This is a genomic window from Ancylobacter sp. FA202, assembly GCF_000380205.1.
In the GTDB taxonomy this organism is placed as follows: Bacteria; Pseudomonadota; Alphaproteobacteria; order Rhizobiales; family Xanthobacteraceae; genus Ancylobacter.
The window spans coordinates 2,381,689-2,493,508 of sequence record NZ_KB904818.1 but is presented as its reverse complement, the minus strand read 5'-3'; the positions used below and the strand labels follow the sequence as shown (position 1 = coordinate 2,493,508).

General features: G+C 68.0%; 101 protein-coding genes and 1 other RNA gene (1 of these 102 cut by a window edge). 39 read left to right on the top strand and 63 right to left on the bottom strand.

Features of this window, described 5'->3' with window-relative positions; translation table 11 throughout:
- The 3 genes from A3M1_RS0111180 to A3M1_RS25865 form a co-directional block, all read right to left on the bottom strand.
- Positions 1-856, bottom strand: the 5' portion of a protein-coding gene (locus A3M1_RS0111180; RefSeq protein WP_018389059.1) for a cyclopropane-fatty-acyl-phospholipid synthase family protein. The gene continues 23 nt to the left of window position 1, outside the view; 856 of the gene's 879 nt are visible here — the first part of the coding sequence; it begins with the start codon at positions 854-856; the stop codon falls past the left edge of the window.
- Between the two features lie 415 nt (positions 857-1,271).
- Positions 1,272-2,066, bottom strand: coding sequence for a hypothetical protein (locus A3M1_RS26695; protein WP_198291129.1), 795 nt, complete (start codon positions 2,064-2,066; stop codon positions 1,272-1,274).
- A 9-nt stretch (positions 2,067-2,075) separates the two neighbouring features.
- Positions 2,076-2,987: a hypothetical protein gene (locus A3M1_RS25865; RefSeq protein ID WP_081620351.1), complete on the bottom strand. Its 912-nt coding sequence runs from the start codon at positions 2,985-2,987 to the stop codon at positions 2,076-2,078.
- Positions 2,988-3,233: 246 nt separating this feature from the next.
- Between A3M1_RS25865 and ffs the strand changes: the two genes are divergently transcribed.
- The 5 genes from ffs to A3M1_RS0111150 all read left to right on the top strand — a co-directional run bounded on the left by ffs (position 3,234) and on the right by A3M1_RS0111150 (position 7,922).
- An RNA gene (gene ffs / locus A3M1_RS25860) (signal recognition particle sRNA small type) lies at positions 3,234-3,331 on the top strand.
- Between the two features lie 275 nt (positions 3,332-3,606).
- Entirely contained in the window at positions 3,607-4,317 is a 711-nt protein-coding gene (locus A3M1_RS26445) for a hypothetical protein (protein WP_156029641.1), read from the top strand.
- 221 nt (positions 4,318-4,538) lie between these two features.
- Positions 4,539-5,471 (top strand): autotransporter domain-containing protein, encoded by a 933-nt coding sequence (locus A3M1_RS0111160; RefSeq protein ID WP_018389056.1) that lies wholly within the window; start codon positions 4,539-4,541, stop codon positions 5,469-5,471.
- Between the two features lie 124 nt (positions 5,472-5,595).
- A complete protein-coding gene (locus tag A3M1_RS0111155; protein ID WP_018389055.1) occupies positions 5,596-7,587 on the top strand; it encodes a DNA polymerase III subunit gamma/tau in 1,992 nt (663 codons plus the stop codon).
- 14 nt (positions 7,588-7,601) lie between these two features.
- The gene (locus A3M1_RS0111150; RefSeq protein ID WP_018389054.1) at positions 7,602-7,922 is read left to right on the top strand and encodes a YbaB/EbfC family nucleoid-associated protein; all 321 of its coding nucleotides are present in this window, start codon (positions 7,602-7,604) and stop codon (positions 7,920-7,922) included.
- A 145-nt stretch (positions 7,923-8,067) separates the two neighbouring features.
- Here the strand turns inward: A3M1_RS0111150 and A3M1_RS0111145 are convergent, their stop codons facing one another.
- The 11 genes from A3M1_RS0111145 to ccoN form a co-directional block, all read right to left on the bottom strand.
- Positions 8,068-8,661, bottom strand: a complete 594-nt coding sequence (locus A3M1_RS0111145; RefSeq protein ID WP_018389053.1) for a TetR/AcrR family transcriptional regulator — start codon at positions 8,659-8,661, stop codon at positions 8,068-8,070.
- A complete protein-coding gene (locus A3M1_RS0111140; protein WP_018389052.1) occupies positions 8,658-12,068 on the bottom strand; it encodes an acyl-[ACP]--phospholipid O-acyltransferase in 3,411 nt (1,136 codons plus the stop codon). The genes A3M1_RS0111145 and A3M1_RS0111140 overlap by 4 nt, the downstream gene beginning before the upstream one ends.
- A 207-nt stretch (positions 12,069-12,275) precedes the next feature.
- Positions 12,276-13,427, bottom strand: a complete 1,152-nt coding sequence (locus tag A3M1_RS0111135) for an MFS transporter (protein ID WP_018389051.1) — start codon at positions 13,425-13,427, stop codon at positions 12,276-12,278.
- A complete protein-coding gene (gene ccoS / locus A3M1_RS0111130) occupies positions 13,424-13,612 on the bottom strand; it encodes a cbb3-type cytochrome oxidase assembly protein CcoS (protein WP_018389050.1) in 189 nt (62 codons plus the stop codon). The genes A3M1_RS0111135 and ccoS overlap by 4 nt, the downstream gene beginning before the upstream one ends.
- Positions 13,609-15,939: a copper-translocating P-type ATPase gene (locus A3M1_RS0111125; protein ID WP_018389049.1), complete on the bottom strand. Its 2,331-nt coding sequence runs from the start codon at positions 15,937-15,939 to the stop codon at positions 13,609-13,611. The genes ccoS and A3M1_RS0111125 overlap by 4 nt, the downstream gene beginning before the upstream one ends.
- A 2-nt stretch (positions 15,940-15,941) precedes the next feature.
- Positions 15,942-16,439 carry a FixH family protein gene (locus tag A3M1_RS0111120; protein ID WP_018389048.1) on the bottom strand — a complete coding sequence of 166 codons (498 nt, stop codon included), beginning with the start codon at positions 16,437-16,439 and terminating at the stop codon, positions 15,942-15,944.
- A gap of 20 nt (positions 16,440-16,459) precedes the next feature.
- Positions 16,460-17,929, bottom strand: a complete 1,470-nt coding sequence (ccoG, locus tag A3M1_RS0111115) for a cytochrome c oxidase accessory protein CcoG (protein ID WP_018389047.1) — start codon at positions 17,927-17,929, stop codon at positions 16,460-16,462.
- 175 nt (positions 17,930-18,104) lie between these two features.
- Entirely contained in the window at positions 18,105-18,986 is an 882-nt protein-coding gene (gene ccoP, locus A3M1_RS0111110) for a cytochrome-c oxidase, cbb3-type subunit III (RefSeq protein WP_018389046.1), read from the bottom strand.
- Between the two features lie 2 nt (positions 18,987-18,988).
- Complete coding sequence (locus tag A3M1_RS0111105) at positions 18,989-19,144, bottom strand: cbb3-type cytochrome c oxidase subunit 3 (RefSeq protein WP_018389045.1); 156 nt, start codon at positions 19,142-19,144, stop codon at positions 18,989-18,991.
- Positions 19,145-19,154: 10 nt separating this feature from the next.
- Positions 19,155-19,910 (bottom strand): cytochrome-c oxidase, cbb3-type subunit II, encoded by a 756-nt coding sequence (gene ccoO, locus A3M1_RS0111100; RefSeq protein ID WP_018389044.1) that lies wholly within the window; start codon positions 19,908-19,910, stop codon positions 19,155-19,157.
- Positions 19,911-19,922: 12 nt separating this feature from the next.
- On the bottom strand, positions 19,923-21,557 hold the full coding sequence (gene ccoN / locus A3M1_RS0111095; RefSeq protein WP_026221274.1) for a cytochrome-c oxidase, cbb3-type subunit I: 1,635 nt from the start codon (positions 21,555-21,557) through the stop codon (positions 19,923-19,925).
- A 474-nt stretch (positions 21,558-22,031) separates the two neighbouring features.
- Here ccoN and A3M1_RS0111090 point away from each other — a divergent pair, with 474 nt between their 5' ends.
- From A3M1_RS0111090 to cysG, 5 genes are all read left to right on the top strand, one after another.
- A complete protein-coding gene (locus tag A3M1_RS0111090) occupies positions 22,032-22,346 on the top strand; it encodes a hypothetical protein (protein ID WP_018389042.1) in 315 nt (104 codons plus the stop codon).
- An 83-nt stretch (positions 22,347-22,429) separates the two neighbouring features.
- Positions 22,430-23,083 (top strand): peptide-methionine (S)-S-oxide reductase MsrA, encoded by a 654-nt coding sequence (gene msrA / locus A3M1_RS0111085; RefSeq protein ID WP_018389041.1) that lies wholly within the window; start codon positions 22,430-22,432, stop codon positions 23,081-23,083.
- A 151-nt stretch (positions 23,084-23,234) separates the two neighbouring features.
- Positions 23,235-23,960 carry a hypothetical protein gene (locus tag A3M1_RS0111080; protein WP_018389040.1) on the top strand — a complete coding sequence of 242 codons (726 nt, stop codon included), beginning with the start codon at positions 23,235-23,237 and terminating at the stop codon, positions 23,958-23,960.
- Between the two features lie 144 nt (positions 23,961-24,104).
- Positions 24,105-24,602, top strand: coding sequence for a TIGR00645 family protein (locus tag A3M1_RS0111075; RefSeq protein WP_018389039.1), 498 nt, complete (start codon positions 24,105-24,107; stop codon positions 24,600-24,602).
- 88 nt (positions 24,603-24,690) lie between these two features.
- On the top strand, positions 24,691-26,193 hold the full coding sequence (cysG, locus tag A3M1_RS0111070) for a siroheme synthase CysG (RefSeq protein WP_018389038.1): 1,503 nt from the start codon (positions 24,691-24,693) through the stop codon (positions 26,191-26,193).
- Positions 26,194-26,761: 568 nt separating this feature from the next.
- Here cysG and hisG read toward each other — a convergent pair.
- The 5 genes from hisG to A3M1_RS0111045 form a co-directional block, all read right to left on the bottom strand.
- Entirely contained in the window at positions 26,762-27,736 is a 975-nt protein-coding gene (hisG, locus tag A3M1_RS0111065) for an ATP phosphoribosyltransferase (RefSeq protein ID WP_026221273.1), read from the bottom strand.
- 11 nt (positions 27,737-27,747) lie between these two features.
- The gene (locus tag A3M1_RS0111060) at positions 27,748-28,863 is read right to left on the bottom strand and encodes an ATP phosphoribosyltransferase regulatory subunit (RefSeq protein ID WP_018389036.1); all 1,116 of its coding nucleotides are present in this window, start codon (positions 28,861-28,863) and stop codon (positions 27,748-27,750) included.
- A gap of 231 nt (positions 28,864-29,094) precedes the next feature.
- Positions 29,095-30,735, bottom strand: coding sequence for a histidine--tRNA ligase (hisS, locus tag A3M1_RS0111055; protein ID WP_018389035.1), 1,641 nt, complete (start codon positions 30,733-30,735; stop codon positions 29,095-29,097).
- Positions 30,736-30,814: 79 nt separating this feature from the next.
- The gene (locus tag A3M1_RS0111050; RefSeq protein ID WP_018964121.1) at positions 30,815-31,930 is read right to left on the bottom strand and encodes a TIGR03364 family FAD-dependent oxidoreductase; all 1,116 of its coding nucleotides are present in this window, start codon (positions 31,928-31,930) and stop codon (positions 30,815-30,817) included.
- 113 nt (positions 31,931-32,043) lie between these two features.
- The gene (locus A3M1_RS0111045; protein ID WP_018389033.1) at positions 32,044-33,993 is read right to left on the bottom strand and encodes a hypothetical protein; all 1,950 of its coding nucleotides are present in this window, start codon (positions 33,991-33,993) and stop codon (positions 32,044-32,046) included.
- Positions 33,994-34,345: 352 nt separating this feature from the next.
- Between A3M1_RS0111045 and A3M1_RS0111040 the strand changes: the two genes are divergently transcribed.
- The 3 genes from A3M1_RS0111040 to A3M1_RS0111030 all read left to right on the top strand — a co-directional run bounded on the left by A3M1_RS0111040 (position 34,346) and on the right by A3M1_RS0111030 (position 38,899).
- The gene (locus tag A3M1_RS0111040) at positions 34,346-35,683 is read left to right on the top strand and encodes an aspartate aminotransferase family protein (RefSeq protein WP_018964122.1); all 1,338 of its coding nucleotides are present in this window, start codon (positions 34,346-34,348) and stop codon (positions 35,681-35,683) included.
- Between the two features lie 182 nt (positions 35,684-35,865).
- Positions 35,866-38,343: an ATP-dependent helicase HrpB gene (gene hrpB, locus A3M1_RS0111035; protein WP_018389031.1), complete on the top strand. Its 2,478-nt coding sequence runs from the start codon at positions 35,866-35,868 to the stop codon at positions 38,341-38,343.
- 337 nt (positions 38,344-38,680) lie between these two features.
- A complete protein-coding gene (locus tag A3M1_RS0111030; protein ID WP_018389030.1) occupies positions 38,681-38,899 on the top strand; it encodes a hypothetical protein in 219 nt (72 codons plus the stop codon).
- 11 nt (positions 38,900-38,910) lie between these two features.
- On the opposite strand, the gene A3M1_RS0111025 is transcribed toward A3M1_RS0111030, so the two are convergent.
- Positions 38,911-40,230, bottom strand: a complete 1,320-nt coding sequence (locus A3M1_RS0111025; protein WP_018389029.1) for a hemolysin family protein — start codon at positions 40,228-40,230, stop codon at positions 38,911-38,913.
- Between the two features lie 158 nt (positions 40,231-40,388).
- On the opposite strand from A3M1_RS0111025, the gene aroC reads away from it, so the two are divergent.
- From aroC to A3M1_RS0111010, 3 genes are all read left to right on the top strand, one after another.
- Entirely contained in the window at positions 40,389-41,501 is a 1,113-nt protein-coding gene (gene aroC / locus A3M1_RS0111020) for a chorismate synthase (RefSeq protein ID WP_018389028.1), read from the top strand.
- Positions 41,502-42,117: 616 nt separating this feature from the next.
- Positions 42,118-43,422: a 3,4-dihydroxy-2-butanone-4-phosphate synthase gene (ribB, locus tag A3M1_RS0111015; protein ID WP_018389026.1), complete on the top strand. Its 1,305-nt coding sequence runs from the start codon at positions 42,118-42,120 to the stop codon at positions 43,420-43,422.
- Between the two features lie 162 nt (positions 43,423-43,584).
- Positions 43,585-44,391 (top strand): DUF1194 domain-containing protein, encoded by an 807-nt coding sequence (locus tag A3M1_RS0111010; RefSeq protein WP_018389025.1) that lies wholly within the window; start codon positions 43,585-43,587, stop codon positions 44,389-44,391.
- Positions 44,392-44,424: 33 nt separating this feature from the next.
- Here the strand turns inward: A3M1_RS0111010 and A3M1_RS0111005 are convergent, their stop codons facing one another.
- Positions 44,425-45,684: a class I SAM-dependent RNA methyltransferase gene (locus A3M1_RS0111005; protein WP_018389024.1), complete on the bottom strand. Its 1,260-nt coding sequence runs from the start codon at positions 45,682-45,684 to the stop codon at positions 44,425-44,427.
- Between the two features lie 211 nt (positions 45,685-45,895).
- Between A3M1_RS0111005 and A3M1_RS0111000 the strand changes: the two genes are divergently transcribed.
- Entirely contained in the window at positions 45,896-46,432 is a 537-nt protein-coding gene (locus A3M1_RS0111000) for a DUF1097 domain-containing protein (protein ID WP_018389023.1), read from the top strand.
- A 35-nt stretch (positions 46,433-46,467) separates the two neighbouring features.
- Here the strand turns inward: A3M1_RS0111000 and A3M1_RS0110995 are convergent, their stop codons facing one another.
- On the bottom strand, positions 46,468-47,238 hold the full coding sequence (locus tag A3M1_RS0110995; protein ID WP_198291128.1) for a TlyA family RNA methyltransferase: 771 nt from the start codon (positions 47,236-47,238) through the stop codon (positions 46,468-46,470).
- A gap of 15 nt (positions 47,239-47,253) precedes the next feature.
- Positions 47,254-49,176 (bottom strand): 1-deoxy-D-xylulose-5-phosphate synthase, encoded by a 1,923-nt coding sequence (gene dxs / locus A3M1_RS0110990; protein WP_026221271.1) that lies wholly within the window; start codon positions 49,174-49,176, stop codon positions 47,254-47,256.
- A 223-nt stretch (positions 49,177-49,399) separates the two neighbouring features.
- On the opposite strand from dxs, the gene A3M1_RS0110985 reads away from it, so the two are divergent.
- Genes A3M1_RS0110985 through A3M1_RS0110975 form a run of 3 tightly spaced genes read left to right on the top strand, consistent with a single transcriptional unit; the run spans position 49,400 to position 51,600 of the window.
- Complete coding sequence (locus A3M1_RS0110985) at positions 49,400-50,725, top strand: hypothetical protein (protein ID WP_245261639.1); 1,326 nt, start codon at positions 49,400-49,402, stop codon at positions 50,723-50,725.
- A gap of 15 nt (positions 50,726-50,740) precedes the next feature.
- Positions 50,741-51,328 carry a protein-S-isoprenylcysteine O-methyltransferase gene (locus A3M1_RS0110980; RefSeq protein WP_018389019.1) on the top strand — a complete coding sequence of 196 codons (588 nt, stop codon included), beginning with the start codon at positions 50,741-50,743 and terminating at the stop codon, positions 51,326-51,328.
- 20 nt (positions 51,329-51,348) lie between these two features.
- On the top strand, positions 51,349-51,600 hold the full coding sequence (locus A3M1_RS0110975; protein ID WP_018389018.1) for a DUF1272 domain-containing protein: 252 nt from the start codon (positions 51,349-51,351) through the stop codon (positions 51,598-51,600).
- Here the strand turns inward: A3M1_RS0110975 and A3M1_RS0110970 are convergent.
- From A3M1_RS0110970 to A3M1_RS0110960, 3 genes are all read right to left on the bottom strand, one after another.
- Positions 51,566-52,027, bottom strand: a complete 462-nt coding sequence (locus tag A3M1_RS0110970; protein WP_018389017.1) for a DUF1284 domain-containing protein — start codon at positions 52,025-52,027, stop codon at positions 51,566-51,568. The two genes, A3M1_RS0110975 and A3M1_RS0110970, sit on opposite strands and share 35 nt — an antisense overlap.
- 33 nt (positions 52,028-52,060) lie before the next feature.
- Entirely contained in the window at positions 52,061-52,306 is a 246-nt protein-coding gene (locus tag A3M1_RS0110965) for an exodeoxyribonuclease VII small subunit (protein WP_018389016.1), read from the bottom strand.
- Positions 52,307-52,374: 68 nt separating this feature from the next.
- The gene (locus A3M1_RS0110960; protein ID WP_018389015.1) at positions 52,375-53,304 is read right to left on the bottom strand and encodes a histone deacetylase family protein; all 930 of its coding nucleotides are present in this window, start codon (positions 53,302-53,304) and stop codon (positions 52,375-52,377) included.
- Positions 53,305-53,541: 237 nt separating this feature from the next.
- On the opposite strand from A3M1_RS0110960, the gene A3M1_RS0110955 reads away from it, so the two are divergent.
- Together A3M1_RS0110955 and A3M1_RS0110950 are read left to right on the top strand one after the other, a co-directional pair.
- Entirely contained in the window at positions 53,542-54,549 is a 1,008-nt protein-coding gene (locus tag A3M1_RS0110955) for an L-threonylcarbamoyladenylate synthase (protein ID WP_198291170.1), read from the top strand.
- A 187-nt stretch (positions 54,550-54,736) separates the two neighbouring features.
- On the top strand, positions 54,737-56,005 hold the full coding sequence (locus A3M1_RS0110950) for a cell wall hydrolase (RefSeq protein ID WP_018389013.1): 1,269 nt from the start codon (positions 54,737-54,739) through the stop codon (positions 56,003-56,005).
- A 37-nt stretch (positions 56,006-56,042) separates the two neighbouring features.
- Here A3M1_RS0110950 and A3M1_RS26440 read toward each other — a convergent pair whose 3' ends face one another.
- From A3M1_RS26440 to A3M1_RS0110915, 8 genes are all read right to left on the bottom strand, one after another.
- A complete protein-coding gene (locus A3M1_RS26440; protein ID WP_156029642.1) occupies positions 56,043-56,258 on the bottom strand; it encodes a hypothetical protein in 216 nt (71 codons plus the stop codon).
- 112 nt (positions 56,259-56,370) lie between these two features.
- Entirely contained in the window at positions 56,371-56,853 is a 483-nt protein-coding gene (locus A3M1_RS0110945) for a F0F1 ATP synthase subunit B (protein ID WP_018389012.1), read from the bottom strand.
- 10 nt (positions 56,854-56,863) lie between these two features.
- Positions 56,864-57,466, bottom strand: a complete 603-nt coding sequence (locus A3M1_RS0110940; RefSeq protein WP_018964124.1) for a F0F1 ATP synthase subunit B — start codon at positions 57,464-57,466, stop codon at positions 56,864-56,866.
- A gap of 85 nt (positions 57,467-57,551) precedes the next feature.
- On the bottom strand, positions 57,552-57,779 hold the full coding sequence (locus tag A3M1_RS0110935; protein ID WP_018389010.1) for a F0F1 ATP synthase subunit C: 228 nt from the start codon (positions 57,777-57,779) through the stop codon (positions 57,552-57,554).
- 65 nt (positions 57,780-57,844) lie between these two features.
- Positions 57,845-58,594, bottom strand: coding sequence for a F0F1 ATP synthase subunit A (locus tag A3M1_RS0110930; protein ID WP_026221270.1), 750 nt, complete (start codon positions 58,592-58,594; stop codon positions 57,845-57,847).
- Positions 58,595-58,726: 132 nt separating this feature from the next.
- Complete coding sequence (locus A3M1_RS0110925; protein WP_371258743.1) at positions 58,727-59,110, bottom strand: AtpZ/AtpI family protein; 384 nt, start codon at positions 59,108-59,110, stop codon at positions 58,727-58,729.
- A gap of 306 nt (positions 59,111-59,416) precedes the next feature.
- Positions 59,417-62,869, bottom strand: coding sequence for a chromosome segregation protein SMC (smc, locus tag A3M1_RS0110920; RefSeq protein ID WP_018389007.1), 3,453 nt, complete (start codon positions 62,867-62,869; stop codon positions 59,417-59,419).
- 131 nt (positions 62,870-63,000) lie between these two features.
- A complete protein-coding gene (locus tag A3M1_RS0110915; protein ID WP_245261638.1) occupies positions 63,001-64,062 on the bottom strand; it encodes an FUSC family protein in 1,062 nt (353 codons plus the stop codon).
- 118 nt (positions 64,063-64,180) lie between these two features.
- Between A3M1_RS0110915 and A3M1_RS0110910 the strand changes: the two genes are divergently transcribed.
- Positions 64,181-65,356: a site-specific DNA-methyltransferase gene (locus tag A3M1_RS0110910; RefSeq protein ID WP_018389005.1), complete on the top strand. Its 1,176-nt coding sequence runs from the start codon at positions 64,181-64,183 to the stop codon at positions 65,354-65,356.
- Between the two features lie 77 nt (positions 65,357-65,433).
- Here A3M1_RS0110910 and A3M1_RS0110905 read toward each other — a convergent pair whose 3' ends face one another.
- Together A3M1_RS0110905 and mutY are read right to left on the bottom strand one after the other, a co-directional pair.
- Entirely contained in the window at positions 65,434-65,622 is a 189-nt protein-coding gene (locus tag A3M1_RS0110905) for a CsbD family protein (protein ID WP_026221269.1), read from the bottom strand.
- A gap of 69 nt (positions 65,623-65,691) precedes the next feature.
- Positions 65,692-66,789, bottom strand: coding sequence for an A/G-specific adenine glycosylase (gene mutY, locus A3M1_RS0110900; RefSeq protein WP_018389003.1), 1,098 nt, complete (start codon positions 66,787-66,789; stop codon positions 65,692-65,694).
- A 65-nt stretch (positions 66,790-66,854) separates the two neighbouring features.
- Between mutY and A3M1_RS0110895 the strand changes: the two genes are divergently transcribed.
- Both A3M1_RS0110895 and A3M1_RS0110890 read left to right on the top strand, forming a co-directional pair.
- Entirely contained in the window at positions 66,855-67,403 is a 549-nt protein-coding gene (locus tag A3M1_RS0110895; protein ID WP_018389002.1) for a DUF721 domain-containing protein, read from the top strand.
- Between the two features lie 133 nt (positions 67,404-67,536).
- On the top strand, positions 67,537-68,196 hold the full coding sequence (locus A3M1_RS0110890) for a DsbA family protein (RefSeq protein ID WP_018389001.1): 660 nt from the start codon (positions 67,537-67,539) through the stop codon (positions 68,194-68,196).
- Positions 68,197-68,275: 79 nt separating this feature from the next.
- Here the strand turns inward: A3M1_RS0110890 and A3M1_RS0110885 are convergent, their stop codons facing one another.
- Positions 68,276-68,707: a VOC family protein gene (locus tag A3M1_RS0110885; protein WP_018964125.1), complete on the bottom strand. Its 432-nt coding sequence runs from the start codon at positions 68,705-68,707 to the stop codon at positions 68,276-68,278.
- An 89-nt stretch (positions 68,708-68,796) separates the two neighbouring features.
- Positions 68,797-69,888 carry a PA0069 family radical SAM protein gene (locus tag A3M1_RS0110880; RefSeq protein ID WP_245261875.1) on the bottom strand — a complete coding sequence of 364 codons (1,092 nt, stop codon included), beginning with the start codon at positions 69,886-69,888 and terminating at the stop codon, positions 68,797-68,799.
- Positions 69,889-70,246: 358 nt separating this feature from the next.
- Between A3M1_RS0110880 and A3M1_RS0110875 the strand changes: the two genes are divergently transcribed.
- Entirely contained in the window at positions 70,247-70,834 is a 588-nt protein-coding gene (locus A3M1_RS0110875) for a hypothetical protein (RefSeq protein ID WP_018388998.1), read from the top strand.
- 30 nt (positions 70,835-70,864) lie between these two features.
- Here the strand turns inward: A3M1_RS0110875 and moaB are convergent, their stop codons facing one another.
- The 4 genes from moaB to A3M1_RS0110855 form a co-directional block, all read right to left on the bottom strand.
- Positions 70,865-71,416 (bottom strand): molybdenum cofactor biosynthesis protein B, encoded by a 552-nt coding sequence (gene moaB, locus A3M1_RS0110870; protein ID WP_018388997.1) that lies wholly within the window; start codon positions 71,414-71,416, stop codon positions 70,865-70,867.
- Positions 71,417-71,439: 23 nt separating this feature from the next.
- Positions 71,440-72,336, bottom strand: coding sequence for a neutral zinc metallopeptidase (locus tag A3M1_RS0110865; RefSeq protein ID WP_026221268.1), 897 nt, complete (start codon positions 72,334-72,336; stop codon positions 71,440-71,442).
- 104 nt (positions 72,337-72,440) lie between these two features.
- Positions 72,441-73,073, bottom strand: coding sequence for an alpha/beta hydrolase (locus tag A3M1_RS0110860; protein WP_018388995.1), 633 nt, complete (start codon positions 73,071-73,073; stop codon positions 72,441-72,443).
- A 57-nt stretch (positions 73,074-73,130) separates the two neighbouring features.
- Positions 73,131-74,063, bottom strand: a complete 933-nt coding sequence (locus tag A3M1_RS0110855) for a ring-cleaving dioxygenase (protein WP_018388994.1) — start codon at positions 74,061-74,063, stop codon at positions 73,131-73,133.
- A 201-nt stretch (positions 74,064-74,264) separates the two neighbouring features.
- Here A3M1_RS0110855 and A3M1_RS0110850 point away from each other — a divergent pair, with 201 nt between their 5' ends.
- On the top strand, positions 74,265-75,263 hold the full coding sequence (locus tag A3M1_RS0110850) for a LysR family transcriptional regulator (protein WP_018388993.1): 999 nt from the start codon (positions 74,265-74,267) through the stop codon (positions 75,261-75,263).
- Here A3M1_RS0110850 and A3M1_RS0110845 read toward each other — a convergent pair.
- On the bottom strand, positions 75,253-75,702 hold the full coding sequence (locus tag A3M1_RS0110845; RefSeq protein WP_026221267.1) for a MarR family winged helix-turn-helix transcriptional regulator: 450 nt from the start codon (positions 75,700-75,702) through the stop codon (positions 75,253-75,255). The two genes, A3M1_RS0110850 and A3M1_RS0110845, sit on opposite strands and share 11 nt — an antisense overlap.
- A 172-nt stretch (positions 75,703-75,874) precedes the next feature.
- Here A3M1_RS0110845 and A3M1_RS0110840 point away from each other — a divergent pair, with 172 nt between their 5' ends.
- Positions 75,875-76,897 carry a sugar-binding transcriptional regulator gene (locus tag A3M1_RS0110840; RefSeq protein ID WP_018388991.1) on the top strand — a complete coding sequence of 341 codons (1,023 nt, stop codon included), beginning with the start codon at positions 75,875-75,877 and terminating at the stop codon, positions 76,895-76,897.
- Positions 76,898-77,031: 134 nt separating this feature from the next.
- Positions 77,032-78,366, top strand: coding sequence for an NAD(P)H-dependent oxidoreductase (locus A3M1_RS0110835; protein WP_018388990.1), 1,335 nt, complete (start codon positions 77,032-77,034; stop codon positions 78,364-78,366).
- Between the two features lie 224 nt (positions 78,367-78,590).
- Here the strand turns inward: A3M1_RS0110835 and A3M1_RS0110830 are convergent, their stop codons facing one another.
- The 7 genes from A3M1_RS0110830 to A3M1_RS0110800 form a co-directional block, all read right to left on the bottom strand.
- Positions 78,591-78,872, bottom strand: a complete 282-nt coding sequence (locus A3M1_RS0110830; RefSeq protein WP_018388989.1) for a hypothetical protein — start codon at positions 78,870-78,872, stop codon at positions 78,591-78,593.
- 82 nt (positions 78,873-78,954) lie between these two features.
- Complete coding sequence (locus A3M1_RS0110825) at positions 78,955-82,410, bottom strand: error-prone DNA polymerase (RefSeq protein WP_018388988.1); 3,456 nt, start codon at positions 82,408-82,410, stop codon at positions 78,955-78,957.
- 7 nt (positions 82,411-82,417) lie between these two features.
- Positions 82,418-83,857, bottom strand: coding sequence for a DNA polymerase Y family protein (locus A3M1_RS0110820; RefSeq protein ID WP_018388987.1), 1,440 nt, complete (start codon positions 83,855-83,857; stop codon positions 82,418-82,420).
- Between the two features lie 97 nt (positions 83,858-83,954).
- Complete coding sequence (locus tag A3M1_RS0110815) at positions 83,955-84,797, bottom strand: ImuA family protein (RefSeq protein ID WP_018388986.1); 843 nt, start codon at positions 84,795-84,797, stop codon at positions 83,955-83,957.
- An 82-nt stretch (positions 84,798-84,879) separates the two neighbouring features.
- Positions 84,880-85,320 (bottom strand): GtrA family protein, encoded by a 441-nt coding sequence (locus A3M1_RS0110810; protein ID WP_018388985.1) that lies wholly within the window; start codon positions 85,318-85,320, stop codon positions 84,880-84,882.
- A 37-nt stretch (positions 85,321-85,357) separates the two neighbouring features.
- A complete protein-coding gene (locus tag A3M1_RS0110805) occupies positions 85,358-87,100 on the bottom strand; it encodes a glycosyltransferase family 39 protein (RefSeq protein ID WP_018388984.1) in 1,743 nt (580 codons plus the stop codon).
- Positions 87,097-88,134 (bottom strand): glycosyltransferase family 2 protein, encoded by a 1,038-nt coding sequence (locus A3M1_RS0110800; protein WP_018388983.1) that lies wholly within the window; start codon positions 88,132-88,134, stop codon positions 87,097-87,099. The genes A3M1_RS0110805 and A3M1_RS0110800 overlap by 4 nt, the downstream gene beginning before the upstream one ends.
- 128 nt (positions 88,135-88,262) lie before the next feature.
- On the opposite strand from A3M1_RS0110800, the gene A3M1_RS0110795 reads away from it, so the two are divergent.
- Positions 88,263-89,177, top strand: a complete 915-nt coding sequence (locus A3M1_RS0110795) for a ChbG/HpnK family deacetylase (RefSeq protein ID WP_245261637.1) — start codon at positions 88,263-88,265, stop codon at positions 89,175-89,177.
- Here A3M1_RS0110795 and A3M1_RS0110790 read toward each other — a convergent pair.
- On the bottom strand, positions 89,160-89,600 hold the full coding sequence (locus tag A3M1_RS0110790; protein ID WP_018388981.1) for a DUF983 domain-containing protein: 441 nt from the start codon (positions 89,598-89,600) through the stop codon (positions 89,160-89,162). The genes A3M1_RS0110795 and A3M1_RS0110790 overlap by 18 nt on opposite strands.
- Before the next feature lie 257 nt (positions 89,601-89,857).
- Between A3M1_RS0110790 and A3M1_RS0110785 the strand changes: the two genes are divergently transcribed.
- A complete protein-coding gene (locus A3M1_RS0110785; protein ID WP_018388980.1) occupies positions 89,858-90,070 on the top strand; it encodes a hypothetical protein in 213 nt (70 codons plus the stop codon).
- A gap of 25 nt (positions 90,071-90,095) precedes the next feature.
- Here the strand turns inward: A3M1_RS0110785 and A3M1_RS0110780 are convergent, their stop codons facing one another.
- Complete coding sequence (locus A3M1_RS0110780; RefSeq protein ID WP_018388979.1) at positions 90,096-90,758, bottom strand: exopolysaccharide biosynthesis protein; 663 nt, start codon at positions 90,756-90,758, stop codon at positions 90,096-90,098.
- Positions 90,759-91,154: 396 nt separating this feature from the next.
- Here A3M1_RS0110780 and A3M1_RS0110770 point away from each other — a divergent pair, with 396 nt between their 5' ends.
- Positions 91,155-92,456, top strand: a complete 1,302-nt coding sequence (locus A3M1_RS0110770; RefSeq protein WP_018388977.1) for an Hsp70 family protein — start codon at positions 91,155-91,157, stop codon at positions 92,454-92,456.
- Here A3M1_RS0110770 and A3M1_RS0110765 read toward each other — a convergent pair.
- Entirely contained in the window at positions 92,419-93,804 is a 1,386-nt protein-coding gene (locus A3M1_RS0110765) for an aldehyde dehydrogenase family protein (protein ID WP_018388976.1), read from the bottom strand. The genes A3M1_RS0110770 and A3M1_RS0110765 overlap by 38 nt on opposite strands.
- A gap of 260 nt (positions 93,805-94,064) precedes the next feature.
- On the opposite strand from A3M1_RS0110765, the gene A3M1_RS0110760 reads away from it, so the two are divergent.
- Positions 94,065-95,546, top strand: coding sequence for a sensor domain-containing diguanylate cyclase (locus A3M1_RS0110760; protein ID WP_018388975.1), 1,482 nt, complete (start codon positions 94,065-94,067; stop codon positions 95,544-95,546).
- Between the two features lie 33 nt (positions 95,547-95,579).
- On the opposite strand, the gene A3M1_RS0110755 is transcribed toward A3M1_RS0110760, so the two are convergent.
- Complete coding sequence (locus A3M1_RS0110755) at positions 95,580-96,005, bottom strand: VOC family protein (RefSeq protein ID WP_026221266.1); 426 nt, start codon at positions 96,003-96,005, stop codon at positions 95,580-95,582.
- A 205-nt stretch (positions 96,006-96,210) separates the two neighbouring features.
- On the opposite strand from A3M1_RS0110755, the gene A3M1_RS0110750 reads away from it, so the two are divergent.
- Positions 96,211-96,984, top strand: coding sequence for a ferredoxin--NADP reductase (locus A3M1_RS0110750; RefSeq protein WP_018388973.1), 774 nt, complete (start codon positions 96,211-96,213; stop codon positions 96,982-96,984).
- A 32-nt stretch (positions 96,985-97,016) separates the two neighbouring features.
- Here the strand turns inward: A3M1_RS0110750 and A3M1_RS0110745 are convergent, their stop codons facing one another.
- The gene (locus A3M1_RS0110745; protein WP_018388972.1) at positions 97,017-97,328 is read right to left on the bottom strand and encodes a hypothetical protein; all 312 of its coding nucleotides are present in this window, start codon (positions 97,326-97,328) and stop codon (positions 97,017-97,019) included.
- Between the two features lie 160 nt (positions 97,329-97,488).
- Here A3M1_RS0110745 and A3M1_RS0110740 point away from each other — a divergent pair, with 160 nt between their 5' ends.
- A complete protein-coding gene (locus tag A3M1_RS0110740; protein WP_018388971.1) occupies positions 97,489-97,977 on the top strand; it encodes a GNAT family N-acetyltransferase in 489 nt (162 codons plus the stop codon).
- Positions 97,978-98,038: 61 nt separating this feature from the next.
- A complete protein-coding gene (locus tag A3M1_RS0110735; protein WP_018388970.1) occupies positions 98,039-99,385 on the top strand; it encodes a hypothetical protein in 1,347 nt (448 codons plus the stop codon).
- Here A3M1_RS0110735 and ahcY read toward each other — a convergent pair.
- From ahcY to A3M1_RS0110705, 6 genes are all read right to left on the bottom strand, one after another.
- Positions 99,379-100,791, bottom strand: coding sequence for an adenosylhomocysteinase (ahcY, locus tag A3M1_RS0110730; RefSeq protein WP_018388969.1), 1,413 nt, complete (start codon positions 100,789-100,791; stop codon positions 99,379-99,381). The two genes, A3M1_RS0110735 and ahcY, sit on opposite strands and share 7 nt — an antisense overlap.
- Positions 100,792-101,098: 307 nt before the next feature.
- Entirely contained in the window at positions 101,099-101,386 is a 288-nt protein-coding gene (locus A3M1_RS0110725; RefSeq protein ID WP_018388968.1) for an HPr family phosphocarrier protein, read from the bottom strand.
- Positions 101,383-101,784: a PTS sugar transporter subunit IIA gene (locus A3M1_RS0110720; RefSeq protein ID WP_026221265.1), complete on the bottom strand. Its 402-nt coding sequence runs from the start codon at positions 101,782-101,784 to the stop codon at positions 101,383-101,385. The genes A3M1_RS0110725 and A3M1_RS0110720 overlap by 4 nt, the downstream gene beginning before the upstream one ends.
- 180 nt (positions 101,785-101,964) lie before the next feature.
- Positions 101,965-102,444, bottom strand: a complete 480-nt coding sequence (locus A3M1_RS0110715) for an HPr kinase/phosphorylase (RefSeq protein WP_018388966.1) — start codon at positions 102,442-102,444, stop codon at positions 101,965-101,967.
- Between the two features lie 13 nt (positions 102,445-102,457).
- Entirely contained in the window at positions 102,458-104,428 is a 1,971-nt protein-coding gene (locus tag A3M1_RS0110710; protein ID WP_018388965.1) for a stimulus-sensing domain-containing protein, read from the bottom strand.
- A 7-nt stretch (positions 104,429-104,435) separates the two neighbouring features.
- On the bottom strand, positions 104,436-105,134 hold the full coding sequence (locus tag A3M1_RS0110705) for a response regulator transcription factor (protein ID WP_018388964.1): 699 nt from the start codon (positions 105,132-105,134) through the stop codon (positions 104,436-104,438).
- 188 nt (positions 105,135-105,322) lie between these two features.
- Between A3M1_RS0110705 and A3M1_RS0110700 the strand changes: the two genes are divergently transcribed.
- Both A3M1_RS0110700 and A3M1_RS0110695 read left to right on the top strand, forming a co-directional pair.
- On the top strand, positions 105,323-106,072 hold the full coding sequence (locus A3M1_RS0110700; protein ID WP_018388963.1) for a HugZ family protein: 750 nt from the start codon (positions 105,323-105,325) through the stop codon (positions 106,070-106,072).
- A gap of 119 nt (positions 106,073-106,191) precedes the next feature.
- Positions 106,192-107,751 carry a phosphoenolpyruvate carboxykinase (ATP) gene (locus tag A3M1_RS0110695; protein WP_018388962.1) on the top strand — a complete coding sequence of 520 codons (1,560 nt, stop codon included), beginning with the start codon at positions 106,192-106,194 and terminating at the stop codon, positions 107,749-107,751.
- 22 nt (positions 107,752-107,773) lie between these two features.
- Here A3M1_RS0110695 and A3M1_RS0110690 read toward each other — a convergent pair whose 3' ends face one another.
- Positions 107,774-109,282 carry a sodium:proton antiporter gene (locus A3M1_RS0110690; RefSeq protein WP_018388961.1) on the bottom strand — a complete coding sequence of 503 codons (1,509 nt, stop codon included), beginning with the start codon at positions 109,280-109,282 and terminating at the stop codon, positions 107,774-107,776.
- A 193-nt stretch (positions 109,283-109,475) separates the two neighbouring features.
- Here A3M1_RS0110690 and recR point away from each other — a divergent pair, with 193 nt between their 5' ends.
- A complete protein-coding gene (recR, locus tag A3M1_RS0110685) occupies positions 109,476-110,081 on the top strand; it encodes a recombination mediator RecR (protein WP_018388960.1) in 606 nt (201 codons plus the stop codon).
- A 24-nt stretch (positions 110,082-110,105) separates the two neighbouring features.
- Here the strand turns inward: recR and A3M1_RS0110680 are convergent, their stop codons facing one another.
- A complete protein-coding gene (locus A3M1_RS0110680) occupies positions 110,106-111,452 on the bottom strand; it encodes an MFS transporter (RefSeq protein WP_018388959.1) in 1,347 nt (448 codons plus the stop codon).
- Between the last annotated feature and the right edge of the window lie 368 nt (positions 111,453-111,820).

The following is a 111,820-nucleotide window of genomic DNA, read 5'->3' as shown; positions in this document are numbered from 1 at the left end:
TGCGTACCGGGCCGTCCGAGGCGGTGCCCGAGAGGCTGTTGCCGACCACCGCGCCGACATAGTCGATGCCGCCGGCGGTGAAGCGCAGTTCCTTGCCGACGACGCGGCCATTCTCGATCGGCGTGCCGCCGAGGTCGCCATTGACCTTCTGATAGGTCTGGGTCAGCCGCAGGGGCTGCTCGCCGAGGCGCCAGTCGCCCGCCACCTTGGCCGGCACGATCCACATCAGTGCCGTGCACCACTGGCTGCATTCGTCGCCGAGCCGGTCGATCCGGTCGGCCTCCCAGTCGCCCATGGCGAAACTGTTGGAGACCACGCGGGTGCCGGGCTCAAGTTCGAGAATCTGCGGGCGCAGCCGCTCGTTCAGTTCGGGCAGCAGGAACAGGGTGAGCACCTGCGCCTTGGAGAAGTCGGTCTCGAAGATGTCGGCCTGCTCGAAGGTCGCGCGGTCGGCGACGCCGGCCGCCTCGGCCCGGCGCTTGGCCAGCGTCACCATCTCGGGATTATATTCGATGCCATGGGCGCGCAGGCCGCGCTTCGCCGCCGCGATCACGGTGCGCCCGTCGCCGGAGCCGAGATCGATCAGGTAGTCCTGGGGGGTGACGGCCGCCATGTCGAGCATGCGCTCGACCAGGCTGTCGGGCGTCGGTACCCACACCACGTCCTTGCCGGGCTGGCCGGATTTGGGATCATAGCCCTCCGCCGCCGGGGCGATGATATCGGGCGGGGCTGCGGCCGGCGGCGGGGCGATGGCGGGGGGCGTCGGGCTGACCGAGGGTGCCGTCTGCGCCAGCGCGGGTGCGGCCAGCGCGAGGGCCCCGGCGGCGAACACCGTGGCAAAGCCGCCGGCCCGCACCGACGAACGCCGCGCCCGCCGTCGCACGCCCTGGGATGGAGCGTCTCTCTCGACAAGAGAGACCGGTTTTGAATGATAACAATCAGATGAATGCGCGTCGAATGCCCGTAGCAACTTACCTCTCCTTCGGTTGATACTTGCTCGATCGACCTGTGTTATGACTTTCCTCTTGGTAACAGTCGCGCCTCATCCGGGCCACTCAATTAACGTTGACGCTTTTTAGCTCACAACGGTTTGAGCAAGGGGTTTCCGCAGCGCGGCGCCGCCCTAACCGCGCTGCCAGGCGCGCCGGTCGAAACCGCGCCGCTGGACGCGCGGTCGGAAAGGCCGAATGCGACGACCAGCGCCCGGCCAGAGTGCGTGGAGGATTGCGACATTGACCGCCGGCATGCGCCTTAGCGCAAAGCGCGGGGGATCAAAGGCAAGGGGCACCAGCCAGAGAACCCGCCTGGCGCGCCGCGCCGTCCGCCTCGGCCAGACGCTTCGCATAGGGCTGGCAGTTTGCGGCCGCCTCGCGGCGCAGGAGGGATGATCGCCCGTCCAGAAAGCGATCGATCAGGTCCAGCCGGTCTGGCACGAGTTCCGGCGTCCACCAGATGGGATGCGTCAGTAATTGCATCGCAGCCCTGGCGCGGAAAGCCTCTCTATCGAGCGGATGACCAAACCTGAAAGCTCCCTGGCTATCACTGCAATACGCAACATCTGAAAAGAACTTTGGCTGATACGTATGCTGACGACCCGCTAGACAATTCGACATCGCCAAAAGCGAATTGGCCGGCCGATGAAAACTTATCGAGGTGACGGGCCGCGAGACGATGCTTTCAAGAATGACGCACTCCCAATGCGCGGCAGCCTGCAGAACATCGGCTCGATCTTCGTAACGGGCAGCATCGAAATGAAGCCCTATCTCGTGCCCGAGATCGCGGATCTTCTCCACTATTTCGAGATCTGAATGGGAACAAATATTGTAGAACTCCGTCCTCAAAAGAACGAAATAATGAGCTGATACCCCTTCCGCCTCGATGAGCGCTATGTCGAGAGCCTTGCTAAGTGAAAAATCAATATCGTGACGAATGATGACATGAGTCTGAGTCGGATCAAATTCGCCATAACTAACTGCTCTATATCCGGCATTCAGGAATTCTTGAATCAGAAGCGAATAATCAGTCCATGTGAAACCGCGTGGCAGAACGGAATTAGGACTGGCCACTGAAGGCTCCTACAGTCTCTTGATGAGGCGGGCCGGCACTCCTGCGACAACGGTATTCGGCTCCACCGACTTTGTCACGGCCGCACCAAGACCGACGACCGCGCCCGCACCAATCTCAAGTTTCTGCAAGATCGCCGCATTGGGCGCGACCCACGCACGATCTCCAATCGTTACGCTTCCGCTGATCTCGCTACAGGCGATGATCTGACAGTTTCGGCCAATGCGAACATTATGGGCGACATGGACCAGATTGTCGATCATCGTGTAGTCGCCAATAGTCGTCGGCTCAATGGTTCCCGATGCAACAGCCGTGAAGTTTCCGATCTGGACAAAATCGCCGACAACGACGCCTCCGAGATGGGGCATCCTGAAAAGATTGCCATTCGTATCCGTCTCAACACCGAAACCGTCCTCACCGAGAACGGCATGAGAAAATATAACGCAATTTCTTCCTATTGTAACGTTTCTCGAAAAGACAACATGCCGGTGAATGACACTACCGGGCCCAACAACGCAATCCGGCCCAATAATGCTATACTCACCTATCGTTGCGGTTTCATCAATTCTAGCGGATGGATGTATGATCGACGTCGGATGAATACCCGAAAAAGAAGAGGCGACAAAAAATTCGGCCGCAACCTGCGCAAAGGCCAGCCGAGGATTGTCTACCAGAATTAGCAAACCTTCCGAATCCGGCACCACCGAAGAGCCCGCCGGCGCGAGAAGCACGGAGCCGCGGGGAACGAGCCCACTGGCGGCCTCGCTCGGCGCTGTCTTTGTAAAAGCAATCCCGCCTTCAACCAGCGCATTTGACGTACAAACACGCCGTACCGAGAATTCTCCCGCCTCTCCAATCAGCGTAGCGCCAAATTTCCGCATACAAAATTCAGCGATTTTTTTCGACGACGCGACTTTTGTCATGTCCTGACCTCATCGGTTCTCCATCAGGCCCGCGTGCATCGCAGCAAAAACTGATGAGTCATCACCAAACCTGGCGTCAAATCGCGCCTATACGCCACCTTCATACCATCGCCTTTGCGCGAGATAAACGATGCGGGCGGAGAGAACGGCTTCGCGCTCGCGCGCGTAATCATTGAGATCTGTGGTCCGCCCGCCCGCGCTGTCCCACCCCTTGCATCCCCCGCGCATCTGGACGATATAAGCGGCGGGAGGTTGGCGGTGGACGAGCCACTCGCCAACCGGGTCAGGTCCGGAAGGAAGCAGCCCCAACGAGCCCGGATCGGGTCTCTGTCCAGCCTCCCACCCTTCTCCCCCCCCCCCCCGGCGATTAGGTTCGCCGCATGCGGGCATATCGGGACTAGGAGACGCTCAGACCTTCCGGCTGCCCCCCCATTTTTCCGACTACCTAACCGTCTATGCCGAAACGCTCACATTTGAACGGGCGCGGTTTGCATGTATTGATATGATGACAGGAAATGAGGACGTGACACGGCCGAGGCGTCCAACGGAGTCACGCTGAAGAGACACAGTCCCGCCTTTCGCCGATGCCGATTTTGCAAGCCGACTTTCGGGGAAGTTGATGATATCGGAAGATGATTTTGACATTGCCGGCGACACTGCGCCCGACCTAGCGTTTGTGCGCCTTGAAAGAAAATTCCGGACCGCTTACACGCAAAACATTAGCCAATCAGAAAGCAGCTCTTCGTACAACTTTTACACGCTTGAGTATATTAATCACACAATAGCCGCCGCGACAGCTCTTGAAATTGATTTGCTTAGATATTTTAGGATAGAAAATATAAAAGAATCGGATATTTTCGACAACTATCGATCCATAAGGCAGATTGTCGATGAATTTTCTGTTCAGGTTCAAATAAAATACGCACGAGAAAAATCATATAATAAGACCTTACTTAACGATAATGAAAAAACCAAATTAAGATCGTACGTTAATAAAATTAAAGAAATAATTGATAAATCAAATTTAATTAATTCAAAAAAAGAGAGACTTTTTAATAGAATAAATGAATTCCTTGACGAACTGGACAAAGACAGAACCTCGCTTCAGAGATTTACTGACATAGTACTCACGCTCTGCACTACGGCAGCGGACGCGGCCGAAGAACTCGAACCTACATGGAAATGGGTTCGACTAGCAGGTGAAGTTCTAGGCGCTCGAAAGGAGAAAGAGACCGAAAAATTGCCTCCTCCGCCAAAAAGAATCGAACCCCCGCGACCAAAGTCCTTGGAGCATAAAGACTCCGATGTAGACGATGAGATCCCATTCTAACGCAAATGGGGGCTCTTTTTCCGGCCAAGCCCTACTCGCCCCCGCACTGGGCGTGATCGCTGGGCACGCCCTGGCGGATCGTCAGCCCGCAAGCCTTCGGCACCACCCAGCCCGGCACCTTCATCATCACCGGCTACAAGAGCGGCTATTTCTGGGGCGAGGGGCTGCGGCCCGATGGCACCGCCTTCACCTTGCTCGGCTCGAGCACGCCGGAAGGGCGGGTGCTGTTCAACACCCTCACCGATGGCGAACTCGGCAGCCTCTATGGCGGCATCGAGGGCGACGCATCGAGCGCGCAGATGCTGCTCGGCACCTATGATTCCTCCGCCGTGTTCACCGGCGATATCACCGTGACCTCGCTCGTGCGCCCCTATGCGCAGACCGTGGCGGCGACCGGCACCACCGCCGCGGTCGGTGCCGCCCGCACGCTCTACGCCGTCGCCGGCACCACGAACGGCCTGTTCGGGGCGATGGCGCCGGTCACGCTCACGCTCAACGAACTTGAGGGCCCGGCCCTGTCGGGCGCGATCAGCCAGACCCTGCCGGTGCTGGCCGGCGCCGCCACCGAGGCGACCGCGAACGTCCAGCGCATGCTGGGGCAGGTCGTGACCGAGCGCCTCGACGCCCCCGACCGCTCGGACAGCAGCACCCGCGCCTGGGTGCGGCCGCTCGGCGGCGGCGGCCAGCAGGGCGCGATCGGCGGCGTGCCCGGTTACAGCTTCGGCGGCGGCGCCGCTTTCGGCGTCGACCGGAGCTTTGACGGGCAAGGCCGCGCCGGCGCGCTCTTCGCCTTCACCTCCACCAGCGTCACCGCCGACACCGACGCCGCGCGGGCCAATCTCGCCTCCGGCTCGGCCAATCTGCGCTCCTACCTTCTCGGTGCCTATGGCAGCACTGCGCTGGCCGGCGGGCGCAACCTCGCGGTGGAGGGCCAGACCACTCGCAAGCTGTTCGTCTCCGGCGAGCTGGCGCTGCGCCACGCGCTGACCGAAATACCGGGCGCCGACCTCTCGCCCTGGCTGTTCACCGCCGGGGTGGGGCTCGTCGCTGCGGGTTCCGATACCCTCAGCTTCGATACCCCCTACGATGTTGAGGCGAGCCCGTCCGCCTATCTCAACCAGACCGGCTCGGTCGCGGTGACGTGGCGGCTGTAGCGCACCGGAAGCACGGGCGCACCGGATGGAGCGCCGCCGCGCCTTCCCTCCCGTCCCCGGAAATTTGCCCGTCCCGTCATTGCGCCGTTGTGCCCTGCCCCGCCGGCGATGCTATGAAGGGGCCATGAGCGCCGACACCCCCGACATGTCCGACCCGACTGATATGGCCGATGACGGGCCGGGCTTCGACCTCGGCCCGGCGCCGAGCGTGCCGGCCGTGCCGCCCGCCGCGCCGGTGACGCCCTATCGCGTGCTCGCCCGCAAATACCGGCCGCAGACCTTCGCCGATCTGATCGGCCAGGAGGCGATGGTCCGCACGCTGAGCAACGCCTTCACCTCGGGGCGCATCGCGCAGGCCTATATCCTCACCGGGGTGCGCGGCGTCGGCAAGACCACCACCGCCCGCATCCTCGCCCGCGCGCTCAACTACGAGCCGGCCGACGGCCCCGTCGGCGGCGGGCAGCCGACGCTGGACATGCCGGTGCTCGGCCGCCACTGCCGCGACATCATCGAGAGCCGCCATGTCGACGTGCAGGAGATGGACGCCGCGTCCAATACCGGCATCGGCGACATTCGCGAGATCATCGAGGCGGCGCGCTACAAGCCGGTACTGGCGCGCTACAAGGTCTTCATCATCGACGAAGTGCACATGCTCTCCACGGCGGCCTTCAACGGGCTGCTGAAGACGCTGGAAGAGCCGCCCGAGCATGTGAAGTTCATCTTCGCCACCACGGAAATCCGCAAGGTGCCGGTCACGGTGCTCTCGCGCACCCAGCGCTTCGATCTGCGCCGGGTCGAGGCCGGCGTGCTGGCGCGCCACCTGCACGGCATCTGCACGGCGGAGGGCGTGAACATCGACGCCGAGGCGCTGAGCCTCATCGCCCGCGCGGCGGAAGGCTCGGTGCGCGACGCGCTCTCGCTGCTCGACCAGGCGATCGCCCATTCCGGCGGCCAGGCAACGGGCGGCATGGTGCATGGCGAGCAGGTGCGGGCGCTGCTCGGCCTCGCCGATCGCGGCCGCGTCATCGACCTGTTCGAGGCGCTGATGAAGGGCGACATCGCCCAGGCGCTGACCGAACTGCGCGAGCAATATGATTCCGGCGCCGACCCGGCGGTGGTGATCGCAGATCTCGCCGAATTCACCCATCTCGTCACCCGGATGAAGATCCTGCCCGAGACCGGCGACGACGCCGCTCTGGTGGAAGCCGAGCGCACGCGCGGGCGGGATTTCGCCCGCGGCCTGTCGATGCGGGTGCTCGCGCGCGCCTGGCAGATGCTGACCAAGGGCCTCACCGAGGTGCAGCAGGCGGCCAAGCCGATGCAGGCGGCGGAAATGGTGCTGGTGCGCCTCGCCTATGCCAGCGACCTGCCGACCCCGGACGAGGCGCTGCGCCGCCTGCGCGACGGCGCGCCCGAACCGGCCGCCCGGCCTTCCGGTGGTGGCGGCGGAATGGGCGGCGGTTCAGCAATGAGCTCTGGTGGCGGCTCGGCGATGGCGGCGACCGCCCCGCGCAGCTATGCCGCCCCTGTCTCTGCCCCGGTCTCCGCTCCCTCGGCCGCCCCCAGCGCGGCGAGCCATCTTTCGGTGGCCTCCCGCAGCGCCCCGCGCCCGGCCGCGCCGACGCCTTCCCCCGCGCCCGCCCCTGTCGCCAGCCTCGCCGTGGCGACCTTCGAGGATCTGGTCGCGCTCGCCGCCGCCCGGCGCGACCTCAAGCTCAAATTCGCGCTGGAAAACCATCTGCGCCTGGTCGACTTCGAGGATGGAAGGCTGGAAGTGGCGCTGGCCCCCGGCGGCTCGCCCAATCTGATCCAGGAACTGCAGTCGAAGATTTCCGAATGGACGGGAAAGCGCTGGCTGGTCGCCCTGTCGCGCGAGGAGGGCGAGCCCACTCTGGCCGAGAAGGCCGCCGCCCAGCGCCATGCGATGATGACCGGCGTGCGCGCCGACCCCTTGGTGGCGGCGGCGCTGGCCCGTTTTCCCGGCGCCTCGATCGTCGATGTGCGTTCGCTCGCAACCGAAGAGCCTGCCGGCGACTTCACCACCGATACCAACGACGCCGATCTGATGGCCGCCCGCGATGACGGGCCGGGCGCGGACGACGAGATCGAGTTCTGACACAGGAGTCCCGGATGAAAGACCTTCTCGGCATCATGTCCAAGGTGAAGGAGATGCAGTCCAAGATGGAGCAGCTCCAGGCGGAGCTGGAAGCCATCGAGGTCGAAGGCGCGGCCGGCGGCGGCATGGTCACGGTGCGCCTCTCCGCCAAGGGCGCGCTGAAGGCGATCCATGTCGACCCCAGCCTGCTCAACCCGGATGAGGCGGAAATCCTGGAAGACCTGATCGTCGCCGCCCATGCCGATGCCCGCGCCAAGGGCGACCGCATCGTGCAGGAAAAGACCCAGGCGATCACCGCCGGCCTGCCGATCCCTCCCGGCATGAAGCTGTTCTGAGAGACGGACGCCGGGCGCCGCGCGGCGTCCATGCGCGTCATCCCGGCCGAGCCAAGCGCGCGCCGGGATCGTCTCCCGCCTCACCGGCACGCGATCCCGGATCGGCCCTTTGGGCCGCCCGGGATGACGGGGGGTGGCCCGCGCGCTACCTGTCCATCAGGCCTTCCACGACGCCCATCACCGCGGCCGCGATGGCGTCCACCTGCGCGGTCAGCGGGCCGCTGATCCGGCCATAGAGCGCGAACACGGCCGGCTGCACCACGCAGCCCAGCGCCATGGCGCTGGCCAGTGTGACGCGCTCGGGCGGCACGCCGGCGCCGCGCAGCATCTGCGCCACCGCCTCCACCACATTCGCCTCCGGCGCGTCCGGCACCCGGCCCAGATGCTCGTGCTGGTGGATGAGCAGATAGGCGAACAGCGCCGGCTCGGCATCGAACAGGCCGCAGGCCAGCCCCACCATCGCCCGCAGCTTTGCCGGCAGCTCCGGCTCGTCCGCGTCGATGGCGCAGATCTCGGCCGCCAACGCCCCGTAGCGGGTGAGGAACAGCTCGCGGGCCAGCTTCTCCTTCGAGGGGAAATGCCGGTACAGCGCCCCCTCGCTCACCCCGACCCCCAGCGCGATATCGCGCACCGAGGTGCCGGCCACGCCCTTCTGCGCGAACAGCTCCAGCGCGACCGCCTCGATCCGCGCGCGGGTATCCGCGCCGTCGCGGCCGCGCCGTGCGGGCGCCGCGCTCACGCACCCTCTCCCGGCCCGGCGCCGCGCGCGGCGAGCATTTCCAGCGCGATGGTGCGCGCCTTGGTGAAGTCCACCTTGCCGGAACCCAGCAGCGGCAGCGCGTCCATGCGCAGGATTTCGGCCGGGATCATCAGCTCGGTCACGCCGCGCTCGCGGCCATGCGCCTGCAACGCCGCGCGGGTGAGATCGGGCGCGGTGGTCATCAGGATGATGCGCTCGCCGCGCCGCGCATCCGGCACCGCCACCGCGACATGCTCGGCATCGGGGCGCAAGACGGCGACCATGGTGTCGATGGCGGCGAGCGAGATCATCTCGCCGGCGATCTTGGCGAAGCGCTTCACCCGGCCGCGAATGGCGACGAAGCCTTCGTCGTCAAAGGTGACGATGTCGCCGGTGTCGTACCAGCCCATCTCAGGCGGCTCGATCACGCCGGGCTTCTCGGCGCGGAGATAGCCGAGCATCACATTCGGCCCGCGCACCTGCAGCCGTCCGCCTTCCTCGATGCCGGCCATGGTCTCCAGCCGGTGGTGGACGCCGGGCACCATCCGCCCCACCGTGCCGACGCGGTTGAACATCGGCGTGTTCACCGCCAGCACCGGCGCGCATTCGGTGACGCCGTAGCCCTCAAGGATGCGGTGGCCAAACTTCTCCATCCACACCCGCCGCGTTTCCGCCTTCACCGGCTCGGCCCCCGCCACCACGAAGCGCAGCGAGCGGAAATCATAGGGGTTGGCGGTGCGGGCATAGCCCATGAGGAAGGTGTCGGTACCGACAATGGCGGTGGCGTTGGTGGCGTAGACCAGTTCCGGGATGATCCGGTAGTGCAGCGGCGAGGGGTAGAGATAAGTCTTCAGCCCGGACACCATCGGCAGCATCAGCCCGCCCGTCAGCCCGAAGGAATGGAAAACGGGGAGCACGTTGAACATGATGTCGGCGGGCGAGAAGTCGATCCGCGCCGCCACCTGCGCCACATTGGTGAGAATGTTGCGGTGGGAGAGCACGACGCCCTTCGGCGTACCCTCCGAGCCTGAGGTGAACAGCACGAAGGCCGGGTCGTCGGGATGGGCGGGCTTGGGCGCCGACAGCGGCAGCATCGCGCGGATCTTGTCCGGCGTGGTGACGGAAGCGCGGATATCCTCGCTCATCAGCACGCGCACATGCTTTTCCAGCTCCGCGACTTCCGCCTCCAGCCGCGCCTTCTCGATGAAGGCGCGCGAGGCGACCACCAGCTTCACCTCGGCCGCCTTGCAGGCGGTGACAAGGTTGGTGGCGCCGGCGGTGTAGTTCAGCATGACCGGCACGCGGCCATGCCGCGAGAGCCCCATCAGCACCACGGCGATGCCGGCGGCGTTGGGCAGCAGCACGCCGACCTTCTCGCTCGGGGCGGTTTCCTTCGCCAGCTTGTCGCCGAGGATCTTCGCCCCGAGAAGAAGCTTGCGATAGGACAGGATGGTGCCGAGCGGGTCTTCCAGCACGATGCGCTTCATGCCGAGCCGCACCGCCGCGTCCTCCACCGCCTGATAGACGGTGACATTGGTGTGGCTGGTCTCGAAGACGAGATCGCTCATCACGTCATACAGCGCCGCGCCCGCCGCGCGCCGGCGCCGGCGGCCGAACAGCTCCTTGTCGACCTTCAGCTTGCGCGGCGGCAGGATGGTGACGCGCACCTTGGGAAAAAGGCGCTTGCGGGTCTGGTGGCCGTCGAGGCGGGAGAAATAGGTCTGCTCCAGCCCCTCGATCCGCACCGGCACCACGGGCGCGTCCGCCTTGTCGGCGATCAGCGCCGAGCCGTCATAGATCTTCATGATCGAGCCGGTAACGGTGATGCGCCCCTCGGGGAAGATCACCAATTGCTCGCCCTGCTGCACCTGGCGAATGAGGTCGCGGGTCGCCATCGGCTTGGTCGGGTCGAGCGGGAAGGCACGCACAAGGCTGAGGAACGGCTTCACCCACCAGGCTTCGGCGATGGCGCGGTCGACGGCGAAGACCGGGTCATTGTCGAGCAGCGCCATGATCAGCGGCGCGTCGAGGAAGCTGACATGGTTGATGGCGATCACCGAGCCGGGGCCGGCGGCCTTCAGGTGCTCCGCCCCCGTCACCTCGACCCGGAACAGCACCCGGAACACCAGCTTGATCAGGTCGCGCAGCACCTGGCCCTGGAAGGCGCGGCCGGCGAGGATGGCGACGACAAGGCTCGCCACGCCGAGCAGGCCAAGCAGCGCCGGGGCACCGAAGCCGGCGAATTGCAGCCCGGCGACGATGACCGCGCCGGCGACCATGAAGGCGGCGTTGAGCACATTGTTGCCGGCGATCACCCGGGCGCGGCGGTCCTCGTCGGCGGCCGCCTGCACGAAGGCGAAGGTCGGCACCACGAAGGCGCCGCCGGCCGCCGCAAGGCCGATCAGGCCGATGGCGGCGTGCACGCCCGCGCCGGAGGTGAGGAACGCATACCAGCCGATCGGCTGCGCGGCGGGGGCGAGCGTGCCCATCATGAAGGCGAGATCGATGGCGAAGACGCCCATCAGCAGGCCGGCGGCCGGCACCAGCGCCAGCAGGATGCGGCCTTCCGACAGCTTGGCGGCGAGCGTCGAGCCGATGGCGACGCCGATGGTGAACAGCACGAGGAACAGCGTGACGACGCTTTCCAGCCCGCCAATGCTGTCCTTGACCAGCGTCGGCAGCAGCGAGAGCACCACGCCGCCGACCAGCCAGAACCAGGAGACGATCAGCGCCCCGCGCCAGATCGGCTTCTCGGCGCGGATGTCGGCCAGCAGCGTCATCGTGCTGCGCCAGATGTTGCGGTCGATCTTGAGGTCCGGCGCGCCCGGCAGCGTGTGCGGGATCGCCCGGGCGGAGAGCCAGGCAATCACCGCCAGCACGAAGGTGAAGCCGGCCACCGCCCATTCCCCGGTATGGGTGAAGGCCAGCGCCCCGCCCACCGTGCCGCCGAGAATGGCGGCGAAGGTCGCCATCTCGATCAGCGCATTGCCGGACACCAGCTCATCCTTGGCGAGGTGATCGGGCAGGATGCCGTATTTCACCGGCCCGAACAGCGCGCTCAGCGTTCCCATGAAGAACAGGCCGACGAACAGCAGGGGAATGGACTGGATGACAAAGCCGGCGCTGGCGATGAGCACGATCCAGATCTCGGCGAATTTCACCCGCCGGGCGATCAGCGACTTGTCGTAGCGGTCGGCCAGCTGGCCGCCGAGGGAGGAGAACAGGAAGAAGGGCAGAATGAACACGCCGCCCGCCAGCGTCACCAGCGCGCCGCCATTCACATGGGCGATGCCGTAGAGAATCAGCAGCGCCATCGCGTTCTTCACGAAATTGTCGTTGAAGGCCGCGAAAAACTGGCACCAGAACAGCGGCGCGAACCGCCGGGCCGTCATCAGCCGTGTGAACATGCTCGATCCCTCACCGCATTGTCAGTGAGCGATCACTTACATAAAGACGCGAAGGCGTCAACATGGCGCACAAGACCATCCTCCCCGTGGGCGTCCCCTGAGCGTCAGGACCGGGCTTGACCCGGCCATCCACGTCTTGTTCGGCGCGCGAGCGCGGAGGACATCATGGATCCCCGGGTCAAGCCCGGGGATGACGGCGTGGGGCGGCTAAACCAGCACGCCCGCCAGCGCTGCGGCGAGCAGCAGCCCGTCATGCACGCCAAGCTGCAGCCGGGACGGCGCACCGCTTGCGTGCAGCATCAGCGTGGTGGCGAGGCTCGCCAGCGCCCAGCCGGCGCCCACCGCGAGGAAGGCGAGGGAAATCGTCACCGCCTCGCTCGCCTGCGCCACCGTCAGCGCCGCCGCGATGCAGAGCGCGAGCGCCAGCAGCGCCAGCGGCGCCGCGCCGATCCACCGCGCCAGCGCCCCGCCCGCCAGCGCCGGCGCGTACATCGCCACCACATGCCAGGCGACGACGCCTGAGATCAGCGGCACCCCGACGCCGCAGCCGGCCAGCGACAGCGGCGCGCCGGCCATGGCGGAGGTCATCGCCGCCCAGGCCAGCGCCCCGATCAGCGTCGGCAGCATGAGCGCCCGCCAGGCCAGCGGCGCGGAGCGCTCCTGCGGCTGCGCCCTCGCCTCGACGGTGAGATCGGCATGGGAAAAGCGCGCCTCCGGCAGGGAGACGGCAAAGCCCAGCGCGCCGAGCTGGGCCAGCGCGGCGAGGATCAGCGTGCCGGCGAAGGTGTAGGGTGTGAGCGCCGCCTCGGCCGCGCCGGCCAGCAGCGGCCCGGCAAAGCCCGCCAGCGCGCCGGCGCCAAGGAGCCGCGCCACCATGCCCGCCCGCAGGCCGGATGCCGCGCCGAACGCCGCCGCGTGGCGGTAGAACATGCCAAAACCCTGCGCCGCGCCCAGCCAGGCCGCACCCAGCACCAGCATCGGGAAGGCGCCGAGCCTCATCGCATAGGCCGCCACCAGCCCGCCGGCGATGCCAAGGCTGGCGCCGAGCGCGAAGGCGGCGCGCCGGCCGAACGTGTCGAGCAGGAAGCTGGCCGGCAGGCTCGCCAGCGCTGCGCCGAGCAGGAACGCGCCGAGCGGCAGCGCGCCGAGTTCCGGGCGCGGCGCCAGCATCGCCCCGGCGAGCGGCAACGCGCCCAGCGTCAGCGCCTGCGCCAGCACCACGAGGGCGAAGCCGCCGGCCAGTCGCCCGATGCCGAGCGAACGGCGCAGCGCGCGCGGCGCATCCTCCGGGCAGGCGCAGCCGAGCCGGCCGGCGCGGGCCGCTTCCGTCTCAGAATCGAAATAATCGCTGGCGCTCATACGGGGCGGTCCCGCTGGCCGGTGCCCCCGTCGGGCGGCGCGCGCAGATCGTCATCGGAGAGCACGCGCACCGCCGCCCCCTCAATGTCGTCATACTGGCCGGACCTGAGCGTCCACAGGAAGGCGACCAGCCCAAGCAGGCCAAGGCTCAGCGCCGCCGGCACCAGATAAAGAAGCACGCTCATGCCGCCACCTCTTTCCCTTCCGGCGCGGCGCCCGTCGCCGCGCGCCCACCCTGCCGCGCCCGCAGGGCGTTGAGGGTGACGATGATGGAGGAACCGGACATGGCGAGCGCCGCCACCAGCGGGGTGACATAGCCGGCGACCGCCAGCGGCACGGCGATGAGATTGTAGACCACGGCGATCATCAAATTCTGCCGCATCAGATGCCGCGCCCGCCGCGCCACTTTCAGCGCGATGGCGACGGGCGCCAGTTTCTCGCCGAGGAACACCGCGTCGGCCTGCGCCCGCGTCACATCTGCGGCGCTGATCGGCGAGAGCGAGACATGGGCGCTGGCGAGCGAGGGCGCGTCATTGATGCCGTCGCCCACCATCAGCACGCCGTGCCCCTTCCCGCCATGCCCCTTGGCATCGAGGCTCTCCAGCACCGCGATCTTGTCGCCCGGCCGCATCTGCGCCCACCACTCCTTGATGCCGAGCTGCGCCGCCACCGGCGCCACCGCCGCGCGACGATCGCCCGAGAGCAGCACGATGGTGAGGCCGGCGTCGCGCAGTTCGTCGATCACCGCGCGCGCATCGCTGCGCAGCGCCTGGCGGATCTCAAGGACGGCGCAGGCCTCGCCCAGCCGCACCGCGACCAGCGAGGCATCGGGCGCCGCATCGGCCCGCGCCGCCGCCAGCGCCTCGCAGCCGCAAAAGGCCGGGCTGCCGAGCCGCGCCGACACCCCGTCGATCTCGGCCTCGACGCCGGCGCCCGGCACTTCGCGCACCTCGGCAAGTGGCAAAGCGTCGGGATGAGCGGCGGCGATCGCCCGCGCCAGCGGATGCGTGCTCGCCAGAGCGAGCCGCGCCGCCACGGCGAGCAGCGGGGCCGGCACGTGAGAGCTGTCGGAAAGGCTGGGATCGGGAAGGGTGAGCGTGCCTGTTTTGTCGAAGGCGACGGTGTCGATCTCGGCCAGCCGCTCGAAGGTATCGCCGGAATTGATGAGAACGCCGGCCCGCATCAGCGTGCCGGCCGCCACCACCTGCACCGCCGGCACGGCGAGCGCCAGCGCGCAGGGGCAGGTGATGATGAGCACCGCCACCGCGATCAGCACCGCCTGGTGCAGCGAGGCGCCGGCGATCAGCCAGCCGATCAGCGCCAGCAGCGCCGTGGTGTGCACCATCGGCGCGTAGAGCCGGGCGGCGCGGTCGGCGAGCCTGACATAGCGCCCCCGCGCGGTCGAAGCCTTGTCGAGCAGGCGCTCGATTTCGTCGAGAAACGTGTCCTCGCCCGCCGCAGTCGTGCGCAGCCGCAGCACGCCGTCATGAATGAGGCTGCCCGCATGCACCGTGCCGCCGACGCCCACTTGGCGCGGCAGCGTCTCGCCCGTCACCAGGCTCTCATCCACCGAGGCGGTGCCCGAGAGCACCATCCCGTCCACCGGCGCGCGCTCGCCCGCCCGCAGCATCACCTCGTCGCCCGGCTTCACCGCGGCGGCGGGCACGGTGACGAGCCTTCCATCCGCCTCGATGCGGTTGGCCGAGACCGCCTTCAGCGCGGCGAGATTGCCCGCCTCCGCCCGCGTGCGCCGGCGCATCGCGTGGTCGAGATAGCGGCCGGCGAGCAGGAAGAACAGCAGCATGACCGCCGAGTCGAAATAGGCGTGCTCGGCATGGTGCAGCGTCTCGTACACCGAGACACTGAGCGCCAGCAGCACGCCGAGCGTGATCGGCACGTCCATGTTGAGCGAGCGGGCCTTCAAGGCCCGCAGCGCGCTTTGGAAGAAGGGCTGGCCGGCATAGGCGGCGGCCGGCAGCGCGATCAGCGCCGAGAGCCAGTGGAAGAAGTCGCGCGTCTCCGGGGTGATGTCGGTGACATTGCCCGACCACACCGAGACCGAGAGCAGCATGATATTCATCGCCGCGAAGCCGGCGACGCCGAGGCAGCGCAGCAGATGGCGGGAGGTGGCGTTGTCGATCTCCTCCAGCCGGTCGGCCTCGAACGGCCAGGCGCGATAGCCCGCCTTCGCCAGCGCCTCCAGCACCCGCGCCGGGGCGGGTTCGGCCTTCGCCTCCCAGCCGATGGTGAGGCGGTGGGTGGTGTAGTTCAGCCGCGCCCGGGCGATGCCGGGCAGCGCCTCGCACCCGTCCTCGATCTCGTCGATGCAGGCGGCGCAGTCGATGCCCTCGACCGCGAACGCCATCTCCGCCTGCCCGGCCGGGTCGCGGCGCAGGAACAGCGAAAAATCCTGGGCGGGCGCTTGCGCCTGAACGTCCTGAACCGGCGCGCCCGGCCATGACGCGCCGGGGAGCGCGATGATTTTGGGGGCCAGGGTCTCGCTCGCCATCATCGCTACCGGATGATGACGCGGTTGGTGGAGCGGAACAGCCGCTCGCCGTCGCGGTTGAGTTCGATCACCAGCTCCCATTGCCCTGAGGCCACCGTGTCCGTGGCGCGCCACTGGCCCGCGCTCACGCGCACCGGGTCGAGCGGCACGTCGAGCCGGCGGTCGGTCGGGTGCTGCAGCGTCGCCACCAGGGCGACATCGGTCAGCGGGCGGCCTTCGGCATCGTGGGCGGCGACATCGAGCCGGCCGGGTTCGATATGGGCGTCGACCTGCCAGTGGCGGGCATCCTGCGCCGCCGCCGCCTCGCTCTCGGCACGGAAGGCGAGCCCGGCCTTGTAGGAGCTTTCCGTCTCCACCCCGCCAAAGCTCGTCACCGCCGCCCGCACCAGGAAGAAATTGGCGGTGAAGACGACGCCGAAGAAGCCGATGAAGCAGACAAGCACGGTGCGGCCGGTGATCGGCCTTCCCTTCCCCTCATCCGATGCGTTGCGGCGTGCGGCCATGATCGTCCTCCGGTCGGGGCTCAAGGACCCTTGAAATGGTCGGGCGCGGTGGTGGTCTCGCCGCCGATCACATCGGTGACGGAGAAGGTGACGGGCAGCGAGGCGCTGGCCGGCAGCTTGGCTGACGTGGAAACCAGCGCCCGCAGCTCATAGGTCTGGTCCGGCCCGACCTCGACCACGGGATGGCCGTTCTCGGTTTCCGAGATGCCGCCGACGACCTCCAACTGCGCTTCCGGCACCCCGTCCACCGCGATGGCGAAACGGCGCGGCAGCGACTGCTTGTTGACGATGCGCAGCGTGTAGGCATTGCGCAGCGATCCGTCCGAGAGGCGGACAAACAGCGGATTGCGGTCGTGGATGACCGAGACGCCCTCCGAGCCGCGCATCGCCAGCGTCGCCACCATGATGCCGCCGACGACGACGATCAGCCCGGCATAGAGCAGGGTGCGGGCGCGGAACACCTTCGCCACCGGCGCGAGCCCCTGCTGGCGGCGCTCGACATTCATCTCGGTGTCGTAGGCGATCAGCCCGGCCGGGCGGCCCACCTTGTTCATCACCGTGTCGCAGGCGTCGATGCACAGGCCGCACTGGATGCAGGCGAGCTGGCTGCCGAGGCGGATGTCGACGCCCGTCGGGCAGGCGGCGACGCATTGCTTGCAGTCGATGCAGTCGCCCGAGGGCACGCCGGCCGCCCGCAGCGCCTCGCTCTTCTTGAACGAGCCGCGCGGCTCGCCGCGATCATAGCGATAGGTGACGTTGAAGGCGTATTCGTCGGTCAGCGCCGCCTGGATGCGCGGCCAGGGGCACATATAGGTGCACACCTGCTCGCGCATATGGCCGGCGAGCACATAGGTGGTGAAGGTGAGGATGGCGATCCAGAGATAGGCGACCAGCGGCGCCGTGCCGGTGAAAAGCTCCCAGACCAGCGTCGGCGCATCGGCGAAATAGAGCACCCAGGCGCCACCCGTCCACCACGCCACCATCAGCCACAGCGTGTGCTTGGCGGCGGCCTCGAAGACGCGCTGGGTGCGCGAGGCGGTCTTCAGCTTCTCGCGCCGCTCGCGCGGGTCGCCTTCCACCATGCGCTCGATCGCCTGGAACAGGTCGGTCCACACGGTCTGCGGGCAGAGATAGCCGCACCACAGCCGCCCGGCCACCGCGTTCATCAGGAACAGCACCAGCGCGGCGAGGATCAAGAGGCCGGTGACGTAGTAGATTTCCTGCGGCCAGATCTCGATGAAAAAGAAATAGAACCGCCCATTGGCAAGATCGACCAGCACCGCCTGCGAGGGGGCATTGGGCCCACGGTCCCAGCGCAGGAAGGGCAGCAGGTAGTAGATGCCCAGCGTGACGATGAGCAGCGCCCATTTGATGCGGCGGAAGGTGCCATGCACGGCGATGGGGTAGATCTTGCGACGGGCCTCGTAGAGCGGGGCGTCGTCGTCATATTCCGGCTCTTCCAGCCGTTCCACCTTGGTCGCCATGTTCATGTCGGTCCCCGAAACGTGCGCCTCGCACCTCTGGCGGTTCGCGCCTGTCATGGAGGCTTTCTAAACCCGGCGGCAGGAACCGTTGATCCGGGGCTTGCCGGGCGGAAAAATGCTTATGCGGCGGGACGTCGCTGAGACGCCCCGCCGCATGGCCTCGCTCCGTCACGTGCAGGCGTTACTTCCCGCCCCCGAGCGCATGCACATAGACGGTGAGGGCCTTGATGGTGGTCGGGTCGAGCCGGCCGCCCCAGGCGGGCATGATGCCGGCGCGGCCATTGGTGATCGAGGCGATCACGGCGTCGCGGCCCGAGCCGTAGAGCCAGATGCCGTCGGTGAGGTTCGGGGCGCCGAGTTCGATATTGCCCTTGCCGTCGGCCCCATGGCAGGCGGCGCAATTGGCCTCGAACACCTCTTTGCCCTTGGCGAGATCGGGCGTGACCCCGGCCGGCACCGGCAGATTGGAGAGCGAGCGCACATAATCGGCCGCCGCCACGATTTCCGGGCGCGGCAGCATGGCGTCGCGGCCGAAGGCGGGCATGTCGCCGACATGTGCGTCGGCATCGGTGGAGCGGATGCCGTGCAGCAGGGTCTGCTGGATCTGCTCCAGCGAGCCGCCCCACATCCAGTCATCATCGTTCAGGTTGGGATAGCCGACCGAGCCGGCGGCCCCGGTGCCGTGGCACGGCGCGCAATTATCGCCGAAGGCCGCCCGGCCCTGGGCGCGGGCGAAGGACAGCAGTTCGGGGCTGGCCTCGATCTCGGCGAGCGAGGCATCCTGCAGCTTCTGCGCGAAGGCGCCACGCTGGGTGCGCAGATCGGCGAGCTGCACCTCGATGGCGTCGCGCGACTTCCAGCCGAGCACGCCGGAAGTGTAGCCGGAGACGAGCGGCCAGGCGGGATAGGCGATCCAGTAGACCACCGCCCAGACGATGCAGGCATAGAAGGTCCACAGCCACCAGCGCGGCAGCGGGTTATTCAGTTCGCGAATGCCGTCCCACTCGTGGCCGGTCGTCGACACGCCGGTGACGGCGTCCACGTTCTTCTGATGCTCGGCCATGGTCAATCCTCGCGCAGCGGCATGCGGGCGGCCTCTTCAAACTGCTTGCCGCGCCGGGGCGAAAGCGCATAGGCGAGCACGCAGAGGAAGATGCCGACGAAGTAGAGAAGCCCCCAGGTCTGGGCGAATTCGGCGAGGGCGCGATAGGTCTCGTTCATCCCGGCCTCCTCAGCGGATGTTTGCCTTGTCGTCGTAAAGCTTGAAGTCGACCATGGTGCCGAGCGCCTGCAGATAGGCGATCAGCGCATCCGCCTCGGAAACAACCTTGGGGTTGCCGTCGAAATCGCGCTGCTGGGCGCCGGGATAGCGCTCGGTCAGCCCGTCGCCATCGGCGTCGGGGGTGGCCTGCGTCTTCAGGTCGGCCAGCGCATCCGCGATCATCGCTTCCGAATAGGGCACGCCAAGCACGGCGTTGACCTTCATGTCGTCGGCGATCTCGTAGGTCTTGAGCGGGGTCTGCGCCAGGAAGGGGTAGCCGGGCATGATCGAGCCCGGCACCACCGAGCGCGGATCGGCGAGGTGCTGGCGCTGCCATTCGTCGGAATATTTGTTGCCGACGCGGGCGAGGTCCGGCCCGGTGCGCTTGGAGCCCCACTGGAACGGGCGGTCATACATGCTCTCGGCCGCCAGCGAGTAGTGGCCGTAGCGCTCCACCTCGTCGCGCAGCGGGCGGATCATCTGCGAGTGGCAGTTGTAGCAGCCCTCGCGGACATAGATGTTGCGGCCGGCCAGTTCCAGCGGCGACCAGGGTCGCACGCCGGAGACCTTCTCGATCGTGCTCTTGAGGTAGAACAGCGGCACGATCTCGACGAGGCCGCCAATGGCGACCACGAGCAGGATGCCGATCATCAGCCAGATCGAGTTCCGTTCGAGGAAGGCGTGCTTGGCCCAGAGGGATTTTTTCGGAGCGGCGGCTTCAGCCATGATCTTGCGTCCTCACTCAGCCGGCACGAGGGAAGGGTTGCGCGCGCCGGTGTCGGCCTCAGCCGTCTCCGGCTGCCGGATGGTCATGAAGATGTTGAACGCCATGATCAGCCCGCCGACGAGGAACAGCACGCCACCCAAAGCGCGGATGATGTAGAAGGGGTGCATCGCCTCGACGGTCTCGATGAAGGAGTATTCGAGGAAGCCGAGCGAGGTATAGGCGCGCCACATCAGGCCCTGCAGGATGCCCGCCACCCACATCGCCGAGATGTAGAAGACGATACCGATGGTCGAGATCCAGAAGTGCCAGTTGACCAGGCGCAGCGAATACAGCTCCCGCTTCTGCCAGAGCCACGGCACGAGGCAGTAAATGGCGCCGAAGGAGATGTAGGCGACCCAGCCCAGCGCACCGGAATGCACATGGCCGATGGTCCAGTCGGTGTAGTGGCTGAGCGAGTTGACCGACTTCACCGACATCAGCGGACCCTCGAAGGTCGACATGCCGTAGAAGGCGACCGAGACCACCATCATCCGCAGCACCGGGTCGGTGCGCAGCTTGTCCCAGGCGCCCGAGAGCGTCATCAGGCCGTTGATCATGCCGCCCCAGGAGGGCATCCACAGGATGATCGAGAAGGTCATGCCCAGCGTCTGCGCCCAGTCCGGCAGCGCCGTGTAGTGCAGATGATGCGGGCCGGCCCAGATATAGATGAAGATCAGCGCCCAGAAGTGGATGATCGACAGCCGGTAAGAATAGACCGGCCGGTCGGCCCGCTTGGGGATGAAGTAGTACATGATGGCGAGGAAGCCGGCGGTGAGGAAGAAGCCGACCGCGTTGTGGCCATACCACCACTGCACCATGGCATCCTGCACGCCCGACCAGACGATGTAGGATTTGGGCGAGAACACCGAGACCGGGATGCTGGCATTATTGCCGAGGTGCAGCATCGCGATGGTGACGATGAAGGCGAGGTAGAACCAGTTCGCCACATAGATGTGCGGCTCCTGCCGGCGCCAGAGCGTGGCGAGATAGACCAGCAGATACGTCACCCACACCACGGTCAGCCACAGGTCGGCGTACCATTCCGGCTCGGCATATTCCTTCGACTGGGTGATGCCCAGCAGATAGCCCGTGCCGGCGATGACGATGAAGAAATTATAGCCCAGCACCACGAACCACGGCGCGAGATAGCCGGCGAGGCGGGCGCGCGAGGTGCGCTGCACCACATAGAACGAGGTGCCGATCAGCACGTTGCCGCCAAAGGCGAAGATCACCGCCGAGGTGTGCAGCGGGCGCAGCCGGCCGAACGCCGTCCAGGGCAAATCGAGGTTCAGCCAGGGAAAGGCGAGCTGGAAGGCGATGATGACGCCAACCAGGAAGCCGGCAATGCCCCAGAACATCGCCGCGATCGTGGCGAACTTCACCGGGCCGAAATTGTAGTTCGGCTTGCCGTCAATCTCCCGCGCCGGCAGCGCCGCCGGGCGGTCGACATAGCGGTTGAGGATGACGAACACCGCCGCCAGGCTGGCGAAGGCGGAGAGATAGGCGTGGAAGGCATAGGCGGCATCGTGCGTCTTCGCCGCCACGGTGATGCACGACAGCGACAGGACCGCGAAGACGAAAGCGAGCCCGCCTTCGCCAAAGGTCATTTTCTTTCCGCTCTGGTCGACGCCGGGCTCGGTGGCACCCGAGCCGCGTCCCTCGCCAGCGGAGCTGTGTAGCTGCGTCATTCGACCCTCCACGTTCCGATCGGCCGATCTGGAACGACTCCATGATGTGGAGGGAGCTTTCGCGCCGCTGAGGGACGACAACCTTGATCCACATCAAGGCTAAGGGTCTTCACGGACGCGGGAGCGGCGGCGCAACGCCGCGCGCAGAGCCGCTCACCGACCGACCGCTCACCGGCCGGCCGCTCAACCCCGCGCGGCCGTCATCCCGGCCGGAGCGAAGCGGAGAGCCGGGACCGCGCTCCATGCGGAAAACGGTCCCGGATCAGCCTGCGGCCGTCCGGGATGACCATCGGGGGATATCCCTCGCCGGACCTGCGCCCTTGCAGCCTTTCGGCGATGGCGTCTAAGACAAGGCACGCCGCCGGCGCGGCGCGCCAGAAGACAGGGCCATTCATGATCCGCTTTTTCTTCCGCTTCGTCGGGCTGTGGGTTCTCGCCGGCGCCTTCGTCGCGCTGGTGCTGGACGGCGTGCGCTCCATCGCCTCGTCGGAAATCGTCACCACCCCGCTCGGCGTCACCTGGCTGGCGGTGAGCCCGGAGTCGCTGGCGCGCTTCCAGGCCTTCGTCGAGCGCAGCCTTTCCTTGACGGTGTGGGACTATCTCGTCGTGCCTGTCCTCGGCGCCCCGCTGTTCGCGGTGCTCGGCATCGCCGGCGCGCTGCTGCTGCTGATCGGGCGCCGGCCGGCCGTGGAAGGTCCGCGCGCCTGATGCCGCGCGCGTGAAGCGGCGCGCCCTCGCGCAAGGGCACGCCACCCCCCATATTGGCGCCAGTCCATGAAGGGATTTGCCCCATGTTCTTCTTCAAGAAGAGTGCCGACCTTCCCACCGCCGCGCAGGCGCTGCCCGGCCGCGCCCAGGAACTGCCCACTGCCGAAACCCATTTCGTCAACGGCCACGCCCTCAAGGGCCCCTACCCGCAAGGCTTCGAGACCGCCATTTTCGGCCTTGGCTGCTTCTGGGGCGCCGAGCGCAAGTTCTGGCAGACCCCCGGCGTCTATGTGACCGCCGTCGGCTATATCAACGGCATCACCCCGAACCCGACCTATGAGGAAACCTGCACCGGGCTCACCGGCCATGCCGAGGCGGTGCTGGTGGTGTTTGACCCGGCGAAGATCAGCTATGCCCAGCTGCTCAAGCTGTTCTGGGAGATCCACGACCCGACCCAGGGCATGCGCCAGGGCAATGATGTCGGCACCACCTACCGCTCCGGCCTCTATGTCACCTCGGCCGAGCAGCGGGCGCAGGCGGAAGCCAGCCTCGCCGCCTATGATGTGGCGCTGCAGGCCAAGGGTTTCCCGGCGATCACCACCGAGATCGTCGACGCCCCGCATTTCTATTTCGCCGAGGAGTACCACCAGCAGTACCTCGCCAAGAACCCGAACGGGTACTGCGCGCTCAGCGGCACCGGCGTCTCCTGCCCGATCGGCACCGGCGTCGCCGCTTGACCAAGACGGGTGCGGCGGGGCTTCCCGCCGCGCCCCCGCGTGTCGCGCAACGGGTGCCCTGTCTATTCTTGATCGCATCGCCCCGGCGTCTTCCCCCGCCCGGCACCTCCGCCGTAACGTTCGCGCCTCGCCTATTGAACGAGGAACGACCGTGACCTCATCTTCCCGCTCCCGCCTTTCCGCCCTGTTCGCCTTGCTGGTGCCGCTGACCGGCGGCGCCGCGCTGGCGCAGCAGCCGGCCCCGGACATGACGCCGAAGCTGCCTGCCGTGCTGCGCGATGCGCGCTATTGCGAGCTCGTGGCGGTGCACATCACCCGGGAAGGCCTCCTGGCCTCCGTGTTCAACACGCTCGGCTTCGACGACTGCCCGGCCGACAAATGGGACGCGCTCACGCGGCGCGAACTGCTCCGGCAGTTCGACACGCTCGCTGTCGTCATGAACGGCCCGCGCCATTTCATCATGGACGGCATCTCCGCCACCGGCGACACCAAGACCGGCGAGATCATCACGGTGGGCGGCATCGTCATGGCCAAGCGGGCCGAGGTGTCGCTCTCGCTGCACCAGGCGATGGGCCCGGCCTATACCGAGCAGACCATCGACCGCAACACCACCTATCGCTTCGACGCCGGCAAGCCGGTGTTCCAGCTCACCGCGCCTGACGGGGCGGTCTATGTCATGCAGTCCTACGCCCAGATCGTCGACCCGGCGATGAGCTATGCCGACCTCGCCGGCCTCGGCGCCAAGCTGAAGCCGCCCGCCGGCTGGAGCTACACCACGCGCACGCCGGACACGGACCTGCTGCTGGTCGCCAAGGGCACGGCCATCGTCATCCAGGACGAGCTGAAGAACACCTACCAGAAGGTGGTCGCGAACTGAGGCCGCGCGCGGCGGGGCGACGCGCTGGCGCGTCCCGCACGTGACGCGCCCCGCCCCCGCGTCAAGCCCCCTTGCCGCCATCGCGGCGCCGTGGCACCCCTCTCGCAGCCGCGAGAGGCGGTGTCAGGCTGGGGTGACGGACGCATGGAAAAAGTCATCGAACGCATCATTCTGCTCAGCCGCTGGATCATGGCGCCGTTCTATCTCGGGCTGGTGATCGCGCTGGCGGTGCTGCTCTACAAATTCGGCGTCGAACTGTTCCATTTCGTCACCCATGCCACGCAGTTCGACGAGAGCGACACCATTTTGGGCATTCTGGCGCTGGTCGACCTCACCTTCACCGGCAGCCTGGTCATCATCGTCATCTTCTCCGGCTATGAGAATTTCGTCGCCAAGATCGACGGCTCCGGCCATGCCGCCTGGCCGGAATGGATGACCAAGGTCGACTTTGCCGGCCTCAAGCAGAAGCTGCTGGCCTCCATCGTCGCCATCTCCGCCATCGCGCTGCTGAAAGCCTTCATGAATCTCGACCGTGGCGTCGACGAGAAGCAGTTGATGTGGCTGGTCATCATCCATGTCGTGTTCGTGCTGTCAGGCGTGGTGCTGGCCTGGACCGACCGGCTGTCGGAAAAGGCGCACTGACATTTTCCGCAATATTTTCGTTCATTGACTTTAATGGACGTGGATTTTGTGTGATAAGTCGCCAGTGCTTTTTCGGACGACCGCCGCGATGACCGATTCCGCCTCCCCCACTCCCGCCCCTGAGCGCCGCGCCCGCCCGGCGCCGGCGCGCATGGCGCCGCTCGCCCGTCTGCCGGTGTTCTTCGCGCTGGCCGGGCGCCGGGTGGTGCTGGCCGGCGGCTCGGAGGCGGCGGCGTGGAAGGCGGAACTGCTCTCCGCCGCCGGCGCGCGGGTGGAGGTGTTCGCCGTCGACCCCTGCGAGGACCTGCTGGCGCTGGCCGCCGCGCCGCCGGACGGCGCGCTCATTCTCATCGCCCGCGACTGGACCCCGGCCGACCTCGCCGGCGCCGCGCTCGCCATAGGCGCCATCGAGGAGGACGAGGAGTGCGCGCGCTTCGCGCAGGCCGCCCGTGCCGTCGGCGTGCCGGTCAATGTCGTGGACAAGCCGGCCTTCTGCGATTTCGCCTTCGGCGCCATCGTCAACCGCTCGCCGCTCGTGGTCGGCATCTCCACCGACGGCGCCGCCCCGGTGTTCGGCCAGGCGGTGCGGGCGAAGATCGAGGCGGTGATCCCGCAGGGCTTCAAGCGCTGGGCCGAGGCCGCGCGCAGCTGGCGCCCGGCGGTGTCCGCCCTCGCGCTTTCCTATCAGGGCCGCCGCAGCTTCTGGGAGCGCTTCACCCGCGCCGCGCTGGAGACGCCGGAGGACGAACCCTCCGAGGCGTTGCGCGAACAGTTTCTCGCCCGCGCCGAGATGGAGCGCACCGACACGCCGCGCGGCTCGGTCGCCCTGGTCGGCGCCGGCCCGGGCGACCCGGAACTGCTGACGCTGAAGGCGGTGCGCGTGCTGCAATCGGCCGATGTCGTGCTCTATGACGACCTCGTCGCCCCGGCGGTGCTGGATGTCGCCCGCCGCGAGGCGCGCAAGATGCTGGTCGGCAAGACCGGCTACAAGGCCTCCTGCAAGCAGGACGACATCAACGCGCTGATGGTCTCGCTGGCCAGGCAGGGCAAACGCGTCGTGCGGCTGAAGGGCGGCGACCCCATGGTGTTCGGCCGCGCCGGCGAGGAAATCACCGCCGCGCGCAATGCCGGCCTGCCGGTGGAAGTGGTGCCGGGCATCACGGCGGCGCAGGGGGCGGCGAGCCGGCTCACCACCTCGCTCACCCATCGCGACCATGCCCGCCGGCTGCAATTCGTCACCGCCCATGCGCGCGACGGCAAGTTGCCGCGCGATCTCGACTGGCAGGCGCTGGCCGACCCCGCCGCCACCACGGTGGTCTATATGCCCCAGCGCACCTGGGGCGAACTGGCGGCCAAGGCGATGGCGGCCGGGCTCGATCCGGCCACCCCGGCCATCGCCCTGTTCTCGGCCACGCGGCCGGAGGAGCGGCAGGTGCCGGCCACCGTCGCCACGCTGCAGGGCGCGCTGGAGCAGGCGGTGGCGGATGGCGCCAGCGGGCCCTGCCTCGTTCTGTTCGGCCACGCCATCGGCGAGGCGGCGGCGTTCGCGCGGCCGGAAGTGGCGGAGACGGCGCAGGCCGCGCGGGGATAACCCAAGAAGCGCACGACATCGGCCGCCTGCGTCCTTCGAGGCCCGGCTGCGCCCGGGCACCTCCGGATGACATGCCTTCCTCAAGGCCACGCATCGTCATGCTGAGGTGCGAGCGTCAGCGAGCCTCGAAGCACGCAGGCCCGGCACCCGGCAGGGCCGCCCCCGCGTCCCGGACAAGCCGCGCCCCGCGCGGCGCCGATCCGGGCCCCAGGAGAAACCCCGCGCAGCGCCTCGAATCCCTTAAAGAGTGCGGCAGAAGCGTTTCGCGCTGGGTCCCAGCGCGGCGCTTTGCCTTCAGCTCCGTGGGGCCGGGACACGGTGCAATCCGCTGGGGATGACGATCATTCAAATGCGCGCCGTCATTCCCGTGCCTGACCCGTGGATCCACATCTTGAGTGGGGAGCGGGCGAGTGGCCGCCTGCGTCCTTCGAGGCCCGGGCGGCGCCCGGGCACCTCAGGATGATGAATGCTGTGCTCTGCGAGAGCCGCCCCCCGTCATGCTGAGGTGCGAGCGCAAGCGAGCCTGGAAACACGCAGGCCCGGCACGCAGGCCCGCGCGGCGAAGACTTCAGCCGATCCGCGCTTCCAGCTTTTCGTAAAGCGGGTTCTCGGCGGCGAACACATAGTCGAGCGGGCCGACCGAGACCGTCGCGGCGCCCTGCTCGCGCAAAAACACCGCCAGCGGGTGCAGCGTGTCCGGCGGGCAGTGCAGCGTCACCATGCCGGAGGAGGTCGGCGCGCCGAAGGGCGCCACGGCGCGGAAGCGGCGCACCGCCTCCTGCACCACGCCGGCATCGCAGGCGGAAAAGCGGGTCTTCACCTCGCGCATGGTGGCGGCACGCTTGGCCGCCGTCACCCGGTCGAGCAGCGCCCGCGCCGCCGCCCGGGCGCCCGGGTTCCAGTCCGCGTGCAGCGAGGCGACCAGATTGGCCTCCGAGCGCAGCATCACCCCGTCATCGATCACCTTCAGCGCATTGGCCGCCAGCGTCGAGCCTGTGGTGGTGATGTCGACGATCAGCTCCGCCGTGCCCGCCGCCGGCGTGCCCTCGGTGGCCCCGAGGCTCTCGACGATGCGGTAATCGACAATGCCGTGCCGGGCGAAGAAGCCGCGCGTGAGGTTAAGATATTTCGTCGCCACCCGCACCCGCCGGCCGCGCGTGGCGTGAAAATGGGTCGCCACATCGTCGAGGTCGCGCATGGTGCGCACGTCGATCCAGGCCTGCGGCACCGCCACCACCACATTGGCGTGGCCAAAGCCCAGCCCTTCCACCAGCAGCACCTTGGAATCGGCGTCCGGGATGCTCTCGCGCACCAGATCCTCGCCGGTGACGCCGAGATGCACGGCGCCGGCGGCGAGCTGGCTGGCGATCTCGGAGGCGGAGAGATAGGCGACCTCCACCCCCTCCACCCCGGTCAGCGTGCCGCGATAGTCGCGCGACCCGCGCGACTGGGTCAGCGACATGCCGGCGCGGGCGAAGAAGCCGGTGGCGTTTTCCTGCAGCCGGCCCTTGGAGGGCACGGCGATGATCAGCGGCGCACTCATCTTGGTGCTCATCAGCGGGCCTCCACGGCGTCGAGGCGGCCGAGCCAGACGGCGAAGCCGACGGCGGGGATGGGTTCCCCGGCACCGAGCCGGCCGAGCAGCCCGTCATAGCGCCCGCCGGCGACCAAGGGCGCTCCCGCCCCGTTCTCGTGCAGCTCGAACACCATGCCGGAGTAATAATCCAGCGGCCGGCCGAAGGCGGTGGCGAAGGAGAGCCGGCCCGGCTCGATGCCCTGCGCGGCGATGAAATGGGTGCGGGTCTCGAAGGCGTCGAGCGCGCGGGAAAGCTCCAGCCCCGCCTCCTCAGCCAGCGCCCGCAGGCGCGCCGCCGCCTGGTCGGGCGTGCCGGCAATGGCGAGATAGCGCTCGATCACCATGACCTTCTCGGGCGACAGCCCCTCGCCGTCGCCGGGCGCCGCCTGTTCGAGAAAGCGCTCGGCGATTTCCGACACGCTGCGCCCGCCCACAGTGGAGATGCCGGCGATGGAGAGCAGGTCCGTCACCAGCGCCCGCGCCGCGTCGGGGTCGGAGCCCGCCAGCGCCGAGAGCACGCCGGCATGGGCGGTGACGCCGCCGGCCTCCGGCCGCTGCTTGAGCAGCGCGAGATCGGCGCCGAGATCGCCGGAGCGGGCGAAATCCTTGATGAGGCGCCGCCGCCAGACGGGGGGCAGGTTCAGCGCGTCGAGCAAAGTGGCGAACAGGCCGGCATCGCCGAGCCTTATCGTCGGGTCGATCACCCCCCACAGCGCCGCCGTCTCCAGCCCCAGCGCCAGAAGGTCGGCATCGGCGGCTTCGCGGTCCTGCCGGCCGAAGGATTCGACGCCCGCCTGCAGCAGTTCGCCGCCCGGCACGTCGGAGCGGAACACCGGGCCGAGATAGGCGAAATCGCGCATCTGCGCGGCGCCATCGGCGATGTAATGGCGGCACACCGGCAGGGTGAGGTCCGGCCGCAGGCACAGCTCGCGCCCTTCCGGGTCCATGGTGATGAACATGGTGCGCCGCATTTCCTCGCCCGAGAGGTCGAGAAAGGCATCGGCGGGCTGGAGCACCGGCGGCTCGACGCGCGCGAAGCCGGCACGCGCATAAAGCGCGAGCAGTTCCTCGGCGTGGCTTTGGTCGGCGGGCATGAGGCGGGTCCGGTCTGCGGGAAACGGGGCGGCTAGAAGCTGCGCGCTTCTAGCAAAGCCCTGCGCCCCGGTCCATGCGCGGGGCGCGACATGGTTTCCGGGCGGGAGTGTCCCGGACCAGCGACACCGCAGGCGGAGCGCCGATCCGGGACCCAGGAGAAGACCCGCCGCAGGCGGCCAAATGCCTTCGTATCGCGCACCGCCCGCCACCGGTTAGGGGGAAAGCCCCCCTCACCCCAGCGCGGCGCCGTGCGGGACGCCGTGATGGTCGAGCAGCTCGCGCACCTTTTCGACCAGCTCGCCCTCGGTGCAGGCGAACTGCGCCGGGCGGCTCTCGCGCCACTCGGCATTGTCGGTGATCGCGGCGGCGGCCTTGGCGCCCTCGATCAAATCCTTGATCTGCACCTGCCCGTTTGCCCGCTCATCCGAACCCTGAATGACCACGCAAGGGCTGTTGCGGCGGTCGGCATATTTGAACTGGTTGCCGAGATTCTTCGGGTTGCCGAGATACATCTCGGCGCGGATGCCGGCCTGCCGCAACGTGCCCACCAGCCCCATATAATGCGCCGTCTGGTCGCGATCCATCACCACCACCACGACAGGGCCGAATTCCGGCGCGGCGTCGGTGTTGAGATAAGACAGCGCGGAAGCGAGCCGCGAGACGCCGATGGAGAAACCCGTAGCCGGCACAGCTTCGCCCCGGAAGCGGCCGACCAGCCCATCATAGCGCCCGCCGCCGCCGACGGAGCCGAAGCGCACCGGGCGGCCCTTCTCGTCCTTCACCTCGAAAGTCAGCTCGGCCTCGAAGACCGGGCCGGTGTAATATTCGAGGCCACGGACGACGGAGGGGTCGATGCGGATGCGGTCAGTACGATAGCCTGCGAAGTAAGAAAGGTTTCCGATTTCTCGGAGTTCCTTGATCCCTTCCGCTGCCTTTGCATTTGAACCGAATGCGCGTTCGAGCATGTCGCACGTCTTGTAATTCACGTATGAGCCGGCCCAACCGGCACGTTCGTCATACAAGAACTGCCCACGCTCGTGCTCAGGCAACGTTGCCATCCACTCGTCGAATTGCTCGCGCGTTAGATACTCGCTGTCGCGTCCAGTCATCTGCGGCGACGCATTAATGAATTTGAGCACCAAGTCGACTTCGGAGGAGGCAAGCCCCGCGCCCTTGGTGAAATCGCCGCTCTTGGCCTCGGGGTTCTCCCAGCGGCCGGCGCCGAGCAGGTCGCGGACGCCTGAGATGCCCACCTTGTCGAACTTGTCGATGGCGCGCAGCACGGTGAGCCGCCGCCCAGCATTCTCATCCCCGCCAAGGCCGATCGCCTCCAGCACGCCGTCCAGCACCTTGCGGTTGTTCACCTTGATGACGAACTGGCCGGCAAGGCCCAGCGCCTCCAGCGTGTCGGCCATCATCATGCAGATCTCGGCATCCGCCGCCACCGTCGGGGCGCCCACCGTGTCGGCGTCGAACTGCATGAACTGGCGGAAGCGGCCGGGGCCGGGCTTCTCATTGCGAAACACCCAGCCGGCGCGGTAGCTGCGGAAGGGTTTTGGCAGCTTGTCGAAATTCTCCGCCACATGGCGGGCGAGCGGGGCGGTGAGGTCGTAGCGCAGCGACAGCCACTGCTCGTCATCGTCCTGGAAGGAGAACACGCCCTCATTCGGCCGGTCCTGGTCGGGCAGGAATTTTCCCAGCGCGTCGGTGTATTCGATGAAGGGGGTTTCCAGCGCCTCGAAGCCGTAGAGCTCATAGACCTTGCGGATGGTCTCTAGCATCGCCCGCGTCGGTACGAGTTCGCCCGGCCCGCGATCGGCAAAGCCGCGCGGCATGCGGGCGCGAAGCTTGGTGGGTTTGTCCTTGGCCATGGGCGCCGTCCTTCTCGAAGTACGGCGCGGGTTTAGAGGATGGGGCGCGTGGCGGCAATGCCGGTGCGGGAGACGGGCCTCAGTCGAACAGCTCCGCCACCGCCTCCTCGGCGATCGCGAAGCCGGTGGAGGCGCCGGTGCCGCTGGTCACCACCACGAGGCGGATATGGTCGTGCGGCCGGTCGATGAAGGCGAGCCGGTCCGGCGCCGAGGCATAGGTGCCGATCCAGCGTTCAGTGACCGGCGGCCGGCGGCCGAACAAGGCGGCGTATTCGTCGAGGATCAGCTCGTCGACGAAATCGGGCGCGAACGGGTCCGGCGTCGCGCCATAATGGTGGCTGTCGCCCACCACAAGCGAGCCATCGGCTGACTGCACCACGATGAGGTGCACGCCATGCGTGAGGTGCTCGGCCTGCTCGGCCTCCAGCACGCGCTTCAGCGCCTGCGCTTCGGGCAGTTCGGCATAGCCGAGATAGCGCCCCAGCGAGAGGTCGGTCATCACGGAGCCGGGCAGCATGCCCAGCGCCGGGTCGCTCACGCGCAGCATGTGCAGCTTGCAGCGGGTGACGCCATAGGCGGTGAAGCGGTCCTCGAACAGGGTGTGAAAATCGTCGCCCGGCGCCACCACGATCCGCGCGGCCGACACCGTGCCGGACGAGGTGACGACCCGGCCCGGCTCGACCGCTGTGACCGCGCTCTCGCGGCGGAATTCCACGCCCTCGCTGGCCAGCCAGGCGGCAAGGCGAGGGATGGCGTCGCGCGATTCCACCCGCATGTCGTGCGGGCTCCACAGCCCGCCGGAAAGCTCGCCCGTGAGCGCCGGCAGCCGCTCGCGCGTCGCCTCTGGCGTGAGCAGTTCGCAGCCCTCACCCATCTCAGTGGCGCGGAAGGCTTCCAGCACCGGCAGCGCCTCGGGGCGCCGCACCGCCACCAGCAGGCCGCGATGCACCACCTCGATGCCGGCCCGGGACGCTATTTCGGCCCAGATGTCGCGCGAGCGCATCGCCCGGCGCCAGCACTCGCCGCGCTGCTGGCCGGTGACGGTGACGAAGCCGAAATTGCGCACCGAAGCGCCATTGGCCTGCGCGTCGCGGTCGATGACGACCGTCTTCAGCCCGCGCCGCCGCGCCGCTATGGCGTGGCCGAGACCGACGACGCCCGCACCGACAATGGCGAGATCGAAACTGTCCGACATGAGAAAGGTCCGCGTGGAGGGGAGATCCGGGAAGCGGCCAAGCCTATAGCCGCTCTGGCCCGCCCGCGCCACGCGACCTTGTGCGCGCCCCCCGCCCCCGATGCCGCCCGATTTCAGTTCGCGGCGGCGGAATCGCGCAGCTTCAGGCCGAGTTCGGCGAGGTCGGCCCGCACCTTGCGGGCGACGCCGGCATCGGGAAAGAAGCGGCCTATCATGGTGTCCGGCTCGCTCGCCCAGCCCGGCGCGATCGCCACCAGCTTGGCGACATCGGCGCGCGCCTCGTCATCCTCGCCGGCGAGATGGCTGGCCAGCGCCCGCGCCAGCAGCCCCGGCGCGTAGCCCTCGCCCATCAGATGGTCCGCCGCCGCGGCCGCCGCCACCGCATCTCCGCGGAGATAGGCGGCGATGACGCGGTGATAATCCACCCAGGGCGGCATGCCCGGCGCCGCATGGGCGGCCTGCGCCAGCATCGCCTCGCCGCGCGCGCGCTCGCCCAGCGCCACGAGCCGGCCGCCGAAATCCGCCAATATGTCGACATCATAGGGGTTCAGTTCCAGCGCGCTCGCGCCCGCCGCCAGAGTGGCCGCGCGCTCGCCCCGGAAGAAATGCACATCCATCAGCACCCGGCGGGCGAAGGCGCTGGTCGGGGCCAGCTCCACCGCCTGCTCCACCGCCGCCAGCGCGCGGTTGAGCGCCGGAGTCGCGGCGCGTGGCGGGACGCCGGCGCGGATCTCGTCGAGATGCAGTTCCGCCAGCAGCGCGTAGCCGAGCGCGAAGGTGCGGTCGGCCGCCACGGCCTTTTCCAGGCAGTCGCGCGCCGCCTCATGGTCGGCCGGCAGATAGGAGCGCCAGTAGGAATAGGCGATCAGCACGCAGCCATAGGGCCCCGCGACCGCCGGCCCGCCGGCAGCGGTGACGCGGGCCCGCGCCCGCGCCTGGATCACCCCATAGGGCTCGGCGATGGCCGCCATGATGTCGCGCACCAGGCCGATTTCCAGCGCCGTGGCGTCGCCGCCGCGCCTGAGGCTGTCGAACTCCCGCGACCAGACGATCGTGCCGTCGCACAGGTCGGAGAGGCGCAGCAGCACGGAGAGCGTGCCGTCATCGTGGTTTTCCACCAGCCCGCCCAACGCGAAGGCGGAACTGGGCGAAGCCTCCTCGCCGGAACAGCGCAGCGCCGGGCGCGCATCCGGGCTCGCCAGCACGTCGAGCAGGTCGAAGCGGGCCAGCGCGTCGCGCACCCGCACCTCGATCGCCTCGGCGGTGAAATCGCCGCTGCCCGCCGCGCTGGCGCGGGCCGCCGTGTCGCCGGGCGGCAGCGCCGGGCCGCCGGTGGATTCGAACTCGCGCACCTCGATCATCGGTATGCCGAGCCGGTTGGCACGCTCCAGCGGCTCCCATTGCGACCCCGCCAGCACGCCCCGCAGCCCCAGCGGGTCGAGGCTGCCGAGCGCGAGGCCGGAGGCGACCAGGACCATGGCAACCAGAAGCACGCCGAGCGCGAGGCCGACGCCGATGCGCCGGCGCGGCGCGGCGACCGGCAGCGGGGCGGCAACCGGCGCGGCGGGCCGCTCGGCCGGATTTCCGCTGGAAAGGCCGTCCTGCGAAAGGTCGACGCCCGCCAGATCGGCCAGCGCTTCCGCCGCCTCGTCGGCGGGCGCGGGCGCCAGCGCCCCCGCCATCGCCCCTGCCGCCGGCCGTGGCAGGAAATGCGGCACATAGCTGCCGCGCGGAATGGCGATTTCGAGATCGTCGCCGGCACCGGCGCCGGCGTAATAGCGCTCCAGCGCCCGGCGCAGCCGCGTGGCCTCCACCCGCACGATCGGGTCGGCCTGCGGATCGAAGGAGGGGTCGCGCCCCAGCGCCTCGACGGCGATGGTGTAGCCCTTGATCGCCTCGCGGCGCCCATCGAGCGTCGCCTCGACGACGAAGCGCAGAATATTGGCGAGCTGCGGCGAGGAGCGCAGCTCATCGGAGGCGAGCACATGCGCCAGCGCGCGCCGCACCGCATCGGGGGAGGCCGCGTCGGCTCCGGGCGTCTCGACTGTCGTGCTCTCGGGCACCGCAACGTCCTATCCTGCGCCGTCCCGGGCTCCCCCGCCCCGGACCCGGCAGAAACGCCCTCTGTGGGAGGCGCGCCGCGCTCACACACACTGACGCAGCGTTCTCTATCTTAGAGTTAGAGGGCGATTTCCCGATCAGATCGGTTCAATCTGATCGGATCGCACTCCACCTCTGCCGTGCGTTGATGGCCGCGATGAGGCCATCGGGTCAAGCCGGCCAATGCGCTGGCGGCGCGGCAGAAAGGAAAGTGATCACATCATGATTATTTCTCGTGAGCGCATCCTGCTTACGTATTATACATGACTAAAAAAGCGCGGCTTGTCCCCTTCGCCGTATCAGCCGGAGTCATTCATGTCTGCTTACTCTTCCGCAGCCGCCAGCCCGAACGACCTTGAGGCGTTCTTCATGCCGTTCACGCCCAACCGGGCGTTCAAGGCGAAGCCGCGCCTGCTCTCGCGCTCCAAGGACATGCACTATTACACGCCGGAAGGGCGCGCGGTGCTCGATGCTACCGCCGGTCTGTGGTGCGCCAATGCGGGCCATAACCGCGACCCGATCGTCGAGGCGATCCAGCACCAGGCGGCGGAAATGGATTTCGCCCCGCCGTTCCAGTATGGCCACCCCAAGGCCTTCGCCGTCGCCGCCCGCATCGCCGCGCTGGCGCCGGGCGACCTCGACCATGTGTTCCTGTGCAATTCCGGCTCCGAGGCCGGCGACAGCGCGCTGAAGATCGCGCTCGCCTACCACGCCACCACAGGCAATGCGACGCGCACCCGCCTCATCGGCCGCGAGCGCGGCTATCACGGCGTCGGCTTCGGCGGCATCTCGGTCGGCGGCATGTCGCCCAACCGCAAGATGTTCGGCTCGCTGCTGCCGGGTGTCGACCACCTGCCGCACACCTATAACCGCGAGAAGCAGGCCTTTTCCAAGGGCGAGCCGGAGTGGGGCGCCGAGCGCGCCGACGCGCTGGAGAACCTCGTCGCCCTGCACGACGCCTCCACCATCGCCGCCGTTATCGTCGAGCCGATGGCCGGCTCCACCGGCGCCATTCCCGCCCCGGTCGGCTATCTCAAGCGCCTGCGCGAGCTCTGCGACAAGTATGGCATCCTGCTGATCTTCGACGAGGTCATCACCGGCTTCGGCCGCCTCGGCTATGCCTTCGCCGCCGAGCGCTACGGCGTGGTGCCCGACATGATCACCTTCGCCAAGGGCGTCACCTCGGGCGCGGTGCCGATGGGCGGCGTGCTGGTGCGCAAGCACATTTACGACGCCTTCGTGAAGAGCGACGCGCCCGTCATCGACCTGTTCCACGGCTACACCTATTCGGCGCACCCGCTGGCCTGCGCCGCCTCGCTCGCCACGCTCGACCTCTACCGCGAGGAAGGACTGTTCGAGCGGGTGCGCCAGATCGAGCCGATGTGGGCCGATGCCTTCCACTCGCTGCGCTCCAAGCCCGGCGTGCTCGACATCCGCACCGTCGGCCTCGTCGGCGCGGTGGACTTCGAATCGCGCGCCGACGGCGTCGGCCGCCGCGCCTATGAAGGCATGGAGCGTCTGTTCCACGACGAGGGCATGATGGTGCGCACCGCCGGCGACACCTTCGCCGTCAGCCCGCCGCTGATCGTCAGCGAGAGCCAGATGGGCGAGATCGTCGAGAAGATCGGCCGCACGCTCGACGCGATCTTCTGAGCGGGCCGGCCTTCCGCCTCCCTCATCCCCGGGCCTGTCCCGGGGATCCAGCGGCCCCGCCTTGCGCCGCTGAAAAGCCTGGGTGGCCGGGTCAAGCCCGGCCATGAGGGCACAGTGGGCAGCAGGCGTCTTTGGGGGGCGCCCGTTCCCGCGCACGGCAACAGGCTGTATAGCCCTGCGCCATGCCTGCGCCCCTCTCGCCCCTCCCCATCGATGACGCCCTGCCGGAACTGACCGCCGCCCTGCGCGCGGGCCCGTCCGCCGTGCTCGTGGCGCCGCCCGGCGCGGGCAAGACCACGCGGGTGCCCCTCGCCTTGCTCGGCGAGCCCTGGGTGGACGGGCGCAAGATCCTCGTGCTGGAGCCGCGCCGCCTCGCCGCCCGCGCCGCCGCCACCCGCATGGCACAGACGCTGGGCGAGGAAGCCGGGCAAACGGTCGGCTACCGCGCCCGCTTCGGCTCGAAAGTGGGGCGCACCACCCGCATCGAGGTCATCACCGAGGGCATCTTCACCCGCATGATGCTGGATGACCCGGAGCTTTCCGGCGTCGCCGCCGTGCTGTTCGACGAGTTTCACGAGCGCAGCCTCGACGCCGATCTCGGCCTCGCCCTCGCGCTCGACGCGCAGGGCGCGCTGCGCGAGGATTTGCGGATCCTCGTCATGTCGGCGACGCTGGACGGCGCCCGCGTCGCCCGCCTGCTGGACGGCGCGCCTGTGGTGGAAAGCCTCGGCCGCGCCTTCCCGGTGGAGACACGCTATGCCGGCCGGGTGCCGGGCGCGCCGGTCGAGCGGCAGATGGCGGAGCTCATCACCCGCGCGCTGCGCGAGGAGACCGGCTCGCTGCTCGCCTTCCTGCCCGGCGCGTCTGAGATCCGCCGCACCGAGCGGTTTTTGCGCGAGGCGATCCGGGACCCCGCCATCGACATCGCCCCGCTCTATGGCGCGCTGCCCCCCGCCGAGCAGGACCGCGCCATCGCCCCGGCGCCTCCCGGCCGGCGCAAAGTGGTGCTCGCCACTTCCATCGCGGAGACCAGCCTGACCATCGAGGGCGTGCGCGTCGTCATCGACAGCGGCCTCGCCCGGGTGCCGCGCTTCGAGCCCGGCGTCGGCCTCACCCGGCTGGAGACGGTGCGCGTGTCACGCGCCGCCGCCGACCAGCGGCGCGGCCGCGCCGGGCGCACCGAGCCGGGCGTGTGCCTGCGCCTGTGGCATGAGCCGGAGACGGCGAGCCTGCCGGCCTTCGCGACGCCGGAAATCCTCGCCGCCGATCTCTCCCGCCTCGTGCTCGACCTCGCGGTCTGGGGCGCGCGCGATCCCGCGACCCTCGCTTTTCTCGATCCACCCCCCGCCCCGGCGGTGACGGAGGCACGGGCGCTGCTCGGCGCGCTCGGCGCCTTCGCTACGGACGGGCAGGTGAGCCCGCTCGGCCGCGCCATGGCCCGGCTGCCGCTGGAGCCGCGCCTTGCCCGCATGGTGATCGAGGGCGCACGGCGCGGCGCCGGCGAAGAGGCCGCGCGCATCGCCGCCCTGGTCTCCGAGCGCGGGCTCGGCGGCGACGCGCCCGACCTCGCCCACCGGCTGATGGACTTTTCCCGGGATCGCTCCCGCCGCAGCGAGGAAGCCCGGCGGCTGGTCGAACGCTGGGCCGGCGAGGCGGAACGGCAGGTTTCGGGCACCCGGGCGAGCGGCGATACGCCCTCCCCCGCTGTGCTGCTGGCGCTGGCCTTCCCCGACCGGGTGGCGCGCGGGCGCGGCGACGGCCGCCGCTTCGTGCTGGCGAATGGGCGCGGCGCGGCGCTGGACCCCGCCTCCTCGCTCGCCCGCGCCCGCTTTCTCGCTATCGCCGAACTCACCGGCACGGCGGACGAAGCCCGCATCCTGCTCGCCACTGAGCTCACCGAAGCCGAGATCGAGGCGGAGTTCGGTGACGCCATCACCGAGGGCGTGGAAACCGCCTTCGATGCCGCCGCGGGCGCCTTGCGCGCCCGCCATGTGCGCCGGCTCGGCGCGCTTGTTCTGGCCGAGCGCACCGCCGCGCTGAAGCCGGGGGACGCCACCGCCCGGGCGCTAGCCCGCGCCGCCGCCGCGCGCGGGCTGGAGCGGCTCAACTGGTCCGAGGCGCAGCGGCAATGGCTTGATCGCGCCCGCTTCCTCCACGCCAGCGCGCCGGATCTCTGGCCGGACCTCGCCTGGCCGGCCCTTGCCGGAACGGCCGAGGACTGGCTGGCGCCTGTCCTGGGCGACATCACCGCGCTCGGCGCGCTCGATGCCGACCGCCTCGGCCGCGCATTGTCCGGCCTGCTGCCTTGGGAACAGGCGCGGCGGATGGAGGCCGAGGCACCGACCCATTATGAGGTGCCGACCGGCTCGCGCCTGCCGATCGACTACGCCACGGAGGGCGGCCCGACGCTGCATGTGCGGGTGCAGGAACTGTTCGGCCTGAAGACCCATCCCAGCATCGCCGCCGGGCGGGTGCCGCTGATCCTGTCGCTGCTCTCCCCGGCGCACCGGCCGATCCAGCTGACCCGCGACCTGCCCGCCTTCTGGGCCGGCTCCTGGCGCGATGTGCGGGCCGACATGCGCGGGCGCTATCCCCGCCACCCCTGGCCGGAAGACCCGGCGAAGGCCGAGCCGACGCGGCGGGCCAAGCCGCGCAGCTGAACGCCGGCTCGGAGAACCGGGGAGACCGCCTCCCTGCCGCCACCTCGTCATACCCGCCGGCACGCCGTCACCCCCCCGCACACCGTCATCCCCGGGCTTGGCCGGGGGATCCACGACTTCGGTCCGAAGGCGCGCCAGCGGGTATGACGCCCGACCGAGGGGCGCGGTCGTGAAGTATTAACCATCCCCCACCGGCAAACATTAACCACGCACCAAGAGGATGCGCGGCCTGCGCCGGCTTTAACGTGCGGTCAAGGTGTGGGGCGCAAGGTGTCCTCATAACAAGATCTGTCCCAAGACAGATGTCATGCGGATGTATTCAAGCAGAGACAGGTCCATGCGCGAAATGGTGGAACGGGAAATGGTCGGGCAGTCGATGGTATCGCGTCGCCGCACCGCCGTCGCACGCCGGCCCCACGGCACCGGCCTCGAATATGGCCTGATCGCCGCGGCGCTGGCCGTTGCCATCGTCACCGTCGTCGTCGGCGTCGGCACCCGCTATGGCGGGCTGCCGGCGTCCACGCCGGCGCTGTCGGTCGACATTGTGGTGCGCTGAGGTCTGAGCGTTCAGCCCAGCAGCGGCGCCCGGCGCCGGGGAACCACGGCGCGCTGCACCAGCAGCTTGTCGACGCGCCGTCCGTCCATGTCGACCACCTCGAAGCGCCAGCCCATCGTCTCGAATGTGGCGCCCTCCTGCGGCAGCGCCTTCAGTTCATGCAGCACCAGACCGGCGGCGGTGTGGAAGCCGGCATCCTGCGGGATGCGGATGCCCAGCACCTCGGAAAGCTCATCGAGCGGGGTCGAGCCGGCGACGAGATAGCTGCCATCCGCCCGCTCCACCACGTCGGGCTTGGCCTGACCGTCCTCGTCAAGCACCACGGTGCCGGCGATGGCGTCCAGCAGGTCGGCCGGGGTGAGGATGCCGACCATCGAGCCATATTCGTCGACAACCAGCGCCAGCGGTGATTCCGCGTGGCGCAGCGTCTTCATCGCGTCGAGCGCCCCGGCGGTCTCCACCATCACGGCGGCCGGCTTGACGAAGCGGCGCGGGTCGGGCGTCTCGCCATTGAGATAGGCTTCCAGCAGATCGCGAATGTCGATGACGCCCACCGCCTCCTCCGGCGTGCCCTCGCAGGCCGGCATGCGGGTGTGGCGCGTCTCGCGGATCGTCTGGCGCACCGCGTCGGGCTCGTCGGTAAGGTCGATCCAGTCGACATCGGTGCGCGGCGTCATCACCGCCCGCACCGGCCGGTCGGCGAGGCGCATCACCCCGGCGATCATCTTGCGCTCGTCCGGGTCGATCACGCCGGCGGTCTCCGCCTCCATCACGATGGCGCGGATTTCCTCGTCGGTCACATTGTTCTCGTCGCTGGTGCCGTGCTCGCCCAGCAGGCGCAGCACGACGCGCGAGGAAATGTCGAGCAGCCACACGGCGGGCGCACCGATGCGCGCCAGCATCACCATCCCAGGCGCGACCAGGCTGGCGAGCTTTTCCGGGCTGCGCAACGCCAGCCGCTTGGGGATCAGCTCGCCGATGATCAGCGAGACATAGGTGATCGCCGCCACCACGAGCGAATAGCCGAGGCCGCCGGCGAGACCGGGCGAGACGCCCTGCTGCTGCAGCCATTCACCCATCATCCCGCCCAGCGTGGCGCCGGAGAAGGCGCCGGCCAGAATGCCGATCAGGGTGATGCCGATCTGCACGGTGGAGAGGAAGCGGCCGGGGTCGGCGGCCAGCTGCAGCGCCATGCGGGCCCCGTGGGAGCCATTATCGGCCAGTGAGCGCAGACGCGCCGGGCGGGCGGACACGACGGAAAGCTCGGCCATGGCGAGCACGCCATTGATCAGGACGAGCAGGACGACGACGGCGATTTCAAAAAGGGGCATCGGCTCGGGGTTGGCAATCAGGGATTGACACTCTCTAGCATGATTGGCGCCATTCTCCATGGCGCTCAACGGCCGGAGGGCGCCGCGGCGTGTTTGACGCCCGTCGCGCGGGCGCCTAGAAGCGCCGGAACCCCTCCCCTGCCGCCGGTGGAACCGCTATGTCCTTCAACAGTTTCGGCCACCTCTTCCGCGTCACCACCTTTGGCGAGAGCCATGGGCCCGCCATTGGCGGGGTGATCGACGGCTGCCCGCCCGGCCTGCGCTTCCGGTTGGAGGAGGTGCAGGCCGCGCTCGACCGCCGCCGGCCCGGCCAGTCGCGCTTCACCACCCAGCGCCGCGAGCCGGACGAGGTGCGCATCCTCTCCGGCACGCTGGCGGAGGAGGACGGCACGCTCATTTCCACCGGCACGCCGATCGCCTTTCTGATCGAGAATGTCGACCAGCGCTCCAAGGATTATTCGGCGATTTCCGAGAGCTACCGCCCCGGCCATGCCGATTATGCCTATGACGTGAAATACGGCCTGCGCGACCATCGCGGCGGCGGGCGTTCCTCCGCGCGCGAGACGGCGGTGCGGGTCGCCGCCGGCGCCATCGCCGCCAAGGTGCTGCCTGATGTGACCATCACCGGCGCGCTGGTGCAGATGGGCGAGATCGGCATCGACCGCGCGAACTGGGACAGCGCCGAAATCGGCCGCAACCCGTTCTTCTGCCCGGACGCGCAGGCGGCCGCGCGCATGGCGGATTATCTCGACGGCATCCGCAAATCCGGCTCTTCGGTCGGCGCGGTGATCGAGGTGGTGGCCGAGGGCGTGCCGCCGGGCCTCGGGGCGCCGCTCTATGGCAAGCTCGACGCCGATCTGGCGGCAGCGCTGATGAGCATCAACGCGGTCAAGGGCGTCGAGATCGGCGAGGGCTTCGCCAGCGCGACCCTGACCGGCGAGGACAATGCCGACGAGATGCGGATGGGCAATGATGGCCGCCCGGTCTTCCTCGCCAACCATGCCGGCGGCGTGCTCGGCGGCATTTCCACGGGCCAGCCGGTGGTGGTGCGCTTCGCGGTGAAGCCGACCTCCTCCATCCTCACCCCGCGCCGCACGGTGACGCGCCATGGCGAGGATGCGGAGATCATCACCAAGGGCCGGCACGACCCCTGCGTCGGCATCCGCGCCGTCCCCGTGGGCGAGGCGATGGTCGCCTGCGTGCTGGCCGACCATTTCCTGCGCCAGCGCGGCCAGGTGGGCACCCCGCCGGTCTGGCCATTCCCGCGCTGAGCTTCGTCCTCCCGGCCGGAACGCCGCGAAGGGCCGCGCCAACACAATTCTATCCGCCCCCCCTGCCCCCGGCGCGATAATCCCCGTACCTCATCCCGACGAAGGGGGCGCAACCGGAGCGGCCGGCTCGCGCGGGGTGGGGGGCGGTGGCCGAGTGGCGGGGAGTAACGCACCCCAAGGCCCGGCGGCCCAAGCCATGCGTCCCCGGTCGGTCTTTCCACCGGCCACGGGGAGACGCGCGTCGACCCGTCCGCAAGGGCGTGCCGGCGCGTCACGCACCCCACAGGGGAGGATAGAAAGTGACAGTCCTCCCGGGCGCGCATGGAGCAAGCCTAGAAACACCGCGTTGCGGGGCGTCGGAGACGGCGCGTCGGACGGTTGACGACCTGCTTGCACCATCTTTCACACACGGTGCAGGCGACCGCCGGGGCTTCCGTCCCGGCGCCCCGCACGCCCCTTATCGAAGGGGCGGAAGGCGACGTGCCGGCCCGCTTCTCCGCGCCCGAACCGGCGACGGAGCGCTTCAGCCTGCCTGCGCGCCGGGCGGATTTCAGTATCGCTGAAACGATCTAGAATTTTCATTGCCAGTGAATATTCTCAGCCCTATCGTCGTGTCATGAAACTCGCGGACTGGCTCACCACAACAGGCACGACCAAGAGCGCTTTCGCGCGCGCCGTCGGCCTGTCACCGGCCAGCATCACCGCGCTGTGCAAGGACGAAACGGCCTGGATCTCGCGGGAGGCGGGCGGGCGCATCGCCGCCGCCACCGGCGGCGCGGTGACGCCGAACGATTTCCTCGGGCTCGCGAGCGTGGAGGCGATACTGATGACCGATAATCTGCAGGCCCGCGTCGAAGCGGCGATCGAAGCCTTTGCCCGTGGCGAGATGCTCGTCGTCACCGATGATGACGACCGCGAGAATGAGGGCGACCTCATCGTCGCCGCCCAGTTCGCCACGCCGGAAAAGCTGGCCTTCATCGTCCGCCACACGTCGGGCATCGTCTGCACCCCGCTCACCGCTGAGCACGCCAAGCGGCTGCGGCTCAACCCGATGGTGACGGACAACGACGCCCCGCACTCCACCGCCTTCACCATCTCGGTCGATTACCGCCACGGCACCACGACGGGCATCTCCGCCGAGGACCGCACCGCCACCGTGCGCGGCCTCGCCAACCCGAATGCCGGCGCGGTGGATTTCGTCCGCCCCGGCCACATTTTCCCGCTCATCGCGAGGGAAGGCGGCGTGCTCATGCGCTCGGGCCACACCGAGGCGGCGGTGGATCTGTGCCGGCTCGCCAATCTGGAGCCGGTCGGCGTCATCTGCGAACTGGTGAACGATGACGGCTCGGTGATGCGGGGACCGAAAGTCACGGAATTCGCCGCCACCCATAAGCTCACCCGGATCTCGGTGGCCGATCTCATCGCCTATCGCCAGCTGCGCGAGAAGCTGGTCAGCCGCACCGCCGAATTCGCCGCCCCGACGGCGGTGGGCGAGATGCACGCCATTTCCTATGTCACGCCCTTCGAGCCGGTGAACCACATCGCTCTCATCCACGGCAAGATCGGCGACGGCCGCGACGTGCTGGTGCGCCTGCACCGGGCCGACCCGATCGGCGACGTGTTCACCGGCGGCAAGGCCATCCGCGCCTCGCTGGAGCGCATCAAGGCGGAAGGGCGCGGCGTGCTGGTCTATCTGCGCGACGGCACCACGGGCGTGCCCGCCGTCACCATGGGCGGCGAGGACAAGATCGAGACCGCCAAGATACGCGACCAGAACTGGCGCGAGGTTGGCCTCGGGGCGCAGATCCTGCGCGATCTCGGTATTTCCTCGATCCGGCTGCTGGCGTCGCGCGCACGCACCTATGTCGGCGTCGCCGGCTTCGGCATCGAGATCACAGGCACCGAGACTCTGGACGTGTGACACGCGGGGAGCGTTCGCTACCCCGGTAGCGAACGCTCACGCGAACGGCATCGGGTCGAGGCGCCCGCCCACACTTTCGGCTCGTGCCCCCGCCCCCCTCATGTCACCATGGGCATGACGGTTCTCTGACACGTCGAGGTCCCGTCACCGACGGAGGTCGCGATGTCGCGCGTGCGTGCGTTTCTCGCCCTGATCGCCGCCCTGTGCAGCCTCACGGCCGCAGGCGTCGCCCGCGCCGATGACATTGTCGATGTCGAGCTGGTGCTGGCGGTCGACGTGTCCTATTCGATGGACCTCGACGAGCTCGCGCTGCAGCGCGAAGGCTATATGCAGGCCGTCACCTCGCCGGAATTCCTCAGTGCGCTGCGGCTCGGCCCCAATGGCCGGATCGCCATCGCCTATGTCGAATGGGCGGGCGCGGACGAGCAGAAGCTGGTGGTCGACTGGACGCTGGTGGGCAGCCCCAGCGAGGCACGCGCCTTCGCCGCCGCGATCGGCGCCGCACCGCTGCGCCGCGTCTACCGCACCTCGATTTCCAGCGCGATGAATTTCAGCGCCGACCTGATCGAGGGAAACGGCATTCGCGGCCTCCGGCGGGTGATCGACATATCCGGCGACGGCACCAATAATCAGGGCCCGCTGGTGGATGTGACGCGCGACGCCATCGCCGCGCGCGGCATCACCATCAACGGCCTGCCGCTGATGCTCAAGCAGGCGACCGGCTCGCTGCTGGATATTGGCGACCTCGACATTTATTACGAGGACTGCGTCATCGGCGGCCCCGGCGCCTTTGTCATTCCGGTGCGCGGGCCGCATGAATTCGCCCATGCCATCAAGACCAAGCTGGTGCTGGAAATCGCCGGCATCCGGCGGCCCGAGGCCGCGCTGATCCGCCCGGCCTCCAGCGCCGAGCCGCGCGTGTCCTGCTCCATCGGCGAACGCATGTGGATGGAGCGCTGGGGCAATTAGGGAGCGGGCCGGGCCGGCTTTCATCCAGCCGCCTTACCGGCGGAACACGCCCACCAGCTCGACATGGGCGGAATAAAGGAACTGGTCGACCGGGGTGACACGTTCCAGCCGGTAGCCGCCCTCGATCAGGATCTGGGCGTCGCGGGCGAAAGTGGTTGTGTCGCAGGACACGCCGATCACCAGCGGCACCGCGCTCGCCGCCAGCTGGCGCGCCTGCGCCTGCGCCCCCTGGCGCGGCGGGTCGAACACCGCGACATCCACGCTTTTCATTTCCTGCGCCAGCAGCGGGCGGCGGAACAGGTCGCGCACCTCACCCGTCACCGGCTTCAGCCCGGCCGCGCCGCGCACCGCCTTTGTGAGCGCCTCGATCGCGGGGGCGGAGGATTCATAGGCCGTCACCCGCACCCGCTCGCCAAGCCGCAACGCGAAGGTTCCGACACCCGAGAACAGGTCCACCGCCCGCGCCGCGCCTTTGGCGCCGTCCACCGCCTCCGTCACCAGCCGCACCAGCGCTGCTTCCCCCGCCGCAGTGGCCTGCAGGAACGAGCCGGGCGGCAGGGCGACGCGCGCGCGACCCATGGTGAGCAGGGGCGGCTCGCGCTGCAGCACCAGTTCGCCATGCCGGGTGAGGCGCGCCAACCCGTGCTCGCCGGCGATCTCAGCCAGGGCGACGACGCGGTTCGGCTTCAGCGGGCCGCTACCGCGCACATCCATGTCCAGCCCGGTTTCCGTCGCCGTCACCTGGATGTCGAGCGGCTTGGCGATCGGCACCAGTTCCTGCGCCACCGCCCAGGCCGCCTTGAGGGCGCCATCAAGGCCGGGCGCGAGAATGGGGCAGGCGTCGATCGCCACCACCGCATGGCTGCGCCGCCCGGCGAAGCCCACCGCCAGCACGTCCCGCCCTTTCGGTGCGCTGCCACCCGTGCCACGCGCGTGGAAGGTCGCCCGCCGGCGGCCCTCGCCATGGGCGTGAACCAACGGCGCGACCTCGGTCTCGATCCCGGCCCGGGCCAGCGTCTCGACAACGAGCGCGCGCTTCCAGGTCTCATAGGGCGCCGGCGCCCAATGCTGCAGCGCGCAGCCGCCGCACGGGCCGAAATGCGGACAGATCGGCTCGATGCGGTCCGGGCTCGGCGTGAGCACTGCGAGCAGTCGGGCCCGGTCATGCTCGCGCTCAACCTCAACCACCTCGCCGGGCAGGGTCAGCGGCACGAAGACCGGCCCCTCCGTCGTGTCGGCAACGCCGTCGCCCCGATGGCCGATCCACGCAATGTCGAGCTTGGTCATGCTCATTCGGACGTCACCTCTGTCATGATCCATAAGTTATAATGTATTTGCAAGAAAATCTAACTCTCTTCCCAACCAAAGAATTCAAAACCTATGCCAGCCGCAAGAATCTACGCTAATATAAGCGCGGCTGATTCCGTTTACTTAAATGGACAGTCTCGTTTACTTAACACATGCACATAATAATAAGTCTCTAAACAAACAAAAGGGGGAAAGAATGCCGCTTGTTTCCGCACTTGCCATCAGCGTTGGCGTCCTTGGGGGCCTCGCGACCTGGCTGTTTCTCGGGCCTCTCGCTGGCGGCCTGCAAATCTGGGCCGCCTTCATCGCCTGGGCCTGCTTCTTCCACTGCGGTGGCAAGGAAGCCGGACTCAAGGCGACCATCCTCGCCAACATCGCCGGCGCCGTCATGGCGTGGCTGACTCTGCTGGCGGTCAGCCGTGGCGGGCTCGGCGACACGCTTGGACTGCCCGTATGGGCCGGCATCTGCGTCGGCGTCGGCGTGCTGGTGATGATCCTGCTCGGCCATCTCCCGGCCTTCGCCGCCATTCCGGCGATGGTCTACGGCTTTGCCGCCATGGCCGCCTATACGCTGCTGACGGCGGACGGCCTCACCAACCTCACCGCCGCCAGCCTCGCCAACCCGCTGGTCACGATCGTGCTGTCGATGATCGTCGGCGCCGCGCTGGGCTATGTCTCGGAGAAGGTCGCGGGGATGCTGGTCGCCAGTGGCGGCCAGACGCGCCGCGCCTGACCGGCGCCGCTCCTGGGGTGAAGGCGCGGGCGGCATCACTCCGCCCGCGCCGCTACGAGAAGACTTTCCTCATTGCCGTCCCCGCCCAGCACGGGCGAGACGAGCCGATGCGTCACCCGCCAACCACGCTCCGCCAGGAGATATGCGATGCGCGCCGCCGCCTCCGCGCGGGCTTCAGCGTCCTTCACGATGCCGCCTCTCGACAGCAGGCTCCGCCCGACCTCGAATTGCGGCTTCACCAGTGCGACCAGATGCGCTTTTGCCGCCGCATGAGGTAGCAGCGCCGGCAGCACCTGGCTCAGCGAGATGAACGACACGTCCACGGTCAGGATACCGGCCGCCGGCACCTCGCCCGGCGCAAGGGTGCGAATGTCGGTCCCCTCGCGGGAGACAACGCGAGGATGGCCCCGCAGCCGGGGATGCAGCTGGTCGCGCCCGACATCGATAGCGTGCACCCGCAAAGCGCCGCGCGCCAACAGGACCTCGGTAAAGCCGCCGGTCGAAGCGCCGACATCCAGCGCCTCCAGCCCCTCGACGCTCAGCCCGGCGGCGTCAAGCGCCGCCTCCAGTTTCAGCCCGGCCCGTGACACCCATTCATAGGCCTCGCGGGCCGCGATGGCAGCGCTGGTGGAAATCGTCTCGGAGGGCTTGGCGACCCGCTTGCCGTCAGCCGTGACAAGGCCGGCCTCGATCGCCGCCTGGGCGCGGGCGCGGCTGTCGAACAAGCCACGCTCCACGAGCACCCGGTCGGCACGGTCGCGGCGGGAGGAAGAGGAGGGCAGCTTTGCAGCGGACGGTGGGCGCATCGCCGGTCGGCCGGCTCAGCCGCGCAGCAGGGCGAGCGCAGCTTCTTCATCGCGCCCGAGGGCATTGAAGACACCGCGCACGATGCCTTCGGCGTCGAGACCCGCCTCGTGCATCTGGCTGGAAGGCGAATCCTGCTCGATGAAACGGTCGGGAAGCGCGAGGGTGCGGATCTTGAGGCCGCGATCCAGCGCTCCCGCCTCGGCCAGCAGGGTCAGCACATGGCTGCCGAATCCGCCCACAGCGCCTTCTTCCACCACGACAAGCACCTCGTGCTCGCGGGCCAGCCGCAGCACCAGATCGCTGTCGATCGGCTTGGCGAAGCGCGCATCAGCAACTGTGGTCGACAGGCCAAAGCCGGCGAGCTGGTCGGCGGCGGCAAGGCAGGCGGCCAGCCGCGTGCCGAGCGAGAGCAGGGCGATCTTCGAACCCTCGCGCACGACCCGTCCACGGCCGATTTCCAGCGGCGTGCCGCGCGCAGGGCGCTCCACGCCCACGCCCTCGCCACGCGGGTAGCGGAAGGCTATCGGACCTTCATCGTAGGCGGCAGCGGTCGCCACCATGTGCATCAGTTCGGCCTCGTCGGCCGCCGCCATTACCACCATGCCCGGCAGTGTGGCGAGCATCGGCACGTCAAAGGCACCGACATGGGTGGCGCCGTCCGCTCCCACCAGACCGGCGCGGTCGATGGCGAAGCGCACCGGCAGGCGCTGGATCGCCACGTCATGGACGATCTGGTCATAAGCCCGCTGCAAGAAGGTCGAGTAGATGGCGCAAAACGGCTTGTAGCCCTCGGTCGCCAGCCCGGCCGCGAAGGTCACGGCATGCTGCTCGGCGATGCCGACATCGAAGGTGCGCTCGGGAAAGACCTCGCCGAACAGGTCGAGCCCGGTGCCAGCCGGCATGGCGGCGTTAATGGCGACGATCTTATCGTCGTGACGGGCTTCCTCGATCAGGCTCTCGGCGAAGACCCGCGTGAAGCTTGGGGCGTTGGACGCTGCCTTTTTCTGCGCGCCGGTGGCGACATCGAAGCGCTGGACACCGTGATATTTGTCGGCGGAAGCTTCCGCCGGCGGATAGCCCTTGCCCTTCTGGGTAACGACATGGACCAGCACCGGCCCGGTCTCGGCGTCTCGCACATTGCGCAGGATCGGCAGCAGGTGGCTGAGATTGTGGCCATCGATTGGCCCGACATAATAGAAACCGAGTTCCTCGAACAGCGTACCGCCGGTCCAGAAGCCGCGCGCAAATTCCTCTGCCCGCGCGGCCTGCCGCCCGAAGAACTTCGGCAGATTGCCGGCGAGCTGCTTGGCGGTCTCCCGCAGCGAGCGATAGGTCCGCCCGGACAGCAGCCGCGCCAGATAGGCCGACATGGCCCCCACCGGCGGGGCGATCGACATGTCGTTGTCGTTGAGGATGACGATGAGGCGCGAATCCATCGCCCCGGCATTGTTCATCGCCTCATAGGCCATGCCGGCAGACATGGCGCCGTCGCCGATCACGCACACTACATTGCGCTGGCCGCCGGCGAGGTCGCGCGCCACGGCCATACCGAGCCCCGCCGAGATCGAGGTGGAGGAATGGCCGGCGCCGAAGGGATCGTACTCACTCTCGGCCCGGTTGGTGAAGCCGGAAAGACCTCCACCCTGGCGCAGTGCGCGCATACGCTCGCGCCGCCCGGTGAGGATCTTGTGCGGGTAGCACTGGTGACCAACATCCCAGATCAGCCGGTCATTGGGCGTATCGAACACATGATGCAGTGCGACCGTCAGCTCGACCACGCCGAGCCCGGCGCCGAGGTGGCCACCGGTGACGGAAACCGCGTCGATCATCTCCTCGCGCAGTTCCGCCGCGATCTGCGGCAACTGCTCCTCCGGCAAGCGGCGCAGATCGGCCGGCTCGCGGACGGTATCGAGTAGCGGCGTCGAGGGACGGGTCAAGAACGGCTCCGAAAACACATTCGCCGGCGGCGCGCACACAGGGGCACGCGCCGCCGGGCGAAGTCCAACGGCATACACAAGGACAGCGGGGCGCGCAACGCACGCTCACGCGACCCGGACGCGACCTCCGGCGCCGTGACGGGGGCTCAACCGCATGTGGAGACCGCGTGTGCAGGCCGACGCGGCGTTGGCCTCGCGGCCCGGCTTCCTTTAAAAACGCGGCATGGACAGACGAGTCGCGACGTCGACGCAGAGGAACGACAGGCCGGGGGCACTCGCTGGCGCGGGAGAGGGCATCGTCGCCACCCACGTGGACGGGGGCGGCGCCAACACGCCGGCGAGGCCGCCCTTCCGGCGGCTGGTGCTGTTTTTTCCTGGCCATGACCCGACCGACATGGATTATCACCATGGCCGCTTCGCCAACCAGGCGGAACGGTTCGGCAAGCTGTGGTCGGTCGAGGTCGGCGTGACGCCACGGCTCGACGACGGTGCGCAGCCCTATGCCCGCTGGGAGGCCACCGCGCGCGGCCCGAACTGGTCGACACGCACCGAGTACCGCATCCTGCGCTGGGAGGACATCATCGGCGCGCTGGACGCACGGCCCGACCCGGTGCGCCTATGGCGCGGCTTTGGCGGGCTGTGGGACTTTTTGCGCGGCGGCGCGGCGCGGGGCTATTTTCGCGCCAGCCCGCGCTACGGCGCCTTCTTCTTTTTCCCTTATCTCATCTGCGCGCTGTTTCTGGCCGGCGGTGCGCTTATCGGGGGCCTCGCCTACTGGGCCGCCTTGCCCTTCCTGCCGGCCCCGCTGACCTGGATTGTCGCGCTCGCAGCCGGCACCGCAGCCTTCTTCGCTCTGTTTCGCCGGCCGGGACGCGACTGGCGACTGCATCAGGCGCTCGACGACTGGGATCTGGCGCGCGATTATCTGCACGATCGCACTCCCATCCTCGACGGCCGGCTCGACCGCTTCGCCGAGGTGCTGGGAGAGGCGGCCCGCGCCGGCGCGCATGACGAGATCATCCTGGTTGGGCATAGCCTGGGGGCGACGCTGATGCTCGGCGTGATCGACCGCGCGCTCGATCGCGATGCCGCGCTGGCGGATGGGCCGACGCGGATCAACCTGCTTACCTGCGGCGCCACCATCCCGAAGCTTGCCCTGCACGCCAAGGGCGGCAAGGTGCGCCGGCAGGCTGCCCGCATTGCGCAGACGCCTCGCCTCATCTGGGTCGAGTACCAAGCGCGGCACGATGCCATCAATTTCTACAAGTTTCACCCAGTTACGCTGCGCCGCGCCGGCTTCGAGCATGCCGAGCCCAGCCCGCCATTGCTGCGCAACGCCAACATCAAAGAAATGCTCACCCACGCCAAACTGAAGCGGCTGCGCTGGCACGCTATGCGGCTGCACTACCAGTTCCTGCTGGCGAATGAGCAGAAGGCGCCCTACGACTATTTCATGTTCGCCCTCGGCCCGCTTTCCTTCCCCGATCTTTCCTCCCGCGCGGAGGGGCCGGTGGGACGCTTTGCGGCGGATGGCTCCCTGATCGCCTGAACCAACGGACGCTTCATGACCCTTCTCGTCGCCGCCAAGATCGTGTGGGCCGCTGGCTGCATCGGCTGGTACGTCATCCGCCTGCCCTTCGAGCGCAAGGTGAAGCGCGAGCGCGTCATCGACGCCCGCGACCGGCTGCGCGAACTCGTGCTGCTCTCCTGCTCGACCCTGGGCCTCGGCATCGTCCCGCTGCTGTGGGCGACCTCTCCGGTGTTCGACGGCGCCAACTATCCCTATTCGCCGGTGCAGTTCGCGCTTGGCACCCTCACCTTCCTCTTCTCGCTCTGGCTGTTCCGCCGCACCCACCGCGATCTCGGCAAGAACTGGTCGGTGACGCTGGAGATCAAGGACGCGCACAAGCTCATCACCGGCGGCGTCTACCGCCATGTGCGCCACCCGATGTATTCGGCCTTCTTCCTGTGGGCGCTGGCACAGCTCATCCTGATCCCGAACTGGATCGCCGGCCCGGCCGGCCTCATCGGCTTCGGCATCCTCTATGCCTTCCGCATCGGCCGCGAAGAGAAGATGATGCTCGACACGTTCGGCGACGAATACCGCGCCTACAGCGCCCGCACGGCGCGGCTGATCCCGGGCCTGTACTGAGAGAACGAGGGGGCCACGCCATGCTGGAGCTTCGGCCGGGCTGCGAATGCTGCGACCGCGACCTGCCGCCGGGCTCGCGCGAAGCGCTGATCTGCACCTTCGAGTGCACCTTCTGCGCCGACTGCGCCGCGCAGGTGCTGGGGGGCATCTGCCCCAATTGCGCGGGCGAGCTGGTGCGGCGGCCGGTGCGGCCCGAGGCGGCGCTGGCCCGCCACCCGGCCTCGACGGTACGGGTGTTTAATCCGGCGTGCGGCAGCCGCCAGACGGGCTGATTGCCGAGCCGGCGAACCGCGTCCGCGCGAAACCCTCCCCGGCAGTCTCTGTACAGAACGCGGACCATTGGCACCCCGCGCAGGCGGTCCGTATGGCGCCTTTTGCAAAGGCCCAGCGCATCTGCTCGACCCGCTCCGCCGTCAAGGCGATCGCCCGGCCGGTGTCCAGCGGGCGACCAAGCAGCCCGGCAATCTCGGCCCGCGCCAGCGCATCGCGCCGGACGACGCTGGCATTGCGGCAATGATGTTCGGGCTCGGCCAGCATGGGGGCGCAGATATCATCCGGCCCCTCCACCAGTTCCACCGCCTCGCCTTCGTTCAGCCGGGCGACGAGGCGCCGGTAATGGGCAGTGAAGGCGGGGGTGTAGCCCTTGCCGACAAAGGTTAGCAGGCAGAGTAGGTGATGGGCGCGCAGCCGAACGGTCATGGGGCGAAGCCCGGCGCGTGGCGGCCCCGGCGCCTATTCGCCGTCCAGCGGCTGGGTGCCGGCGGGACGGCCATCGGCGCTGAGGGTGATCTTCTCGACCCGCGCCTCGGCGTCCTTCAGCAGGGCGTCGCAGCGGGCCTTGAGCGCCTCGCCGCGGGCATAGAGCGCGATGGATTCCTCCAGCGGCACGTTGCCACCCTCGAGCTTGGCGACGATGGTCTCCAGCTCGGCAAGTGCCTTCTCGAAGCTCAGAGCGTTCACGTCCGCCGCATCGACCATTGCGTCATTCCTCCGTGAGTCGGGGGCCCCTTATACAGGCAGAGGCCGCCGTTCTCATCCCCTCGCCGTCAGCCGCGCATCAGCGCCATGACATGGGCGGAAGCGGAACGCGCCAGCCCTTCGAGGTCGTAGCCGCCTTCCAGTACCGAGACTATTCGGCCGCCGCAATGCGTGTCGGCGATGTCCATCAGCTTCTTGGTTACCCAAGTATAGTCGTCTTCCAGCAGGTTGATATTGCCGAGCGGGTCGCGAGTATGGGCGTCGAAGCCGGCGGAAATGATCAGCAGTTCCGGCCCGAAGGCCTTCAGGCGCGGCAGGATGCGGCTCTCGAACGCCTGGCGGAAATGCTCACCATCATCGCCCGAGCGCAAAGGCGCATTGACGATGTTGTCAGTAGTGCCGCGTTCCCCGACCGCGCCGGTGCCGGGAAACAGCGGCATCTGGTGGGTGGAGGCATACATCACGCTCGGGTCCGAAAAGAAGATCTCCTGCGTGCCATTACCGTGATGCACGTCGAAATCGACGATGGCGACGCGGCCGATGCCGTGCATCTTCTGGGCGTGGCGGGCCGCAATGGCGACATTGTTGAACAGGCAGAAGCCCATGGGGGTGCGGGTTTCGGCGTGGTGACCGGGCGGGCGCATCGAGACAAAGGCATTGCCCACCTTGCCCGACAGCACCTCGTCAACGCCGAGCACCGCGCCGCCGACCCCACGCCAGATCGCCTCGCCGGTGCCGGGCGACATCACCGTGTCGCCATCAATCCGCACCATCCCCTCATCCGGCATCGCTTCTTCCAGCGCGGCCACGTAATCCTCTGGATGGACGCGCACGATATCCTCTCGCGCCGCCACCGGGGCCTGCTCGCGCGCCAGCGTGGCGAACTGCTCGCCCTCGAACACCCGGTTCAGCACCCGCACCCGGTCGGGGCGCTCGGGGTGGCCGGAGGGCGTGAGGTGCTCGAGGCAGGCGTCGTGCGCGATCAGCAATGTGGTCATGGCGTTCCTTTGGCAGATCCTTGGTCGTGCCGGTCATTGACTCTCACGGCCGGCAAGGGGTTAACGATAGGCCACGCCGCCGGAGGGGGCCAGACATGCATGGGGCGTTTTTTTTCCGCCTCCTTCCTCAACCCGCCCCGTGCGCGGCGTTGACCCGCCGGGCCGGAGCGCCTATCCGAGCGCGCCTGAGCGGGAGATGCAAGCGTGGCAACAAGCACGAGCGGGCAGCCAGCGTCGATGACGCCCGCGCCCCAGCGAACGACCCGGGTGCTGTCGTCGGACGCCGTCAGCATCTGTGAAGCCGCGCACCTGCTGCTGGCTGGCGGGCTGGTGGCGCTGCCGACGGAGACCGTCTACGGCCTCGGCTGCGACGCGACCGATCCCCTTGCCGTCGCCCATCTCTACGCTGCCAAGGGCCGGCCGAGCTTCAACCCGCTCATCGCCCATGTACCGAACCTCGCGGCAGCACGGCGCGTGGGCATCCTCACCCAGGCCGCCGAGAGACTGGCTGCCCGCTTCTGGCCCGGCCCGTTGACTTTGGTGGTGCCGGCCCTTGAGGGCGCCACCTGCGAGCTTGCCCGCGCCGGCCTCGGCAGTGTCGCTATCCGCGTGCCCGCCCATCCAGTGGCGCAGGCGGTGCTGGCGGTGGCCGGGAGGCCCATCGCCGCCCCCAGCGCAAACCGCTCCGGCCATGTCTCGCCCACCACGGCTGCCCATGTCCTGGCCGACCTCGACGGCCGCATCGACCTCATCCTTGATGCCGGCCCCTGCGCCATCGGGGTGGAATCAACCATTCTGGATTGCACCGGCGAGACGCCTGTTCTACTGCGCCCCGGCGGGCTGGCGCGGGAGGCGATCGAGGAGACGCTCGGCTCATCTCTGCTCGCCGCCCCGCTTGCCCCGGCGACATACGATCCCGAGGCCGCGCCGCTCGCCCCCGGAATGCTCGCCTCGCATTATGCCCCCTCGGTTCCCGTACGTCTTGACGTCACCGAGGTTCGGCCCGGCGAGGCGCTGCTGAGCTTCGCCGGCGCCCACCCGCCGGGCAGCGCGAGGGCAGCGCTGCTGCGCGACCTGAGCCCGGCGGGTGATCTGGTCGAGGCGGCTTCCCGCCTGTTCGCCCTGTTGCGGGAGCTGGATGCCGCAGGAGCCGAAGGCATCGCCGTGGTGCCGCTGCCTCGCCATGATCTCGGCGAGGCGATCGCCGACCGGCTGCGCCGGGCCGCCGCGCCCCGCCCCGATTAAACGACGGGAAAGCAGCGTCTCCCCTGCCGCAGGGGCATTAACGCTCGGGCAAGGTTAATGCGCGACAACTACAGGGCCGGACGCGCCCGCCCTTGCCTGTGGCGAAGCGGGCACGCAGGGCGGGTTTGGTTGCGTGATTGTGCGTGGGCGTCGGGTGAACATGCAAAATTCAGCGCGCGTTCGGAAGATGGGTAAGATCGGCGCCGCAGCGCTGGCGCTCTTTTTCGTCGGCTCATCGACCATCGGTCTGCAGGACGTGCGGAGCCGGCTGGCCGGCCAGCCCGGTGTCGCCGAACGCGCCCGCATCTCCATCCTCGGCGGGCCGGTGCATCTGCTGAAGGCCTCCACCTTCACCTGGCCCTCCCGTTCCGCCCTGCTGGTCCCTTCAGAAATCAGCACCCCCCCGCTCGCCGGCCTAGCCGTCGACATCAACCGCGCCACCAAAGCGGACCGGCTGGCGCTCACGCCGGTGACGCCACTCGATGCCGATCCGCTTGCCGTCTCCGGCGTGGCCACGCCCGCCAGCCTCGCCGGTTCCGGCAGCGGAACGATCGCCAGCGGCGCCGCCCCTGTCACTACGGGCGCCGGCACCGGCACGCAGGCAGGCGGCTTCGCCGGCACCGGAACCGATCCGCTGGAAGAAGAAGACGGGTCCGAACTCGCCGCGTCGGGGGACGGCCTTTACGCGGTCGAGGCTGGCGACCCAACGGGGGACCCCGCTCAGCTGGAGCCGGTGGCCGCGAGCCTCGATGCCGACGATACCGAGATCCGCGTGCCCGGCAATGGCGTGCTGGCGGCGGCACTGGATGACGCCGAGGCCGCGCCGGCCCCGACATTTGACGCTGACCCCTCCCTGCCGCTTTATCGCCAGAGCGCCTTCATCTTCGGGCTGGACGGTACGGCCCTGCCGCCGCAGCCTTTCCTGCACATGAGCGCCCTGCCGGGCGGTGACAGCGGCACCACGGAAGCGCAGAAAGCCGAAACCGATGCCCGGCGCGTCATGGATACTCCCTCACCAGCCGAGCGGCTGGGCCTCGCCGGCAAGCGGCGCGAGCGGGCGGAAAAATGCCTGGCCGAGGCGGTGTATTTTGAGAGCCGGGGCGAGCCTCGGCGCGGACAAGTAGCTGTGGCGCAGGTGGTGATGAACCGCGTCTTCTCTGGCTACTACCCCGCCGACATCTGCCGCGCCGTGTACCAGAATGCACACCGTCGGCTCGCCTGCCAATTCACCTTCGCCTGCGACAATGTCCGCGACGTGGTGACCGAGCCGGAACTGTGGAAGCAGGCGAAGGAAATCGCCGGCGACATGCTGGAAGGGCATGTCTGGGACGAAAAGGTCGGAAGGGCGACACACTACCACGCGCGTTCCGTCCGCCCGAACTGGATCCGCGAGATGCGCAAGCTCGACCGCATCGGCGAGCACACCTTCTACCGTCCCCGCCGCTGGACGAGTTGAGGCGCCCGGCAGGATAGCGGATGCACGCGGGGCCGCCTCAACTGCCGCAGGTCGCGCAATCGGCCACAACTGGCTGGCCGAGCCGTTGAGCCAGCATCATCGCCTGCTCGCGCGTCTCCGCCGCGTGCCAGCGGCCGTTGTGGCCCGAGGCAGCGGCGTGGATGCCGCGCCCATTGTTGCACATACAGCAAGTGCGCCGATGGACACGGACATATCGATGCGTCTGGTTCTCATACACCCAGAATTCAGCCATTCGTCGTCCCGCCCCCCCCCCGCCGCGACATTAACGGCAACATAGCACCGCGCAGCGGGCAAGAAAAAGCCCGGCTCAAGGCCGGGCTTCTATTATTACGAAGGTCGAACGCTCAGTTGAGCTTCGAGGTCACCTCGGCGACGGCCGCATCGAGCACCCGGTCTGCTGCGCTGCCGACGAGTTGGGTGGTCAGAAGAAGTTCCGAAGCCTTCACCGCCGCGTCGGCGGCTGCGGCCTTCACCTCAGCGAGCGCCTGCGCCTCAGCCTGGGCGATCTTCTGCTCGGCCATCTTGGTGCGACGGACGATGAGGTCCTCCAGCTTCTGCTTGGTTTCGGCGGCAAGGCGCTCCGCCTCGGCCTTGGCGGTTGTGATGATCGCCTCCGCCTCTTCCTCAGCCTCGCGCTGGCGCCGCTTGTACTCGGCGACGAGCTTCTGCGCCTCTTCCTTCAGTCGGCGAGCCTCTTCCAGCTCATGCCGGATGCGATCGCCGCGCGCGTCGAGCTTTGACAGGATGCCGGAAAAGGCCCCTGCCCGGGCGAGCAGGAGGAAGAAGATCACGAAGGCGACGGCGACCCAGAAAGTATCGCTACCCATGGTGCGCTCCTCAGCCCTTGATGGCGGTGTCGACCGCCTCTTCGACCGCACCCGACGTGGGCGTGGTGCCAATCAGCGTGTTAACTATGGTGCCGGCCGCCTCGACGGCGATGCCGCGGACATTGGCCATAGCCGCCGTCTTGGTGGCGGCGATCTGCACTTCGGCCGCAGCCAGCTTGACGTTCAGATCGGCCTCCAGCGACTTGCGGCGCGTCTCGGCTTCCGCCGCGAGCGTATCGCGCGTCTCGGTGGCGATGCCGTGAGCCTTGGTGCGGGCGCTGGCGAGGGCCTTTTCATAAGCCTCGGCCGCCGCCTCGCTCTCCGCCTTCAGCTTGCCTGCTTCCTCGATGTCGTCGGCAATGCGGTCATGCCGTTCTTCGAGAATGGTTGCAATGCGCGGCAGCGCCACGCGGCTCATCAGCAGGTAGAGCGCGGCGAACGCAATCACCAGCCAGAGCAGCTGCGAGGGGAAGGTGTGAACATCGAAGGGAGGGAAGTTGCTACCGTGAGCTTCTGCTGCAGGCACGGCAATCTCCACACCGCTAGCGGCCGGCAAGGTGCCGGGCGACGCCTGGGCGACTATGATACCGGCCGGACCGTGGGGCTCAGACATGGGTTTAGGCTTCCTCGATCACTGCTGATGTCGACTCATCCCGGCCGCGCGGGCCCACGTGGGGGCCGCGCGGCCGGGTGAGGCATCAGACCACGAAGAGGAGGACGAGGGCGACGACGAGCGAGAAGATGCCCAGACCTTCGGCAAGCGCCGCGCCGATGAAGGCGCGGGCGAACTGGCCATCGGCCGCCGACGGGTTGCGCAGGGCGCCTGCGAGGAAGTTGCCAAAGATGGTACCGACGCCGATGGCGGCGAGGCCCATGCCGAGCGTGGCGAGACCGGCGCCGAGGAACTTGGCGGCTTCCGCTTCCATGATCTTCTCCTGTTGGAATAGTCAGATTGGTTGGATGGCTGGATGAACTTCCCGCGACGCGCGGGTCAGTGACCGGGGTGGAGCGCGTCGTTGAGATAGATGCAGGTCAGCACCGCAAACACATAGGCCTGCAGGGCGGCGACCAGGAATTCGAGGGCCGTCAGCGCCACCACCATGAAGAGCGGCAGGACAGCACCGAACCACCCGACGACGCCCGAGGCCGTCATCATCACGATGAAGCCGGCGAACACCTTCATGGCGATATGGCCGGCCAGCATGTTGGCGAAGAGACGCAGCGAGAGGCTGATAGGACGCGAGAGGAACGAGATGACCTCAATCACGACCATGAAGGGAAGAAGAAAGGCCGGCACGCCCGAGGGCACGAACAGATGTAGAAAGTGGGTACCGTGGCGCACGAAGCCGTAGATGATGACCGTCAGGATGACCAGCAGCGCCAGCGCCGCGGTAACGATCAGGTGGCTGGTTACGGTAAAGGCATAAGGAATCATGCCCACCATGTTGGCGGTCAGCACGAAGATGAAGAGCGAGAAAACGAGGGGGAAGAACTTCATCCCTTCATTGCCCGCCGAGCCACGCACGGTGGAAGCGACGAATTCGTAGGAAAGCTCGGCCAGCGACTGCAGGCGCCCGGGAACCAGGGTACGGCCACGGGTGGCGAAGGTAAGGAAAAAGAACACCAGCGCCACGATGCCGAACATGAAGGCGGCAGAATTGGTAAAGGCGAGCTCAACGCCGCCAGGCTGCCCCAATTCCACGATCTTGATGATCTGGAACTGATGGATCGGATCGATCACACTGCCGCTGGCCATCGCCGGTCGCTGCCCTCAACACGCGGCGCCGCTGGCGCCCGCCCCCACCTAAAGCACCGCCGGAGCGGCACCGTCCTTTTATCTGGCGCCTGCCCGCGGGGCCGGCACCGAAATTCCCTATGCACCACCCTCGGGTGGGCTCTTGCGGCCGGTTTCCCCCGCCGCGCGCATCATGTTCACGATGCCCGCGCCAAAGCCCAGCAGCATGAAGACGATCATCCCCCACGGCGCGATGCCGAGAAAACGATCAATGGCCCAGCCAAGGCCGGCACCGACCAGCACACCCGCGACGAATTCGGCACCCAGCCGAAACGCCAGCGTCATGCCGGCTGAAGACGACGTCCGGTCCTGAGTGGCGGACGCCTTCTGTTCGGCTTGCCTCGCGGCCTGCACCTTGTCCAGCGCACTGCCAAGACCGCGAAGTCGGCCGGAGAGCTCAGCTTCGGACGGGTCCGGCTGGGCTGAGCCACCATGGTCGTCCGTGTTTTTTCGGTCGCCCATCATTAGCACTCAAGCCTGACCAGAGAAGGATTTCCCGACCCCGAAGACGGGCGCACCATAGTGTTCGCTCCTAGGGGTGTCAAGGATGTGAACACATCTTTTAAGTCACTGTAATAACTAGATAAAAGCAAAGTCAGGACGCTCTGTCGCAGGCGTTTCGATCGCATCCTGCACCAAGGGAAGGCGTCGGCGATGTTTTTGGCATGCCAGCATCACGCCTAAAGGGGCGCTCTGGCCCGCAGCGTGACGCTGCGCACGTCCGGTGCTGAAGCCCGAAGGCCTCCCAGCATGGCAGACACGTGCCCGTCAGCTCGCCTCAAGAAAGCGTTCGGCGGTGGCGAGATCGACCGAGACCAGTTTCGACACGCCGCGCTCGGCCATGGTGACGCCGAACAAACGGTTCATCCGGCTCATGGTGATCGGGTTGTGGGTGATGGTGACGAAGCGCGTCTCAGTGAGGCGGCGCATCTCGTCGAGCAGGTTGCAGAAGCGCTCGACATTGGAATCATCAAGCGGCGCATCCACTTCGTCCAGCACGCAGATCGGCGCCGGATTGGTCAGGAACACGGCGAAGATCAGCGCCATGGCCGTCAGCGCCTGCTCGCCGCCGGAGAGCAGGGAGAGCGATTGCGGCTTCTTGCCGGGCGGCTTGGCGATGATGTCGAGGCCGGCCTCAAGCGGGTCGTCCGAATCAGTCAGCACCAACTGCGCCTCGCCGCCGCCGAAGAGCGTGGTGAAGAGTTGGCGGAAATGCCCGTCGACGACATTGAAGCTCGCCTGCAGCCGCTCGCGCGCCTCGCGGTTGAGGCCATAAATACCGTGGCGTAGCCGCTTGATCGCCTCGGTTAGGTCGTCGCGTTCGCCGGTCAGCCCCTTCTGCTGGGTCTCGATCTCGATCAACTCGTCTTCGGCACGCAGATTGACCGCGCCGAGCCGCTCTCGGTCGGCCTTCAGTCGACCGAGTTGCTGGTCGAGTTCGACCAGAACCGGCAATTCCGCCTCGGGGGTGAAACCGGCAATCTCGCGCGCGCTCTGGGGTGGCCCATCGAGTACATCGCCGATCTCGCGCGCCAGATCCTCCCGGCGCTGGCGGGCCGCTTCCACCCGCGCCTCCGCCCGGGCGCTATCCTCGCGGGCGGCAGCCAGCGCGTCGAGCGTGGCGCGGGCGAGCTTGTCGCCCTCCACCTGCAGCGATTCCGCACTCGCCAGCCGGTCGGCCGCCTCGCGACGCGCGGCCTCCGCACGGGCGACCTCGTCGAGCAGCGCTCGCCGCCGGGCAGCGAAGCGCACCGGCGCGTCGTCGAGCTCGTCGCGTTCACTGGCGGCTTCTGAGAGGCGTGCCTGCAGCGCCGCCACGCGTTCACCCGTCCCGCCGGCCCGCGTTTCCCAGGAGGCGCGCTCGGCGGCGATGGTGGAGAGGCGCCGCACGCGCTGCTCGCGCTCGCGCACCAGCGCATCGGCCCTCACCCGGGTTTCCGCCAACACGGCGCGGTCCATGGCAACACGGGCACGGATTTCCGCCAGTTGCGCCTCGCCCTCGGCGGGCGGGGGCTGGTCGGCGACGTCGGCACGGGCTTCATCCAGCGCGATCGCGGCGATCTCGCGATCTTCATGAAGGCGGACAAGATTGGCGCCGAGGGCGGCGAGGCGGGCGGTCTGCTCGGCGGCGGCGCGCTCGGCACGGGCGAGCTCGTCGCGCGCGGTTTCCATGGCGCGCAGGCTGGCGCGGCGGGCCTCGCGGGCGGCGTTCTCCCGGGCGGCGGCGGCGCGCAGGGCGGCCTCGGAGGCCTCCAGATCGCGGCGATGGCGGGCCACCTCGGCACGGGCGCCTTCAAGCTGCGCCTCAACATCGGCAAGACGGTTACGCTCGGCGAGGCGCCGGGCTGCGGCGGTCGGGGCATCGGCGGCCGCGACAAGCCCATCCCAGCGCCACAGATCGCCCTCGCGGGAGACAAGGCGCTGGCCGCTCCTAAGCTGAGCGGCGAGACGCGGGCCGTCTGCGCGCGACACGACGCCGATCTGGTTGAGCCGGCGGGACAGCACCTTGGGCGCCACGACATGAGCGGCGAGCGGTTCGGCGCCTTCCGGCAGTGGCGCGTCGCCTTGGGGGGCGACCAGCGACCAGTGCACCGGCGCGGCAGCGTCGGACGGAGCGTCGAGATCGTCGCCGAGTGCCGCGCCCAACGCGGCCTCGAAACCGCGCGCCACCTCGATGAAGTCCAGCACCGGCGACCAACGGCGGGGCGTGCCGACATCGAGCAGCTTAGCCAGCGTGCGCGCCTCGGTGTCCAGCCGCTGGGCGGCCCGCTCGGCCTCGGCCAGAGGGCGGCGGGCCTGGTCGAGCGCGGCGCGGGCACTCGCATGGGCGTTCTCCGCCTCCTGTGCCGCCGCTTCGGCGGTATTGAAGGCCTCCTGCGCCAGTTCCGCCCGCTCCCGTCGATCGTCGAGCCTGGCGGCATCGACATTGGCTTCCAGCTGGCGCTTCTGGCCGGAGAGCTGCTCCACGTCGCGGTCGAGGCGCGACAGGCGCTCGCCCGCCTCGCGCAGGGCGCGCTCCAGCGCGCCGCGCCGGGCCGCGGCTTCGGCATTGGCAGCGGTCGCCTCGGCGAAGGCGCGCTCGGATTCGGCAAGCCGGCCCACCGCCTCACCATTGCGCCCCAACGCCTCGTCCTCCAGCTGGGCGGCCTGCCCCTGGGCGAACGACAGGTCCTCGGCTTCCTGCGCAAGACGCTCCAGCATCTCGCCGGCGTCCTTTTCCAGCGCCCGCTCACGCTCCATGTCGCCGCCCAGCTGGGTGAGGCGGCGGTCGAGCTCCTCGCGACGGGCACCGGCACGGGCCTCCTCGCGATCGAGCTCTCCGCGCGCCAGCGTCAGGCGCTGCAACGTGGCGGCGGCGACGGCATCGGCCTCGCGCAGGGCTGGGATTCCGTGGGCCGCTATGGCTGCGGCACGCGCGGCCTCGCCCTGCTGTAAGGTCCGGGCGGCCACTTCGCGCACGGCAAGATCGAGCGCACGGCTCGCTTCGCCGAGCCCGCCCTCCGCCTCCAGCCAGCGCAGCCAGAGCAGCGCCGCTTCGGCCTTGCGGATATCGGCGGAAAGCACCCGGTACCGGGCCGCCTGCCGCGACTGGCGGCGCAGCGCGTCGAGCTGGCCGGTAATCTGGCCGATGACGTCTTCGAGGCGGGTAAGATTGGTTTCGGCGGCCCGCAGACGCATTTCCGCCTCGTGCCGGCGGGCGTGCAGGCCGGCGACGCCGGCAGCCTCCTCCAGAAGGCGGCGCCGCGCCGTTGGTTTCGCGCCGACGATCTCTCCGATCTGCCCTTGCCGCACCATGGAGGGCGAGCGCGAGCCGGAGGAGGCGTCGGCGAACAGGATCTGCACGTCGCGCGCCCGCGCCTCGCGCCCGTTGATGCGGTAGGAGGACCCTGCCTCACGCTCGATGCGGCGAGAGATTTCCAGCAGATCGGCGTCGTTGAAGATGGCGGGGGCGGAACGGTCGGCGTTGTCGACCACCAGCACCACCTCGGCGGTGTTGCGCGCCGGCCGCGTGGTCGAGCCGCCGAAGATGACGTCGTCCATGCCTTCGGCGCGCATCGCCTTGTAGGAGCTTTCGCCCATGACCCAGCGCATGGCCTCGACAAGGTTCGACTTGCCGCAGCCATTCGGGCCCACAATGCCGGTGAGGCCGGGCTCGATCAGCATTTCGGTCGGCTCGACAAAGGTCTTGAAGCCGGTGAGACGCAGGCGGGTGAATTTCATGCCCCTAGGATGCCGCCCGGCTGACACAAGTTCAAGTGGTACGAATGCCGCGATCCACGAGATGTTGCGATTCGCGGCTCATTCTGCCGCCCGCGTGAATGGTGTCGCTGGCGGCGTTGCGCCAGTGCGGCTCACGTAGCCTGCCATCCCAGCCAGACACGCAGGCGCGCATTGACGACCAGCGCCGCCAGCGCGAAGGCGCAGCCCAGCGTGACGTCCACCACCCGGTCGGCGGCGGCGTATATAGGCACGGCCATCAGCGTGCCGACCAGTTGCAACAGCAGGATGATGAACGCCGCCATCGCCGCCATGCCGAGCGCGCCATGCACGCGCTGCCCGGGCCAGCGCACCAGCGCCGCGAGGGTGAGGCCGGCCATCAGCCCGGCCGGGGAGGTAATGAGCGCGCCATAGAGAAAGGCCGTGCCCGCACCGAGCACCGTGCCCAGCGCGAGGTCGACCATCATCCGGCGGCTGAAATTGGTGTCGTCGCGCAGCACGATCACCACAGAGAACACCGCCCAGTGCGGGTGCGGCAGTCCAAACAGGCGACCCACGAGAAAGGAAGCGGCCACTGCCACCGCTACGATGCCGGCAAAAAGCAGCCGCTCCCCTCGCGTTGCGCGCAGATGCGCGGCAATGGCCGCAAGCGTTGGCGCGGTGGAGGGCCGCCAAAGCCCGGTGGCGACATCCCACCCCACCGATACCAGCCAAGCATAAGCAGCGAACACCGCCACCACGGCAACGTCACCCGGCTGGAAGGGCACATCGAGCGCGGCAATCGCGGTGGCAAGGCAGAAGAAGCGCGCGGCAAAAGCGGCACTGGGATGCACCGCCTCCACCAGTGCATAGAGCGCGGCGGTGGCCACCAGCGCGATCGCCGTCAGCCAGAGATGACCGGCCACAACGGCACCTAGCAGCGCGCCCACCAGAACCACCAAGCCAGCCGTGGCGAAGAGCACCGCGCGCTGCCAGACAGCGCCGCCCGTGTCCAGGGTGAAGCCGAGAATGCAGGTAAGCAGCGCGTAGCCCACCCAGTAGTTCTGGTGCAGCGCCAGGCCCGCCACCATTGGCGCCATCACCGTGACGGTGAAACGCAGCGAGCGGGCGAGCAGCCCATCGCCATGCCAGCGCGGCAGGCCCCCTGCGATGGGACGGGACGGACCCGGTCGAGACGGCTTCGCGGGCGGGTCCACCGACGATCTCGATGAATGCAGATTTGGCGGCATCGCTTTACCCGGTCTTTACCCTGTCCGGCGGAGATTGTGGATACACGAGTTCCGTTGCGTCCGTTACGAGTAGGGTAGAGCGTTCATGAAGGTCGTTCGCAACGGGGAAGCCCTTAGGGCTCCCCGATCCGGCATTGCCCGTTCCGCTGGCCTGCCCTCCAACCTTCCCCTCGACAGCATTATACGCGGCGATTGCATCGCCGCCCTTTCGCGGCTTCCTGCCGCCTCGGTGGACCTCGTCTTCGCCGATCCGCCCTATAATCTCCAGCTTCAAGGCGAATTGAAGCGCCCCGACGACAGCCGGGTCGACGCGGTGGACGACGCTTGGGACAAGTTCGACAGCTTCGAGGCCTATGACGCTTTCACCCGCGCCTGGCTGCTGGCGGTGCGGCGGGTGCTCAAGCCCACCGGCACGCTGTGGGTGATCGGCTCCTATCACAACATCTTCCGCGTCGGCGCGATGCTGCAGGACCTCGATTTCTGGATCCTCAACGACATCGTCTGGCGCAAGACCAACCCGATGCCGAATTTCCGCGGCCGGCGCTTCACCAATGCCCATGAGACGCTGATCTGGGCGGCGCGCGAGCCGGAGGCGAAGGGCTACACCTTCAATTACGAGGCGCTGAAAGCGGCCAATGAGGATGTGCAGATGCGCTCCGACTGGCTGTTCCCGATCTGCTCTGGCCATGAAAGACTGAAGGATCAGGACGGCCACAAGGTGCATCCGACCCAGAAGCCGGAGGCTCTGCTGGCCCGTGTCATCCTTTCGGCCTCCAAGCCCGGCGACGTGATTCTCGACCCCTTCCTCGGCTCGGGCACCACGGCGGCGGTGGCCAAGCGGCTCGGCCGGCATTTCATCGGCATCGAACGCGACGCCACCTATGCCGACGCGGCCCAGGCCCGCATCGACGCGGTGGAACCGCTGCCCGATCTGGCTCTCATCCCCGCACCCACTGCGCGCGAGGCGCCGCGTATCGCCTTCAATTCGCTGGTTGAGCGCGGCCTGCTCACCCCCGGCACCCAGCTCACCGACGCCAAGGCTAAAGTGCGGGCGATGGTGCGGGCGGACGGCACGCTGTCGCTGGAAACCGCACCAGGCCTCGGCCAGATCGGATCCATCCACCGCGCCGGAGCTCTCGCCCAGGGGCTGGAGGCTTGCAATGGCTGGACCTACTGGCACATTGCCACGCGCGAAGGGCTGAAGCCGATCGACACGTTGCGCGCCGTGGTGCGCTCTGAAATGGCGATGGCGGCGGAGTAGCCCACCTTCCGCTCCGGCACCCGGGCATGAAAAAGGCCGCCCGAAGGGGCGGCCTCGTCATCATCGATGGGGACTGATCAGAGGTTGCCGGCCTTCTTGACCGAATCCTTGATCTCACCCTTGGCCTGCTGGGCCTCGCCCTTCAGCTCCTGGGCCTTGCCCTCGACCTGCATCTTGTCGGAGCCCGTGGCCTTGCCAACACCCTGCTTCACATTGCCCATGGCCTCGTTGCCCATGCCCTTGGCCTTGTCCATCGTGCTACCCATGGTCGTCATCTCCTGTTCTGATCCGCTCGGTTGCGGCTTGCAGGAATAACGAGCGAGGCAGCGGAAGGTTCATTCAGGACCGGCGAAAAACGGCTGGGCGTGGGCCAGCACCTTGCGCATGACGCTCGGAAACGCCTCGGCGTCGAAACCTCCCGGAAGTACCCAACGGTGCCCGGCTGGGGCCAGCGTATCGGCTGGCGCATCGGCTCGCCACAGCTGCAATTCCAGCGCGAAATGACTGAATACATGGGTAACGGTGGCATTGAGCGCCGTCCAGGTTGTGACCAGTGGGGCATGTGCGGCCGGATGGGCGCTGCCGCCGGCTTCCCACGGGGTGGAGGGAACCTCGCTCATCCCCCCGAGCAGCCCCTTGGGCGGACGCGAGCGCACCAGCACGGCGCCATCCACCCGCACCGCGAGGAAGGCGACGCCTTGGCGGGTCGGACGCGCTGCCTTCGCCGCCTTGACAGGATAGCGCTCCGGCGCACCCTCGGCGCGGGCGGCACAGGTGTTCTGCCACGGGCACAGGGAGCAGGCGGGCTTGCGCGGCGTGCAGATGGTGGCGCCAAGGTCCATCATCGCCTGGGCGAAATCGCCATAGCGGGCCTGCGGCAGCAGGGTGAGCGCCAGCGCGCGAAGCTTGCCACGCGCTTTAGGGAGCGGATCAGCCACCGCGAACAGCCGCGCCACCACCCGCTCCCAATTGCCATCCACCGGCGCGGCGCGGCGCTCGAAGGCGATGGCGGCGATGGCGGCGGCCGTATAGGGGCCGATGCCGGGCAAGGCGAGGAGCGCCACCTCATCGGCGGGAAACTGCCCGCCATGGCACTCGCTCACCGCCTTGGCGCAGGCGTGCAGATTGCGGGCGCGGGCGTAATAGCCAAGCCCCGCCCAGGCAGAGAGCACCTCCTCGAGTGGCGCGGCGGCCAGCGCCGCCACTTCCGGCCAGCGCCGCAGAAAGGTCTCGTAATAGGGTGCGACCGTGACCACCGTGGTCTGCTGCAGCATGATTTCCGATAGGAACACCCGGTAGGGGTCCTGGCGCATGCCCTGCGGCGCGCGCCAGGGCAGGCGTCTCTGGTGGCGATCATACCAGGCGAGCAGCGCGCCCGGATCGGGCGAAGCAGGCACGGCTTTGTCGACGGCTGGATTGGCGGCGGCAGGCATGCGATCCTCGGGCACAACGCCCGCACCGTGGCCGTATCGGCAGCGCCGGGCAAGACGAGATTATGATGGCCCCCCGTTCCCGCCCCCGCCCGCTCGCCGACCTGATCGACGCGACCATCGCCGAGAGCTGCCGCAAGCGCGGCCTCGCCTCCGTGGAGATCGTCACCCGCTGGGCCGACATTGTCGGCGAGGCGCTGGCCGCCCGCGCAATCCCGATCAAGCTCGCCTGGCCCTCACGACCGGACAGCGGCGAGCCCGGCGTGCTGCATGTGCGGGTCGAAGGCGGCTTCGCCATAGAATTGCAGCACGATGCGCCGATCGTCATCGACCGGGTGAACCGCTATTTCGGCTGGCGCTGCATCGGCCGGTTGGCGCTGAAGCAGGGGCCGGTGCCGCGCCCGCGCCCGCGCTTTCGCTTCACGGAGCCGGACGCTGCGGAATGCGGCGCTGCCCAGCAGCGTATAGCCACCATCACCGGCACGTTCGAAGATGACGGGCTGGCCACCGCCTTGGCGCGGCTCGGCGCGCTGGTGGCGCGCGAGACGCGCGGCAAGGTCAACGGCTGGAGCGCCGACGGCACCCGAGGGAATGAGCCGGGTTTCACGCAGCGGTGAGGCCCGGGGCGGCGGCGCCCCGTTGCCAGGACGCCGCGCGAGATGTAGGCGCTAGAGCAAGACGCAAGACGCGGACACAAGACACAGGCATTCAAGGCCGGCGGGAACGCCCGGCTGCTTCGGGAGACCAACAATGATCGACCGCCGTCGCTTCCTCGAAGGTGTTGGCGCCCTTGCCCTCACCCTTGCCGCCTTCAAGACGCTGGGCGGCAGCCTGATCGGCCGCGCCGAGGCGCAGACAGTCGACCCCGAGAAGCTGATGGCGCCCGGCGCCCTGCCCGACCAGGTGCTCGGCAAGGCGGATGCCCCTGTCACCATCGTGGAATATGCCTCGCTGACCTGCGGCCACTGCGCGCATTTCCACGAGACCACCTATCCGGTGATGAAAGAGAAATACATCGACACCGGCAAGGTGCGCTTCATCCTGCGTGAGTTTCCGCTCGACATCGTCGCCAAGGCGGCCTTCATGCTGGCGCGCTGCGGCGGCGAGGGCAAATATTACCCAATGACCGACACGCTGTTCGAGACCCAGAAGAACTGGGCTTTCTCGAACAATCCGGCGCAGGCGTTGCTCGCTATCGCCAAGCAGAGCGGCATGACCGAGGCCCAGTTCAACGCCTGCCTTAACGACACCGCTCTGGCTGGCCAGATCGACGAGGTCGCCAAGCGCGGCGCCACCGAATTCGGCATCGATTCCACCCCCACTTTCTTCATCAACGGCAAGAAGGTGTCGGGCGCGCTAAGCCCGGAGCAGTTGGATAAGGAACTGGCACCCCTGCTCGGCGCCAACTGACGACCATCCTTTTTCCGAGGGTTCCCGCGTGCCGGGAACCCTACATTGGATGTGCGCCCTGCTGCCGGCGTTCTGCCCCTCACTCCGGCAGCACGATGCGGCCGGCGGCGTCAAAGGGAAAGCCGGGATTGTGGGCGACCTCCCAGGGATGGCCATCGGGATCGGCGAAATAGCCGGAATAGCCGCCCCAGAAAGTCGGCTGCGCCGGGCGCAGCGCCCGCCCGCCGGCTGCCACGGCGCGGATCAGCGTGGTATCGACCTCCGACCGACTCGCCCGGTTGCAGGCCAGCGCGATACCGCCGAACGCCCCCGGGCGTCCGGCCAGCACGCCGGCATCGGCGGCAAGCTCAAGGCGCGGATAGAGTGAGAGAACCACGCCGCCGGCATCGAAGAAGGCAGCGCCCGTGGCCTCCGTCACCCGCCGCTCCAGCCCCAGTGCCTCATAGAAGGCGATCGCCCGCTTCAGATCGGCAACGCCTAGCGTCACTAGCGAGAGCCGCAGCGGAGGCATTGCGCGCGGCGACGCCTTTGACCCGGGCGTCGGAGCGCTCGCCGCAGTGCTGCCTTCCCTCTCGTCCCGTTCCGTGCCGCCCTGCCCGCTCATGCGCCTTCTCCGAACAACGACAATTGCTCGCCCTTCTGCGGCGGGCGGGTGAAATGGCGGGTGGTCAGGCGGATATGCCGCCGGTTGAGCCCGAGCCGCTCGCTGGCAATCTCGAAACGCCGCGCCAGCGTCCAGGCATAGGGACCGGTACCGGTCATGCGCTGGCCGAAAGTGGAATCGTACTCGCGCCCGCCATGCAGTTCCTTGAGCAGCGACAGCACATGGCGGTAGCGGTCGGGAAAATGGGTGAGCAGCCATTCGCGGAACAGGTCGCGGATCTCCAGCGGCACCCGCAGCATGACATAGCCGGCTTCCGAAGCGCCAGCCGCCACCGCCGCGTCGAGGATGCGCTCCAGTTCCGCATCGGTGACGACAGGAATGACTGGCGCCACAAGCACGGCGGTCGGCACGCCGGCCTCGGACAGGCGGCGCAGCGTGTCCAGCCGCCGCGACGGGGTCGCCGCGCGCGGCTCCATAATCCGCGCCAGCTTGGCGTCGAGAGTGGTGATCGACAGCGCCACCTTCACCAGCCCCTTCTCCGCCATAGGTGCGAGAATATCGAGGTCGCGCACCACCAGCGCTGACTTGGTAACGATGCCGACCGGATGGCCGAAATCGCGCAGCACTTCGAGGATGCGCCGGGTCAGGCGCCACTCCCGCTCGATCGGCTGGTAGCCGTCGGTGTTGATGCCGAGAGCAATGGTGCGCGGCTCATAGCCGGCCTTGGCGAGTTCCTTGGCCAGAAGCTCTGGCGCGTCCGGCTTGGCGAACAGCTTGGTCTCAAAGTCCAGCCCAGCTGAGAGGCCCTGATAGGCGTGGGTCGGCCGCGCGAAACAATAGACACAGCCATGCTCACAGCCCCGATAGGGGTTGATCGAGCGATCGAACCCGACATCGGGCGATTCGTTGCGATTGATGATGGTGCGTGGCTTTTCCACCGTCACGCTGGCGCGGAAGGGCGGCAGATCATCCAACCCCTGCCAGCCATCATCGAAGCGCTCGCGGCTGTGCGGCTCGAAGCGTCCGGCCGGATTGGAGAGAGCCCCGCGTCCGCGCCGGCGATTCTCCTCCACCATCCAGTCGGGCATGGGCGGAGGCGGCACCGCATCAATGTCCGACAGGCCGGTCAGGTCGCGGGCCGCCTCCGCCCGCTCCAGCGCGCGGGCGTCGCGGCGCTGCTGCGCCAGCCGTCCCAAATGCCGGGGAGCGGCAGGGCGCGCGGGCGCGCCGGAGGGCCGATCGGGAACTGTGCGTTGCATGGCGGATTCTCTCGGGCGGAGTTCTTCTCTAACGCAGCACTGAGAACATATCAAGAACATTGACCGAATTGCGACAGCCGGGCTGTACGGGCGCAGAACGGTGCGATAGGCAGGAAACCCTCTCTCCGTCAGGCCCGGGGCGCCTCCCCGGCCTTTTCAGACCCAGATCATCAAGGGTGGCCACGGCGTGATCTCGGTCGTCATTCCCACAGGCGCGGGCGCCAAGCGGCTGATTCCAACCCTCGCCTCGCTGGTGCCGGGCGCCGCCGCCGGGCTGGTCCGCGAGGTGCTGCTGGTTGATTCAGCCATGTCCGGCGATGTCGCCGAGATCGCGGACGCGGCGGGATGCGAATATCTCGCCGGCCCGGCCGATCCCGGCGCGCGGCTGCGCCAAGGTGCTGCGGCGGCACGGGCCTCCTGGCTGCTGTTTCTGGAACCGACAGGGCTCTTGCAGGAAGGCTGGGCGCGTGAGGTGCGCAACTTCACCGACCAGGTCGAACGAACCGGGACCAATGAGCGGCGGGCCGCCACCTTCCGGCTCGCGCTGGACGGTTTCGGTGTTTCGCCTCGGGTGAAGGAGGCGGCAGCGATGCTACGCCATGCCATCACCGGCAGGCCGCGCCCCGAACAGGGGTTGCTTCTGCACCGTCGCCTCTATGAGGCGCTAGGCGGCCACACCCCTGGGCCGAACGCCAATCGGCGCCTGCTGGCGCGGGTCGGGCGAAAGCGGCTGGTGCTGCTGCGCTCGCAGATCCTGCTGCCGGAGGAAGGCTGAGCTTCAGACGGCGTGCCGCCGGCCCCGAAATCAGACGGGCGCACGCAGCTTGCCGCGCTTGAGGTGTTCGTCGAGCCGGGGCAGAATCTCGACGAAATTGCAGGGCTTGTGGCGGATATCGAGTTGGTGGACGAGGATTTCGTCCCATCCGTCGCGGCAGGCGCCGGGCGAGCCGGGAAGACAGAATACATAGGTGGAATTGGCGACCCCGGCGGTGGCGCGGCTCTGCAGGGTCGAAGTGCCGATCTTGCCGAAGGACACCATGTGGAACACGGTCGAGAAGCCCTCCATGCGCTTCTCGAACAGCGGCTCCACCGCCTCGGGGGTCACGTCGCGGCCGGTGAAGCCGGTGCCACCGGTGGTGACGACGACATCCACCTGCGGATCGGCGATCCAGCCGGACACCTGCGCTCGAATCGCCTCGACATCATCCGGCACGATGGCACGGGCGGCGAGATGGTGGCCGGCTTGACTGATGCGCTCGACCAGCGTGTTGCCGGAGCGGTCATCCTCGGGCGTACGGGTGTCGGAAATGGTCAATACCGCGATGGAAAGCGGAACGAAGGCGATACCGGAACTCATGTCGGCCTCTCGGTTGGCGGCCCTCAGATGGCCCCCTTGAAGGTGTTGCACTGCGCCAGCGAGCCTTTATCGAGCCCGTTCCTGAACCACTTCACCCGCTGGGCGGAGGTGCCGTGAGTGAAGCTGTCAGGCACCACATAGCCCTGCTGCCGCTTCTGCAGGCGGTCGTCGCCGATGGCCGCGGCCGCGTTCATCGCCTCTTCGATATCGCCATCCTCAAGGATGCGCCACTGGGCATCGGCATGGTGTGCCCACACGCCAGCGAGGCAGTCGGCCATCAGTTCGACCCGCACCGAGAGTGCATTGGCTTCCGTGCGCGAGGCCTGGCGCTGGCGCGCCTGCACCTGTTCGAGCAGGCCGATCTGGTTCTCCACATGATGGCCGACCTCATGGGCGATGACATAGGCGGCGGCAAAATCGCCCGGCGCTTTGAAGCGCTTGTTCAGTTCGGTGAAAAAAGCAGTGTCGAGATAGATCTTCTGGTCGCGAGGGCAATAGAACGGGCCGGTAGCGGAATCGGCCGAGCCGCAGGCCGAGCGGGTGGCGCCGGAAAACAGCACCAGACCCGGTTGGCGATAGGCCGATCCCTGCCCCTTGAACAGCAGCGTCCACACATCCTCGGTCTGGGCGAGCACCACGGCGGCGAAATCGCCGAGCTTCTGGTCCTCGGCGCTGAGCGTGCGCGCCGGAGCGCTCTGGCGCTGCGGTGATGTCTGCTGGCTGGTGCCACTGCCATCACCGAGCAGAATTTCTGCGCCGCCGATCAGCACCGCCGGGTTGATGCCGGTGGCCCAGGCGATGAGGCCGACAATGATCAGCCCGCCAATGCCAAGGCCACCGCGCCCCATCCCGCCGCCGCCAGAACCTCCGCCGCGCCGGTCCTCGACATTGCCGCTCCGACGGAAACCCTCCCAACGCATCTTCAACTCCCCGGATGGCAGCGCCACGACGCGAGTGTGAAACACCCGTGCCGTGGCAGCAATGCGCCGGGAGGCATCCGGTTCCGCCAGTGGGTGGCGGAAGGTCAGGCGGATGTCCGCACCGGCGCGCGCAGAAAGTCGCGGGCCAGCGTCAGGTCGGCCTGAGAGAGCCCGTGCCCGGTCGGCAGGGTGCGGTGGTCCAACTCAGCCCCGGCAGCGCGCAGTTGGCTGGCGAGGCGGGCGGCGTTCTCTTCGGGCACGATGGGGTCCATCGCGCCGGACAGCAGCAGCACGGGCCGCCCAGCGAGGTCGGCCGGCGGCGGCACAGCCAGCGGCACCATGGCGCGCATCAGCACGGCACCGGCCAACACGTCAGGCTGCGTCAGCAGCAGCGCGGCGGCGATATTGGCGCCGTTGGAAAAGCCGACCGCAATCGGCGCGGCGAGGCGATAGGCCACGCGCGCCTCGGCGATGAAGTCGGCGAGTTCTACGGCGCGGGCGCGCACGTCATCCTCATCGAACACGCCTTCGCGCAGCCGGCGGAAGAAACGCGGCATGCCGCTCTCCAACACTTTTCCGCGCGGGGACAGCAGAGCCGCGTCCGGCGCGATCATGCCTCCGAGTGAGACAAGGTCGTTCTCGTCGCCGCCAGTGCCGTGCAGCAGCAGAAGCGGGGCGACACCCGCCTCGCGGGCGGGCTCATAGCGATGCACGAAGGAAAGCGCGGCGTCGGTCATGACTGCCTCCTCGTCGGTAAGGGAAGGGCGCCGCCCTGTCACGGGCGGCGCAATTGTTCATGCGATTTCTGGCAGCACGGCCTCGATCTGGCTGCGGCGGCTCTCCAGGAAGTCCGGCAGCTTCAGCGCCTCGCCGAGGCTCGCCGCCGGCTCGTCGGCCGCGAAGCCGGGGATGTCGGTGGCGATCTCAAACAGGACGTGGCCGGGCTCGCGGAAGTAGATGGACCGGAAATAGTTGCGGTCCTTCTGCTCCGTGGTGGCGATGCCGTGGTTCTCGTTCAGCTTCTTCACCATGGCGAACTCGGCCGCGTCGTCCGCCGCGCGGAAGGCGATGTGGTGCACCGAGCCGCCGCCCATGCGGGCCGGCAGGAAGCCGCCGGCCTCATGGATGTCGACGATCGCGCCGATCTCAGTTCCCTCGGCCTTGAAGCGCACCAGCGAACCCTCGCGGCCGATTTCGGCAAAGCCGAACACGTCGGTGAGGATCGCCCCGGTGGGCGCCGCCTGGGCGAGCAGCAGGTTCACGCTGTGAAAGCCGCGAATGGCGTTCTCGGCGGGAACGTCAGTGCCGAGCCAGGCGGGCTCGTTCTCCGTTCCGGCCACACCGACCAGCGCGAGGCGCATGCCGTGCGGGTCCTTGAAGGCCAGCACAGTCTCGCCGAAGCGCTTCACCGGTGCGCTGTGCGCCACGCCCATTTCGACGAAACGCTGCGTCCAGTAGCCGATGGAGCCCGCCGGAACGCGGAACGCGGTTTCCTGAGTCTCGCCGATGCCGAGCCTACCGGGGGCGACGTGGTCCCAGGGGAAGAAGGTGAGGATGGTGCCGGGCGAACCCACCTCGTCGCCATAATAGAAGTGATAGGTGCCGGGATCGTCGAAATTGACGGTCTTCTTCACCAGCCGGAGACCGAGCGTCCGAGTGTAGAAGTCGACATTGCGGCGCGCATTGCCGGCGATCGCCGTCACATGATGGATGCCATTGCGGTTCATGATCTTGCCCTCGTGTGAGCGCCACCTGCGCTCCTGTTGCGACAAGAGATAACCCGGCAACGACGCAATGCCAGACCTTATCAATTGCGTTGACGCAATCTCATCTGTGCTGCTATCGTCAGCTCCGCCGTCAGGCTGGATGACAGGAACAATTCCCGCGTCATCACAGCGATTTAAGCCGACGCATCAGCGAGGACCCGCATGGCCGAGCCGTTCAAAAACCTTGGCTGGGACGATTTCCGGCTGATCAAGGCGGTGGCCGATGCGCGCGGCCTGCCGGCGGCCGCCATGGCGATGAATGTCAACCATTCCACCGTGTTCCGCCGGCTCAAGCAGATCGAGGACCAGCTCGGCACGCTGCTGTTCGAGCGCCACCGCACCGGCTACGCCCTCACTCCCGCCGGCGAGGAGATGGTCGCGCTGGCGAACCGGCTGGACGAGGAGATCACCGCCGTCGGCCGCAAGCTGGCCGGACGGGAGCCGGCTCCCTCGGGTGAGCTGCGGGTGACGACCCCGGATTCGCTGCTCATTCACCTGCTTATGCCGATGCTCGCTACCTTCCGCGAGCGCTACCCGGAAGTGCGGCTCGACATCGTTCTCAGCAACCAGCCGCTGAACCTGTCCAAGCGCGACGCCGATGTCGCCATCCGCGCCACCGACAATCCCCCTGAGAACCTGGTCGGCCGGCGCGTCGCCCGCATCGCCTGGGCGCTGTATGGGCGCGCCGTGGATTTCCCGGAGCCGCGCGCCGTGACGCCGCAGCAATTGGAGGCCCGCAACTGGGTGTCGCTGGGCGACAGCCTCGGCTCCCTGAAGACAGTCAAATTTGTTCAGGAAAACGTCGCCGCCGACAAGGTCGCGTACAAGATCAACAGCGTGCTCGGCATCGCCGAGGCCGTGGAGGCGGGCATCGGCATCGGCCACCTGCCGTGCCTGATTGGCGATGCGCGCCCCTCGCTGGTGCGGCTCGGGCCGCCCAATAATGATTATGCCGCCGATTTGTGGCTGCTCACCCATCCGGACCTGCGCCATTCGCCGCGCGTGCGGGCCTTTCTCGACTTTCTCGCCGGCGAGATCGCCCGGCACCGGCGCTTCATCGAGGGGCAGATCGAGCTTCCCGATGAGAGCGGATCGGACAAGGGTGTGGCGGAAAAGGGGACGGAGGAAAAGCCTGGACCAAGCCCCGAGGCTACGGCTTGAGGCGCGCCAGAAGCCGGTCGCGCAGCCGGCTGAGATCGTCGGTCAGTTCGCGCAGCTCCTGCGAATCATGGTCGAGGCACACGCCCATCTCGGTGGGAACCCGCTGCGCCTCGCAGCGCAGCGCCCGGCCCTTGTCGGTGAGATAAACCCGCACCTGCCGCTCATCGGCCGCGTCGCGCACCCGGCGCACCAGCCCGGCGACTTCCAGCCGCTTGAGCAGGGGGGTCAGCGTGTTGGTCTCCAGAAGCACCCGATCGCCGATCTGGCCGACGGTCAAGCCTTCCTCGGACCACAACGTCACCATGGCGATATATTGCGGATAGGTCAGCCCCAGCCGGTCCAGCATCGGCTTGTAGACGCGGTTGAAGGCGTGGTTGGCCGAATAGACCGCGAAGCAGAGAAAATCCTTGAGCTTGAGCGTGTCGTCGGTGCTGGACATATTGAAACCATGCGTGCCTTTAGCCAGCACCGTGCGCCCGGCCGGCACCGCCGACAAGCGGGTTTTTGCGTAACGCCGGCCCATTTAACGGGTCGGCTGGGCCGGCCGGTTTGAAGATGGCGCCGGGGTCCTCTATAGCAGGCGCAGACGTCATGCGGGCGATGAGGTGCTTATGTCGGGTGGAGTTGCGACGACCAGGCCGGGCGGCCTGAGCGAGGCGCCCTCGATCGCCGATCTGAGCCCGACCGGCCGACGCTCGGCGCGGCTGCGGCTTCGCGCAGCCTGGATGTACTATGTCGAGGGCATGACTCAGAGCGCCATCGCCGAGGCGCTGGACATCGGCCGCGTCACCGTGGTCCGCCTGCTCGCCGATGCCCGCCAGCTCAACGAGGTGAAAATCTCGCTCTCGCGCGAGATCGCCGAACTGCCGCGACTGGAAATGGGGCTGCAGAAGACGTTCGGGCTGCGCGAGGCGGTGGTCGCTCCGGTCTCCGGCCCGTTCGCCGACGCCACCAGCGCAATCGGCGCGGCCACCGGGCTGTTCATCTCCGACCTCATCCGCTCCGACATGAAGATCGGCTTCGGCTGGGGTCGCACGCTGATGCGGGCGCTCGGCTTCATCGACGAGAAGACGGTGACGAACCTCTCCGTCATCTCGCTGCTAGGCGGCATCACCAAGGCCAAGCAGTACAACCCCTCCGAATTCGCCTGGCAGCTTTCCAGGCTATTCCAGGCTGATTGTCATCTGATCGCCGCCCCCGCCATCGTCGACAGCGTCGAGACAAAGCAGGCGCTGATCGAGCGCTGCGGCCTTGGCACGGTTTACGCCCTCGCCCGCGAGATGGACGCGGTGGTGCTGAGCGTCGGCGAGATGGAATCGGAAAGCACCTCGCTGCGCTTCGGCTTCTTCTCCGATGCCGACTGGGCCTCGCTGATCGCCGCTGGCGCAGTGGGCGACGTCGTCTACAACTTCATCGACATTGAGGGCCGCCCGGTCGACCATCCGATCAACTCCCGCGTCATGTCGATCCCGATCGAGACGCTGCAGGCCACCCCCGAGCGCATTCTCACCTCCGGCGGGCCGGGCAAGGCCAGGGCCGCGCTTGCCGCACTGCGCATGCTGCGCCCCACCGTCTTCATTACCGATGAGATCACCGCCGCCGCGGTACTGGAAGAGGCCGGCGCCACTTACTGAACGCGGAAGCGCGGGATGCAGGCGTGCGCGCTCTTTGCCTCGGAACAAATGTCGAGTACCGAAGAACAATGACGCATGCGCCGAAAGGCGTAGGCGCGCCTCAGGGAAGGGTTGGGCGTATGCTCGGTGCAACTATGCTCGGTGCAAGCGGGATCGCGCGGACGGGTATCGCCGCCGAACTGGAACAGTGGACCGCCAAGCACGGGCCGGTAACGATCGGCCTCGCTGGCGCCGGCCAGATGGGCACAGACCTCATCGTGCAGGCGGCCCTCATGCCGGGCGTCCGCATCGGCGCGGTGACGGAGTTGAACGCCCAGGCCGCCATCGACGCCGCGCTGATGGCCGGCCACCGGCGCGAGGACATCGTCAGCGCCTCGAACACGCCCGCCATCGACCGCGCCATTGAGGCCGGCCATTTCGTCATCACCGACGACTACCGCGCCATGTGCGCCTCCGGCCATATCGACGTGGTGATCGACGCCACCGGCAGCCCCAATATCGGTACGCTGGTGTCGTTGGAAGCGATCCGCAACGGCAAGCATGTGGTGCTGCTAAGCGTGGAGGCCGACATCACCATCGGCCGCTATCTCAAGCAGGAAGCGCGGGCCGCAGGTGTCGTTCTCACTGGGGCGGCGGGCGATGAGCCGGCCGCCACCATCGAGCTGATCGGCTTCGCCCAGGCGCTGGGTTTCGAGATCGTTTGCGCCGGCAAGGCCAAGAACAACGCCTTCAAGCCGGACGCCATCCCCGATGAGTTCGAGGCGGAGGCCAAGGCGCGCAAGATGAATCCGCGCATGCTGGTCGAGTTCGTCGACGGCTCCAAGACCATGGTGGAGATGACGGCACTGGCCAACGCCACCGGCTTGGTGCCCGATGTGCCAGGCATGCACGGGCCTCACGCCGACCGCGACGTGCTGGCGCAGGTGCTCTGCACTAAGGAGGATGGCGGCATCCTCTCGCGCTCCGGCGTGGTGGACTTCACCCTCGGCAAGGGCGTGGCGCCCGGCGTGTTCTGCATCGTCAAGCCCCGCCATGACCGGGTGAGCGAGCGCATGGCCGACCTCAAGGTCGGCCCCGGCCCCTGCTTCGCGCTGATCCGCCCGTTCCACCTCACCAGCCTCGAAGTGCCGCTCTCGGCCGTTCGGGCGGTGATGCACGGCACCCGCGACATGGAGGTGCTGGATCATCCTGTCGCCGAATGCACGGCGGTGGCCAAGCGCGACCTTCAGCCTGGCGCTCTGCTCGGCCGGATTGGCGAATATGATTATCGCGGCTACACGATGAGTTGGCGCGATGCCCGCGACAGCTTCGCTTTGCCGCTGGGGCTTGCCGAGCGCGCCCGGGTGCTGAAGCCGGTCAAGGCCGGCGAGCGGCTGACCTATGACAATTGCCTGCCGGACGAACAGCTCATCGTCACCCAGATCCGCCGACGCCTTGACCAGGCCGACGCGCAATTCCTGGCGGCGTAGCGGGACGTTTCGCAGAACCCACGTCATCCCCGACAGTGGGCAGAACCACGCCGGGCTTGGCCTCGTGAGAGGCCGGAGAAAGGGTTGCCGGCCGCTGCGTGCTTCGAGGCCGGCCTTTGGCCGGCACCTCAGCATGACGGGGCTTTACGTGCGGTGGCGGCGCGGGGCCGAACCAGAACGCCGGCATCTCGAGGCGTGAGCGCCGCGTACCGAAGGATGTCCCCTCAGGCGCTGCCGGGAGGGGAGTTGGCAAGGGTGGTGAAGCGGGCGTCGAGCAGACGTGCCTCAGCCTCGGCCAGCGCCTCGGCGAGCTGGCGCACCTGGGCGGGGTCGAGCACCAGCTGCAGCGCGGGCACCGGCTCGCCGGGCTTGGGCGCCTGTGTGCCGATCTCCAGGCGCAGGCCCACCTTGTCGGTGCCGAACAGCGCGGTGGTGAAGGCCAGCATCGGCCACACCTTCAGATGCCCCTTGTCGTCCTTCTCCCAATCGTCGAAGCGCTGCGCCATGGGTGTCTCCTTCGTGCGTGTTGCACCCGTCTAGCATTGATCGCACCCGACATGACAGGTCATGCGCTCCCTTCCCGGCCGTTCAATGGAAGTCGCGCGACTTCGGTAGCACCCGCACCTGGCGGGGATGGCCCTGACCGGAACGGCGGCCAGCGAGGAGGTGTCCTTCCCGCGAAGGCGCCCCCTTCTCGCCTCCGCCACGCACCCGTTCGTCCAGTCCGGGATCGGTCTGTGGCGATGGCATATGGCGCGGGTCCTCGAACAGGCGGGCGAGCTCGCCGGTGCGGTCGAACACCCGCTCGCCCATCACATGCACCACCCCTTCCTTGCTCTTCTGCACCCGCCCCTCGACCACAACGAGCCGCGCGCCCATCACCTCCGCCCGGTAGCGCTCGAACTGACGGGCCCAGAGCAGCACGTTGACGATGCCGGTCTCGTCTTCCAGCGTCATGAAGATGGCGTTGCCCTTGCCCGGCCGCTGGCGCACCAGCACCACGCCCGCCGCGCGCACCAGGGTTCCATCACGCGCGGCTGCCACCTCGGTGCTGGAGGCCACGCCCTCCGCGGCAAACACCTCCCGCAGCATGCCCATGGGGTGGCCCTTCAGCGACAGGCGCGTGGTCTGGTAATCGACGGCGATCTGCTCGGGCAGCGGCATGAGCGGCAGATGCGCGTCCTCATCGGTGCCGAGCTCGCGCGCCTCGACCACCGCGAACAGCGGCAGCGGCGCATCGTCCGGCAGCCGGTGCATGGCCCAGGCGGCCTCGCGCCGGTCGAGCCCCATGGAGCGGCAGGCATCGGCATCCGCCAGCTTGGCGAGCGCCGCCGCCGGTAGGCGTGAGCGATGGGCGAGCGTCTCGACGTCGTGCAGGAAGCCTCGCCCCCGCGCCGCCACCAGCTGCGTGCTCCACTCGTCCTTGAAGCCATCAAGCTGGCGCAAGCCGAGCCGCAAGGCCAGCGGCACGCCCGGCGCGTCACGCTCCAGCGTGTTGTCGTGGAAGCTGTAATTCACATCCGGCCCGCGGATTTCGACCCCGTGCTCGCGGGCGTCGCGCACGATCTGCGCCGGTGCGTAGAAGCCCATGGGCTGGGCGTTCAGCAGTGCCGCCGCGAAGATTGCGGGATAGCGGCATTTCAGGAAGGCGGAGATATAGACCAGCTTGGCGAAGGAGGCGGCGTGGCTTTCCGGGAAGCCATATTCGCCGAAGCCCTTGATCTGCTCGAAGCAGCGCGCGGCGAAAGCGGGATCGTAGCCGCGCGCGCTCATGCGCTCGACCAGCAGCTTCTGGAAGGTGCCGATAGTGCCGTTATGGCGGAACGTCGCCATGGCGCGCCGCAGATGGTTGGCCTCCTCCGACGTGAACTCGGCCGCGACCATGGCGAGCTTCATCGCCTGTTCCTGGAACAGCGGCACGCCGAGCGTGCGCGAGAGTACCTCGCGCAGTTCGTCGGGCCGGTGCGGCGGGGCCGGCGAGGGATAATCCTCTTTCTCCAGCCCGTCCCGCCGGCGCAGATAGGGATGCACCATGTCGCCCTGGATCGGCCCGGGCCGGACAATGGCGACCTGGATGACAAGATCGTAGAGTTCCCGTGGCTTCAGCCGAGGCAGCATGTTGATCTGCGCCCGGCTCTCCACCTGGAACACACCGATGGAATCGCCCCTGCACAGCATGTCGTAGACATCCGACTGCTCACGCGGCACCTCGGCAAGGCCCCAGTCGGTTTCCTCATGTGCACGCAGCAGGTCGAGCGACTTGCGGATGCACGTGAGCATGCCGAGCGCCAGCACATCGACCTTCAGCAGGCCGAGCGTGTCGATGTCGTCCTTGTCCCACTCGATGAAGGTGCGGTCCTTCATCGCCGCATTGCCGATGGGCACCGTCTCGTCGAGCCGGTTCTGGGTCAGCACGAAGCCCCCGACATGCTGGGAGAGGTGGCGGGGAAAGCCGAGCAGGCGCGTGGCAAGGCCGATCGCCCGCTCCACCAGCGGATTCGACGGGTCGAGCCCGGCCTCACGCGCCTGGCGTTGGTCAATCTCCTTACCCCAGCTGCCCCACACCGTGCCGGCAAGGCGGGCGGTGATGTCCTCGGTGAGGCCGAGCGCCTTACCGACATCGCGGATGGCACTCCTCGGACGATAGGAAATGACCGTGGCGACAATGCCGGCGCGGTGGCGGCCATAGCGGTCATAGATGTACTGAATCACCTCCTCGCGCCGTTCATGCTCAAAATCAACGTCGATGTCAGGCGGCTCGCCTCGATCCTTGGAGAGGAAGCGGGAGAACAGCAGACTACTGCTCGCCGGGTCCACGGCCGTGATGCCGAGAACGTAGCAGACGGCGGAATTGGCTGCCGAGCCGCGCCCCTGGCACAGAATGCGCTTCTTCTCGGCGAATTCGACAATGTCGCGGATGGTGAGGAAGTAAGAGGCATAGTTGAGCTCGCCTATGAGGCCGAGTTCCTCCCTCAGTTGGTTCACGACCTTCTCCGAGGCGCCCTCCGGATAGCGGACGACGACCCGCTGCCAGGTCAGTTCCTCCAGCCGGCTCTGCGGCGTATGACCGGGCGGCACCGGCTCCTCCGGATATTCATATTTCAGCTGGCCCAGCGAGAAATCGAGGCGGGCAAGGAAGTTGCGCGTTTCCTCCACCGCTTCGGGGGCGTCGCGGAACAGGCGCGCCATCTCCGCCGGGGCTTTGAGGTGCCGCTCAGCATTGGCCTCCAGAAGCCGCCCGGCGGCGTCAATGGTGACACCTTCACGGATGCAGGTGAGCACATCTTGCAAATCGCGCTCCTCAGGATGGTGAAACAGCACATCGTTGGTGGCGAGAATGGGTACGCCGGCTTGCGCGGCCAGCGTCTTAAGCGCCGCCAGCCGGCGGCGGTCGTTCCCTCGGCGCGCCATGGTGGCACCGAGCCAGACCGAGCCGGGCGCCGCCTCGTCGAGCGCCCCTAACGCCTGGGTGACGCCAGACAAATCCTTTGCCGGCAAATGTCTCGGCGGCATGAGGATGAGGGAGAGGCCGCGCGCATCGGCGAGCAGGTCACCGAGCCTGAGGATGCACGCCCCCTTGCCGCCGCGCAGATTGCCTGTCGTAAGCAGGCGGCAGAGCCGACCCCAACCGTCACGGTCCTGCGCATGGGCGACGATATCCGGCGTGCCGTCAGCAAAGACAAACCGCGCGCCCACCGCCAGGGTGAAGGGCGGCAGTTCCGGGCCAAGGCCGGCATCGGCCGCCGCCTCCGCCCATAGGCGAAGGAGACGGCTGGCCTCGTCTTCCTCTCCCTCGCGGGACTGTTTCCTCTCCTCTTTCGGTATTTTCCAGAACCCGGCAAAACGTTTCTTGATGTCCCTCAGCGCCGCATAGGCCCGCACCACGCCGGCCACGCTGTTGCGGTCGGCTATGCCGAGGCCGGCATGGCCGAGCAGCAGCGATTGCAGCACCAGCGTTTCCGCTGCCGAGGCACCGCGCAGGAAGGAGAAATTCGACGCGGCAACGAGTTCCGCGAAGAAGGGCGCGGGCGTGGATGGGGTCATTGCAGCCTCATGGAAAAAGCCCGTGCAGGAACCAGCGCGGCGCGCCGGCCCCCGCTTGCGCCTCGCGCTCATACAGGCCGGCGCGGAACAGCCAGAAGCGCCGACCTTCGCGGTTCTCCACCCGATAATAGTCGCGCGTCGGTGCCGCCCCCGGCTGCCGCCACCATTCCGGGGCGAGCCGCTCGGGTCCCTCGGCGTGGGCGACCTCATGCACCACGCGCCGCCAGCGGAAGCGCAGGGGGGCGCCGTCCGGCACCTCGGCCAGCGCCTCCACCGGCTGGGGCGGGTCGAACAGGGTCAGCGGGCGCGCCGGCGCCTCGGGCGACGGCGGGGGTGCCGGAAGAGAAGCGCCACCCGCCGGCACCAGCGCACTGGCGCGGTCGGGGTCGTGCGTATCGCGCTGCAGGAAACGCAGCACCCGCTCGCGGCCCAGCCGCACGCTAAGCCGGTCGATCAGCGCGGCCACCTCCTCTTCCTCCACCGCGCGGCCATCGAGGCTCACCTGCGCCGGGGTGAGTTTCTCCGCCCGCAGCACGCCGAGCCGCACGAGATCGAAGCCGAAGCCGGGGTCGAGCGGGTCGGCCAGCGCCTCGATCCGCTCACGCCAGAGCCGGGCCAGCGCCACACCATCGCGCAGAGGCCGCGCCGTCTCGATCTTCAGCCGCCGCACCGCCCCATCGGTGCGGAAGAAGCACGCCTCGAAGGCCCGCCCCCCTGCGCCGCGTGCCTCCAGCATCAAAGCGAGGTCGTCGATCAGCAGGGCCAGCGTCGCCTCGATATCGGCCGTGCGGGCGATGGGCTCGGCAAAGCGCCGCTCGGCGATGCATTCCGGCAGCGGGCGGCGTGGCACCAGACGCACATCCTCGCGCCCCAGCGTGCGCGCCAGTCGCGTCAGAAGCTCAGCGCCGAAGCGGGCCGCGAGCGGCGTGCCGGGGCGGGCGGCAAGGTCGCCGATGGTCTTGAGCCCGGCGCGGGAAAGGCCGGTGACGATCTGCGCACTCACACCGAGCCGGGCGACCGGCAGGCCGGCGACCGCCTGCGCCTCGCCGCCCGGCGGCACCACGCCGCCTTGACCTGAACGGGCCAGCGCCCGCGCGGCATCCGGCGTGCCGGCAATCACCGCGCGCGCGCTGACGCCATGGCGCTGGAGATGGGCGAGAAGGCGCGTGCGCAGTGCCGCCTCGCCGCCGAACAGATGCGCGCAGCCGGTGATGTCGAGCATCAGCCCGTCCGGCACTCCCTCCGGTGTGTCGAGCGCCACCAGCGGCGTCCAGCGATCGCAATCATCCGCCACCACCTCCAGAAAGGCGGCATCGGCGGCGGGGTCATAGTCGAGCACGGCGAGGCCGGGCACGCGGGCGCGCGCATCGGCCAGCGTCAAGCCGGGGACAAGGCCGGCCCGGCGCGCGGCACGGTCGAGCGCGGCAAGGCGCAGCGCGCCCTGCACCTTCTCGACGAAGACCCGAGGCGCGGGGGCGAAGGGGTCATTGATCTGCTGGTTGCCGCCCTGCGGATCGCCCTCCCCGTCTCGCGCCCGCCCCCCCTCAGCCGGTGCGACGCAGGGCGACGACCGCGCCCCGCCGCGCCTCCGGCGTAGCCGCTCGATCCGGTCGGCCGGCAGGAACGGGAACCACAGTGCGAGATAGCGTGTCGAGGTCGCGGAAGGTACAGGCCGCATGGTCCCACTCCAGTTTCCAGTCGCCGCCCTCCACCGGGCGCCCGCCCTCACCACCGCGATGCCGCAGCAGGGTAGCGCGGAAGGAAGGCCCCCCCGGCGCGTCGCTCTCCAGCGGGGTCGAGGCGGCGGGCGCCACCCGCCAGCGCGTCGCAACCGCCGTGGCGGCGGGCTGCGGGGTGCTATGCAGCAGGAAACTCGTCACCCCGGAGGCGGCGGCCCGCAACGCGAGACGGCGCGTCGCGGTGAGGTCGAGCGCCTTCGGCGTGCCCCATATCTCGATGATCAGCGCGCCAAGGCCGACGCAGCGCACGGCGTCGCCGGCCGCCCGCAGCGCCTCCGCTCCGTCGCGCGCCCGCACCAGGATGAGGCGCGCCGGGTCCAGGCCGAGCGCGGCGAGGCCCGGCGCGTCGAGCCGGCCGAACTCGGCCTCCGCCATGTCCTGGCGTACCCATAGAAGCGGGCGCCTCTCGCCCGCCGTGCCGCGGCGCTCGGCCCGCAGTGCCAGCGCCAGCGCGAAGCCGGTAGCGGCCGGCATGTCGGCGCTCGCCGCCGCCTGCACCTCATGCAGAGCGCCACGGGCAAGGCGCACGCCACCCACCTCGGGCTCGGCGGCACCGAGGCAGAAGGACTGTTCGACGCCGGGCAGACGCGCCGCCTCCAGCCCAGCGAGCATCTGCCTCAGCGCCGCCACATCGCGGATCGAATCCATGGGCGCGCGCTCTATGTGTTCATGGTTTGTTCCATCTAAATCGACTCCATCCGCGCCGAGAGTCAAGCCGTCTGTGAAAGACTCACACCTGCTTGGGGGGCTCCACCGGCCGCGCCGCGCGAAACGTCCACAGCGCGTTGCCGGCATAGTGCCAGAGCACCAGCAGCCCGGTGACGAGGATCTGCGCCGGCAGATAGGGCGCGGCAAGAGGGCCGGTGAGTAGCGCCATCAGCAGCGCGTTCAGCCCCAGCCCGATGCCGGCGACAGTGAAGAATTTCGCCAGAGCCTCGCGGTGCGGCTTCACCGAGCGGAACACCAGTCGCCGGCCGAGCTGATAGTTCACCAGCCCCCCGACCACGAAGCCGGCGCAGGAACTCGCCACCGGCCCGGTGACGCCGCCCTGCACAAGGGCGATGAGAACGGCGTATTGCGCCAGTGTGCCGACGCTGCCAAGGGCGGCGAAGAGCAGAATGTGGCGCCCCCGCGCGGCAAGTGCCGCCCACCGCATGGCCGCCTCGTTCATGGGGCGCCTCTCATGGCTTGGCCTCTGGCTTGGAGTCTCACGGCCTGGCCTTGGCGACCTGCGGCCCCGTTCCCTGCGGCGATCCGCCCCCGCTCTGCGCGACCTCCGGGGCGTCGAGGTCCGGCCCGTCATCGTCCCGGTCCGGCACCTCCACCGGCATGTGCCGCAGGCGCTGGTCCCGCACCGAGGCGAAGGCGAGGCCCAACCGGTTCACCGTCGCATAAGGCAAGCCCGGTGCCGCGTCGCAGCCGACATGGCGGGCGGTTAGGATGAAATCGGCGTCTTCCCAGTCCTCGACCGCCTCGAAGCGGGAGCCGAGATAGGTGAGCGCCTGCACGTCCTCGGCGCAGACCGAGACCTTATAGGGATGGGCCGGTGGCGCTTCGCGCTCCACGCCATGGCGTAGCGCCAGCGCCGCCTCGCGCAGGCTCGACGACCAGTAATCGCCCTCGAAGCGACCCCACGCGCCTGATGTGCCGCCGACGATCTGGTTGTAGGCGACATATTCATAGGGATGCAGGCGCCACAGCACCGAGGCGTTGAACAGGAACAGCCCCAGCGCCGCCAGGGCGAAGCCCGCCCCCGCAAGCCGCACCCGCTGGCTCAGCATGCGGAAGGCGCCGACCAGCCCGAGCGAGGCCAGCACCGTCACCGGCGGCAGCACGAAGAGGAAATGCCGAATGCCGTTGTAAAGCGGGGGATCCGTCAGCACCGCGACGGCGACCGGCACCAGGATCGCCAGCGCCAGCGGCACTGCGAGCAGCAGGTGCTGGGGCGACAGGCCGATCCACGCATGGGGCGCGCGCAGGCGATTCACCAAAGCCAAAACCGCCAGCACCAGCGCCGCCATCAGGCCAAGCAGCGTCACCTCCGGCAGCTTGATCAGCAGATATTCCGGCATATAGGTCGGCGGCAGCTGGTCGATCGGCAGCAGCTGACCGTTGAACAACGTCTTGAGGTCGAAGCTGAAATGGCTGAAGGCGCCCATCGCCTTGAACAGGTTGGTCGGCGGCAGCACCGACCACGGCCAGGTCGCGGCCATGAGAGCGAGCGCGGCGAGGCCGGCGATGCTGAGGCGCGGCAGTAGACGCAGCGGCAGGCGCATATCGCGCAGCAGCACCATCGCCGCCCCGATCGTCAGCACGAGATAGAGGACAGCGAACACCCCGCCCACCCGCAGCCCGAGCGCGCAGCCGACCGAAAGGCCGAGGCCGAGCACGGTGCGTCCGCGGGGCAGGGCCGGCAGCTCGCCCGCTAAGGCGGTGATGAAATACAGGCTCCACACCATGGCGGCGGCGAAGGGCACGTCCTTGGTGTGGGTGAACATCGCCCCGCCATACATGCCGGTGAAGGCCAGCAGTAGAACCGCCACCACTCCCGCGCCCTCGCCGCCGAGACGCCTTGCCAACCGCCAGGTGCCGATGAGGCCGACAAAGCCGAAGCCGGCGGAGAGCAGGTGGCGCCACTCATAGAGCGGTAGCGGCACATAGGGCTCGAGGCCGGCCGCGATCAGGTCGAACAATCCGCCATAGAGATAGAGGTTGATGTAGTGGAAGGCCCGGTCGTCGGTGAAACCGCTCGCATACCAGGCCAGCAGGAGCTGGCCGTAGGCGTGCTGAACCGGCTCGTCATTGCTGATTCCGTAGTCGCGAAAGGTGAGCACCATGAAGGCCGCCACCGCCGCAAAAACGGCGAGGCTGGCGAGGCGCACCAGCGGAAGGGAGCGCCAGCGCAGGGCCGAGGGCTGGGCTGCGCGAAGGCCGGACGAGGCGAGGCTCACGGGGCAAAGCCCTCGGGGACCAGTGCCGGCGCCTGCCGCATCTCAGCCTGCAGCGAGGCCGCCGGAAGCGCAGCGGGCGGCGCGAAACCGATCTCGTCGGCGATGAGGTAGAGCGGCCGGCGCTTCACCTCGGTGAAGATGCGCCCGACATATTCGCCGATGACGCCGAGACTGATAAGTTGCACGCCCGAAACGAACAGCATGCTGACCATGATGGTGGGGAAGCCGGGCGTCCGCACGCCAAACACCAGCGCCTCGCCCAGCAGATAAAGCCCGTACAGTCCCGACAGCCCGGCCAGCAGGACGCCCGCCAGCGACCAAACGCGCAGCGGCACCATGGAGAAGGAGGAAAGCCCGTCAATGGCGTAGCGCAGCAGGCGCAGCGTGTTGAATGAGCTCTCGCCGCCGGCGCGCTCGGCCACCTCGAAGTTGACCTGCTCCTGGCGGAAGCCGACCCAGCTGGTGATGCCCTTCATGAAGCGGTTGCGCTCGGGCAGGGCATTGATGGCATCGACCACGCGGCGGTCGAAAAGGCGAAAGTCGCCCGCCCCCTCCGGAATGTCGACCTCGCACAGCGCGTGGAAGAAATGATAGAAGCCGCGCGAAAATAACCGCCGCGCCAGCGGATCGGTGTGGCGCGACCGGCGCACCGCCGTCACCATCTGGGCGCCGCCGCGCCAGCGCTCGATCATCTCCGGGATGACCTCCGGCGGATGCTGCAGATCGGCATCCATCAGCACGACGATATCGCCAACCGCCGCCCGCAGGCCGGCCGCCATTGCCGATTCCTTGCCGAAATTGCGGGCGAAGCGCAGCGCCTTGATGTTGGGATCGCGCGTGCCGAGCGCTGTCAGAAGATCGAAACTGTCATCACGGCTGCCATCGTCGACAAAGACGAACTCCCGCCGCAGGCCGGGATAAGCGTCGAGCACCGTGCACAAACGGGCGTGCAGCGCCGCAAGGCAGCGCGCCTCATTATACACCGGCACCACGATCGAGATCAGGCTCGGCCATTTTTCAGAAGCTGTCGTCATGATTTCAAGCTGTTTTTACTTGATTTCAGCCACACGGGCAGGCGATGTTTACGTCAGGTAAGACACTCTTCCCTATAGTAAACGCACGACCAACTTTCGTGAAGCTTGCATTGACGTATGAGCCGATTGTGCTCTTTGTTTGTCGGGCAGACACAGAGGGAAACATCCTGAAAGCCATCGTCATCTGCGCCGACGACTACGGGCTGAGCGACGGCGTCAGCGCCGCCATCGAGGACTTGATCGCGCGCGGCCGGCTCTCGGCCACCGGCGCCATGACCGGGCTGCCGGGCTGGAAGCGGCGGGCCGCCGGCCTCAAGGCGCTGGTAGCCCACCATCCCGCCGATATCGGCCTGCATCTCACCCTCACCGGCCAGCGCCCCCTAACCCACGCGCGCGGACTGGCGCGGGGTGGCCGCCTACCGGAGATCGGGCCGCTGGTCCTGCGCGCGCTCGCCGGGGCGCTGCCGCGCGCAGCGCTGGAGGAGGAACTGCGCGCCCAGTTCGACGCCTTCGAGGACGAATGGGGAGCGCCGCCCGATTTCATCGACGGCCACCAGCATGCCCATGCGCTGCCGGGAATCCGCGAGATCGTCATCGCCGAGATGACGGCGCGCTATGGCGGGCGCCTGCCCTGGCTGCGCAACTGCACCGAGCCCGCCTCATGGGCCCGCCGGCGTCGGCTCGGCCTGCGCAAGGCGCTGGTCGTCGGCACCCTCTCCGCCGGCAGCGCGTCGCGGGCCGCGCAATCCGGCATCGCCTGTAATGACAGCTTTCGCGGCCTCTATGGCTTCACCTGCGACCCGCCCTACCGCGATGTATTCCGAGCCAGCCTTGCCGGGCCAGGGGAGCGCGTGCTGGTGCATTGCCATCCCGGTCATGTCGACGAGGAACTGCGCCGGCTCGACCCGCTGCTGGAGCCGCGCGCTCGCGAATACGCCTATCTCGGCTCGGACGAATGCCGGGAAGATCTTGAGCGCGCTGGCGTCCGGCCCGCTCGCTTCACGGAGACCGGACAGGGACCAGGATCAATCGCGGGCGCCTGACGCGGCTGGCGGCGCCTCGTCGGCCATGACGAGACGGCCTTCCTCGGCCTTGTAGTAGAATTGGCTGGCCACCATCCAGCCCTTGAGCGGGCGCAGCGGCGGGATGCAGGTCAGCAGCAACACAGGCAGGGTGGTGACGAGGTGGACCCAATAGGGCACCTGGAACGCCACCTCCAGCCACAGGCCGAAGATCACTGCCGGCACGCAGACAAAGCAGATGACGAAAAAGGCCGGGCCGTCCGCCGGATCGGCGAAGGAATAGTCGAGCCCGCAGACCTCGCAACGCGGCGCCAGCTTCAGGAACCCGTCAAACAGTTTCCCCTCGCCGCAGCGCGGGCAACAGGCACGCATGCCGCAGGTGAAGGGCGACAGCCGGGCATAGGGCCGGTCGGCGACCGGCACGGAAGGCAAGCGGGCGGACATGGCAGTTCTCCTGCGCGCCGACACTCGTGGGCGCACGCGCACGGACCTCGCACGCTACATTCAAGAGCTAGTCATAAAAGCATTCAATGTCAATAAAATGATGCATTGTATGCAAATTGACTGCAAATTGATACTTTCGCACGGCTCGTCGCGACACCGGGCAAAGCCGGTAATCGGAGCGGGTCATTAACCAATTGCGGGCATGTTTGCGGGGATAAACGCCACGGCGATTCGCCGAACACGAGTCCTGAAGTCGCATGAGTAACGTTGTTCCCTTCCCCGTCCGCGTCGCCCCCCCCGAGAGCGAGGACGCATTCGACATCGACCTCCTCACCGCCGTCGACGTCGCCATCCGTGATCTGCGCGACATCGCGTTTCGGCTGCGCGGCGATGCGAGCGGGCAAGAGCAGGCGCATGACTGCCTCGACATGCTGACCCGCGCGCTGGAAAACGCCCGCGCACAGGGCTGAGCCGGCTGAGGGCCGGCCCGCTCGCTCAGCCGATCAGCTGGTGCAGCAGGAACAGGCCAGCCTTGATGAAGGCCCAGATCACGCCCGAGACGACACCGAGCGAGGCGATGGCCACCGCCATGCCGGCGAGGATCCACACCCCGTCGCGCTCCAGAATGCCGAGCGCCAGGATGCAGATGGCCAGCGCCGGCAGCATGTTGCCGAGCGGGATCGGCAGTACCAGCACCACCGCCAGCACGAAACACATCACCCCGACGATGTTCTCCGCCGGCGGATGCGCCAGAACTCCCAGACGTGGGCGTAACAGCCTCTCCGCCCGCGCCAGCCAGGGGGTCGCCTTGGCGACGAAGGCGGCGAAGTCCTTGCGGGCGATGGAACGCCGGGCAATGATCGGCGGCAGCCAGGGCGACCAGCCGAGCGCGAGTTGGAGGGTGAGGAACACCAAAGGTGCGCCAAGCACCGAGGAAGTTCCGGGCGGGGTCGGCAGCGCGTTGGGCAGCGCGAAGATCAGCATCAGCGGCCCGAAGGCCCGCTCCTGCATAACCTTCAGCAGATCACCCACCGCGATGCGCTCGCGCGTTTCATCCGCCGCAATGCCGTTCAGCACCTCGGACAGGCGCAACGCCGCGTCCGGCCCGGCGTTCTGCGGGGCATCGGCACGTTCTTCGGTCGGCGGTGGGGACAGCACGGCGGGCGAAACTCCTCCCGGGGAACCTGGAGACCGGACGCGCGCCCCTGCCCGGCTGGATTACGGGACAAGGGGTGGACGCACCCAGATCAGGCCCGCGACGGGACCTCGTCTTCACATAGGGACGGAATGTGACAATGACCAGAAGCGACGGCCGGAAGCCGGGCTGGGCGTCGCCGCTCAGGTCCAGCTGAACAGGAACGCGCCGACGGCCACGAGCGTGATGACCACCACGGCGATCGAGTGCTTCATCGTCCAGTTATGCAGCGTCACGGCGTTTTCCCTCGTGAATGTCGTCCAGCTGTGGCGCCTCTGGCGGGCAACGTCAACATCATGTCAGTTGAAGATGACCGGCGAAGCCTCTAGGAAGGCGCCCCTTCCGGCGGGAGCCTGACGATGACATTTTGCGGCCTCGACTTCGGCACGTCCAACACCACGCTCGCCTTCTGGCGCAGCGGCGGCCCGGTGCTGGCGGCGCTAGAGGAGGACAAGACAACGGTGCCGAGCGCCGTGTTCTACGACCGGCAGGGCCACCTCAGCATCGGCCGCGCTGCCATGGCCCGCTATGTCGAAGGCGAGGATGGGCGGCTCATGCGCTCGCTCAAGGCGGTGCTGGGCAGCGCACTGATCGAGGAGAAAACCCAGATCGGCCGCCGCGCCATCGGCTTCCGCGACGTGATCGCCGACTATCTCCGAGTTGTGAAGGCCCGGGCAGAAGCCGATGCCGGCACGGGCCTGGCCAGCGTCGTTCTCGGCCGGCCGGTGTTCTTCGTCGACGACGACGCGCCCGCCAATCGCAAGGCCGAGGACACGCTGCGCGCCATCGCCGGCGATATCGGCTTTCGCGAGGTGTCCACCCAGTTCGAGCCCATCGCCGCCGCGCTTGACTATGAGCAGCAGGTGGCGGGCGAAGAAATCGCGCTGATCGCCGATATTGGCGGCGGCACCTCGGATTTTTCCATCGTCCGCCTCGGCGAGGGGCGAAGGGCGCGCCAGGACCGCGCCGACGACATCCTCGCCAATGACGGCGTGCGGATCGGCGGCACCGATTTCGACCGCACGCTGAGCCTCGGCACGCTGATGCCGCTGCTCGGCTATCGCAGCCCGATGAAGCGCCCCGGACGCGACGTGCCGAGCGGCTATTTCCACGAGTTGGCGACCTGGTCGAGCATCAACCGGCTCTACACGGCCAAGACGGTGCGCGAGCTCCACGAGGTTCGCCGCGAGGCGGCCGAGCCGCACCGGGTCGAGAGGCTGATCCGGGTGATCGAGGAGCAGCGGGGCCATACCCTCGCCATGGAGGCGGAAGCGGCCAAGATCGCCCTTGCCGAAGCGGAGGAGGCACTGGTCGACCTCGCCTGGCTGGAAGCGGGGCTGTCCGTGGGCCTGACGCCGGCCGATCTCGTCGCCCACACCAAGGGTCTCGCCGAGCGCATCTCCCGGCGGGTCGGCCTCTGCCTCGACCAGGCCGGGCTGAAGCCGGGCGACATCGATGCGCTGTTCCTCACCGGCGGATCCACGCGGCTCGCCCATGTGCGCGCGGCCATCCGCGCCACCGTGCCGCAGGCGCGGGCCATCGATGGCGACACTTTCGGCTCGGTCGGCACCGGTCTCGCCATCGAGGCCGCCCGCCGCTATGGCAGCCGCGACGCTGGCGATCTCAGCCGTGGCGCAGATGGAAGGACTTCGGCCGCGTGAGCATCTCGAAACCAATGCGCGAGAGCGAGGCGCCGCGCCCGGTCTCCTTCACCCCGGTCCAGGCGAGACCCGGATCGAGATAATCGCAGCGGTTCATGAACACCGTGCCGGTCTCGATCTCGCCGCCGAGGCGTTCGGCGGCCTCCAGGTCGGTGGTCCAGACCGACGCGGTGAGGCCGTACACGCTGTCATTCATCAGCGTCAGTGCTTCCTCGTCGCCCTTCACCTTCATGATGCCGACCACGGGGCCGAAGCTCTCGTCCCGCATCACCGACATGGAATGGTCGACCCCGGTCAGCACCTGTGGCGCGAGATAGGGCGTGCCCTCCTTGTTCGCGGGGAAGGCGGCGGGGTTGATATGGGCCGTCGCGCCCCGGTCGACCGCCTCGCGGATCTGGCCGCGGATGAGGTCGGCGAAGCGCTTCTGCGCCATCGGCCCGAGCGTGGTCGCCTCGTCGAGCGGATTGCCGAGTACATATTGGGACGTCAGTTCGACGAAGCCGGCGACGAAGCGGTCATAGAGGCTCTCATGCACATAGATCCGCTCGATGCCGCAGCAGCATTGGCCGGAATTGTAGAAGGCGCCATCCACCAGATTGGCGACGGCGAAATCGAGATCGGCATCGGCGCGCACATAGGCCGGGTCCTTGCCGCCGAGTTCCAGCCCCAGCGGGGTGAAAGTGCCCGCCGCCGCCCGCTCGATGGCCCGCCCGCCTTCCACCGAGCCGGTGAAGTTGACGAAGTCCACCGCCCCCGAGCCGATCAGCCGCGAGGTCTGGTCATGGGTCAGAACGAGATTGGCGAACAGGCCCTTCGGCAGGCCGGCGCGGTCCATCGCACTCTGGAACCGCTCGCCAACGAGGATGGTTTGCGCGGCATGCTTGAGCAGCACGGCATTGCCGGCGATCAGCGCCGGGGCGATGGTGTTCACCGCCGTGAGATAGGGGTAGTTCCACGGCGCCACCACCAGCACCAGGCCGAGTGGGTCGCGCTTGATGTAGCGGGTGAAGCCGGGGCGCGCATCGTGCGGGATGACCGGGGCCAGCGCCTCCTCCGCCATCTCGACGACATAACGCACCCGCTCCTCGAAGCCGCCGAACTCGCCGCCATAGCGCACCGGACGGCCCATCTGCTGGGCGAGCTCGGGCACGATCTCCTGGTTCATCGCCAGCATGGCGTCGAGGAAGCGCAGCACATGAGCGGAACGTTCGGCGATCGGCACCCGCCGCCAGGCACGCTGGGCGCCGCGGGCCTCGGCCACCGCCCGCGCGATCGCCCCCTCCGCCGCAGCCGGGCGGCGCGCCAGTTCCGAGCCGTCGATCGGCGAAATACAAACAATGTCGCTCATGTCACACCCGCACCGGCCCCGCACGGATGGCGTCCCGGGAGGGAGAAGATATAAGATACCGTCGATTCGTACAGGCCTTCAGCCCTTCGGGCTTTCGCGCGGGCTTTGTCCGTGCGGGTTGCAGAAGGGCAGCATTTCGCTTAATTCGACCGAATTCGGATTGAGCGGTCTTATTGTACCCCCTGACCGCTACCGAGATGCGTCACGATATCGGCGCCACATTTTCTCGATCCCCTCATGGCCATGGTCGGTATGCCGCGATGAAGCCGAACAAGTCGAGCGTGTCGCCGCTGGGGCCGCGCATCGTCGCCCGCCCCTCGCGTGGTGAACATGAGGACATGTTCGACCTCGCGCCGATCTCGCTGTGGCTGGAGGATTTCAGCGCCGTCCGAGAGCTGTTCGATCGCTGGCGTGCCGAGGGCGTGACCTCGCTGCGCGACCATTTGCGCGGCCACCCCGAGCGCGTGGCCGAGTGCTCGGCGCGCATCAAGGTGCTGCAGGTCAACCAGCGCACGCTCACCCTGTTCGAGGCCAGCAGCCTGTCCCACCTCGTCGCCAATCTCGACAAGGTCTTTCGCGACGACATGCTCGTCACCCATATTGAAGAATTGTCGCAGCTCTGGGACGGGCATACGAGCTTTTCCAGCCAGGCCGTCAACTACACCCTGACCGGCGAGCGGCTCGATATCCAGCTGAAGGGCATCGTCCTGCCGGGCTACGAGGAGAGCCTGGGCCGCGTCCTGCTCTCGGCCGAGGACGTGACCGCCCGCGAGACCGCCCGCCGCCAGGCTGCCAATGCGGAGCGCTACGCCAAGGGGCTGTTCCAGCACTCGCCGGTGTCTTTGTGGGTGGAGGACTTCTCCACCATCAAGCAGCTGATGGACGATCTGCGCTTTCGCGGCATCGAAGATTTCCGGGTGTTCACCGATGTGCACCCGGAATTCGTGCAGCGCTGCGTCAGCGAGATCCGGGTGATCGAGGTCAATCACCACACGTTGGAGATGTTTGGCGCCGGCAGCGTCGCCGAACTCACCGACAATGTGGTGGAGGTCTTCCGCGACGACATGCAGCGCCATTTCCGCGAGCAGCTCATCGAGCTGTGGAACGGCCGGCTCTTTCACACCCGCGAAGTGGTGAACTACACGCTGGGCGGCGAGTTGCTGCATGTGCATCTGCAATTCTCGGTCCTGCCTGGTCACGAGGACGACTGGTCGCTGGTGCAGGTGGCGCTCACCGACATCACCGCCCGCAAGAAGGCCGAAGCCTATCTGGAATATCTCGGCAAGCACGACGTGCTGACAAAGCTGTGCAACCGCACCTTCTATGTCGACGAGCTGAACCGGCTGGAACGGCGCGGGCCATTCCCGGTCACGGTGATCATGATCCACCTCAACGACCTGAAGAAGGTGAACGACCAACTCGGCCAGGCCGCCGGCGACATGCTGCTGCGCCGGGCCGGCGAAATCATCGCCAAGGCGGTGGACCCGCAGCACTGCGCCGCCCGCATTGCCGGCAACGAATTCGCCGTGCTGCTGCCGGGAACAGATGCGGAAGCAGGCCATGCGGTGATGGAGAATATTCGCGAGCTGGCGGTGCTCAACAACCAGTTCTATTCCGCCAGTACGCTCAGCCTGTCGCTCGGCCTCGCCACCAGCGCGCCGGGCGACCGGCTGGAATCGGTAGTCCGCCGGGCGGAGGCGGAAATGGTCGAGGACCGGCGCCCGGCCGATTCCGCGCTTTGAACCTGGCCCCCTGATGGGCGACCTGAACCAAACTCAGGCGCCGGCGCGTACGGTCAGGCCTTCCAGCTCGGCGAGATGAACGAAGCACAGCTTGTTGCCCTCGGGGTCGCGGCCATAGGCGCCGTAGTAGTCCGGGGCATAGTCCGGCCGCAGGCCCGGCGCGCCCTCGTCGAAGCCGCCATTCTCGATCAGCGCCCGCCAAGCCGCATCTACCGCCGCCGGCGAGGGCGCGGCGAAGCTTACCTGCGTGCCGTTACCCCACGTCGCCGGCAGGCCGTTGAACGGCAGCTGCACGAAGAATTGCGGCCAGCGGCGTCCCGGCATCAGCCACATGGAGCCGGGCGGCCCACCATCGGAGGGCTCATCGACCCGCTCAAGACCCAGCGGCGCCAGCACCGCGTCATAGAAGCCGGTCAGCCGGGCGAGATCGCGCGCGCCGAGGATGATGTGGCTGAACATCGAGGTCTCCTTGATCCTGCTCATGGTCCGGCCACGCCGGCGGCGCATGTTTCCCCACTCGGGGAGTAATGCGCAAGCCGGGGCGCGATTGGCCGGCAAAGCCGCGACAAAGGGTCGACACCGGCCCGAATGCGCAGTAAACGGAGCCCCGAGAATTACATCAGCTTCCAGTTTGTTTGGAAGTTTTCACTTGTATGGATTGTAAATGAGCAATCTCCACACCGAGCGCGTCCTGTCGGTGCACCACTGGACGGACAACCTGTTCACCTTCACCACCACGCGCGACCCGGCGCTGCGGTTCAAAAACGGCCAGTTCGTGATGATCGGACTGCAGGTAGACGGCAAGCCGCTGCTGCGCGCCTATTCCATCGCCAGCGCCAATTACGAGGAGACGCTGGAGTTCTTCTCGATCAAGGTGGCGAATGGCCCGCTGACCTCCCGCCTGCAGCACCTGAAGGTCGGCGACGAAGTGATTGTCGGGCGCAAGCCCACCGGCACGCTGCTGGTGGATTATCTCGTCCCCGGCCGCCGGCTCTATCTGCTGTCAACGGGCACGGGGCTGGCGCCCTTCATGAGCCTCATCAAGGACCCGGAGACCTACGAGGCTTACGAGAAGGTCATCCTCGTCCATGGCGTGCGGACGGTGGGCGAGCTCGCCTATCAGGACTTCATCGAGAACGAGCTGCCGGACAATGAGTTCTTCGGCGAGCTGGTGCACGAGAAGCTGGTCTATTACCCCACCGTGACGCGCGAACCCTATCGCAACCAGGGCCGCATCACCGATCTCATCACCTCGGGCAAGCTGTTCGCCGATCTCGGCCTGCCCCCGCTCGACAAGGAAGATGACCGCGTCATGCTCTGCGGCAGCCCGCAATTGCTCGACGATATGCGCGTCATTCTCAAGGAGAAGGCCTTCGAGGAAGGCTCGACCACGGAGCCGGGCGACTTCGTGATCGAAAAGGCCTTCGTCGAAAAGTGAGCCGCGGGCCGCCTCAGAAGCGGCCGCAATTCTCAGCGTACCCGCCGATCGGAATCCCAGCGATCCTTGTCGGCGCGCGCCGCCTCCTCCGGCGACAGAACGCGGTATTCGGCCTCGATGATCTCGGGGCCACCGCTGCGGCCGGTGCGCCGGCGCCCGCCGAACAGGCGGTAGGCCAGGCCGGCAATCACGATGATGGGGAAGACCACAAGGAACACGCTGGCCGCCACCAGCGCCAGCGCGGTGCCGAGCGCCAGCGCGACGGCGACGACGAGCGCCACCTGCCACCAGCTCACTTTTCGGACGGTGAAACGCATGCGATCGAACGGGTCGGTCGAACTCATCCTCTAGGTCTTTCCTCCTGACGCGGTCGCCCCGCGAAAAGGCGATATGGGGAGCCGGCACGCGGCATTCCAGCGCCGCGCGTGTAATTTCAATGACACGGCGCCCGGGGCCCGCTCCAATGGGAGGGCTGGGGCTGGTCCAGCCGGAACGGGGATCGTGATGCTACGCGACGCGGTGGAAGACGACATCACCGGCATTCTCGCCATCTACAACCATGCCATTGTGAACACAACCGCGATCTGGAACGACACCCCGGCCGACCTCGCCAACCGCCTCGCCTGGCTGCGCGACCGGCGCGGACGCGGCTACCCGGTGATTGTCGCCGCGCAGGCGGGCGAGATATTGGGCTATGCCAGTTTCGGCGATTTCCGCCCCTTCGAGGGGTTCCGCATCAGCGTCGAGCACTCGGTCTATGTGGCCGAGGCGGCGCGCGGGCGCGGGCTGGGGCGGGCGCTGGTGGAGGCACTGTTCGCCCCGGCGCGAGCCCTGGGCAAACAGGTGATGATCGGCGGCGTCACTGGCGGCAACGAGGCCTCGCTCGCCTTGCACGCCCGCCTCGGCTTCCGGGAGACCGGCCGCATGCCCGGCATCGGCACCAAGTTCGGCCGGCGTCTCGATCTGGTTTTCATGCAGAAAGAGCTGTACTGATCCATTGCACAACCTTTGCTTGTGTGGTGTCCTGTGACCATCTTTGGGCGGAGGACACGCCATGGGCTGGGGTTATGACTTACTGCTGCCGCTGATCATCGCCTTCGGCATTCCGGCCATCCTGATCTTTATCCGCAACAGCGTGCGGCAGAAGCGGGCCGGCGTTGCCAGGGAGATCAAGGAGGGGTTCGGCTTCGCGGACGACGCCACGCCCTCCTTCGAATTCGTGGAGGCGAAATATGCCGCCGACCCAAAGGACCGCGCCTGGCCGCGCCTGTTGATCGGCTCCATTCCCTTCTGCCTTGTGGCGATGCTCGGGCTGGAGATCATCTTCGCCAAGGCTGGCCCGGAAGGGGCGAAGCTTGGCAGGTGGATCGCCGCCAGCGCCCTGCTCGGCACCGATAGCACCAAAGCTGGGGAGGTTACGGCGCTGCTCGGCTTCGTCTTTGCCGGCGGCATCCTGTTCTCGCTCGGCTACCTCATGCGCGCGGTGATGAATTTCGAACTCGGTCCGCTCAGCTTCCTGCGGGCCACCACGCATATGCTGATGGCCGTCGTGACCGTCATCGTGCTTTGGCGGGCGGCGCCGGCGGGGCCCGACTGGATTCCCTCCGGCACGTTGTGGTTCCTCGCCGCCTTCCTATTCGGCTTCTTTCCAGATCTCGGCCTGCGCTACGCGATCAGCCGCGCGACATGGCTGCCTCTCAAGAGCGAGCGCACCGAGCTGCTCGAACGCGCGCGCGGCACGCCTCTGGAGGTGATCGACGGCATCGACGCCTGGACGCGATTCCGGCTCGACGAGATGATGATCATGGACGTGCAGAACCTCGCCACGGCCAATCCGATCATGCTCTATGTCGAGACGCCCTTCGGCCTCTACGAATGCATCGACTGGATCGCCCAGGCGCAACTCTGCATCATTGTCGGCCCGCACGCCTTCCTGGCGCTGCGCCAGCACAATATCCGCACCATCTTCGATCTGGAGCGCGCCACGGTGCGCGAGGGAGCGACGGCCAATCTGCGGTCAATGATCGCCGATATCCTCGAACGAAGCGCCCGCGACGAAGCGGCCGCAGCGGCGGCGGCGAAAAAGCCGGCACCGAGGACGGCGAGCGACGAGCCCGCGCCGGTCTCGGCGGCCAAGCCCCCGGTCGCGCTCGACGACGAGGACCGCCGCCACTTGTTCGAAACCATGCTGGACGATCTGCACGTCCACCGGCTGCGGCAGATCTGGGAGCGGGTGGCGGCGAAGCTGGGCACACCTTATCGCCGCCTGTCGCCCCTGCCCGGTCCCGCCGCAGACAGTCCCCCCGGAGTCGTTCCCGCCCTTGGAGCCCCTCCCAGTCCCGGAGTCGTTTCCGACCCCGGTGCCGGGCAGAAGGAACCCGCGGCAGTCGCCGCTCAGTAGCGGTAGTGGTCCGACTTGAAGGGGCCTTCCACCGTCACGCCGATATAGTCGGCCTGGTCGGGGCGCAGCTTGGTGAGGTTCACGCCGATCTTGGCGAGGTGCAGCATGGCGACTTTCTCGTCCAGCGACTTCGGCAGCACGTACACTTCCTTCTTGTACTTGCCGTCCTTGTTGTTGGCGTAAAGTTCGATCTGCGCCAGCGTCTGGTTGGTGAAGGAGGCCGACATCACGAAGGACGGGTGGCCCATGGCGTTGCCAAGGTTCACCAGACGGCCTTCCGACAGCAGGATCATGCGCTTGCCATCGGGGAACGTGATCTCATCGACCTGCGGCTTGATGTTGTCCCACTTCAGATTCTTCAGCGACGCGATCTGGATCTCGTTGTCGAAGTGGCCGATGTTGCAGACGATCGCCCGGTCCTTCATCGCGCGCATATGCTCGATGGTGATGATGTCCTTGTTGCCGGTGGCGGTGACGAAGATGTCGGCAATCGGCGCCGCCTCTTCCATGGTCACGACCTGGTAGCCTTCCATCGCCGCCTGCAGCGCGCAGATCGGGTCGACTTCAGAGACCATCACGCGGCAACCGGCCTGGCGCAGCGAAGCGGCAGAGCCCTTGCCGACATCGCCGAAGCCGGCGACCATGGCGACCTTGCCGGACATCATGACGTCAGTGCCCCGGCGGATGCCGTCGACCAGCGATTCACGGCAGCCATAGAGGTTGTCGAACTTCGACTTGGTGACGCTGTCATTGACGTTGATGGCGGGCCACAGCAGCGTGCCGGCCTTCTGCATGTCGTACAGGCGGTGCACGCCCGTGGTGGTCTCTTCCGATACGCCCTTTATGCTGTCGGCGATCGCCTTGAAATAGCCCTTGGGCTTCTCCTTGAGCTGCTTCTTCAGCAGCGCGAAGAACACTTCCTCTTCTTCCGAACCGGGAGCGTCGAGGAAGGCGGTGTCGCCGTTCTCGGCGCGCAGGCCGAGATGGACATACATGGTGGCGTCGCCGCCATCATCGAGGATCATGTTGGGGTAGCCACCGCCGTGCCAGTCGAACAGCTTGGCGGTGTAGTCCCAATATTCGGTCAGCGTCTCGCCCTTGATGGCGAACACCGGCACGCCGGCGGCGGCGATAGCGGCCGCCGCGTGGTCCTGCGTCGAGTAGATGTTGCACGACACCCAGCGCACATCGGCGCCGAGCGCGACCAGCGTCTCGATCAGCACGCCGGTCTGGATGGTCATGTGCAGCGAGCCGGCGATGCGCGCGCCCTTGAGCGGCTGCGACGGGCCGTATTCCTCGCGGGTGGCCATCAGGCCCGGCATTTCGGTCTCGGCGATCGAGAGTTCCTTGCGGCCGAACGGGGCGAGGCTGATGTCCTTGACGATGTAGTCGGTTGCGGCGGCCATGAGAGGCTCCTGTGCTGATCGTTTGGCCGGGTGATAGCAGCCCCGACCTGAAAATACAATAACGATATAAAGATATCTTTATGTGACGGTTTGGGGCGCCGTTTTCAGCACGGCGGCCGGCTCGCGCGCGGGGGACGCGGCACGGGAACCTTCGGACGTTACGCGCGGAGCCTTTCGCGAGCCTGCCTGACCCACGCACGGCGTCGCCGATGCCGGTACGTTCGGCGACTGCGCTATCGGCGCGCCACCAAGCGAGCCCGACGATCAGTTTAAGGGTTCGGGTGAGTTACTGAACCAGGGCAATGGCCTATTCGCCCTCGCCGAAGCGGTCGGACACCAGCGCTTCCAGCGCGTCGATCGCCGCCTGCGCCTCAGCGCCGCTGGCCTCTACAAGAATGGTGGTGCCGGGTGCCGCCGCCAGCATCATCAGCCCCATGATCGAGCTGCCGCCGACCGTCTCGCCGGCGCGGGTGACGCGCACATCGGCGTCGAAGCGCTCCACCGTCTGCACGAATTTGGCCGAAGCCCGGGCATGCAGGCCGCGCTTGTTGACGATGGCCAGCTCGCGCCGGAGAGCATCCGTGGTGGCGCTCATTTTCCGGCCAGTACGCGGCTGGCGATGTTGATGTATTTGCGCCCGGCCTCTTGGGCCTGCGCCACCGCCTCGCCCATCGGCACCTCGCCGCGCACGGTGGCGAGCTTGACCAGCATGGGGAGATTTATGCCGGCGACCACCTCGATATCCGGCGAGGTCATCACCGAGATGGCGAGATTGGACGGGGTGCCGCCGAACATGTCGGTGAGGATCACCACGCCGCCGCCGCTGTTCACTGCCGCGACCGCATCGACGATTTCCTGCCGGCGCCGTTCGATGTCATCGTCCGGGCCAATGGTGATCGTCTCGATATGGGACTGCGGTCCCATGACATGTTCGAGGGCGGCGCGGAATTCGCTGGCAAGGCGTCCGTGCGTTACGAGTACGAGACCTATCATCTTGCTCCGCCGCACGTCGGTCGACGCGACTGCAATGCTACTGCCGGAGGCCTTGATTTGGGATCGCCCGCCGCCCCCTTTGCGGGGCGCACATCATCGTTGCGCTGCACATGAATGGCAAGTACCGCTGGGGAAAATCCGCGCGAGCCCCCAGGCGGCCCGCTGCCGCACCGCGAGAACCTAGTCCGGCGCGGACTCGGTGAGGAGAAGCGCCAGCACCTGCTGCACGCCATCGCCGCCCGCGAACACCGGCAGGCGCTCGATTTCCAGCCCCTCGATCATCACCCGCCGCGCCGAGACCTCCGGCAGCCGGGCAGCGTCGGCGGCGCCGAGATCGACCACCAGATCGATCACGGCCTCGGCCACAAAGGGCAGACGCCGCAGGCCGAGCCCCCGCACTTCGATCAGCCCGGCAAGATTGTGCGGCGCGGCAGCGAATAGCCGCGCCCCCCGCCGCGACAGAAGCACCCGGTCATCGGCCACCAGTTCGGCCGGAGGCGCCAGCCCGCCGCGCCCGGCGAGGATGAGCGCGAAGGCAAGGTGCGACTTGCCCGCCCCCGAGTCGCCGCGGATCAGCACCCCCCGACCACCAATGCGGACGCAGGAGGCATGCACCGAGGGGGAAAGGGGGGCCGCCGCGCTGTCCTTCGCCTGCGTCATGGTTGCGTGCGCCTCAGCTCGCCGGCAGGCGGACAATGAAGCGGGCGCCGCCGGGCTTTGCCACCGGGGTTGAAGGCTCGCCATCCAGGCCCGCCACGGCGGCGGCCGTCACGGCAGCGGCGGTCATCTCGTCGGCGGACGCAGCGGCAGCGGCGCTCTTGGCCTTGGCGCGCGAGGCCCGCGGCTTCTTCGCCACCGGCGCCGCCGGTTCGGTTTCCGGTGGGCAGGCCTCGGCCGGACGGTTCTCGGCCCAGATGCGCCCACCATGGGCTTCGACGATCTGACGCGAGATCGACAGGCCAAGCCCGGAATTCTGGCCGAATCCCTGCTCTTCGGGCCGGTCGGTGTAGAAGCGCTCGAAGATGCGGCTCACTGCGTGCGGCGGAATGCCCGGCCCGTCATCGTCGACGATGATTTCCACCGTGTCGCGGTGGCGCCGGCAGGTCACTCGGACCTCGCCGCCCTTGGCCGAGAACGAGCGCGCATTGTCGATGAGGTTGTTGATCACCTGGCCGAGGCGGGAATCATGGCCGGGAATGACATAGGTGGCGTCCGTCCCCGGGCCCGGAGCCGGCTCGAAGGAAAGGCTCACCCGCACCCCATCGGCGCGCAGCACGTCATTGTGCACGCCGGTGACGGTGTTGAGCAGACGGACCAGGTCCATCGGCTCGGACTCCTGGCGCTGCAACTCGGCATCGAGCCGCGAAGCGTCCGAAATGTCGGTAATCAGGCGATCGAGGCGCTTCACATCGTGCTGGATCACCTCCAGCAGCCGACCACGCGAGACGTCGGACTTCGCCAGTGGCAGCGTCTCCACGGCGGAACGCAGCGAGGTGAGCGGGTTCTTCAACTCGTGCGAGACGTCGGCGGCGAAGCTCTCGATCGCCTCGATACGCGAATAGAGCGCGTCGGTCATGTCGCGCAGTGCGCCGGAGAGATGGCCGATCTCGTCGGAGCGGCTGGTGAAATCGGGAATCTCGACCCGCGAGCGGGTCCTCCGGCGCACCCGCTCGGCGGCATCCGCCAGCTTCCGCACCGGGCCAGCAATGGTGCTGGCGAGCAGCAGCGACAGCACCACCATCACCGCTATGGCCACAAGGAACACACGCACGATGACCAGCCGCTCGGCCGCCACCGCCTCGTCGATCTCGCCGCCCTGGGTGGAAAGCAGCAGCGCGCCGAGAATGGCGCGGAAACGCTGCACCGGCACGGCAACCGAGACGATGACCTGCCCGCGCTCATTGACCTGCACGGCGCTGGCCTTTTGCCCCTGCAGCGCCTCCATCACCGCCGGGTAGCCCTTGCCATTGTTGGGGCCGAGCTCCTTGTAGAGCGGCAGGTCGCCGCGCTCGAACCAGAACTTCATGCTGTTCCAGCCGCGCTCCATCCAGTTCGGCTTGGGCGTGGTCGGCGCGGCCATGTCGAAACGCAGGATTTCGCCGCGCGCATAGAGCGAGCGCGAATCGAGCAGCAGCGCTCCGTCGCGGTCATAGATACGGGCCCTTGTGCCAGTGGGCTCGACCAGGCGCTTGAGCACCGGAGCGACGCGCTCGGGATTGATCGGGAATTCGAGCGGGGCGAAGCCGTCCTCGCCGGGGCCGTAGCTCTCGCCCGCCCTCAACTCCAGCAGCCGCTCGGGGTCGATGGTGATGGCGTTGGTTTCGACCTGTGCTGAAGCGGCAATCGCGCCGGCGATGATCTCGCCCTGCACGATCAGGCTCTGCACCCGCGCGTCGATCAGTCCGGCGCGGAACTCCGAGAGGTAGAGAATACCCGATACCAGCACAAACATGCCGGCGAGGTTGAGCAGCACGATCCGGCGGGTGAGGCTGGAGAAGCTCTTGAAGGCGACGAAGTTGCGCGCACGGCGCAAGGCGCCGAGAAGCCCCGCCCGCTCGGGCGAGCGGGACGACCTGTCCGTCGGGTCCCCGTCCTCGACGGCCACCTGGCCGGCGCCGTTCCGGGTCAGTTCCGGATCGAGCAAGGACCCGCTACTCCTTGAAGCGGTAGCCGACGCCGTACAGCGTCTCAATCATCTCGAAATTGTCGTCCGTCACCTTGAACTTCTTGCGCAGCCGCTTGATGTGGCTGTCGATGGTGCGGTCGTCGACATAGACCTGATCGTCATAGGCGGCATCCATCAGCGCGTTGCGGCTCTTCACCACGCCGGGGCGGGTTGCCAGCGCCTGGAGAATGAGGAATTCGGTCACGGTAAGGGTGACGTTCTCGCCCTTCCAGGTGCAGGTGTGGCGCTCCGGGTCCATGCGCAGCAGGCCGCGCTCCAGCACCTTGGCGCTGTCGGTCTCGCGCGGCAGGCTGCCATCCTTGGGGGCGAAGCGGCGCAGCACCGCCTTCACCCGCTCCACCAGCAAGCGCTGGGAGAACGGCTTCTTGATGAAATCGTCGGCGCCCATCTTCAGGCCGAACAATTCGTCGATCTCGTCATCCTTGGAGGTGAGGAAGATCACCGGCATGTCGCTCTTCTGGCGCAGACGGCGCAGAAGCTCCATGCCGTCCATGCGCGGCATCTTGATGTCGAAGATGGCGAGGTCGGGCGGGTTGGTCTTGAAGCCGTCCAGGGCGGTGGCGCCGTCGGTGTACGTCTGGATGCGATAGCCCTCCGACTCCAGGGCGATGGATACGGAGGTAAGAATGTTGCGATCGTCGTCGACGAGAGCGATGGTCGGCATCTGCGCACTTTCCTGTTCGGCGGCGGTACACGAAGGGGTGAACCCCGCCGGCGTGGCCACAATGTGACACGCAAACTGATTCAGCGGAAATTAGCGCGTTTCGCGCCCGCCCGCCAATTATGGCGAAGCGCTTGACGACGGGAGCCGCGACGCACACCTCTTGGGCATATAGGGCGGAGCCTTTCCATATGTCACAGACCTCATCCCCATCAGACACATTCGACCCGGCGCGTGCCGTCAAGCGCCTCATCCGCGAAAGCCAGACCGCCGCTCTTGCCACTCTTGATGCCGATGGTGGCCCCTATGCCTCGCTGGTCCAGCTCGCCACCCTGCCCGATGGCTCGCCGCTGCTCCTGCTCTCCCAGCTCGCCCGCCACACCGCCAATCTCCAGCGCGACGCCCGCGTCTCGCTGCTGGTCGACGAGCACCGGCTGGGCGACGAGCTGCAGGGCGCCCGCGCGGGGCTGAAGGGGCGCATCGAGGCCATCAGCGATCCCGACACGCTGGCCACCGCGCGCCGCCGCTTCCTGGCGCGGCACCCGGATGCGGCCGGTTTCGCCGGCTTCAGCGATTTCGCCTTCTACCGTGTGGAGGTGGAAAGCGCCCATCTGGTCGCCGGCTTCGGGCGGATCAAGGATGTGGAGGGCGTCGCCCTGTCCACCCGCATCGACGATGCCGCCGGAGTGCTGGCCGCCGAGGAGGGCGCGGTGGCGCATATGAATGCCGACCATGCCGACGCTATCCAACTCTATGCGCTTCACCTCATTGGCACCGGCCCCGGCCACTGGAAGCTGGTCGGCCTCGATCCCGAGGGCTGCGACCTGATGGACGGGGCGCAGGTGCGCCGGCTCGACTTCGGCCACCGCGTTACCAATGCGCAGGAGATGCGCGCCGCACTGGTCGAGCGCGCCAATTCCGCCCGGGCGGCGGCGGTGTGAGAATTAACCTACCGGCGACAATCCCAGCTTTGGCCACATAATCGTCTCGGAAACTCGCGCAAAACGCCCCTTTGGCCTCCCATGGTCCGGCCTCCTGTCATGCGTAGGAGGAGCCGACCGTGAAGCAAACAGGCACGCAGAGCGACCATTCCCGCCTTGAGGGGCTCGCCCCCGCCGGCACCGGCCGGGTGTTCTGGAACCTCAGCATGGCGTCCCTGTGCGAGCGCGCCGTAGCGCGCGGGGAGGCACGACTTTCCGAGGCCGGCGCGCTGGTCGTCACCACCGCCCAGAGCGGCCTGGAGATCAGCGTCGCGCAGGTCGACGACACGGCGAGCGCGAACAGCGCAGCTCTGTCGGAGACCGTCTCGGGCGAGGTCCCTGTCCTCACGCGCGCGCAATTCGAAGCGCTGAAGACCGACCTGCTGGCCTATGTCGGCCGCCGCACCCTTTTCGGGCAGGATGTCTGCGTCGAGGCGGGGACGGGCCGGCCCCTCCTGCTGCGAGTCCTGTCCGATCAGGCCTGGCACGCGCTCTTCATCCGCCACCTCATGCGCCCCGGTGAGGCGGCGGACACCGACGACACCGCGCCGCGCCTCACCATTCTGTGCGCGCCGGGCTTTCGCCCCAACCCCGAAACCCATGGTGTGGCGGCGGATGGCGCCGTTGCGCTGGACCTCGCCAACGGGCTGGCGCTCGTCGCCGGCACGGCGCGCAGCGAGGCGATCCGCGCGGCTCTCACGCGCCTGATCGCTGGCCCGCTCGCGGATGCGGGCGTGCTGCGGCTCGACGGTGTCGCCACCATCGGTACGACCGGCACGGTTGCCCTTTTCCTCGGCACCGCCGGCGCCGGCAAGAGCTCGCTGGCAGGCGCCCTTGCACGGGGACAGGCGGAGGACGGCGCCCCGGGGCGCCTCGTCGATAGCGCGCTCGGCTGGAGCGAACAGGGTTTGGTCGCGCTGCAGACCGGCACCTCTATCCGCCCCGCCGATCTCGCCCACGCGGCAGAAGTGGAACGCGCCGCGCAGAGCTTTGGTGCCGTGCTGGAGAATGTCGCCCTCGATCCCGCCAGCCGCTCGCCCGACCTGACCGAGGCGGCCAGCACCCCCGCCTCCCGCGTCATCCTGCCCGCGCGTCCTACCGAAAGCTCCCCTCACCTGGGATCGCCCGCTCAGCTGTTCGTGCTGATGCAGGACGCCAGCGGCGTGCTCCCCGCCATCGCCCGGCTTAACCCGGCACAGGCGCTCAGCCATTGTCTTGCCGGCATGGACACCGCCCCGGCGCTGGCGGAACTTCACGGACCCCGCCTGCGCGATCTCCTGGCACGGCACGCGCCCGGCTGCTGGCTGGTCAACACCGGCTGGATCGGCGGAGCCGCCGGCGGGGGACGGCGCGTGCCGCTGGAGGCCAGCCGCCGCCTCGTCGATGCCGCCCAGGCGGGCGAGCTGGCCACCGGCGATTGGCGCACCGATCCGCATTTCGGTTTCGAGGTGCCGGCCGCGCTGGAAGGCGTCGACCCCCGCCTGCTCGATCCGGCGCGGGCTTTCGCCAGCCGGAGCGCGCATGACGGGGCCGCCCGCGCGCTGGCGGGACAGTTCGCCGCCCGCCTCGCCCAATGCGAGACGGCGTTGCGCGAGGAACCCGGAGACACGCAGCCAGGGATGCCTCTCGCGGCGGAATAGCGCCGACGCCGGCGCGTGCCGCCTACAGGAAATACAGCCAGGTCAGCAGCGCGAAGCAGGGCAGGAGGAAAAGGCCGGACCAAGCCATGTAGCCGAAGAAGCTCGGCATGGCGACGCCGCGGCTCTTGGCGATGGCCAGCACCATGAAATTGGGCGCATTGCCGATATAGGTCAGCGCGCCCATGAACACCGCGCCGGCCGAAATCGCCTCCAGCGTCACCGCATGGCGCGTCATCAGTTCCTGCGCGTCGCCCCCCGCAAGGTTGAAGAAGACGAGATAGGTCGGCGCATTGTCCAGGAATCCCGAGAGCAGGCCGGTCATCCAGAAATAGCCGGCATTCACCGGCCCACCGGCCTCATCCGTCACCAGCGCCACCAGCGGAGAGAGTGCGCCGTCAGCGCCCGCGCGCAGGATGGCGATGACGGGGATGATGGTGAGGAAGATCGCCGCGAACAGCTTGGCCACTTCGCGGATCGGCTCCCAGTCGAAGCCGTTGCGCTCACGGATGAAGGCCGGGGTGATCCAGATCGAAATGCCGGCCAGCGCCAGCAGGCTGAGGTCGCGGGCGATCGAGGGCAGCGGCACATGGGTGCCGAGAATGTTGAACTCGATGCCCGGCTTCCACAGCGCGCTCATCAGAATGGCGGCAATGACGCCGCCCAGCAGCGGCAGGTTGCACAGGCCGCGAAGGCCCAGGCGCTCGGTGTCGGGGGTCGGGTCAGACTTGCGCGGCAGCTTTGCCTCGCGCGCATAGAAGTAGCGATCGAGCAGGTAGAAGGCGCCGAGCAGCAGCGCCGCCACCAGCGCGGTGTCGTGGAACAAATGCTGCGTGGTCCAGAAGAAATCGACGCCCTTGAGGAAGCCGAGAAACAGCGGCGGATCGCCCAGCGGGGTGAGCGAGCCGCCGATGTTCGACACCAGGAAGATGAAAAACACCACGGTGTGCACGTTGAAGCGCCGCTCGTCATTAGCGCGCAGCAGCGGGCGGATCAGCACCATGGAGGCGCCGGTGGTGCCGATCAGGCTCGCCAGCACCGTGCCGATGGCGAGCAGCGCCGTGTTCACGCCCGGGCTGCCATGCAGATTGCCGGTGAGCAGGATGCCACCTGAAATGGTGAACAGCGCGAACAGCAGGATGATGAAGGGGATGTATTCCAGCAGCGCCGCATGTGCCACTTCATAGGTGGCGAGCCCGCCACCATAGGTGGCGATGAACGGAACCAGGAAGGCCAGCGCCCAGAACAGCGCCACCTTGCCATAATGGTGATGCCAGAAATGCCCGGCGAGCAGCGGAATGACAGCGATCGACAGCAGCATGCCGACAAAGGGCAGGCCCCAGGCGAGGGGCAGCTGCGCCCCGTCTATGCCCAGGCCCTCGGCGGCCTGGGCCGGCAGGGCCGCCCCCACCAGCAGGGCGGCAAGCAGGGCCAGGCCGCGAAAGGCACAGCCCCGAAAGAAAAGGCCCGCTGGCGAAAAGCGAGGCAGAGCAAGGCGCAGGACGGCACGCGCGGCGGCTTTCGTGGTCGTCATCAATCTCCCCCGGATCGGCGCTCCCCGCGCTGGAATCCGGTTAGCAACCCTCTGTCGGAGTGTCGAGCGAAACCGCAGCTTGGCGGCCTGATATTACCGACGGACGCGAGCGAAAGGCGTGCCCTTTGCGACAGGCGCCACGGTGCGCTAGACGGAGCAGCACAGTGGCCAGCCCGCCGACCTTGAGGATGCCATGCCCCGTGCCGTCGCCGGCCCCGAGATCGAACGCCTGATCCAGCTGCTCGCCCGCGTGCCTGGCCTCGGACCCCGTTCGGCCCGCCGGGCCACGCTCCACCTGATCAAGAAGCGCGAGCAGCTGATGAGCCCGCTCGCCAGCGCCTTCGAGGACGTGCTGGGCAAGATCTGCACCTGCCGGGTCTGCGGCAATATCGACGTGCGCGATCCCTGCTCGATCTGCTGCGACGACACCCGCGATCCCACCCTGCTGGTGGTCGTCGCCGATGTGGCAGATCTGTGGGCGTTGGAGCGGGCGGGCGCGCTGAACGCGCGCTACCATGTGCTGGGCGGCACGCTGTCGCCGCTCGACGGCATCGGCCCGGACGAGCTCAACCTGCCCGCGCTGGTCGAGCGCGTGCAGGGCGGCACGGTGACAGAAGTGCTACTCGCGCTTGGCGCCACGGTCGATGGGCAGACCACGGCCCACTACATCACCGAGCTTCTGCGCGAGGCACACGTCAAGGTCACGCGCCTCGCTCACGGCGTGCCGGTGGGGGGCGAACTGGATTATCTCGACGAGGGCACGCTCTCGGCGGCCATCCGGGCGCGCACCAGCACCTGAGCGCCGCCAGAACGGCGGGAATGACTAGGGCCTTGCCCCCAGCTCGCGGAAATGGCCGCGCGCCTGCAGATAGGCCAGCAGCGCCAGCCCCGGCAGGGCAGCGACCGAGGTGATGGCGAAGAACACGATCCAGCCTGTCTCCACCGCAATGAAGCCGGCCGAGGAGGCGAGGAAAGTCCGCCCCACCGCCGCCAGCGCGGTCAGCAGCGCGTATTGGGTGGCGGTGTGGGCGCGGTTGCCGCACAGCGCCGAGATATAGGCGACAAAAATCACGGTGCCGATGGCGCCGGCGAAGTTCTCGACCACGATGGTCGTCATCAGCGCCGGCACGTTCACGCCCATCCAGGCCTGCCAGGAAAAGGCGAGGTTGGAGAGCATCTGCAGGATTCCACCCACCCAGAGCGCGGTGGCAAGCGGCAGCGCCCGGGCGATCACCCCACCGGCGAAGCCGCCAAGCAGCGCCGCCGCGAAGCCCACTCCCTTGACCACCCCGGCATATGTCGCCTTGTCGAAGCCGATGCCGATGACGAAGGCGCCAGTCAGCGTGCCGGCGAAGGCATCGCAGAACTTGAACAGTACGACGAAGAGCAAGATGGCAACGGCGCTGTTGCGGATGAGGAACTCGCTGAAGGCGCCAACCGCCGTCTGCATCACCCGCTTGACCACCTTGCCCTCGCGGGGCGGCGCGTCGGCCGGCACGGATGGCTCCTTCGCCATCAGCGCGGCGAACAGCCCGACGCCGACCATGGCGGCGGCGGCCAGATAGCCCCACGCCCACACCTCGGCGCGCGGCACACCCAGCAGCTCGAACCACGCCACCAGCAGCACGACGCCAGCACCCGAAGCCAGCATGCCGACCCGATAGGCCGCGACATAGCCCGCCATGCCGGCGGCCTGCTCGCGTACTTCCAGGCTTTCGACGCGGAAGGCATCCACCACGATATCCTGCGTCGCGGAAGCCGTGGCCACCAGGAGCGCGCCGAACGCCACATGCCAGGGCGACAGCACCGGGTCCTGGAAGCCGAGCCAGGCGACGGCGAGAATCAGCAGCAGCTGGGTGAACACCAGCCAGCCGCGCCGCCGCCCAAGCCAGCGCCCCAGCAGCGGCACATCAAGCGCATCCACCAGCGGCGCCCAGATGAACTTGAAATTATACGGCACGCCGACCAGCGCGAAGAGGCCGATCGTGGTGAGGTTCACCTGCGCCTCGGCCATCCAGATGGTCAACGTGGCGCCCGAGAGCGCCAGCGGCAGGCCGGAGGAAAAGCCCAGCAGCACAACGATAAGTACGCGCCGGCGCAGATAGACCGCCAGACTGGCCAGCAGGCCGTCCTCGTCGCGGGTAGAGACGGTGCGGGAGGTGTCGGTCATGATCAGCGGTCTCGGAGGCGGGCTCGCGGGCGGCGCGATTCGGGGTGCGCGATTCGGGGCGCCCGCTATCTCTAAAGCGCTTTCGCCCGTGTTTGAATCGCAATACCCGCAAGCCCCTCCCACGGCAGCCGCGGCCCCTCCGTTCCGCCCGTCGAGCGCCCGCTGCGGCGGAGGGGTTCGGTGCTGGGCCGCCCGCCCCGGTTCGGCTCTTCCGTTGCTGAGCTCGGCGCGGGTTCTGACGTCCAGTGGACGGGACGACCGGGTGCGGCGGGGCGGACGGCGGGCCTTGGAGGCGCGCGGTCCGCTCCGCGTGAAGAGACAGGCGGATCGGCGCGCGGCCTACGGCTTGAGGCTGGCGTCGAGGGCTG

Excerpts from the sequence above, each read along its gene's own strand:
- A3M1_RS0110680 (WP_018388959.1), bottom strand. The coding sequence starts at position 111,452 with ATGACCGACACCTCCCGCACCGTCTCTACCCGCGACGAGGACGGCCTG.
- A3M1_RS0110700 (WP_018388963.1), top strand. The coding sequence starts at position 105,323 with ATGTCACAGACCTCATCCCCATCAGACACATTCGACCCGGCGCGTGCC.
- A3M1_RS0110750 (WP_018388973.1), top strand. The coding sequence starts at position 96,211 with ATGAGCAATCTCCACACCGAGCGCGTCCTGTCGGTGCACCACTGGACG.
- A3M1_RS0110945 (WP_018389012.1), bottom strand. The coding sequence starts at position 56,853 with ATGGGTAGCGATACTTTCTGGGTCGCCGTCGCCTTCGTGATCTTCTTC.
- cysG (WP_018389038.1), top strand. The coding sequence starts at position 24,691 with ATGACCGATTCCGCCTCCCCCACTCCCGCCCCTGAGCGCCGCGCCCGC.
- A3M1_RS0110905 (WP_026221269.1), bottom strand. The coding sequence starts at position 65,622 with ATGGGTAGCACGATGGACAAGGCCAAGGGCATGGGCAACGAGGCCATG.
- A3M1_RS0111140 (WP_018389052.1), bottom strand. The coding sequence starts at position 12,068 with ATGTTCACACGGCTGATGACGGCCCGGCGGTTCGCGCCGCTGTTCTGG.
- A3M1_RS26445 (WP_156029641.1), top strand. The coding sequence starts at position 3,607 with ATGATATCGGAAGATGATTTTGACATTGCCGGCGACACTGCGCCCGAC.
- A3M1_RS0110790 (WP_018388981.1), bottom strand. The coding sequence starts at position 89,600 with ATGTCCGCCCGCTTGCCTTCCGTGCCGGTCGCCGACCGGCCCTATGCC.
- A3M1_RS0111000 (WP_018389023.1), top strand. The coding sequence starts at position 45,896 with ATGCCGCTTGTTTCCGCACTTGCCATCAGCGTTGGCGTCCTTGGGGGC.
- aroC (WP_018389028.1), top strand. The coding sequence starts at position 40,389 with ATGTCCTTCAACAGTTTCGGCCACCTCTTCCGCGTCACCACCTTTGGC.
- A3M1_RS0111125 (WP_018389049.1), bottom strand. The coding sequence starts at position 15,939 with ATGATGGCGAGCGAGACCCTGGCCCCCAAAATCATCGCGCTCCCCGGC.
- A3M1_RS0110745 (WP_018388972.1), bottom strand. The coding sequence starts at position 97,328 with ATGAGTTCGACCGACCCGTTCGATCGCATGCGTTTCACCGTCCGAAAA.
- A3M1_RS0110855 (WP_018388994.1), bottom strand. The coding sequence starts at position 74,063 with ATGAACCGCAATGGCATCCATCATGTGACGGCGATCGCCGGCAATGCG.
- A3M1_RS0110880 (WP_245261875.1), bottom strand. The coding sequence starts at position 69,888 with ATGCCCGACTGGATGGTGGAGGAGAATCGCCGGCGCGGACGCGGGGCT.
- A3M1_RS0110935 (WP_018389010.1), bottom strand. The coding sequence starts at position 57,779 with ATGGAAGCGGAAGCCGCCAAGTTCCTCGGCGCCGGTCTCGCCACGCTC.
- A3M1_RS0110980 (WP_018389019.1), top strand. The coding sequence starts at position 50,741 with ATGACCCTTCTCGTCGCCGCCAAGATCGTGTGGGCCGCTGGCTGCATC.
- ribB (WP_018389026.1), top strand. The coding sequence starts at position 42,118 with ATGAAACTCGCGGACTGGCTCACCACAACAGGCACGACCAAGAGCGCT.
- A3M1_RS0111105 (WP_018389045.1), bottom strand. The coding sequence starts at position 19,144 with ATGAACGAGACCTATCGCGCCCTCGCCGAATTCGCCCAGACCTGGGGG.
- A3M1_RS0110950 (WP_018389013.1), top strand. The coding sequence starts at position 54,737 with ATGGGTAAGATCGGCGCCGCAGCGCTGGCGCTCTTTTTCGTCGGCTCA.
- A3M1_RS26440 (WP_156029642.1), bottom strand. The coding sequence starts at position 56,258 with ATGGCTGAATTCTGGGTGTATGAGAACCAGACGCATCGATATGTCCGT.
- A3M1_RS0111060 (WP_018389036.1), bottom strand. The coding sequence starts at position 28,863 with ATGCCCGCCGACCAAAGCCACGCCGAGGAACTGCTCGCGCTTTATGCG.
- A3M1_RS0110835 (WP_018388990.1), top strand. The coding sequence starts at position 77,032 with ATGCTCGGTGCAAGCGGGATCGCGCGGACGGGTATCGCCGCCGAACTG.
- A3M1_RS0110785 (WP_018388980.1), top strand. The coding sequence starts at position 89,858 with ATGAGTAACGTTGTTCCCTTCCCCGTCCGCGTCGCCCCCCCCGAGAGC.
- A3M1_RS0110910 (WP_018389005.1), top strand. The coding sequence starts at position 64,181 with ATGAAGGTCGTTCGCAACGGGGAAGCCCTTAGGGCTCCCCGATCCGGC.
- A3M1_RS0110770 (WP_018388977.1), top strand. The coding sequence starts at position 91,155 with ATGACATTTTGCGGCCTCGACTTCGGCACGTCCAACACCACGCTCGCC.
- A3M1_RS0110800 (WP_018388983.1), bottom strand. The coding sequence starts at position 88,134 with ATGACGACAGCTTCTGAAAAATGGCCGAGCCTGATCTCGATCGTGGTG.
- hisG (WP_026221273.1), bottom strand. The coding sequence starts at position 27,736 with ATGAGTGCGCCGCTGATCATCGCCGTGCCCTCCAAGGGCCGGCTGCAG.
- A3M1_RS0111135 (WP_018389051.1), bottom strand. The coding sequence starts at position 13,427 with ATGAGCGCCAGCGATTATTTCGATTCTGAGACGGAAGCGGCCCGCGCC.
- A3M1_RS0110960 (WP_018389015.1), bottom strand. The coding sequence starts at position 53,304 with ATGACCACATTGCTGATCGCGCACGACGCCTGCCTCGAGCACCTCACG.
- ahcY (WP_018388969.1), bottom strand. The coding sequence starts at position 100,791 with ATGGCCGCCGCAACCGACTACATCGTCAAGGACATCAGCCTCGCCCCG.
- A3M1_RS0110925 (WP_371258743.1), bottom strand. The coding sequence starts at position 59,110 with ATGGGCGACCGAAAAAACACGGACGACCATGGTGGCTCAGCCCAGCCG.
- A3M1_RS0110815 (WP_018388986.1), bottom strand. The coding sequence starts at position 84,797 with ATGGATTCGATCCGCGATGTGGCGGCGCTGAGGCAGATGCTCGCTGGG.
- moaB (WP_018388997.1), bottom strand. The coding sequence starts at position 71,416 with ATGAGTTCCGGTATCGCCTTCGTTCCGCTTTCCATCGCGGTATTGACC.
- A3M1_RS0110690 (WP_018388961.1), bottom strand. The coding sequence starts at position 109,282 with ATGACGACCACGAAAGCCGCCGCGCGTGCCGTCCTGCGCCTTGCTCTG.
- A3M1_RS0110715 (WP_018388966.1), bottom strand. The coding sequence starts at position 102,444 with ATGACGCAGGCGAAGGACAGCGCGGCGGCCCCCCTTTCCCCCTCGGTG.
- A3M1_RS0110840 (WP_018388991.1), top strand. The coding sequence starts at position 75,875 with ATGTCGGGTGGAGTTGCGACGACCAGGCCGGGCGGCCTGAGCGAGGCG.
- A3M1_RS0110755 (WP_026221266.1), bottom strand. The coding sequence starts at position 96,005 with ATGTTCAGCCACATCATCCTCGGCGCGCGCGATCTCGCCCGGCTGACC.
- A3M1_RS0110890 (WP_018389001.1), top strand. The coding sequence starts at position 67,537 with ATGATCGACCGCCGTCGCTTCCTCGAAGGTGTTGGCGCCCTTGCCCTC.
- A3M1_RS0110975 (WP_018389018.1), top strand. The coding sequence starts at position 51,349 with ATGCTGGAGCTTCGGCCGGGCTGCGAATGCTGCGACCGCGACCTGCCG.
- A3M1_RS0110720 (WP_026221265.1), bottom strand. The coding sequence starts at position 101,784 with ATGATAGGTCTCGTACTCGTAACGCACGGACGCCTTGCCAGCGAATTC.
- A3M1_RS0110845 (WP_026221267.1), bottom strand. The coding sequence starts at position 75,702 with ATGTCCAGCACCGACGACACGCTCAAGCTCAAGGATTTTCTCTGCTTC.
- recR (WP_018388960.1), top strand. The coding sequence starts at position 109,476 with ATGCCCCGTGCCGTCGCCGGCCCCGAGATCGAACGCCTGATCCAGCTG.
- ccoP (WP_018389046.1), bottom strand. The coding sequence starts at position 18,986 with ATGGCCGAGCATCAGAAGAACGTGGACGCCGTCACCGGCGTGTCGACG.
- A3M1_RS0111025 (WP_018389029.1), bottom strand. The coding sequence starts at position 40,230 with ATGCCCCTTTTTGAAATCGCCGTCGTCGTCCTGCTCGTCCTGATCAAT.
- smc (WP_018389007.1), bottom strand. The coding sequence starts at position 62,869 with ATGAAATTCACCCGCCTGCGTCTCACCGGCTTCAAGACCTTTGTCGAG.
- A3M1_RS0110860 (WP_018388995.1), bottom strand. The coding sequence starts at position 73,073 with ATGACCGACGCCGCGCTTTCCTTCGTGCATCGCTATGAGCCCGCCCGC.
- A3M1_RS0110940 (WP_018964124.1), bottom strand. The coding sequence starts at position 57,466 with ATGTCTGAGCCCCACGGTCCGGCCGGTATCATAGTCGCCCAGGCGTCG.
- A3M1_RS0110965 (WP_018389016.1), bottom strand. The coding sequence starts at position 52,306 with ATGGTCGATGCGGCGGACGTGAACGCTCTGAGCTTCGAGAAGGCACTT.
- A3M1_RS0111090 (WP_018389042.1), top strand. The coding sequence starts at position 22,032 with ATGATCCGCTTTTTCTTCCGCTTCGTCGGGCTGTGGGTTCTCGCCGGC.
- hisS (WP_018389035.1), bottom strand. The coding sequence starts at position 30,735 with ATGGCCAAGGACAAACCCACCAAGCTTCGCGCCCGCATGCCGCGCGGC.
- ccoO (WP_018389044.1), bottom strand. The coding sequence starts at position 19,910 with ATGGCTGAAGCCGCCGCTCCGAAAAAATCCCTCTGGGCCAAGCACGCC.
- msrA (WP_018389041.1), top strand. The coding sequence starts at position 22,430 with ATGTTCTTCTTCAAGAAGAGTGCCGACCTTCCCACCGCCGCGCAGGCG.
- A3M1_RS0110885 (WP_018964125.1), bottom strand. The coding sequence starts at position 68,707 with ATGCCTCCGCTGCGGCTCTCGCTAGTGACGCTAGGCGTTGCCGATCTG.
- A3M1_RS0110735 (WP_018388970.1), top strand. The coding sequence starts at position 98,039 with ATGGGCTGGGGTTATGACTTACTGCTGCCGCTGATCATCGCCTTCGGC.
- A3M1_RS0111075 (WP_018389039.1), top strand. The coding sequence starts at position 24,105 with ATGGAAAAAGTCATCGAACGCATCATTCTGCTCAGCCGCTGGATCATG.
- A3M1_RS0111005 (WP_018389024.1), bottom strand. The coding sequence starts at position 45,684 with ATGAGCATGACCAAGCTCGACATTGCGTGGATCGGCCATCGGGGCGAC.
- A3M1_RS0110765 (WP_018388976.1), bottom strand. The coding sequence starts at position 93,804 with ATGAGCGACATTGTTTGTATTTCGCCGATCGACGGCTCGGAACTGGCG.
- A3M1_RS0110725 (WP_018388968.1), bottom strand. The coding sequence starts at position 101,386 with ATGAGCGCCACCACGGATGCTCTCCGGCGCGAGCTGGCCATCGTCAAC.
- A3M1_RS0110895 (WP_018389002.1), top strand. The coding sequence starts at position 66,855 with ATGGCCCCCCGTTCCCGCCCCCGCCCGCTCGCCGACCTGATCGACGCG.
- A3M1_RS0110810 (WP_018388985.1), bottom strand. The coding sequence starts at position 85,320 with ATGAACGAGGCGGCCATGCGGTGGGCGGCACTTGCCGCGCGGGGGCGC.
- A3M1_RS0111120 (WP_018389048.1), bottom strand. The coding sequence starts at position 16,439 with ATGGCCGCACGCCGCAACGCATCGGATGAGGGGAAGGGAAGGCCGATC.
- A3M1_RS0110985 (WP_245261639.1), top strand. The coding sequence starts at position 49,400 with ATGGACAGACGAGTCGCGACGTCGACGCAGAGGAACGACAGGCCGGGG.
- ccoG (WP_018389047.1), bottom strand. The coding sequence starts at position 17,929 with ATGAACATGGCGACCAAGGTGGAACGGCTGGAAGAGCCGGAATATGAC.
- A3M1_RS25865 (WP_081620351.1), bottom strand. The coding sequence starts at position 2,987 with ATGACAAAAGTCGCGTCGTCGAAAAAAATCGCTGAATTTTGTATGCGG.
- A3M1_RS0110850 (WP_018388993.1), top strand. The coding sequence starts at position 74,265 with ATGGCCGAGCCGTTCAAAAACCTTGGCTGGGACGATTTCCGGCTGATC.
- A3M1_RS0110760 (WP_018388975.1), top strand. The coding sequence starts at position 94,065 with ATGAAGCCGAACAAGTCGAGCGTGTCGCCGCTGGGGCCGCGCATCGTC.
- A3M1_RS0110970 (WP_018389017.1), bottom strand. The coding sequence starts at position 52,027 with ATGACCGTTCGGCTGCGCGCCCATCACCTACTCTGCCTGCTAACCTTT.
- A3M1_RS0110865 (WP_026221268.1), bottom strand. The coding sequence starts at position 72,336 with ATGCGTTGGGAGGGTTTCCGTCGGAGCGGCAATGTCGAGGACCGGCGC.
- A3M1_RS0111155 (WP_018389055.1), top strand. The coding sequence starts at position 5,596 with ATGAGCGCCGACACCCCCGACATGTCCGACCCGACTGATATGGCCGAT.
- ccoN (WP_026221274.1), bottom strand. The coding sequence starts at position 21,557 with ATGACCTTTGGCGAAGGCGGGCTCGCTTTCGTCTTCGCGGTCCTGTCG.
- A3M1_RS0110705 (WP_018388964.1), bottom strand. The coding sequence starts at position 105,134 with ATGCCGACCATCGCTCTCGTCGACGACGATCGCAACATTCTTACCTCC.
- A3M1_RS0111040 (WP_018964122.1), top strand. The coding sequence starts at position 34,346 with ATGTCTGCTTACTCTTCCGCAGCCGCCAGCCCGAACGACCTTGAGGCG.
- mutY (WP_018389003.1), bottom strand. The coding sequence starts at position 66,789 with ATGCCTGCCGCCGCCAATCCAGCCGTCGACAAAGCCGTGCCTGCTTCG.
- A3M1_RS0111150 (WP_018389054.1), top strand. The coding sequence starts at position 7,602 with ATGAAAGACCTTCTCGGCATCATGTCCAAGGTGAAGGAGATGCAGTCC.
- A3M1_RS0110830 (WP_018388989.1), bottom strand. The coding sequence starts at position 78,872 with ATGGCGCAGCGCTTCGACGATTGGGAGAAGGACGACAAGGGGCATCTG.
- A3M1_RS0111030 (WP_018389030.1), top strand. The coding sequence starts at position 38,681 with ATGCGCGAAATGGTGGAACGGGAAATGGTCGGGCAGTCGATGGTATCG.
- A3M1_RS0111050 (WP_018964121.1), bottom strand. The coding sequence starts at position 31,930 with ATGTCGGACAGTTTCGATCTCGCCATTGTCGGTGCGGGCGTCGTCGGT.
- hrpB (WP_018389031.1), top strand. The coding sequence starts at position 35,866 with ATGCCTGCGCCCCTCTCGCCCCTCCCCATCGATGACGCCCTGCCGGAA.
- A3M1_RS0110740 (WP_018388971.1), top strand. The coding sequence starts at position 97,489 with ATGCTACGCGACGCGGTGGAAGACGACATCACCGGCATTCTCGCCATC.
- ccoS (WP_018389050.1), bottom strand. The coding sequence starts at position 13,612 with ATGAGCGTGCTTCTTTATCTGGTGCCGGCGGCGCTGAGCCTTGGCCTG.
- A3M1_RS0110825 (WP_018388988.1), bottom strand. The coding sequence starts at position 82,410 with ATGACCCCATCCACGCCCGCGCCCTTCTTCGCGGAACTCGTTGCCGCG.
- A3M1_RS0111010 (WP_018389025.1), top strand. The coding sequence starts at position 43,585 with ATGTCGCGCGTGCGTGCGTTTCTCGCCCTGATCGCCGCCCTGTGCAGC.
- A3M1_RS0110955 (WP_198291170.1), top strand. The coding sequence starts at position 53,542 with ATGACGCCCGCGCCCCAGCGAACGACCCGGGTGCTGTCGTCGGACGCC.
- A3M1_RS0110995 (WP_198291128.1), bottom strand. The coding sequence starts at position 47,238 with ATGCGCCCACCGTCCGCTGCAAAGCTGCCCTCCTCTTCCTCCCGCCGC.